At 42.4% G+C, this 115343-nt stretch carries 103 protein-coding genes and 2 pseudogenes (1 of these 105 running past the window's edge); 66 read left to right on the plus strand and 39 right to left on the minus strand.

Features of this window, described 5'->3' with window-relative positions; genetic code table 11:
- Positions 1–281: 281 nt before the first annotated feature.
- The 3 genes from F0145_RS19465 to F0145_RS19475 form a co-directional block, all read right to left on the minus strand.
- Positions 282–527 (minus strand): hypothetical protein, encoded by a 246-nt coding sequence (locus tag F0145_RS19465; RefSeq protein ID WP_150091087.1) that lies wholly within the window; start codon positions 525–527, stop codon positions 282–284.
- Positions 528–531: 4 nt separating this feature from the next.
- The gene (locus F0145_RS19470; protein ID WP_150091089.1) at positions 532–813 is read right to left on the minus strand and encodes a hypothetical protein; all 282 of its coding nucleotides are present in this window, start codon (positions 811–813) and stop codon (positions 532–534) included.
- Positions 814–1070: 257 nt separating this feature from the next.
- Positions 1071–1346: a hypothetical protein gene (locus F0145_RS19475; protein ID WP_150091091.1), complete on the minus strand. Its 276-nt coding sequence runs from the start codon at positions 1344–1346 to the stop codon at positions 1071–1073.
- 1644 nt (positions 1347–2990) lie between these two features.
- Here F0145_RS19475 and F0145_RS19480 point away from each other — a divergent pair.
- The 3 genes from F0145_RS19480 to F0145_RS19490 all read left to right on the plus strand — a co-directional run bounded on the left by F0145_RS19480 (position 2991) and on the right by F0145_RS19490 (position 5988).
- Positions 2991–3935 (plus strand): replication initiation protein, encoded by a 945-nt coding sequence (locus F0145_RS19480; RefSeq protein WP_223816159.1) that lies wholly within the window; start codon positions 2991–2993, stop codon positions 3933–3935.
- A 326-nt stretch (positions 3936–4261) separates the two neighbouring features.
- Complete coding sequence (locus F0145_RS19485; RefSeq protein ID WP_150091093.1) at positions 4262–4723, plus strand: LexA family protein; 462 nt, start codon at positions 4262–4264, stop codon at positions 4721–4723.
- Positions 4720–5988 carry a Y-family DNA polymerase gene (locus tag F0145_RS19490; protein WP_150091095.1) on the plus strand — a complete coding sequence of 423 codons (1269 nt, stop codon included), beginning with the start codon at positions 4720–4722 and terminating at the stop codon, positions 5986–5988. Before F0145_RS19485 ends, F0145_RS19490 begins: the two co-directional genes overlap by 4 nt.
- An 18-nt stretch (positions 5989–6006) precedes the next feature.
- Here F0145_RS19490 and F0145_RS19495 read toward each other — a convergent pair whose 3' ends face one another.
- The 5 genes from F0145_RS19495 to F0145_RS19510 all read right to left on the minus strand — a co-directional run bounded on the left by F0145_RS19495 (position 6007) and on the right by F0145_RS19510 (position 14250).
- Positions 6007–7713: a coiled-coil domain-containing protein gene (locus tag F0145_RS19495; protein ID WP_150091097.1), complete on the minus strand. Its 1707-nt coding sequence runs from the start codon at positions 7711–7713 to the stop codon at positions 6007–6009.
- A 51-nt stretch (positions 7714–7764) separates the two neighbouring features.
- On the minus strand, positions 7765–8835 hold the full coding sequence (locus F0145_RS19500) for a DUF4297 domain-containing protein (RefSeq protein ID WP_150091099.1): 1071 nt from the start codon (positions 8833–8835) through the stop codon (positions 7765–7767).
- 108 nt (positions 8836–8943) lie between these two features.
- Positions 8944–11907 (minus strand): type ISP restriction/modification enzyme, encoded by a 2964-nt coding sequence (locus F0145_RS26675; RefSeq protein ID WP_223816160.1) that lies wholly within the window; start codon positions 11905–11907, stop codon positions 8944–8946.
- Entirely contained in the window at positions 11894–13804 is a 1911-nt protein-coding gene (locus tag F0145_RS26680) for a restriction endonuclease (protein ID WP_223816161.1), read from the minus strand. Before F0145_RS26680 ends, F0145_RS26675 begins: the two co-directional genes overlap by 14 nt.
- A gap of 134 nt (positions 13805–13938) precedes the next feature.
- Positions 13939–14250 carry a hypothetical protein gene (locus tag F0145_RS19510; protein WP_150091101.1) on the minus strand — a complete coding sequence of 104 codons (312 nt, stop codon included), beginning with the start codon at positions 14248–14250 and terminating at the stop codon, positions 13939–13941.
- 513 nt (positions 14251–14763) lie between these two features.
- On the opposite strand from F0145_RS19510, the gene F0145_RS19515 reads away from it, so the two are divergent.
- Complete coding sequence (locus F0145_RS19515) at positions 14764–16050, plus strand: hypothetical protein (RefSeq protein WP_150091103.1); 1287 nt, start codon at positions 14764–14766, stop codon at positions 16048–16050.
- 53 nt (positions 16051–16103) lie between these two features.
- Here F0145_RS19515 and F0145_RS19520 read toward each other — a convergent pair whose 3' ends face one another.
- Positions 16104–16298, minus strand: a complete 195-nt coding sequence (locus tag F0145_RS19520) for a hypothetical protein (RefSeq protein ID WP_150091105.1) — start codon at positions 16296–16298, stop codon at positions 16104–16106.
- A 539-nt stretch (positions 16299–16837) separates the two neighbouring features.
- On the opposite strand from F0145_RS19520, the gene F0145_RS19525 reads away from it, so the two are divergent.
- Both F0145_RS19525 and F0145_RS19530 read left to right on the plus strand, forming a co-directional pair.
- A complete protein-coding gene (locus tag F0145_RS19525) occupies positions 16838–17209 on the plus strand; it encodes a hypothetical protein (RefSeq protein ID WP_150091107.1) in 372 nt (123 codons plus the stop codon).
- A 2-nt stretch (positions 17210–17211) separates the two neighbouring features.
- Positions 17212–17583 carry a hypothetical protein gene (locus F0145_RS19530; protein ID WP_150091109.1) on the plus strand — a complete coding sequence of 124 codons (372 nt, stop codon included), beginning with the start codon at positions 17212–17214 and terminating at the stop codon, positions 17581–17583.
- Between the two features lie 99 nt (positions 17584–17682).
- Here F0145_RS19530 and F0145_RS19535 read toward each other — a convergent pair.
- The 7 genes and pseudogenes from F0145_RS19535 to F0145_RS19565 form a co-directional block, all read right to left on the minus strand.
- Positions 17683–18486 (minus strand): annotated as a pseudogene (locus tag F0145_RS19535) (Fic family protein); the annotation flags it as partial.
- 30 nt (positions 18487–18516) lie between these two features.
- A complete protein-coding gene (locus F0145_RS19540) occupies positions 18517–18729 on the minus strand; it encodes a hypothetical protein (protein WP_150091112.1) in 213 nt (70 codons plus the stop codon).
- A 12-nt stretch (positions 18730–18741) separates the two neighbouring features.
- Positions 18742–18996, minus strand: coding sequence for an antitoxin VbhA family protein (locus tag F0145_RS19545; protein WP_150091114.1), 255 nt, complete (start codon positions 18994–18996; stop codon positions 18742–18744).
- 337 nt (positions 18997–19333) lie between these two features.
- Positions 19334–19915: a hypothetical protein gene (locus F0145_RS19550; RefSeq protein ID WP_150091116.1), complete on the minus strand. Its 582-nt coding sequence runs from the start codon at positions 19913–19915 to the stop codon at positions 19334–19336.
- A gap of 30 nt (positions 19916–19945) precedes the next feature.
- A complete protein-coding gene (locus F0145_RS19555; protein WP_150091118.1) occupies positions 19946–20932 on the minus strand; it encodes a hypothetical protein in 987 nt (328 codons plus the stop codon).
- A gap of 400 nt (positions 20933–21332) precedes the next feature.
- Positions 21333–22970 carry a toprim domain-containing protein gene (locus F0145_RS19560; RefSeq protein WP_150091120.1) on the minus strand — a complete coding sequence of 546 codons (1638 nt, stop codon included), beginning with the start codon at positions 22968–22970 and terminating at the stop codon, positions 21333–21335.
- 194 nt (positions 22971–23164) lie between these two features.
- Positions 23165–25231, minus strand: coding sequence for a DUF3945 domain-containing protein (locus F0145_RS19565; RefSeq protein WP_150091122.1), 2067 nt, complete (start codon positions 25229–25231; stop codon positions 23165–23167).
- Between the two features lie 128 nt (positions 25232–25359).
- On the opposite strand from F0145_RS19565, the gene F0145_RS19570 reads away from it, so the two are divergent.
- Complete coding sequence (locus F0145_RS19570) at positions 25360–26097, plus strand: M23 family metallopeptidase (protein WP_150091124.1); 738 nt, start codon at positions 25360–25362, stop codon at positions 26095–26097.
- Here the strand turns inward: F0145_RS19570 and F0145_RS19575 are convergent.
- From F0145_RS19575 to F0145_RS19590, 4 genes are all read right to left on the minus strand, one after another.
- Positions 26076–26435, minus strand: coding sequence for a hypothetical protein (locus F0145_RS19575; protein ID WP_150091126.1), 360 nt, complete (start codon positions 26433–26435; stop codon positions 26076–26078). The two genes, F0145_RS19570 and F0145_RS19575, sit on opposite strands and share 22 nt — an antisense overlap.
- On the minus strand, positions 26425–28431 hold the full coding sequence (gene mobC, locus F0145_RS19580) for a conjugal transfer protein MobC (RefSeq protein WP_150091128.1): 2007 nt from the start codon (positions 28429–28431) through the stop codon (positions 26425–26427). Before mobC ends, F0145_RS19575 begins: the two co-directional genes overlap by 11 nt.
- A gap of 198 nt (positions 28432–28629) precedes the next feature.
- The gene (locus F0145_RS19585) at positions 28630–31074 is read right to left on the minus strand and encodes a relaxase/mobilization nuclease domain-containing protein (RefSeq protein WP_150091130.1); all 2445 of its coding nucleotides are present in this window, start codon (positions 31072–31074) and stop codon (positions 28630–28632) included.
- On the minus strand, positions 31059–31499 hold the full coding sequence (locus F0145_RS19590) for a plasmid mobilization protein (RefSeq protein WP_150091132.1): 441 nt from the start codon (positions 31497–31499) through the stop codon (positions 31059–31061). Before F0145_RS19590 ends, F0145_RS19585 begins: the two co-directional genes overlap by 16 nt.
- A gap of 1119 nt (positions 31500–32618) precedes the next feature.
- On the opposite strand from F0145_RS19590, the gene F0145_RS19595 reads away from it, so the two are divergent.
- The 15 genes from F0145_RS19595 (at position 32619) to F0145_RS19665 (ending at position 46195) form a co-directional block, all read left to right on the plus strand.
- Positions 32619–33371, plus strand: coding sequence for a ParA family protein (locus F0145_RS19595; protein ID WP_150091134.1), 753 nt, complete (start codon positions 32619–32621; stop codon positions 33369–33371).
- A gap of 10 nt (positions 33372–33381) precedes the next feature.
- Positions 33382–33945, plus strand: coding sequence for a DUF3408 domain-containing protein (locus F0145_RS19600; RefSeq protein WP_150091136.1), 564 nt, complete (start codon positions 33382–33384; stop codon positions 33943–33945).
- Between the two features lie 353 nt (positions 33946–34298).
- Positions 34299–35039: a hypothetical protein gene (locus F0145_RS19605; protein WP_150091139.1), complete on the plus strand. Its 741-nt coding sequence runs from the start codon at positions 34299–34301 to the stop codon at positions 35037–35039.
- 26 nt (positions 35040–35065) lie between these two features.
- Positions 35066–35383, plus strand: coding sequence for a DUF4134 domain-containing protein (locus tag F0145_RS19610; RefSeq protein ID WP_150091141.1), 318 nt, complete (start codon positions 35066–35068; stop codon positions 35381–35383).
- 12 nt (positions 35384–35395) lie between these two features.
- Positions 35396–35719, plus strand: coding sequence for a DUF4133 domain-containing protein (locus tag F0145_RS19615; protein ID WP_150091143.1), 324 nt, complete (start codon positions 35396–35398; stop codon positions 35717–35719).
- A 3-nt stretch (positions 35720–35722) separates the two neighbouring features.
- Positions 35723–38215, plus strand: coding sequence for a TraG family conjugative transposon ATPase (locus tag F0145_RS19620; RefSeq protein ID WP_150091145.1), 2493 nt, complete (start codon positions 35723–35725; stop codon positions 38213–38215).
- An 11-nt stretch (positions 38216–38226) separates the two neighbouring features.
- On the plus strand, positions 38227–38643 hold the full coding sequence (locus F0145_RS19625; protein WP_150091147.1) for a hypothetical protein: 417 nt from the start codon (positions 38227–38229) through the stop codon (positions 38641–38643).
- 76 nt (positions 38644–38719) lie between these two features.
- Positions 38720–39334 (plus strand): hypothetical protein, encoded by a 615-nt coding sequence (locus F0145_RS19630; RefSeq protein ID WP_150091149.1) that lies wholly within the window; start codon positions 38720–38722, stop codon positions 39332–39334.
- A gap of 19 nt (positions 39335–39353) precedes the next feature.
- Entirely contained in the window at positions 39354–40403 is a 1050-nt protein-coding gene (gene traJ / locus F0145_RS19635) for a conjugative transposon protein TraJ (RefSeq protein ID WP_150091151.1), read from the plus strand.
- 14 nt (positions 40404–40417) lie between these two features.
- Positions 40418–41041, plus strand: coding sequence for a conjugative transposon protein TraK (traK, locus tag F0145_RS19640; RefSeq protein WP_150091153.1), 624 nt, complete (start codon positions 40418–40420; stop codon positions 41039–41041).
- A gap of 2 nt (positions 41042–41043) precedes the next feature.
- Complete coding sequence (locus tag F0145_RS19645) at positions 41044–41322, plus strand: hypothetical protein (protein WP_150091155.1); 279 nt, start codon at positions 41044–41046, stop codon at positions 41320–41322.
- 1 nt (position 41323) lies between these two features.
- On the plus strand, positions 41324–42586 hold the full coding sequence (traM, locus tag F0145_RS19650; protein ID WP_150091156.1) for a conjugative transposon protein TraM: 1263 nt from the start codon (positions 41324–41326) through the stop codon (positions 42584–42586).
- A 17-nt stretch (positions 42587–42603) separates the two neighbouring features.
- On the plus strand, positions 42604–43530 hold the full coding sequence (gene traN, locus F0145_RS19655; RefSeq protein WP_150091158.1) for a conjugative transposon protein TraN: 927 nt from the start codon (positions 42604–42606) through the stop codon (positions 43528–43530).
- Between the two features lie 1095 nt (positions 43531–44625).
- The gene (locus F0145_RS19660; protein WP_150091160.1) at positions 44626–44964 is read left to right on the plus strand and encodes a four-helix bundle copper-binding protein; all 339 of its coding nucleotides are present in this window, start codon (positions 44626–44628) and stop codon (positions 44962–44964) included.
- 340 nt (positions 44965–45304) lie between these two features.
- The gene (locus tag F0145_RS19665; RefSeq protein ID WP_150091162.1) at positions 45305–46195 is read left to right on the plus strand and encodes a cation diffusion facilitator family transporter; all 891 of its coding nucleotides are present in this window, start codon (positions 45305–45307) and stop codon (positions 46193–46195) included.
- 146 nt (positions 46196–46341) lie between these two features.
- Here the strand turns inward: F0145_RS19665 and lpcA are convergent, their stop codons facing one another.
- The 9 genes from lpcA to F0145_RS27045 form a co-directional block, all read right to left on the minus strand.
- Positions 46342–46941, minus strand: coding sequence for a D-sedoheptulose 7-phosphate isomerase (gene lpcA / locus F0145_RS19670; protein ID WP_150091164.1), 600 nt, complete (start codon positions 46939–46941; stop codon positions 46342–46344).
- Positions 46942–46988: 47 nt separating this feature from the next.
- Positions 46989–47186 (minus strand): hypothetical protein, encoded by a 198-nt coding sequence (locus tag F0145_RS19675; RefSeq protein ID WP_150091166.1) that lies wholly within the window; start codon positions 47184–47186, stop codon positions 46989–46991.
- A 160-nt stretch (positions 47187–47346) separates the two neighbouring features.
- Positions 47347–47799, minus strand: a complete 453-nt coding sequence (locus F0145_RS19680) for an OsmC family protein (RefSeq protein ID WP_150091168.1) — start codon at positions 47797–47799, stop codon at positions 47347–47349.
- Positions 47800–47822: 23 nt separating this feature from the next.
- On the minus strand, positions 47823–49217 hold the full coding sequence (gene lpdA / locus F0145_RS19685; RefSeq protein ID WP_150091171.1) for a dihydrolipoyl dehydrogenase: 1395 nt from the start codon (positions 49215–49217) through the stop codon (positions 47823–47825).
- A 21-nt stretch (positions 49218–49238) separates the two neighbouring features.
- A complete protein-coding gene (locus F0145_RS19690; protein ID WP_150091173.1) occupies positions 49239–51275 on the minus strand; it encodes a heavy metal translocating P-type ATPase in 2037 nt (678 codons plus the stop codon).
- Between the two features lie 22 nt (positions 51276–51297).
- Positions 51298–51918 (minus strand): hypothetical protein, encoded by a 621-nt coding sequence (locus tag F0145_RS19695; RefSeq protein WP_150091175.1) that lies wholly within the window; start codon positions 51916–51918, stop codon positions 51298–51300.
- Between the two features lie 179 nt (positions 51919–52097).
- A complete protein-coding gene (locus F0145_RS19700) occupies positions 52098–53345 on the minus strand; it encodes an efflux RND transporter periplasmic adaptor subunit (RefSeq protein ID WP_150091177.1) in 1248 nt (415 codons plus the stop codon).
- Positions 53346–53347: 2 nt separating this feature from the next.
- Positions 53348–57742, minus strand: coding sequence for a CusA/CzcA family heavy metal efflux RND transporter (locus F0145_RS19705; RefSeq protein WP_150091179.1), 4395 nt, complete (start codon positions 57740–57742; stop codon positions 53348–53350).
- Positions 57743–57866: 124 nt separating this feature from the next.
- Positions 57867–58178 (minus strand): DUF6660 family protein, encoded by a 312-nt coding sequence (locus F0145_RS27045; protein ID WP_394349597.1) that lies wholly within the window; start codon positions 58176–58178, stop codon positions 57867–57869.
- A gap of 1281 nt (positions 58179–59459) precedes the next feature.
- Here F0145_RS27045 and F0145_RS19710 point away from each other — a divergent pair.
- The gene (locus F0145_RS19710; RefSeq protein WP_150091181.1) at positions 59460–59933 is read left to right on the plus strand and encodes a hypothetical protein; all 474 of its coding nucleotides are present in this window, start codon (positions 59460–59462) and stop codon (positions 59931–59933) included.
- Positions 59934–60035: 102 nt separating this feature from the next.
- Here F0145_RS19710 and rpe read toward each other — a convergent pair whose 3' ends face one another.
- Positions 60036–60689 (minus strand): ribulose-phosphate 3-epimerase, encoded by a 654-nt coding sequence (gene rpe / locus F0145_RS19715; protein ID WP_150091183.1) that lies wholly within the window; start codon positions 60687–60689, stop codon positions 60036–60038.
- Positions 60690–60775: 86 nt separating this feature from the next.
- Here rpe and F0145_RS19720 point away from each other — a divergent pair, with 86 nt between their 5' ends.
- From F0145_RS19720 to F0145_RS19835, 23 genes and pseudogenes are all read left to right on the plus strand, one after another.
- Entirely contained in the window at positions 60776–61405 is a 630-nt protein-coding gene (locus F0145_RS19720) for a DUF305 domain-containing protein (protein ID WP_150091185.1), read from the plus strand.
- A 310-nt stretch (positions 61406–61715) separates the two neighbouring features.
- On the plus strand, positions 61716–62948 hold the full coding sequence (locus F0145_RS19725; RefSeq protein ID WP_150091187.1) for a di-heme oxidoredictase family protein: 1233 nt from the start codon (positions 61716–61718) through the stop codon (positions 62946–62948).
- 2 nt (positions 62949–62950) lie between these two features.
- Positions 62951–63388, plus strand: a complete 438-nt coding sequence (locus tag F0145_RS19730; protein ID WP_150091189.1) for a QcrA and Rieske domain-containing protein — start codon at positions 62951–62953, stop codon at positions 63386–63388.
- Positions 63385–64620, plus strand: coding sequence for a hypothetical protein (locus F0145_RS19735; protein WP_150091191.1), 1236 nt, complete (start codon positions 63385–63387; stop codon positions 64618–64620). The genes F0145_RS19730 and F0145_RS19735 overlap by 4 nt, the downstream gene beginning before the upstream one ends.
- Positions 64621–64875: 255 nt before the next feature.
- Positions 64876–65262 (plus strand): ArsR/SmtB family transcription factor, encoded by a 387-nt coding sequence (locus F0145_RS19740; protein WP_150091193.1) that lies wholly within the window; start codon positions 64876–64878, stop codon positions 65260–65262.
- Positions 65263–65265: 3 nt separating this feature from the next.
- Entirely contained in the window at positions 65266–65874 is a 609-nt protein-coding gene (gene merTP / locus F0145_RS19745; RefSeq protein WP_150091195.1) for a mercuric transport protein MerTP, read from the plus strand.
- Positions 65874–66080 carry a GDCCVxC domain-containing (seleno)protein gene (locus F0145_RS26685; RefSeq protein ID WP_150091197.1) on the plus strand — a complete coding sequence of 69 codons (207 nt, stop codon included), beginning with the start codon at positions 65874–65876 and terminating at the stop codon, positions 66078–66080. The genes merTP and F0145_RS26685 overlap by 1 nt, the downstream gene beginning before the upstream one ends.
- 206 nt (positions 66081–66286) lie before the next feature.
- Entirely contained in the window at positions 66287–66805 is a 519-nt protein-coding gene (locus tag F0145_RS19755; RefSeq protein WP_150091199.1) for a hypothetical protein, read from the plus strand.
- A gap of 63 nt (positions 66806–66868) precedes the next feature.
- Positions 66869–67201, plus strand: a complete 333-nt coding sequence (locus F0145_RS19760; RefSeq protein ID WP_150091201.1) for an ArsR/SmtB family transcription factor — start codon at positions 66869–66871, stop codon at positions 67199–67201.
- Positions 67202–67238: 37 nt separating this feature from the next.
- Positions 67239–67811, plus strand: a complete 573-nt coding sequence (locus tag F0145_RS19765; protein WP_150091203.1) for a DUF6428 family protein — start codon at positions 67239–67241, stop codon at positions 67809–67811.
- 77 nt (positions 67812–67888) lie between these two features.
- Positions 67889–68668: a metallophosphoesterase family protein gene (locus tag F0145_RS19770; RefSeq protein ID WP_150091205.1), complete on the plus strand. Its 780-nt coding sequence runs from the start codon at positions 67889–67891 to the stop codon at positions 68666–68668.
- A gap of 26 nt (positions 68669–68694) precedes the next feature.
- Entirely contained in the window at positions 68695–69696 is a 1002-nt protein-coding gene (gene arsB / locus F0145_RS19775) for an ACR3 family arsenite efflux transporter (protein WP_150091208.1), read from the plus strand.
- A gap of 713 nt (positions 69697–70409) precedes the next feature.
- Positions 70410–70805, plus strand: coding sequence for a hypothetical protein (locus tag F0145_RS19780; RefSeq protein ID WP_150091210.1), 396 nt, complete (start codon positions 70410–70412; stop codon positions 70803–70805).
- A 356-nt stretch (positions 70806–71161) separates the two neighbouring features.
- Positions 71162–71437 carry a heavy metal-binding domain-containing protein gene (locus F0145_RS19785; RefSeq protein WP_150091212.1) on the plus strand — a complete coding sequence of 92 codons (276 nt, stop codon included), beginning with the start codon at positions 71162–71164 and terminating at the stop codon, positions 71435–71437.
- Between the two features lie 55 nt (positions 71438–71492).
- Positions 71493–74702 (plus strand): annotated as a pseudogene (locus tag F0145_RS26690) (efflux RND transporter permease subunit).
- A 10-nt stretch (positions 74703–74712) separates the two neighbouring features.
- Entirely contained in the window at positions 74713–75936 is a 1224-nt protein-coding gene (locus F0145_RS19800) for a TolC family protein (RefSeq protein WP_223816162.1), read from the plus strand.
- Positions 75914–77269, plus strand: a complete 1356-nt coding sequence (locus F0145_RS19805) for an efflux RND transporter periplasmic adaptor subunit (RefSeq protein WP_146905231.1) — start codon at positions 75914–75916, stop codon at positions 77267–77269. The genes F0145_RS19800 and F0145_RS19805 overlap by 23 nt, the downstream gene beginning before the upstream one ends.
- Positions 77266–78486 carry an efflux RND transporter periplasmic adaptor subunit gene (locus tag F0145_RS19810; protein ID WP_146905228.1) on the plus strand — a complete coding sequence of 407 codons (1221 nt, stop codon included), beginning with the start codon at positions 77266–77268 and terminating at the stop codon, positions 78484–78486. Before F0145_RS19805 ends, F0145_RS19810 begins: the two co-directional genes overlap by 4 nt.
- 150 nt (positions 78487–78636) lie before the next feature.
- Positions 78637–79713, plus strand: a complete 1077-nt coding sequence (locus F0145_RS19815) for a YncE family protein (RefSeq protein WP_146905225.1) — start codon at positions 78637–78639, stop codon at positions 79711–79713.
- A gap of 36 nt (positions 79714–79749) precedes the next feature.
- On the plus strand, positions 79750–80442 hold the full coding sequence (locus F0145_RS19820; RefSeq protein ID WP_146905222.1) for a hypothetical protein: 693 nt from the start codon (positions 79750–79752) through the stop codon (positions 80440–80442).
- A 40-nt stretch (positions 80443–80482) separates the two neighbouring features.
- Positions 80483–81112, plus strand: a complete 630-nt coding sequence (locus F0145_RS19825; RefSeq protein WP_146905219.1) for a DUF2911 domain-containing protein — start codon at positions 80483–80485, stop codon at positions 81110–81112.
- 63 nt (positions 81113–81175) lie between these two features.
- Positions 81176–81778: a helix-turn-helix domain-containing protein gene (locus tag F0145_RS19830; RefSeq protein ID WP_146905216.1), complete on the plus strand. Its 603-nt coding sequence runs from the start codon at positions 81176–81178 to the stop codon at positions 81776–81778.
- A gap of 26 nt (positions 81779–81804) precedes the next feature.
- The gene (locus F0145_RS19835) at positions 81805–82944 is read left to right on the plus strand and encodes a hypothetical protein (RefSeq protein WP_146905213.1); all 1140 of its coding nucleotides are present in this window, start codon (positions 81805–81807) and stop codon (positions 82942–82944) included.
- Positions 82945–83035: 91 nt separating this feature from the next.
- Here F0145_RS19835 and F0145_RS19840 read toward each other — a convergent pair whose 3' ends face one another.
- Complete coding sequence (locus F0145_RS19840; protein ID WP_146905210.1) at positions 83036–83314, minus strand: hypothetical protein; 279 nt, start codon at positions 83312–83314, stop codon at positions 83036–83038.
- Between the two features lie 141 nt (positions 83315–83455).
- Positions 83456–84127, minus strand: coding sequence for a DUF305 domain-containing protein (locus F0145_RS19845; RefSeq protein WP_146905207.1), 672 nt, complete (start codon positions 84125–84127; stop codon positions 83456–83458).
- Positions 84128–84712: 585 nt separating this feature from the next.
- Here F0145_RS19845 and F0145_RS26875 point away from each other — a divergent pair.
- The 3 genes from F0145_RS26875 (at position 84713) to F0145_RS19860 (ending at position 88633) form a co-directional block, all read left to right on the plus strand.
- Entirely contained in the window at positions 84713–85975 is a 1263-nt protein-coding gene (locus F0145_RS26875; protein WP_146905204.1) for an efflux RND transporter permease subunit, read from the plus strand.
- 7 nt (positions 85976–85982) lie between these two features.
- Positions 85983–87875, plus strand: a complete 1893-nt coding sequence (locus F0145_RS26880) for an efflux RND transporter permease subunit (RefSeq protein WP_150091220.1) — start codon at positions 85983–85985, stop codon at positions 87873–87875.
- Positions 87876–88126: 251 nt separating this feature from the next.
- Entirely contained in the window at positions 88127–88633 is a 507-nt protein-coding gene (locus tag F0145_RS19860; protein ID WP_146905197.1) for a heavy metal-binding domain-containing protein, read from the plus strand.
- Between the two features lie 23 nt (positions 88634–88656).
- Here F0145_RS19860 and F0145_RS19865 read toward each other — a convergent pair whose 3' ends face one another.
- Positions 88657–89427, minus strand: a complete 771-nt coding sequence (locus F0145_RS19865) for a DUF6503 family protein (RefSeq protein WP_146905192.1) — start codon at positions 89425–89427, stop codon at positions 88657–88659.
- Positions 89428–89666: 239 nt separating this feature from the next.
- Between F0145_RS19865 and F0145_RS19870 the strand changes: the two genes are divergently transcribed.
- The 8 genes from F0145_RS19870 (at position 89667) to F0145_RS19905 (ending at position 95974) form a co-directional block, all read left to right on the plus strand.
- Positions 89667–90011, plus strand: coding sequence for a four-helix bundle copper-binding protein (locus F0145_RS19870; protein ID WP_146905189.1), 345 nt, complete (start codon positions 89667–89669; stop codon positions 90009–90011).
- Positions 90012–90063: 52 nt separating this feature from the next.
- On the plus strand, positions 90064–90354 hold the full coding sequence (locus F0145_RS19875; protein ID WP_146905186.1) for a DUF6122 family protein: 291 nt from the start codon (positions 90064–90066) through the stop codon (positions 90352–90354).
- A gap of 32 nt (positions 90355–90386) precedes the next feature.
- Positions 90387–91013 carry a DUF305 domain-containing protein gene (locus tag F0145_RS19880; protein ID WP_150091222.1) on the plus strand — a complete coding sequence of 209 codons (627 nt, stop codon included), beginning with the start codon at positions 90387–90389 and terminating at the stop codon, positions 91011–91013.
- A 212-nt stretch (positions 91014–91225) separates the two neighbouring features.
- A complete protein-coding gene (locus F0145_RS19885) occupies positions 91226–91438 on the plus strand; it encodes a heavy-metal-associated domain-containing protein (protein ID WP_146905180.1) in 213 nt (70 codons plus the stop codon).
- A gap of 82 nt (positions 91439–91520) precedes the next feature.
- Complete coding sequence (locus F0145_RS19890; protein WP_146905177.1) at positions 91521–93629, plus strand: copper-translocating P-type ATPase; 2109 nt, start codon at positions 91521–91523, stop codon at positions 93627–93629.
- 25 nt (positions 93630–93654) lie between these two features.
- A complete protein-coding gene (locus tag F0145_RS19895) occupies positions 93655–93963 on the plus strand; it encodes a phosphoribosylpyrophosphate synthetase (RefSeq protein WP_146905173.1) in 309 nt (102 codons plus the stop codon).
- Between the two features lie 70 nt (positions 93964–94033).
- Entirely contained in the window at positions 94034–95092 is a 1059-nt protein-coding gene (locus F0145_RS19900; RefSeq protein ID WP_150091224.1) for a class I fructose-bisphosphate aldolase, read from the plus strand.
- A gap of 222 nt (positions 95093–95314) precedes the next feature.
- Positions 95315–95974 carry a TVP38/TMEM64 family protein gene (locus F0145_RS19905; protein WP_223816163.1) on the plus strand — a complete coding sequence of 220 codons (660 nt, stop codon included), beginning with the start codon at positions 95315–95317 and terminating at the stop codon, positions 95972–95974.
- Positions 95975–96009: 35 nt separating this feature from the next.
- On the opposite strand, the gene F0145_RS19910 is transcribed toward F0145_RS19905, so the two are convergent.
- The gene (locus F0145_RS19910; RefSeq protein ID WP_223816164.1) at positions 96010–98277 is read right to left on the minus strand and encodes a heavy metal translocating P-type ATPase; all 2268 of its coding nucleotides are present in this window, start codon (positions 98275–98277) and stop codon (positions 96010–96012) included.
- Positions 98278–98453: 176 nt separating this feature from the next.
- On the opposite strand from F0145_RS19910, the gene F0145_RS19915 reads away from it, so the two are divergent.
- Both F0145_RS19915 and F0145_RS19920 read left to right on the plus strand, forming a co-directional pair.
- Complete coding sequence (locus tag F0145_RS19915) at positions 98454–99533, plus strand: sialidase family protein (RefSeq protein WP_150091226.1); 1080 nt, start codon at positions 98454–98456, stop codon at positions 99531–99533.
- A 350-nt stretch (positions 99534–99883) separates the two neighbouring features.
- A complete protein-coding gene (locus F0145_RS19920; protein WP_146905161.1) occupies positions 99884–100432 on the plus strand; it encodes a hypothetical protein in 549 nt (182 codons plus the stop codon).
- A 276-nt stretch (positions 100433–100708) separates the two neighbouring features.
- Here the strand turns inward: F0145_RS19920 and F0145_RS19925 are convergent, their stop codons facing one another.
- Together F0145_RS19925 and F0145_RS19930 are read right to left on the minus strand one after the other, a co-directional pair.
- Positions 100709–102889: a TonB-dependent receptor family protein gene (locus F0145_RS19925; RefSeq protein WP_146905158.1), complete on the minus strand. Its 2181-nt coding sequence runs from the start codon at positions 102887–102889 to the stop codon at positions 100709–100711.
- A 96-nt stretch (positions 102890–102985) separates the two neighbouring features.
- Entirely contained in the window at positions 102986–103225 is a 240-nt protein-coding gene (locus F0145_RS19930) for a hypothetical protein (protein ID WP_150091228.1), read from the minus strand.
- A gap of 136 nt (positions 103226–103361) precedes the next feature.
- Here F0145_RS19930 and F0145_RS19935 point away from each other — a divergent pair, with 136 nt between their 5' ends.
- Positions 103362–103934 carry a hypothetical protein gene (locus F0145_RS19935; protein WP_150091230.1) on the plus strand — a complete coding sequence of 191 codons (573 nt, stop codon included), beginning with the start codon at positions 103362–103364 and terminating at the stop codon, positions 103932–103934.
- Positions 103935–103983: 49 nt separating this feature from the next.
- On the opposite strand, the gene F0145_RS26885 is transcribed toward F0145_RS19935, so the two are convergent.
- The gene (locus F0145_RS26885; protein ID WP_262719856.1) at positions 103984–104112 is read right to left on the minus strand and encodes a hypothetical protein; all 129 of its coding nucleotides are present in this window, start codon (positions 104110–104112) and stop codon (positions 103984–103986) included.
- Between the two features lie 338 nt (positions 104113–104450).
- On the opposite strand from F0145_RS26885, the gene hsdR reads away from it, so the two are divergent.
- The 6 genes from hsdR (at position 104451) to F0145_RS19965 (ending at position 112731) form a co-directional block, all read left to right on the plus strand.
- On the plus strand, positions 104451–106910 hold the full coding sequence (hsdR, locus tag F0145_RS19940) for an EcoAI/FtnUII family type I restriction enzme subunit R (protein ID WP_150091232.1): 2460 nt from the start codon (positions 104451–104453) through the stop codon (positions 106908–106910).
- Complete coding sequence (locus F0145_RS19945; RefSeq protein ID WP_150091234.1) at positions 106910–107317, plus strand: hypothetical protein; 408 nt, start codon at positions 106910–106912, stop codon at positions 107315–107317. Before hsdR ends, F0145_RS19945 begins: the two co-directional genes overlap by 1 nt.
- Positions 107318–107331: 14 nt before the next feature.
- A complete protein-coding gene (locus tag F0145_RS19950) occupies positions 107332–108756 on the plus strand; it encodes a class I SAM-dependent DNA methyltransferase (protein ID WP_150091236.1) in 1425 nt (474 codons plus the stop codon).
- Positions 108756–110249 carry a restriction endonuclease subunit S gene (locus F0145_RS19955; protein ID WP_150091238.1) on the plus strand — a complete coding sequence of 498 codons (1494 nt, stop codon included), beginning with the start codon at positions 108756–108758 and terminating at the stop codon, positions 110247–110249. Before F0145_RS19950 ends, F0145_RS19955 begins: the two co-directional genes overlap by 1 nt.
- Before the next feature lie 64 nt (positions 110250–110313).
- Entirely contained in the window at positions 110314–111816 is a 1503-nt protein-coding gene (locus tag F0145_RS26700; protein WP_223816165.1) for an HNH endonuclease, read from the plus strand.
- The gene (locus F0145_RS19965; RefSeq protein ID WP_150091240.1) at positions 111817–112731 is read left to right on the plus strand and encodes a hypothetical protein; all 915 of its coding nucleotides are present in this window, start codon (positions 111817–111819) and stop codon (positions 112729–112731) included.
- A 58-nt stretch (positions 112732–112789) separates the two neighbouring features.
- Here F0145_RS19965 and F0145_RS19970 read toward each other — a convergent pair whose 3' ends face one another.
- Together F0145_RS19970 and F0145_RS19975 are read right to left on the minus strand one after the other, a co-directional pair.
- On the minus strand, positions 112790–113995 hold the full coding sequence (locus F0145_RS19970; RefSeq protein WP_150091242.1) for an IS256 family transposase: 1206 nt from the start codon (positions 113993–113995) through the stop codon (positions 112790–112792).
- A 552-nt stretch (positions 113996–114547) separates the two neighbouring features.
- A protein-coding gene (locus F0145_RS19975) for an AAA family ATPase (RefSeq protein ID WP_150091244.1) crosses the window boundary here: on the minus strand, positions 114548–115343 show its 3' portion. Its footprint extends 2327 nt past the window's final position; 796 of the gene's 3123 nt are visible here — the last part of the coding sequence; its start codon lies off the right edge, out of view; the stop codon is at positions 114548–114550.

A 115343-nucleotide genomic window follows, 5' to 3' on the forward strand; every position in this document is an offset into this window, starting at 1 on the left:
AAAACTATTGCAACGAAAACTACAACAGTTATTCGAAAGCCAGGCAGAAGAATAAAGCAGCAAAGCCAATTATAAATCTATTTAACATAACAAAAATTATAAGACAAATGGTAAACTCCTGAAGTAGCTTTACACCACCTGGATAATGCTATGTAAGTTCTTGAAAATACTTTACAGGTTAAGCGGTCAAAGAACTATTTAAAATATCTACTAACTGGTTGTAGTCAGTTTCATATATTATGTTAAATATAGTTTTCGGATTAATAATTTTAAGACCGCTTTCAGGCTGATTTCTGATGTTCCGGAAAACCAGAGTCAGTTAAAATTTTTTGCAATTGTTCCCGGCTCTGTGTTGGAACCTGACAATCCATTACTTCATCAATAAATTTAATCAGATTTTCTAGCGGGCAATTATCTACAAACTTACTATAAGGAGAAGAAAAAAACTTAGTTCTTAATTCTGCATTTTCTACCCGTATAATAAATCCTTCTTTGGTATGCAGAACAATTTCGGTTAGATGATTCATATAATTAATTCTTACCTGGTTCGACAGGAGGTGGGTAAATAAAGGCAATAAAAGTTAGAAATTCAACATTTATCAGCTTGGCAAAGGCTTGTAATTCAGAAACACGAAATGTACTTGGATCCTTTATTTTTGCCTGAAAACGAACAGTATTCAGTTTTAGTTTCCTGGCCACGTGGGTTATCGGTATAATTTTAAATAATTCTTCCAGGCTTTTAATCTTCCCCGTTTCCAGGCCAATCTTAGCCTTAACGTAACGTAAATCATCATCAAAATTTATTTCACTCATTTCCACTTTTTATGGCTGCCCCTTTACATTAAGGTGTAAAAGGTAATAAAAAAAATAAATTTTACAACCTTCTAATTCCACTAAATAAGCCAGATATGAAGGATATAAAAAATATTATTTTAAGCAAGGCACTGGCTTTAGGAGCAATGTAAATTAATTGAACAACTATAACCGAAAAAGTGCAAATTAGGTAAGTCAGAATTAAAAAAAAGGTTTTAAATATTAAATGACCTGTTTTATAACTTTCCCGATAAAAGTTAACCAGTACTATCTTTTAATAAGGAATACTGTTTAGCCAAAGCATTGACTAAAAACAGTTCTTTCTCGTAATCATCTTCGCCTACAATGAAATCGTAAAGCCTTTCTTTATCTACCTCAAAAGACACTAGCCGGATGACTGTACCGGGTGCTAAATACATTTTAACCGCCTGAGAATATAATTGGTCAGCGATTTCTTCGGTTTCAGCAAAATACAAGTGCTCCCCCTTTGATTCTTTTACTTTAACTACGGCAAAAATGGTTAGATTATTCATAACAGGAAAATTTAGTATTCTTTTAATAATGTTTACGTTTTATAAACCTAAAAGTATACTAAATGTATACAATTATTTTCAAGAATGCAACCTGAACTGACTATTTCCATTTTGTTGATGAATCGTTTTTTCCTTAATAAAGTCTTGAGGATGTATTCAAATTTATGCACTTTATGAATAAATAATATATTAAATAAGCTAAGAATTGGCTGATAAAAACTTTCCTTTAGCAGTATCAGTACATGAGGTGGCTTTTGCGGCTTATTTTCTTCTATTCTTTGATGTTTATTTCTTATATATTAATTAATCATTAGCCTAAACTTTCGACATTAAACTAGGTGCAACATTCCCAACAATATAACTAATTGTATATCAGATTTATATAGACTAAAGGAAAGGTTTTATCAGCCTTAATCTAAGGTGAAAGGAAAGGTTTTATCAGCTAAATACACTTTTTCTATCACTGATAACTCGTTCGAGGACTTAGCTTACGCGTAAAGTGGAATTTAAGCGTATAGATATTATCAATAAAAGATATATTAGTTAAATCAAATACTTACTGATAAAAACTTTCCTTTTACATTACCAGTTCCTGGGGCAAAGTTTTCGCGGATTGCTTCCCTCCATCGTTTAACCTTCATCTCATGTTACTTAGCCTGCTAATCCCTTTGACATTATATCTGTGAGCAACGTCTTTAAATCTATAACATGCTGTTTCAAAGAGACATACGACCTAAAGGAAAGATTTTATCAGTCTTGAACTCAATTAAAAGGAAAGATTTTATCAGTCAACAGGAAAGATTTATGGATTCTTTTACATTAATAATTAATTGATTTGCAATTTTCCAATAGTTTTTACTTCAAAAAAGGTATAAAGGCCCTTGAGACCAAATAAAGAATTAAACAAGGTCTTAATTAATAACGTAGCGAACGTTAAAATTTAAACAACCTATAAATTGAAGGGTATATTTTTAATAGCTGGCTCACAATATTAATTTCCTTAACTTGTTCTCGCCAATAAATATCTATTACTAGATATCCATTGGTTATTTATCTGCTTACACTGCATTTAACCTAGAAACCAATATAACTTATTAAAGTAATCATCTGTAAATAAGCCGATTATACGCTAAAGGAAAGGTTTTATCAGTCTCTTTTTTTAATGAAAAGAAAGTTTTTATCAGTTGAAGGCAAGACGATCTTAGCTAAAAAAGTAGCTTAACTGCCTATAATAAGCTGAAAGAAAGTTTTTATCAGCCAAAAAGAAAGCCTAAAAAAATACTCTTTCTTTTCCGCCCCTGGTTTGCGCAGCTACTTTTGCTGATTTTTGTTTTTTTATTTTATTGTTTTAAAGTTTATTTACCCTTTAAATGCTTAAATAACTTTATTAACAACAATTTTGTGTATTTTACCTATTTGTTGTTATTTGCAATGGCTGTAACTATCTGTTTTTAAGGTCTTTATTACTCATCTTGGGAAGCTTTTATCAGTTAAAAGAAAGTTTTTATCAGTTAGAAGGAAGAAATTATCTGTTAAAGGAAAGACTTTATCAGTCAAAAGGGAAGATTTTATAAGTTAAAAGAAAAATGTTTTTAAAATACTTTCTTTTTTCTCTTTCTTTTATATTTTCGTAAAAAAAACCGCATGGCTGCCCCAAATATAAAGGATATTGAGAAAACCAAAGCTATTGAGATAAGACAACATAATGCCATTACCACGGCCCGCTATGAAATGAGTGCCTGTGAAATGGATATTGTTTTCTATCTGCTTTCCCTCCTAAAAAAAGAAGATCAGAAAGGTAAAATGTACCAGGTACGGGTTAAAGATTTGCAGGAAGTAACGGGTCGGGAATGGAATTATAACCAATTCATAGATGCCACTTCCGCTTTAAGGAGCCGGGAATACATTATCGAAAACGATAAGCGATTGCTGCAAGTGGGTTTACTGGCTTCTGCCGAATACATTAAAGGAGAAGGGTTAATTGAATTAGAAATATCCGAAAAGGTACGCCCCTATTTAATTGATATAAAAAATAACTTTACCAGTTTCCGCTTACAAGCTGCTTTTAGCCTTTCGAGTAAATATGCCAAAAGAATATACCAGATTGCTTCGCAATGGAAAGATATTGGAGAAAGCAAAATATTTACGCTGCATGATTTTAAAGTAATGCTTATGCTTAAAGATCCCAAAGGGAAAGAGCCCGAGCAATACACGAAGGTATCTATGCTTCAAAAATTTGTATTAGACACGGCTGTTAATCAAATAAATAAACATACCGATCTTCAAATTAGCTATTCCTTAATAAAGAAAGGACGTTCTTACCAAAGTATAAGGTTCTATGTTAATACCCAGGTGCCGGAACAATTACCCATCCCTTTCGAACAACCTTTAGAAGAAGGAAGACTACAAACTGCCCGGCAGATATTGGATTCCCTGGGTATTACCGATGGTAAGCTTATTGGAGAGATTTTATCTAAAAAAGATCTGGTGGATAAATTATTTAAATTTAATTATGATCTTAAAACCGGTAGAACTAAAGCCAATAAAAACCCCGCAGGTCTTTTATTAACCATATTAGGAATTCGGTAACTAGGTATAATCATTTTCTCCCCATATACTAAACGCTAAATATGTAAAGTAAAGGGAAAGAAAAATGCATCACTTAGAACAATGTAATACAGTTCGCAACTTATTACCGAATTAATTACCATTAGCATATGCCTGGCATTAAATTGCTAGATTCTATAAATTAATTTCAAAAGAAAGCTTGCATAGCACTTTGCTAAAAAATCAATTTAAACTGTTATAAATTTTAGCAAAGCTATCTTAATTAGTATAAAATAGTTTTAAGATTCTTATTCCTTTCTATATTTGTGCGTATATACTAAATTTTTTAGTAGTTATACATAAATACAATGCGGATAGAGCGAAAAGAGCTGGTTAATGCTAATCATGTAACTATTATTCTGAGTGATCCGGCAGCAGAAAAGCAATTCCCACTTTTTGTAAACCTGGTTAGAGCGGGTTTTCCTTCCCCGGCAGAAGATTACAGCGAAGAACGAATTAGCTTAACGCAATACCTGAATGGGAACCCTACTGCTACATTTTATGTGCGGGTAGAAGGTGATTCGATGGAAGATTTTGGCTTGTTTGAAGGGGATTTGCTCGTAATAGACCGGTCCTTGGAGGTGCGTTCCGGGGATATAATTCTGGCCAATATTGATAACGAATTTACTGTTAAAAAGCTGGAAATTTCCGGTGATGGGGTGCGCCTGGTAGCGGGGAACAAAAAGTATAAATCTATCCAAATTACCACAAATTTAGAAATGTTGGTTTGGGGAGTGGTTAGAGGCCTGGCCAGGAGGTTCCGGAAATGACCAGCTTATTCTTACACGCCGATATTAATAATTGCTATGCCTCTATCTTTCGGATATTTAAACCGGAGCTGAACGGGGTACCCCTGGTGGTACTAAGTAACAACGACGGGTCCATCATTGCCCGTTCCCAGGAAGCCAAAGATTTAGGTATTAAAATGGGGCAACCTTATTTTGAAGCTAAACCCATTATCGAAAAACACCAGGTACACGTTTATTCCAGTAATTACCCGCTATTCCACGACATGAGCACCCGGTTCCACCATACCCTGGGTACCTTCTCTCCTAACCAGGAAATTTACAGCATCGACGAGGGCTTTTTAGACCTGGGAAACTTCTACAACACCAACTTACAGCAATATGGCTCTACCATTAAGCAAACCGTCTGGAAATGGCTGGGCTTGCCTATCTGTGTGGGCATTGCTCCCACGAAAACCCTGGCTAAGCTGGCGAACCGGATTGCCAAGAAATCAAAAAAAGCAAATGGCGTTTTAGTATTAAATACGCCGGCACACCTAACCGCCGCACTTAAAATAATTGATGTGGGGGATGTTTGGGGAATTGGCCGGCAGTATGCGGCTAAACTCCGTAACTTTGGGGTGCTTACCGCCTGGGATTTAACAAACGTAACCGATGCTTTTGCCAAAAAGCATTTAACCGTAGTAGGGTTACGCATTGTAAAAGAGTTGCGCGGCGAAGCTTGCGCGGATCTGGAAATTGAACCACCGGCGAAAAAAGGCATTTGTACGAGCCGTTCTTTTGGCCAGCCGGTTACCACCCTGGATTTAATGCAGGAAGCTGTGGCCACCTACATGACGCGCAGCGCCTATAAACTAAGAAAGCAGAAAAGCCGCTGTGCCCAGTTAAGTGTTTTCCTGGAAACCAACCCTTTTAGGCCGAACGATGCCCAGTATAACAATTGCAAAACCATAAAGCTGCCGGTACCTACTAACTCAACTTTAGAACTGGTAAGCTACGCGCTCTTGGCTTTAAAGGCCATTTACCGCGACGGATACAAATATAAAAAGGCTGGAGTTTTACTGGATGATATAAGCCCAGCCACGGCCATGCAAGGCAATATTTTTGATTCCATCGACCGGGGCAAACACCTGGATTTAATGCAGGCTATAGATTTACTAACCAGTAAAATGGGCAGTGGGATTGTAAAAGTAGCTACTGAAGGTACTGAAAAATCTTGGAAAATGCGGCAGGATTATGGAACACCATGTTATACTACCCGAATGGAAGATATTTTAGTGGTTAGATAAATTTACCACAAATTATTATCAAAATTTATCAAATTCTGTTTTTACCATTTCATATTGATTAGTATCCAAAAGTTTTTTGTCGGTTAATCGTATTACGTGAGCTTTTTGCTGATATGGTTTTAGATGTTCATTATCCATTGCACATAAGATAATCTGAGCATCTTTCGGAAATGTATTCAGGATTAAATTAATAATACTGTCATAGTTAGTATCTGACTGCTCATGCTGGTTAGGAGTATCAATTATAAATGCAGAACGAGTACCATTACTATACTTTTCTACCACAGAATATATTGCCAAATTATAGGCAAGAGTAACTCTAACGTTTTCAGCAGCGCCCCCTTCTTTAACAACTTTATTATAATCCAATGGCGAATTTATAGCAGATAAATTCACCTCTTCAGTATTTAAAAGCTTTGCGTAATTTATAAACGTTTCATTGAAATACGACTTGATTTCTTCTATTAACTCTTTTGATTGGATATCTTTTTGTTCTTTAATTAAAGCTTTTAGTTCTTTTTCAATAGTATCCTGCTCAACTAATTTTTCAGTTCTGTTTTCGATAACCTTTTCCTGGATAGATTTTCCAGCAATACTTTCAATTATAGTAGTAAGTCCTACTTTTTCTTGTTTTTCATCTTCTACAACATATTTATTTTTTAAATCAGCAATTTCTGTTCTAGCCTCGTCTAACTGAGAATTTATTTTAAAAAGGTTATCGTTGAGTTTGGATAGTGAAATATTTATCTGAGTTAATTGACTTTCTGCTTGTTGTTTATCTACTAAAATTGCTGCTCGTTCAATTGCCGTATTTTGATGGATTGTACCACATAATGGGCATTCCACATTATCATCCTCTAAATTTTCTACACTAAATTTATAATCTAACTCTAATTCAGTTATTACTCCTTCTGCAATTACTTTTTGGTGCTCTAAATATGCTTTTTCACTTTCAGTTTTAGCCAGTTTATCAAGAATTACTTCTTGCCTACTCGCAAGACTTACCAATTCTTGCCTAATTTCAGCTGTCATTAAGTTAAATTTATTTTCATCTGTAGTAGCTACAGTGCTTAATTTAGGAACGTAGGTATCAACAATAGAAAGGGCTATATCTATTTTCTTTATGTCTTCTACCAATACCCTTTGTAAAGTTTTCTGATGATACTTGTCTGTCTCTATTTCAAAATGTTGAGGCTTATATATACCTACATGATATTTAACAATAGTCTGCTTCCAATCAGCGTATTGTTGTAAGTTTTCAAAGCTGTCCCAAGGACTTGCCCAGCTTTTCTTTTGGTCAATATAATAAGGCAGAAAATAGTAGGCTGGAGGAGGTACTTCTAAGGTATCTTCCCGATTTGGCAATAAAGCTTTAAAATCAACAATTTCAGCAAACTTTTGAGCATAAGCACCTGTAATTTTCGGATAATTTATTGTTGCGCTATCCCCCTCTTTAAAGCTTATGAGGTCCTTGTAACGCATAATCTGGTATTTTATATCACCAATCTGAAATTTAACCAACGCTTTACAATCTAGGTTTTTCCAAGTGGTATCAAATCCTAATTCGCATCCTAATGCCCAAAACAACAATTTTACTAAGGTTGATTTACCAACATTATTCTCCGCTGCCGTTATTAAATTCAGGTTCGTTTGAAATTGAAATACATTTCCCGATTTTTCTGAATTTGATAGAAGTAGCAGTTGATTGAATTTTAAGTTTTGCATGTTTGCCTTTTCGGAGGTTTCTTATCAATAATTTGAAATTTTCTATAGCCATTACTGTTGAATTATAAATTCATAAATTATCGCTGCTCTTACTTCATTCTCATTTGTAAACTGCTTTTTATTTTTACTGGATATTTTAGCTGCAACATTATTTAAAAACTCCTCCATTTCGGTTGTCCCACTAGCAATTTCTTGATTTATAAGATTAGATATTTCTTTTGATGTATCGATAACTAAGGTGCTTCTGGTGCCTACTCTATTTTGACGGTAACGATTAAAATATTGCTCTAAGGCTTTTGCAGGAATAATTTTCAATCCTAATTCTCTAATAATGTCGCTAAACTTAGCTTGTATAGTTGCTTCGTCTTTAATGTTAGTAAACTGATTTATTACCTTTGTAACTGTATTAGAAGTTAAAGCCTTACTAGCCAAGAAATCTCCCCATTTCCTAATATCATAGGTTATCATGCCCTTCCGAGTAATATCGTCGTACAGTACCCGGTATATTTCTACAGAATCATAATAGGGATTAGAAAAAAGCGCAGTAATTAACTTCGAAATTTCTGCAATTATTAAATCTTGGAATTTTTTATCTGAAAGCTCTGGTAGGATAAAGTGAAGGTTTGTAGGTAATGGATGTACTGACAACTCCTTTTTAATTGCATCGGCAAGTTCCTTATTTGTATCATCATGTAAATCATCTACTGCAATTTTACTCAATGAGACACCAGTTTTTTTTAAGTTCAAGTCAAAACCATTAACAGCAACAAGGTTTAAACTTGATAACTTGGCACTAAAAGGTTTACCATTGCCGCTACCAACTAATTTTCCTAAAACGGAACTACCATTTTTTAATTTTACTAAGCTTTTCGCATTAAATCTTCCTCTATTCGTTTTTACCTGGTTAAACTCAAATAAAGCTTTTGTTTCATCCAAAGAATCAGCTAAAACAACATCCTCATGCAATTCCATAAAAACAGCGTACTCATTTCCAATAGCATGCTCTTGCATAATTCTAAATAACGCCCAATGGTATTGGTAAGCATATTTCGAAAATGTTACTGCTCCTGATTTTTCGCGCTGCGCGTCAAAAAGGGGATTATCACCGTCTTTGTGTTTCACTTAATAAGACTTAATTGTATTAGGTATTCCACTATAATGTATTAGCGATTCTATTAAAATATTAAAAATAGCATTTTAATTATAAAATTTTCATCGTTTGCTTGCCTCCTAAAACTCCACCTTCGGCAATCCCTCTACAATATCTACCGTTTGCACACTTACATTAATAACACTCAATATCAGGTCTAAAATATAGCGTGGGTTGCCAACTTCTTCTGCCCAATCGTTGGGGTCGTTTTTGATGCCGCTGTCTTTGTGGGTGGTTATTTGGTAGCGTTCCATTACCCATTCAATGGCACTTTTGCCGTTTATTACATATTCGTAGGCTTTGGCAGGAATATTCTCGATGCAAATTTTGCTGTTGTAGATAATGCAATCCTTCTGGCCTTTTTTAGGGAATCGCATTTTTTCTACTTTAAAGAAATCGCTTTCTGCTTCGGTTATCGTTACACCATCAAAAGCCGGTACACTTTCGTAATTGATATGTAGCTCAGCCAGTGCGCGGCCGGCTTTGCTAAACTTCCAGAAATCGCGCACATCTTCTACCAAAGGTAAGCGGGGCAGCATTTTCTTTAGGTCATTGGCAAACTGGGTGCGGTATGTGGGGCTGTGAAGGAAACCATAAACGTAATAGAAAATATCTTCTTTGCTTACGTTTTTGCCGTATTGCTTTTTGGCTCGCTCCAAGATAAAATCACTCAAACCATCGCGGCGGATATACTCATTCTCACCGGTGCTATCAAATAAACCAGGACTTTGCTTTTGCCGCTCTTCGTAATAATATAATGGGAAAACTTGACCATTAAATTGAAGTTGGACATCTGGAATAATATCGGTAATAATTATTGAAAAGCTTTTTGAATCACCTAAACCAGAAATACATATGACAAAATTTTTATTCAAAGGATTTGGGAAAAATTCATTCATTTGTCCCCTTCTATGAATCATCTTATCTCCTAAATATAAGTTCTGCTTAAAGAAGGGTCTATAAAGTCCTTTAGTTACTCTATCATTTTCAAAAATAGCCTTATTACCTTTTTCCAAATGTAATATTAGGCTACTGGTCCAACTAATATTCCTCGGGTCAACATTTATAAACTCATTAGCTTTTGGTTTTAAAGGCCTAGCCTTAATAAAATCTTCTACTTGTTGATTATAAAAGTTAACCATATTCATCATATTTGATTGAAGTAAGGTTAATGATGAATTATATACCCATGAATCTCTTGAAGATTCGTTTCCTCTGGAGTTAACTACAAAAAATACTTTTGCCTTTAAATCAAACTTTTTTTCGGATTGAATTGAAATAAATGTATTGAACACTTCATTGCGTTCATTAATCCAATCGCCATGCTCGTTGGATTTAAGTTCTTTCCAAGGCATCGCAGCATTACCAACTGATTTCAACTTTTTTACCAAAGAAAGTTTTTCCTCCCGGTTTAAATAATCTCCAATATCATGGTAATGTATTGTAGCTTTTTTACCTGTGTTGGCTGGATTTTTAACCAATAAAGTAATGGAGATTGGAGTGCGAGAGCCACCGCCAAAAACATTACCTGCCTCTTTTTGCCTTAACTCCCCACTGGTTCTAGCATTCCCCCTTAAATTGAAAACGTAAATAGCTGAAAATTCATTTTCTAAAGACTTCCGGAACCCATCGGCACTATTCCCATCTAACCAAGCTCCGTTAGAAACAAAACAAACAATACCTCCATTTTTATCTAACCGGTCGGTGCTCCACCGAAAAGCTTTTATATAAGAATCGTAAAGCGAGTTTTTATTAGTAGCATCAGTACCTTTGGCATAAGTAGCCGCAATACGGGCATCCAGTTTAGGATAAGCCAGATTCTGGGCATTATCATTGGTTGATTTTTGACCTACAGAATACGGCGGATTACCAATGATTACCTGCAAAGGCGCATCCTTTTGCGACATTATACGCTCAAAATTCCTGGAAAAGGAAGCTTCGGTACCGTATTGCGTAGTTTTTACTTCGTCCAACTGAAACGTATCAGTTAGTACAATGCCTTCAAAAGATTGATATTCCTGGTTTGCCTCTAATTGGTCGTGGTAAGCGTTTTCAATGTTTACAGCGGCTATATAATAGGCCAGCAGCACAATTTCATTCGCGTGGAGTTCAAGCTTAAACTTGCGCTCTAAGTCCATTTTATCAATTAAGCCACTCTGCAATAACCGGGTAATAAAGGTACCGGTACCGGTAAAAGGGTCGAGTACATGCACGTTTTCATCCGATATATTCCTCCCAAATTCCTTTTTCAGGACATCGTTTACCGAATGGATAATAAAATCCACTACTTCTACCGGCGTATAAACAATGCCTAGCCGTTCTACCATTTTTGGGAAAGCGGTTTTAAAGAACTTATCGTAAAGCTCGATAATAATGCGCTGCTTGCCTTCGGCGTTGTCAATATTACTGGCTCGCATTTTCACCGATTCGTAGAATTTCTGGAGTGTTTCGGTATCTTTCTCCAAGGCACCGCCCTCCAGTAAATTAAGCATGGTTTGCATACTCACCGAAATTGGGTTATTACTGACAAAAGAATAGCCCTCAAATAACGCCTCAAAAACCGGTTTGGTAATAATATGCTGGCTTAGCATTTCCACGGCTTCGTGCTGCGTAATGCTGGGGTTAATATTTTTCTTCAACCCATTTAAAAAATCTGTAAAGGCTTCCTTGTGGGTTTTATCTTCATTTATCAGTTTATTAATCCGTTCGGCCTGGCGCTCGGCAATTTCGGCTACGTTTTTCGCCCATTGTTCCCAATAGCGCCTATCCCCTACTTTCTGCACCATCCGGGCAAATACTACGTTTTGCAATTGTTCAAATTGCAGCGCTAACTGGTTCGCCAGATTCTGATTGTTCCCGTAAGGTGCCTGGTCTTCGGCCACCATGGGCGTACCATCCGAATGAAAAGCATATTCCGGACGGCCAACTATAATTTGCTCCGGCCGATGTTTATTCAGCTCAATTTTATTAACCGTAGCGTTAAACCGGTCGTCGTGGGCACGAAGCGCATTCAATACCGTCCAGACTACTTTATAACCGGTCATTATCGTCGAGGGCTTTATCGGCTTCTACATTGCTGGGCACTACCACCGGTATAATAATATACCCGTATTTCTTACCCGCTGCTTTGCGCATTACCCGCCCCACCGATTGCACGACATCTACCTGGGAATTCCGGGCCGAAAGAAACATTACCGCATCCAAAGAAGGTACATCTACCCCCTCGCTCAAACAGCGCACATTGGTCAGTACCCGACATTCATTATCTTCTGATTCGGCTTTTAACCAGCCTAATAATTCATCCCGCTGGGGTGCGGTCATGGTACCATCGATGTGCTTGGATGCCACCGATACCATTTGTTCTTTTTTCTCCTCGGGCAGCGAATCAATATAAGAATCGGTAGCGGTCATGAAATTGGCCGTTATCTTTTTCGATTCGTCTATATTCCGGCAAAAGGCCAGTGCCCGGCGCATGGGCTCCGGGTCGCTTTCTTTCATAATGCCGGCATCACCCAGCATCTTTTTAGAAAGCGCATTTACGCACCCAATTAGTTTAGAAGCATCATCGGTATTTATTTCGCTTTCTTCGCCGGCAATCATTTTTTGTACTGCCGGGGGCACATCCTGATCGCTTAATGTCAGAATGAGTACTTTATAATCAGTGAGTAAATCCTTGGAAACCGCTTCACCAAAGCCTATCCGGTATATTTCTTCGCCGTACAATTTTGCGTCGTCCATGGAGCACAAAACAGCATCGGCCTGCGCTGCTTTGCTTTTGGTATCGTCGCTGTAAAGCCGGGGAGTTGCCGTCATGTACAAACGCTTTTTGGCTTCCAGAAAAGAATTATCGTGTACCTTGGTAAAAGCTGATTCATCTTCCCCAGCCAATGCTACTCCGGTAGTCCGGTGGGCTTCGTCGCAAATAATTAAATCAAATAATTCAAAACCAATATCGCTTTGGAGCAACTGCTTTTGGGCCTGGGCAATTACTTCAATAGACTGATAGGTAGAGAAAACCACGGTCATGCCGGGTTTCTGGTTTTCTTTTATGTGCCGGAACTGCTTTAAAATATCTTTAACATTCGTAGAAGCAGGTAAGGCTAAATCCACTACGCTAAAACTATCGGTATCTTCGTTCTTGGTTTTCTTCCGGGATATTTCCGGGTCTGAGCAAATACATATCGGGTTAATGGGCTCCAGCGCATCCGCCGACCATTCCCGCAGCGTTTGCCCCAATAAGGAAATAGAAGGAACCAGGAATAATATTAGCCCCTGACCATTGGTTTCGTTTTCAGCAATGCGCAGCGCCGTAAAAGTCTTGCCTGTGCCGCAGGCCATAATAATCTTGCCCCGCTCATCCGTCTTAAAGTGCTCATTGGTTTTGGTTAAGGCTTCTTTCTGGTGCCCCCGTAAGTTCTTTTTTGGGGTTCTGGCTGTTTCTCCGTGAATGCCCTGCTCCAGCTTTTCCCAGTCTACCGGAGCTTCGCGTAATTCATACAGGTTTAACCGGGTTACCGGTGGGTGCTGGTTCCGGATAGCTTCTTCGGCATTACTCCCCCATTTTTTACCGGTCGTATCAATCCAGAGCCGCTGCGTAAACCGGGTAGTTTGTAAATTTTCATTTTTAAACTCCCGGCTGGAAGTAGAAAGAAAAGAATCTACGGCGGGTTTATCAATAATGGTATTTTCCTGGTAGCATTTACATTGAACAGCCCAATAATCGCCATCCAGCGTTAACCCCACTAAATCTATACCGGTATCACTCCCGCCTAAATCGTTCTTTCCTGGAAATTCATCCCAAAGCCAGACTTTTTTAAACAGATAAGCATATTTAGGATCTGTTTTAAGGTAAGCCTGCATTAACCGCTCAAAGCGTTCGCCTTTATCGCGTTCTGAAAAAGATATTTTACGGTATTTGTCTAGTATTTTCTGAAAACTCATTCTGGGTTTAATAATTTACTTTGCCAATAACTTGCTATTTGGCTATACCTGGGCAGTAGGAAATAAATTCTTTTGCAATTGGTAAATATAATATTTTACCACAATATGGATAAGGAATTTACTTTATGGATTATCTACTTAAATATTTTTAGAATTGTCATGATAGGTTTATAACAAGCCACTAAACCCGCTGCTGGTATTAACTTGGGAAAATGCAAGGTTATAACTACAATACCTACAACACAAATAACCCACCACAACCGCGTAAGATGTCTACCATAAATATTCCATATTTTATCCTCACGGGTATTTACCTTTTCTACCTCTTTCGTAAAGCTACATTCAATAAAAGCATCTATGCGCCGAACAAGCCAACTGTCTTTTCCAGCTGGTGTAGTGTTCAAGCTCGTTGCTTTCATTTTAATATGTTGCTTTTGTTTTGGCATTTTTAAATTCCACGGAATTTATCCGTGTAATACTTTCTCTTATTAAAATCTTCGTTAAAGGTCAATACTTCTACCCCTTCCAGAAAGGACACAAAAATCACACTTCTGAAAAGACTGTTTAAACCAATCCAAGGCACTTTTATGTATTTCTTCCCTAAAACCTAAAGGTCACGCCTATCTTGTTTATGGATTAGGACAAAAAATTTGCACCTTTAAAATCAATTTTTTATAAAGTTCCGATATGCCGCTATCCAAAAAAAGGACAGGGTAAATTGCCCTATTTTGATAGCTGAATATCTTAGTGCTAATTAAAATAAAAGAAGCTTTTTAGGGTAGGACGAAACTGGTAACCTAATTGAAAATCAATAATTTAAGCTATTTTCTTAATAATCTTTCCCAACAGCATCTATATCGGAAGGAATGTTTTGCTGGAATACCTAACACAAAATTTCATTTTGCTGAATAAGTAGTTTTATGTATTTTTCTATGCCGAACTATAATTAAAATGAATAAATGTCTAAAAGAAGAATTATCCGGATTGCTGGTAATAGCTTTTACCTGACCCCTAGTGATTTCTTTCCTTTAGAAAAAACAAATCTTCCATCTGGGAAATTATCGTTTCGCCTGCATAGTGAGATTTTCTGGGAAATAGAAATTGCAACCTTTGACCCAGTGGATAAAAATTTAAAAGTCCGAGTAGTTGATTATTACCCGAAAGAAACTTCCGGTTTTAAAAACCAACAAATCAAAAAGGAAATACATCGGCTGGAGTTTGAGCCGTTAAAATGGGGGGCCTTGGAACCCTTTCTTAGCCATTATCAGAAAATGGCTTTAAAAGATGTTGTAATCGAAAGTGAAAAAATATACCGCCCAGAAATTATTAGAGAATTTAAAATCCCTGTATTTCCATTACCCGAGCCCTTTCCCATTTATGACCCGAGCCCGGAAACGATTACAGAGGAATTTGAATTTTACTTTAAAGATATGGAGGTTGGTAATGGCCATATTACATTCCAGCGGTTAAGTCCTATTATCCAAAGAAAATTGACCTACAAGATTCTAAATGACTTCCTAAAAGCTGAATTTAATTACATTAAGAATTATTTTGCTAAGTCTTTTAACCGGAAAAAATTTGAGGTCACAGCTACGATTACCTATACAGGCCATGCCATCAATACAATCACTGCCAGTTCTCCTCAGATTTCGGCTATAAACTCAGAACTGATTGATTCCATCAGAACCGATTCCATAATGCGGTTACTTTCAACTCCTATCTCACCGGTAGAAAACACGTCATTATTTGATGCAGATACCATTTTCAGTAATTTCGAGCAGGAAGAAGATTTACGAAATCTATTTCCTCGTACTGACAAAGACATTTTAACCACTATTTTGGCTTATAAAAAGGTTCGGAACGAAACGCAATTGCAATATTTAGCTGGTGCTAAACAAGCCAAGCACTACCAAATAAAATATACCTTAAAGCCGCTTTTTGGATTTTTGTTTTTCATAGAAGGCGCCACTAAAAATCACTTTTGCTGGGAACTCCTGAATTCACATGCTACTTACTTATGGTCCTTTGCCAAAGAAAACAATTTAGTTTCTTCTCAATATGCCAGAATGGACAATATTATTAAAAATTTAAAGATTTTAGGCCGTGGAAATTACAAGGATGCTTACAAATCTGGAAAGATAGATGTGGATTTAGGATTTTGCACTATTAACCATAGCCAGGAGAAATCGGATGAAGCCAATGGATTCTATGCCTGGAAAGTAAAACTGAGTAGTTTGCTTGTTTAAAAGGGAGATAAAATTAGGAAGAATGAACCCCTCCCTCCTAATTTTTAAATTTACTATTTCCTGCGTTTCCGATTTTTGCGCTTTTTCTTCTTACTTGGTTTATTGCGTGTTACTGGTGAAGTTACCGTTTTATTCTTTGACTTAGTAAAGCCAGTTACTTTTAATATGCCTTTCATGGCGGCAAATAATGCTGTAACAGCAGTTAAAAATCCCGATATTTCGGGCAGTACTTGTAATAATTCGTTCACTTGACATTTTTATTTTTATTAAGGTTATTCTATGGAAGGAGTAATAACTTATAGTATATATCAGAAATACTTTGGCCCTTCTGTATATAAATAGTAGGAAAAGAATGAAAGCACGCTTTTAGGCTGAAATTTTCTTAAAATATTTTTTACCTGCACTTCAAAGCGCTATGAAACCGTACGATAATTTATCAGCCCGAGGAAAATTTATTCGTAAAAATGGGGCCCGGTTAGTTATTTACGGCGGTGCTATTCTGATATGTTGCCATTCCTGTTACCGGATTAAGAAAATGCAACAAAGAAACATGGTTTTACCCGTAAAGGAAGGCAAGCTTGCTTCAATAAGTTTAAAAGAAATGTTGAATCTGCAATTATGGGACAATACAAAGAAGAAGGTTCTTGACCTGAACAAAGGTTTTAAACAATTCAAGCAGATTTTATGAAGCATCAACCGAAAACAATTAAAGAGGCTATTTTGTATAACCTGCTAATATTTACAATCAATGGTTATACTTTCACCTCTTTTAGAAACTGGTAAGTGTATGGCCACTGATACTATATCTTTAAAAAAAGCTTTAAATACAATAGTTCAGGGTTTAGAAAACCCGAATAACCATTACATGATAGGGGCTACTTATTTTGAGCATATCTCGCCGGAAAATTTGGGTTTGGATAAGCATTATATGGCCGTGGTTTACCTGCATCAGGAAGCTACCTGGAACGTAGAATTATCTGAAAATAATTTAGTTTTTGAGGTATTACTAAACCGCGATAATCCAGATAGAAAATACCGAATTAGAATACCTTTATCCGAAATATGGAGCATTCAGGAAAGTAGTGGTACGACGTTTACCGATACTGACCGCTTATTTTATAATGCTGACGTTTTTAAAAAGATGCTAACCCCGAAATAGAAATGATTAAAATAAAACACCCGGACGAAAAATGTAATTTTCAGCAAGAGCAATTCTTAGCCAATTGCCCTGAAAGCGAGCGTCGGTTCCATGAGCTTTTATTTACGAATGGCAATATTTCCTATCGGTATCACATGCAGGCCAAAGAATTCTCTCCAACGGTAAAAGATTATGAGGAGTGGCTGGAAGGATTACCGGAAAATATTCGGAAGTCTATGCAGGAAAAAGGGTTTGAGAGCTGCAAGACAATTCTTTCTTTTACGCGTTACGTGAATGAAAAAAATGACATAGGTATGGATGAATATATCCGGCAACAGATGGGCGCGGAAGATTATGCGGAGTACCACAGAGTTTGTTTAAATCAGGATTCCTAGCAACTGGTTACCGGCTCGGCGGCAACGGGGAGCTGGCCAGCGAGCAGAATGCTAGCAATTACTTCGGATATCTGATCCACCTGGTTTAATTTTTCTAGCCTAATATTTTAATTTTGGCCCACTCGTTTTTTGTTTTAATTTCTCCGCTGGTTTTTGACCGTTTGCAATTGCAATTTTTTCTATTTGGGCTATGGCCTGGTCGAAACGTTTCGCATCTTTATAATCCTGGCTTCCCGGCTTCACCAGGGGATGGGTAATAACCGCATTTATGACCTTGGTGAAAGTTTCTTTGTGTTGGGATAAATCATTTTGGTTAAACCTCACCGCCGTTAAACGCATTTGAAAATCGGCCGGTGGTTCCATTCCCCGCAGGGCCGGCAACATTTCCATTAGCCGAATACCCGTAACGTCGAATTCTCGTTTTACTTCTATTTTTAATAAATCTTCTGAAAGCTCTGGGGTGGGCGCTGCCGGCAGGCTGCGGATTTGCTCGGCTTCTTTGGTTTGCAGCGGGCTGGTAATCATCCGAAACATATTTTTTAATTCTTCCAGGTTCTGGCTACTCTCCGGTGCGCCATATTGCCGGACGATTCCTAAATCCCTGGCCAGGTTATAATCTTCCTTATTATTCAAGCGAAAGAAATCAAGGCTGTACCCGGCTTCGTAGCCGAGTTGCGTAAAAGCGCCTTGTAAAGTTCTGCCATTACCCTCGCGAAAGGCATGGGTGTAGTTATATAGATCGAGGTAAAAGGCTGCCCGGTTGATAAATTTATGCAAGGGCAAACCTTTTAAATAGTTCTCTTTCTCTAACTGATTGGCCAGGGCCATTAAATTCGTATCTATATCGGTATACGGGGCAAATACCATAACTTCTTTATTGCCGGTGGCATAAGAAGCTTTATGCCCTTGGAATTGCCGGTCGGCTCTGGTTTCTCATGCCCAGGGGTAAATTTTTCCGAAAAGTGTTTTATGTATCTCCTGGAAATGTACTTTATCAAATTTTCCGCCGGGCACCCCTCCCCTATCGTTCAGCTGGGATAATTTTAACCAAGAAAAATTTGCTTCCTGAGCGGCAAGTTCTGGGGCATTGGTAATGCCCCATTTATTAAAAAATATCCCGTTGCTGTCTGAAAATAAATCTGGCATATTTTACTGAACTTAAAGAACAGTATTGGAAGGTACGGTACTATATTTTCTATTGATTTCCGCCAATAATTTTTCCTCTACTTCTTCCAGGGTAAGTTCACCATCTACGTACTGTTGCATCAGGGCAATGGTAAAGGCGTCCGGCATGGGAGCGTTGGTAAGGGTACAAGCCAGGGAATTTAAAACTAACCTTTCTCTTTTATTCCTGGCTTCCGTTTGCGCGGGCGTTAATCCTGGTTGGGCTGGTTTAAATACGTTTAAGTTCATAAGAATAGGCCTCTAAATACCGAATATACGAAAAATACCCGTAAAGGCTATTGAATTTACCTGTGCCTATATAACAAAATACCAGCAAAAATACTTCCCGGAGCGCAAATGAAAGTTTAAATAAGGAGAACTTTAACAATTGCAAGAATAAGGTTTAACAATTATTAAAGTTTTGTTAGAATAGAATTAGTAAATTTTGCAATTGCAAAACAGTATGGATAGATAAGATAAAAAAAGCAGGTATGCCCCCTCCTACCTGCTTTTTTGTCAAATACAAGATTAAACATTTAGTATAATCCAGCTTGTTAGCGGTTGAATATTTACCTCCTGGTGCTTTCTAGCGAAGCCAAAGGCAGGTATAATCTTCATTTTGATAAAACCTGCTATCATGGGCAGCATAAATTAATCCCGTGCTGTTTTCCCGGCCAATAGACCAAATCCAGGCCTCGGTTTTAGCATTGCAATAATCCACATCTTCTTTGAAGTCAGTTAATAGATAAGCCCCTTCTTCATTGGTAAGGCATTGGGAAACATCCAGGCATTCCTTTTTAGCTAATTTTTCTTGCATTCGTCTATTCTTCATTGGCTCCTGCCAGGCATGTTCTCCGGTTAATTTTTTAGGATTAAGAGAAAGTAATTTGGCTTTCGCCACGGAATACTCCTTTTCATGAATCGAAAAGAAAGATACCGTATTGGGAGCCGAAAGCGCAATGCCATCCCAAATATTCCTACTGTCCCGGTACATAATATAGAATTGGGATAAGTCCCCAATTTCTATCCGTATATCCTGCAGTACATTTTCTATATCATTGGTAACAGATTTAGCACCGCCTAAATCTTCAATAGCGAGTACTGGCCCATCTACCTGATAATCGTAAGCTGAACGGCTGTGGAATATATTTTCGGTTTCTTCTTTCATCTTTTCTAATTTTTAAATAAGACTCAATAATTATATTGCCCTGGCAGCAATGTTATTAAAGGCTTTTTGATCTGCTTTAAACCGTTCGTTAATGGTTAGGGCTGATTTGCCATTAAATAGCGCATAATTGGCCGCATTGTACAAAAGCCATAAATTAGCTTCCGTTTCCAGCATAATTTCTTCATTCCGTAAGCGTTCAACTGCCAGGCAGGCCAACTTCTTTGGTAAACCTGCTTCCACTATTACTTTTTGAACATCAGCATCGGTGGGCATACTTACTTGTACCATCTTATTATAAACGGCACCGGTAATGGAATCCTTTTGAACCACAAAGTTCCGGAGAATGTTAGTTAAATGCTCCTTAAAAAACTCCAGGTTTAAGCTTTTGTGGGGGAAAGTTTCCGCTAAAATTTTGTCCTCTCTTTTAATGCGCTCAATGTTTACATGTTCTACCTTTTCCTTTAAAGCATCTAGGTATTTTCTCGGTTGGCCGTTCGCCAGCCAATTAAAATATTCCTCGTGAGTCATAAATTCATCGGCCCAGCCCATCAAGCCATTGGAACAAATTTGCCGGTAGTACGATACCTTGACCTTCTCCTCATTCGTCGATTCAATAGAGGAGCCTTGGATGTTGAAAGGACTTTTGCCGGTATAGGAATTGTTGATGATAAGGTTTTTATAAATACGCTCATTTCCTACCTTTAAACTATCCGGCATTATAATATTAATACAAAAATCACCCCCGGAAGAAAAACGCGTGTCAATTTCATAATTTGTCGCAACTGTGTTTACTACCGACCGCAGTAAATCATTGGGAATAAGCGTATATTCGTTGCTTTGTAGGGCAAATATATGCTGGGTGCCATCCGGCATAAAGCCTACTATTGCCCGTTGCCTGTCAGACGGCAGTAGCTTGTAGGAAGCAGGTAATAAATCCTGTAATTTTACTTCTTTTACCGGAAAGCAAATAGAGTTCCAGGAAGATGCTTTTTCTAGGTTTGTGCTTTGTGTTGACATAATTTTGACAATTGTTAAATTCGTTTTCTATACTTATATATACGTTTAGTACGCAAATAAGTATACGTTATGTATACAAATATTTATCAACAATTTATCCTCTGCCGAACTTTTTTTCCCTTTACTTTAAATGTTTTTTCTGCTAGCAAATCAGTCACTTATAGGCGGATGAATGGCATTTTAGTTAAACTAGAATTTTAAATTGATTTATAAAATAGGATGATTGGGGGCTAGAAGCCTGGAAGGGAATTTGCTCCGCAAATTAGTCTGCAAGACCGAGCGATAGCGAGCCTGGAACGGGTTCGACCGATAGGGAGCCCCACCCATTTTTAAAATAAAACCAAATTTGTTTCCAAGTCTGGCTGGCTATTATTAAAATCTTTAAAAATTAATTTTGCGCTTAAAATTTTGGCTTTACCTGGGGACTATTTTGATTTAAGTCGCCTTGCTTTTCCTGCTGATTCTCTGCTTTTAATGTTTCTATATTTTCGCTTTTACTTGATTCTATTCCCCCCTTTCCTTTCAGCAGTATTTGTGGAATTTCTTTCTTTACTTTACCTAAATCTAATAATTTTTGAAACTGCTCATAGCGCCCCGGCTGTAAAATCACCCATTTTAAATCTGAATACACCAGCTTTTCTTCCGGCTTATTATGGAGATCCATTTTATTAATTTCTGCCAATAATTCTGGATTTTTATTAATCAACTTAACTAAGGTTAAATCCTCATTATAATCGTTTAAAATGGCTTTATCAATCTTGATTGTATGTCCTAAACCAGTTGCTTGCACAAAAGCTTTATTAAACTGGTGCATCGCAAAATATGTGGTTGGAATTTCTACTAAAAACTGATTTCCCTCTATTTTATACTTAATTTTATCCCGATCCAACTCATTTAGCACCAGGTTACTTAATCCTCTCTTTTTCATTTCCTCGTCGATATGCTTATTGTAGGGGCTTAACTCGTGCATTAATTTATCGGCAAACGCCATAACCTTACCCGGCGCGGCAGCGCCTGGGGTAAGGGCATTTAAGCTGGCAAATGCCAGCTTAATGCTGTTTTTCGGGTTGGCTAAACGTTGGGAGGGAAATTCTTCGGCTGCTAGGTCCCGGAGGAACATTAAATCATAATAAGCGCCTTTTTTATCGTTGTCGTTGGCCAATACGTACTGAAAATTTGTATTGGTGTTGCCTTTTAACTTTAATTCTTTAATTGTTTGGATTTGGTTCAGGGATAAATTACCACCGTACGACACAAATAATGTATTATCCGGCAGGCGGAGTTCTCGATAGCTTAGGGCATCCAGGGCACTTTCCACCAGCACGATTCTATCCAGCTTTTCCGGCATATTGGAGTACCAAATGCCATTGCTGCGGTCGGAGCCTTCGGCATGGGCTTTATAGCTGGTGTTCCGGATTTCCAAACCTACTATTCTGGTATCATTGGCTAGGTGGTAAGGAAAGGCAACGTTGGTATAAAGTAATCCTGGTTTCTGGGGGTCCTGGTATTGAACATTAAAAATACGCCCGGTGAATTCCGGTTTTTCTAAGGTATCTAAAGAAATGTTTCTTACCCGGAAGAAGTCCTTATCATGGAGAGGCTTAATTTTGTAATAGTCGTTCAAAAATTTATGCGCTTCTATATTTTGCAATCTTTCCGGATTGACGAGCTGGCGGTTCTGTTGTTTTGCCGGTTCGGGTAATTTCAGGTAACCATATAAAACCGCGTTTACGTTGGCGTTTTCACTCCTGGTATTATCCTGGGGAAATAAGGTACCTAAACGCCTCTTTACAAAATTTATTAAACTGCCTTTATCCGTATCATCCTCCGGATTCCAGTATCCCTGATTACCGGGATGGTGAGGATTGATAATAATAATCCGGTCCTTGGTTTGAGGATTATAAAAAACCGGAGTCCGGGATCCTTTTTTTGCTTCGTGGTGGTAACCGTTAGCCGTGGCCAGTTCGATAATAGAAATTTCATTTCGGAAGTCCTCAAAGCTTTTAGCATGAGGGTACTTGTTTTTAAAACCTTCCATAGGAAAAAATAAGCGGTTAATAAAACAGGGGAATTAGCCTCCCCTACTAAATGCCTAAACTGTCCTTTTGATTCGGAAAAATAACGCTAGCCAGAATAGCAACCGGTTGGCCCTGGAAAACGAGGTTGTGCTAACATTTTGTCAGCCTAATGGCCGGCCCCGTGCAGCGCCGGCGATCTGATGTTCGTACAAGATTAGAGCTTGGGGCCGCCTCTTTTTTTCCTGGGAACATTAGCATCCGCTTCTTTGGCTGGCGGGTTTTTTAGGTTAACTATGGGCTTAGCCTTATCTACCTTATTACTATCATTATCTGCTGCTACCCGAATTTTATTTTCCGGTTTAAACATTTCTTTGATAGCCGGATCGCGCATTGGCCGGAAGGAGAATCCTTTTTTAGCCGGATCAATTTGTACGGTAGCAGAAAATTCCTGATTTTTATCATCCTTCATGCCGGCTAGGGCAATTGGTTTTCCTGCTTCGAGTATTTTTTTTTGTTCCTCCGTTAAAATAACACCTTTTAAGGTACTTGGTATTTTTATGCGTTCGGCCCGAATGGCCACTAATTCATTCGTATCTTTATCTACCCCGACGTAAGCCTTAAATTCGGAATTAGTCGCTTTATCGGTAAGCGTTACTTGCTTGTTCAGATTTCCGGCCCCTCTTAAATTCTGTTTATCTTCCTCGGTAAATTGGTAGCCTAAATAATTTTTTGGTATATCCAATTCCGAGCGTACCCCGTGAAAAACGAAAGTGGGTTGTCCGCTGGGACTTTCTACTAAGCGAAATTTACCGTCAATAGAAACTTTGACGCCTCCTAAATCGCCTTTTAGTCCCTGAAACAGGGTAGTCTTTTCCCCATTCAGGAGACGCTTCATATTATCGGTTTTTTCCAGTAGTTCTTTGGTTAAACCTAACTTCTCTGCATCTTTCCAGTTAATATTGTCTGGATTAAATTTTGGTCCTTGCATTTTGTAAGAATCTTTTATCGGTCTATGAATTTGTGTGTGTGTGTGCTGATTATTTTCCGGCAATGCAGATTCTTCGTCTTTAAATAAGTCGAGGAGATCCTTTAAATCGGTCTGGAAACTGTTTTTCGGCAAATCTTCTTCTGGCATTTCCCAGCGGCCATTCTTTTTATTTATCGTATAGGCATTATTTTCTTGGGTATCGTTTGCTAAGCTTCCTAATAATTTTTGCTGTTGTTCCTCCGGAAGATGGACAAATTCTCGTTCGGTCTGGACCGTTATACCAGAAATCCCGGTCTTTTCTTTCAGAGATTCAAGGGTACTTATTAAACCAGCTTTTAAACCTGGTAAATGTTCTTTAATCTCCCCTAAGGCCTTCTCAATCGATTTAAATTGAGGAACGGCTAGAAATTCTAAATTGTTTCTGGTATAATTATTTCTAAAATTCAGGATAAAGTTACCTAAAAAACCTTTATGCGGTATTAATTCCAACAAAGGTGGCGATTCCCCTGGGGTCAGGTTTTTTAAATTCTCCGGATTTCTTAAAACCGGTTTACCTTCTTCATTTTTCCCAATAATACTGATCTCACCATTTTCTTTATTTACTGTAAATAAATGCTGGGGATCATTGGTTAGATTAGCTTTAAGTTGTGACAAAATACCATCGACTTCTTTTTTAATTTCGGCATCTGTTTTGAAGTAAGGCATTTGCCGGCCATCGCTTGCCCGGATAACTGGACCCTCCGGACCAAACCCGGCTTCCCCTTTTCCAATTTCATTTCCGGATCTATCGGTAATGCGGTACGCTCCCTTTTCTTGTGTTTGGTAGCTTCTTTCTATGTGATAGCCTTGGTAATTAAAGTGAGTACTCTGGGTTAGATCCTCATCTGATTTATTTCCCTGATTAAACTTTAACTCTTTGTAAGAGAAAGTCTTCAACGTCCCTAAAGTATCAAAATTAATTTTAGCCTTTTCCTGATGGTGGTCAAAAGAAATTTTAAAAGTGTTTAATTTTTCAATTTCCCGCTCTATTTCCCGTGGCTGTTTGAAGCCAGGCTTTAAATGAGGGTAGTTATGGTCTTCTTTCTGGGTTTTTAACTGAAAGTTATAACCACCTGATATGTCCGGCTCAATGCTTATGACGGAAAATTTGTTTTCCGGAAATAACTTTTGTGCCATGGCGAAAGCTTGTTTCTTTTGTTCGGCTGCCAGTTTTACTTCCGAAGAAATCGTTGCGGTGGGCTCCTCCGGGAGGCTATCACCTGCACTTACTGGTGGGGGTATCAAAGCTGCCATAATTTCATAATTGTAAGTTGAAAGTACCTTAACTAGCCTATAAATTATCAATATAATTTATATTATGAATTAACAAGTTGTTTTTTATATGCGTATAAATCATTATACGCATAATTTTAAAAACCGGCATGCAGCAATACTTAAAATATTTTGCTTTAATCTTCCTCTTGCCGGCGAAGTCCCCTCTGCTAGCGCAAGGAATTCCGGTTGGAAAAGATTCAGTATTAGAACTTGAGATATCGGAACGGGAAAAATGGCAGGCCTCTCCCCTTTGGCTGGAAAAACAGGTGATCCAGGAAGAAATTAAAAAATTCGCTTATAATCTTTTAAGATACGCCGTAACTTATAGAGATATTTTTAATGTGCTGCGGATTACCCATTGGGATGCGGCCCTTATACAAAATATTCCGAGCCTGGTTCCCATCCAGCAAGCCCAAATAAAAAATTTCAAAATTACTTCGGGTTTCGGGTACCGGGAACATCCTATAAACGGTGAATATAGGTTTCATGGGGGTATTGATATACCCGCTCCGCATGGTACGCCAGTTTATGCGGTAGCCAACGTAATCGTTAACCGGGTGGTTAAATTCCATTACTCCTTGGGCAACTTCATTCAGCTAAACCATTTAAATGGTTTTATTACAATTTACGGCCATTTGCTCCGATTTATTGTCTTTCCTAGGCAAGTAGTGAAGCAAGGCCAGGTTATTGGGTATGTCGGCCAGTCCGGTTTAAGTACCGGAAATCATTTGCATTACATTTTAATTAAAAATGGCCTTCCCTTGGACCCGTACCCTTTTTGTTTCTTAATGTATGATAAGTTTAAAGCCGAAAAAAAGCGTTCTTATTCTGGCAGTTCAAAATAATCGTTTATGTTTTCCACCTTATCCTGCGGCCGTAACTTCTCAGTAAACACGGAATTATCTTCCGCCAATATATAATTCAGGTTATAATCTTCCTTCAGGTAATAATTCAGCATCACGAGTAAATTATCAATGGTGCCCCCGCCTGTTTCAATGCGCTGAATAATATTTTGGTTTAAGTTGGTGTAATTGGCCAGCCTGACCTGGCTTAATTTAGGTTTAATAGCATTGCGGATTTCAGCTAGTCGTTTTCCCACGACTAACTGAAATTCTGCTTTATCTATCGTAATACCGGTATTTCTACTCGGTATATTATCTATTACTTCCTCCTTATTTTCCATTTTCTTTAATCAGATGCTTGGTTTGTTCATTACTTTTTATCCGCTTGATTTCAGCCGTAATTAAATTTTGAATATCAGCCTTTATCTGAATATAATTGTTGCGGATGATTTCGTCCATACGATTCTGGCCGGTGCTGTCGGTAAAATTAGTAATTACCGGTATATCCTGATACCGGCTTTCTTCTTCCTTTACGGCCTTTACATCTATTTTAATGGTAGCATGAAATACCTTTTGGCTAATTTCCTCTCCCCTATTATCCGCAACGGCTCCCACAAACATCCCCTGCGATAAATTGGCTATCTTACTGGCTGGAATCATGCTGTCCAGTTGGGTAGAAGTAGAAGTAGACATACTATCCCGGTTTACAGAAATACTTTGGCGTTTCTGCAAGATCCGGCCGAACCTTTCTGATAATTGTTTGGCGCTCTCACCTACTACCTGGCCGGAAAAAATATTACCAATGGTATTTTTTATAACCGTAGCTTCTGCCCGGCCATAATCCCGCTCTAGCTGGCTAAAATCCTGGAAGCCTAATAAGGTGCTTACTTTATTACTTCTGGCCGTCGCGATTAGATTATCCAATCCTTTAAAGTAGATAGTGGGTAATTCATCTATGATTACCGAAGTTTTAAGCTTATTTTTTTTATTAATTAATTTAATAATCCGGGCGTTGTACAAACCAAGGGCTGCGCCGTAAATGGCCTGACGGTCGGGGTTGTTACCGACACATAATATTTTGGGGGCTTCGGGATTATTTAAATCAAGGGTAAAATCATTTCCGCTCATAACCCAATAAAGCTGTGGTGATGCCAGCCGGGATAAGGGTATACGGGCGCTGGCTATTTGGCCTTCCAGCTGTTCCATAGCCCCCCCTTCAAACGCTGAAACGAAAGGCTTAACGTAATTTTCTATTTCCGGATAACTCCCTAAAATAGGAAATATTTCTTCGTACTTCCGGCTTAAAAATTCGATGGCGTGGGGAAAGGTACAGTAATGGCCGTTTTCGTATAACTTTAAAAACCAGATAATAGACGCCAAAAAATTAATGGGTGATTCTACAAAGAACTCACCTTGCTTTTCTATCCATTTTTTATTCAGATTGAGCATGATGGTATAGGCACTTTCGTAGGCATCTACAATATCGGTCATCATAGAAGGAAGCAAGGGGTTACACCGGTGACTCTTAGCCGGGTTATCAAAGTTAATCACATAAAAACTTGGTTTAACGGGGTACTTGTCGTAGTTTTTCAAAAGGGTATTGTAGGCAATTCTGGTAAGGTCATCAAACTTATAATCGTAGATATAGATGGCAAAACCTTTGCCAATGTGCTGCTTGATGAACTGGTTAATAACGGCATAAGATTTTCCGGAACCTGGGGTACCGGTTACGCCGGTTGCCCGGAATGGATTAACTACGTTTATCCAGCCATGGCGCTTCTTTCCTTTTAATTGGTATTCGGTAGGCAGATTAACAGAAAATTCATTTTCCATCAAAACTTCTTCCTGGGGAAATGATTCGTTTTCTACATTAAAAATATCCTGCATCAGATCATTATGAAAGACCCTGGAAAGATAGTTGCCGCATTTTAGGAGCATCAAATAGCCCCCGGCTAAGGTGGCCATGTAAAGGAAAGCATTCGGAATCAAAGGAGTTGAAAAATTTAATAGCAAATCATTGGCAAAAAATAGGATTAAGCCTAATATCAAATATATCCCGATCTTTTTCCCCGAAATGGTATCGGATTTAACGCCTTTGGTACCCAGGCAGGAAACACCTAAAAACAGAATACTAGCCAATTTAGAATAAAGCGACTGCTGAAAAAGGCCACTTCCTTTATCTAACTTTTTTAAAATAGAATCTATCATGGGGAAGGTCCATCCATTTTCCTGAAAAGCAGAATAACAAAACCAGTAAATATTTAAGAATAGTAAGAATATACTTATTAGACGGGTAAAATCCATCAGCTTGGATAAGGCTCGTTGATCTTCGTGCATTTCCTTAATGAATTAAGTTTAAATAAGATTTCTTGGCTTGAAAACTGGTTTTAAAGCCGAATCAGGCAAGAGCCTTAGCAAACGTATAAGACGGCTGGCAAAAAATCACATTATTCCCAGGGGCCTGGCATTATTTAGATTCTTTTGCTAACTTCGAAAATATTTACTTTATCAGTTATAATATTTCTTTTTCGGTTATCACCAACGGGGGCGCCGCCGTTTCTTCCGCCTGTTTTGCTCCGGCTTATGCTCTTCATTTTCTCCACTTTCTCTTCCGAAAACAGCATCCGCTAAATTATTAAACAATTGGCCGAAACCTTCTAATAATTTTGCTCCTTGCATGGCTTCCGTACTGTAGCGATTGGTGAGGGGCGTATTTTGACTTGGTTCCCGTAGCGTATCTGCCGGGTATCCCACAATCTCTTTTAAAATTACCGGAATCAAATCCTTGGCTTGAATTTTTTCCGCATGTCCGCTTTCGTTTTTAAGTTTAAGAAAATCCGTAATGCGTTTCTCAATTTGTTCGCCTAACGGTTTATTCATTTTATGAATTAAACTTAATACGTGATTCGTAGCTTTTAGATCATTTTTTTGTAGAGCTTGATGGAGCCTTACAATCAGGCCGTACTTGGGCGAAATCTTAACTTCACCGGTTTGCAACGGCCGGAATACCAGTTTACGCATACGGGCGGCCGTCTGGTAGGTAAAATTGTTAGCTTTCAGGTATTCCGTAATTTTGGTGCCGGCTTTCACAAAGGTGGTTTCGGGTAATTTATAAAAACCAATATGGAAAGAAATTATTTCGCCCTGCTGGTTGGTTTCCGGCTTTATAAGTAAGCCATTTTCCAGAATTTTAGAAATAGTTTGGTTATAATTTAAACCATTATCCAAGTTCCGGAAAAAGCCATCTACATAGTTTAAATTGGCGTGGCTGTAGAGTAAATGTTTATCCGAACTGGTGAAGTAAGGCAATAGGGGCGAACGCGGCAGAAAGTTTATTTTATCAGCCAGTTTCAAACGGGTATAATCCCGCTCCTCTTGGGGAAGGCTTAGCACTTTTATAATATTTCGGTCAATTTTATCCAATACCGGAATTTCCGAGGCACTAACCGCTAACTTCTCCCCGGTTGCCGGCGTGCTGAATAAATTAAAAAGCGTAGTTTTAGGCACGGTATACCCGACCTCCTGGCTCTTAGCCGGATGGATGAACAAATCTTCGCCTTTTTGGGAGAAAGTAATATTATTAGCATAGAGGAAGCTTAATTTTTGCTTTAAGGTTAACGCCTGGTTCCGCTGAATAAAATCAAGTAGGGCCGGTGTATTCGCCTTAAAATAGCCGGTTTCCTTTTCCTGTACTTTGGGTAACTGCTTATGGCGGTAGGTTATAAAATTATCTACTGCTAACCGGGCCTGGTTGACCTGCATGAGGGGGAGTTGATTTTGCAATTGCAAAATGAATTCTTCTGCTAACCCCGGCAATGCTTTTATCAGGCCGCTTTCATAATAAAACTTTTCATCCGTCTTCCGGTGTTCGTTATAAATGCGGATTAAATGCTTATTCGCTTTTTGCAGATCCTGGACGGATAAGGTAGTATCCGTAAACCGTTGGTTTAAGGTATGGGCAGAAAATGCTTTGCCTAAATTCCGGCCATTGAGGACTATTTTAGTTTGGGTATCAATAAAGGTAATGCCGTACAGGCGGTTTTCCTTGCTCTGGCGGCATACCGTTTGTATCCCCTGGCGATTTAAATGGTTTTTGAAATCGGTCTGGGTAATATACGGATAAGCTTGCAGTACGCCTTTAATCTTTTGGCTAAGGAGGGCTTTTACGTTGCTTTCCCTTATTTGCTTTTCGTCCTGATTAAACTTATCCCGCAAAGCGGTTAAACCCACTTTCTTATCTATGGCACTGGCTTTAATACGGGTGCTCACCTTCTCTCCTGCTGGATTAATAACGGCGTAAAATAATCCTAAGGTTTTATCCGGTTCTTGCTGGTCTTTTACTTCCTCTAGCGTGACATTATACTGATTTAACAAGGTTTTAAATTCCGTTAAAGAAGTGCATTTATAATCCCTGGTGGCGGACCGTACCACGGCGGCAATGGCGCTTTTTGTATCCGTCTTACCATATTCAATAGCCGAAATATTAATAGGTGCAAAAATATTTTCGCGGTTCTTAATTTTATCTCCAGCTTTAATCAGGCCGTACTTTACTTCCAGATCTTTCCGGATTTCTTCCGAACGGAAACGGTCATTAGAGGTACTTATAGCTTTTCCGTTCAGGCCAACACTCACCGAAACCAAATGAATATGGGTACGCTCTATATCTTCGTGTTTATAAATGATAAACGGTTGCTGGCCGTAATTCATACGCTCCAGGTACTCCCGGCCAATAGCCGTTAGTTGCTCGTCGCTTAATTTATCATCTGGATCAGGATTTAAGGATACGTGAAAAGTTGGTTTGCTAATTTTAGAATTCAGGTTAAGATACGCCTGGAAGGCCTGTATCTTATCCTTTAAAGTTAATTCGTCCGGAGATTTTACATCGTTTATTAACTGTGCATAAAGAATACTAGACTTTTCCTTTTCGTTATAATTCAACAGACCCATTATATCCTTACCCCGTATTATCCTTGCAACCATTTTTCCCTTAACTTTAAAACAATCTGAAAGAAGTGTTCCTGAGTATGCTCTAAATTTTCAGTTAATGCGATTAGCTTTTTAACTTCTGAGGGTACGGGTCTGGTATCTGTTAAAGAGTTAATTTTTTTCACCACCTGGTTATAATTCGTGCCGATAGCTTTTATCTCCCGAATTAAATTCTGGATTTCCGTTACCAATGTAATACTCAAACTATCTCTTATAGCTAACTTCTGCTGAAACATGATATCATAATACATATCCGTTTTACTCTTATAATTTGAATTTTTAAAACGGGTATCCATCAATTGGAAATCTTCTTCGGTGACCCTAAAGTGTATTTCGCAAGAAGCGCGCTCTTTAGCTGACTTCGGCTTTCTCCCTCCCCTACCCTTTTTCTTATCAACTGGTTTTTCTTCTTTATCCATACTGCTCAAATTTTTAGAAAGCGACTTTGGAGCGATTTAGATTTCTGGCATTAGCAAACCCGGTAAGGCCCGTTAGGGTTTTTGTGGAACAAAAACATATCTTGCTTTTTGCTATCGCAAAACCCCAGATTATATACTGCTTCCCTGGTGGAAAGTTTACCATTTTAAGTAAGGCTGGAGGGAAATAAAACACAAAAATAAAGGACTGGAAAAAAACAGGTTTATATAAAGCAATATCCATGTAAATATAGAAACAAAGAAACAAATATAAAACCCTAGTGTAGGTATTAAATGCAAACCGATAAACAAATATTTATGTAGATCAGGATACAAATGTTTAAGGATAACAGGATACCGATAAACACCCCTTTAAAGATACCAGGAAAAAGGTATACAGCGATAACACTATACCAATAAACAAATGTTTAAAGATACCACAAAATAAGTAGTTAGAGATAGCAGGATATCTATTATCCTACTTTTATATAAACCTGGAAACAAATAGTTAAAGATAACAATATAACTATAAACCCAGGTTCAACGATGCAGGTAATTAAGGACAAAAATAAACACATTGAAATACATTTAAAGGAATCGAGAATTATATATAAAAATAAAAATATGGATATATGTATGCAGATACAGGTAGGTATAGGTTAAAATTTTTAAATTTATAATGGCATCTAGGTATCCCTATTAAAATAAACATGTAAACCCGAGAAAATTGATTCATACATATACAAATACATGGGTTTAGTTTAACCTTTATACATATATAATTGTTTAAACAGATATTTTTTTTGATATACATACTTAAAGGTATACATAGATATGTTTACCAAGCTTTATATAAACAAAGAGGTACGTTTAAATATTTTACAAGGTATGCTGGTTTACCTTTTTATAGATTTAGGTATATCTGTATTAATGGAAACAAATGTATAGGTATTTAGAGGCATCCATTTATATAGGACAATTTATAAACTTAATTCCTGGTTAATATTTACCGGGAATTACATACTTTTGGGTTTATATAAATCCGGGTTTGGATAAATCACTTTAAATAACAACCTAGGTTTATATAAACCTATTTAACTATATTAATTTGTCTTTTATTTTATGGCTAAAGAAACCAAATTCATTTCCTTTTTTAATCAAAAGGGTGGGGTAGGAAAAACAACCTTGGAAATACTAGTGGCTAGCTATTGTCATAGTGTCCTGGATTTGAATGTCGGCATTGTGGATGCTGACTTTCCGCAACATAGTGTTCAAAAGTTAAGGGAAGATGAGATTAGCTTGGTTCGCACCCAAACGTCCTACCAAAATGCCTTTAAAGAGCAGGGGAAAAAAGTATATCCGATTATACCGAGCAATCCTGGTGAAGCGCTGACCGATTTAAGCCAATTTGAAAATACGGAGGAACCCTTTGATATTGTTTTTGTGGATTTACCCGGCACGGTTAATACCAGCGGTGTTTTGTCTACCATTAGCAAGCTGGACCATATTTTTATCCCGCTCATCGCCGATCAGCTGGTAGTTAAAAGCAGTCTTGAGTTTGGCCTGCTGGTAAACCAGAATTTCATTGGTAAACCGGGAATTAACTTAAAAAGCCTACATTTCTTATGGAACAACGTGGTTAAATCAGAAAAATCAAATTTGTACACCGCCACCGAAAAGGTAGTTACCAAGGCGGGCATGCATATTTTAAAAACCCAACTTTATCAAAGTGTCAAATTCCGGAAACCTGAATTTCGCTCCACCATTTTCCCCATGGAAGCCCACCTGCTGAAAGACACCAATATGGTTCCCTTAATTGAGGAGATTCTTACAGTTATTGGCGTTTCTGTTGCACCTGTTACACTTACTGTTTAATTTAGCTCATATGGCAAAGAATAATAAGAAAAAATTTAATGATGATACTCCTTTCGATGAAAGCCTGTTAATTGGCAGTTTAAGCGGATTTAATTCAAATTTTACCAGCAACAAAAATAATTCGCCGGATATGGCCAGGGGAGGGGAGGGGCAGGCCGAAACGGCGGCGGCGGAACCCAAATCTGGCCCGGAGGACCTAGAACTCCTGGATTCCGCTGCCGGGAAGGCAAAAGAAAGCAAAGGAGAAAATAAGGAGCAGGTGCCTGTTCCGGATTTAGACACCGCCATTTCCCCCGGTGCGGTTACCCCGGAAATAAAACCTAATTTAAAACCGGGTTCTAAACCTAAATCAGGTAAGGGGTGGGAGCATAGCCGCTTTTTAACGCCTACTTCCGGGCGCAAGGAAGAAACCGTATATATTTCAGCTGACCTTAAAAAGCGAATTCGGGCGGTTCTTCTTTATTCTGGACTCAACAGCATCGCCATGGCTGATTATCTGGAAAATATATTAGTGGAACACTTTGAAAGATACGGAACCGATATTGAAGAATTAAGAAGGAAATTTATGGAATAGGAGAGGGGCACCAAAATACCTTTTTCTGCTAATGGCTACTTCGGCATTGATTCCGTTAGTAGCCATTTTTTTTTGCTATTTATTCTCTTAACCAATTTATAATAAAATTATTAAAAATAATTCATCTTGTAAATAATTATTATCGTATAAATTTCATTATTACATAGTAGGCGGCACCACACAAAGAAGTAATTTTCATATTAATTTACCTATATATTTAAAATAAAGCTTGTTTTATAGTATTGCTTTTATTTTTTATTTGTTTTAACTTAGTAAGATCACTAATTAAAATTATTTATTAAGTGAATTATTTATATACTTAAAAGGCAGGTATAAACATAAATTTTACAAATATGTTTGCTGGTATTACTTGGGTTCAATTTGGTCTGTTTATATTAGTTGCGGTTATCCTCTACTATAGTATTATATTATTCATCTACTACCGATCCGAGATATTTGGCACGCTCCGTAAAACCAGTGCCCCTTCTGATCTGATTCCTTCTTCTGCAGCAATGACTTTTTCCGTTCATTCAGCTATTGGTGCCACGGCCGATTACGGCAATGATATTTCCTCTCCTCCTGGGTCTGACAGTTTTAAGAATAATGACACTGAAAATCCTCCTGCTTCAGATGAGCCCAATAATGATCCCGCACAGGAAGAAGATTCAGATCTAACCGGTGAATATTGGAAGGGTGAAGAAAACCTAGCAGAAATACAAGAGCAGGAAGAAGATCTGTACTTTATGGATGATATCGACCTGGAAGAACAATTTATTCCTTTTGCTGCGGGTGATGCGGTAGAATTCGTAACAGGTGGGATTGTCCTGGCGGATCTAAACCAAACGGTAGAGCTGTTAACCCAGGAAGAAATTACGGATACCGAAAAAGGGCAACTGTCAAAAAACCTGGAAATAATGGAAGATACGCTTTTACTCCAAACCCTGATGACAGACAATGTACGAGCAAAGGCCCGGGTAGAACTACTTTTAAATGAAGCTTTATGGGAGGAAGAGGCTCCTCCTAAGGAGCCGCAGGAAATCAAAGATTCCTTTTCTGATCTTGATGTAAAAAAATTGCTTAAACAAGTTCATTAATTTTTTACCACCTAATTTTTAAAAACATGAAAAATCTAAAAAACCAGAAATTTCTCAACGCGGTGGCGGTGTTTGCCTTACTATGTGTCGCCCCAGCTGCTTTTGGTCAGGGCAATGGCGCTGCGGGTATTGAAGAAGCCACGGCCCAGGTTACCAGCTATTTTGAACCTGCTACCAAATTAGTGTATGCAGTTGGGGCAGTGCTTGGGTTAATCGGCGGAGTTAAAGTTTACTCAAAATGGAACTCTGGTGATCCGGATACCCAGAAGGTAGCTGCCGGTTGGTTTGGCAGCTGTGTATTCCTGGTAGTAGTGGCTACCGTGTTAAGAGCTTTTTTCCTTTAGATTTTTAATCCCTTGGCTAATTATGGTATCAATAAAGGGATTAACAAGCCGGTCGAGTTTAAAGGCTTAAAAGCGCAATACCTGATGTATTTTTTTGTGGGGTTGTTAGGAGTTTTTATGTCCTTTACCATCTTGTACTTAATTGGGTTGCACCTCTACACCTGTTTTCTTTTGGCTTTCGTAGCGACTAGCTTGTTATTCCACTTTGTTTTTAAATGGAACCGGGTTTATGGAGAACATGGCTTAATGAAGAAGGAGGCGGCCAGAAAGCGGCCGAATTACCTGGTAAATCAGGGGAAATTTTTAAGAATGTTACAGTACAAAAGAAAGCGGTAAATTATGGGTGATGTTTACAGGGCAGATACGCTGGAAAAGAAACTACCTTTATACAAGGTTGAACACGATTGTATTATTAACAAGTTTGCGGAAATAACGGTTTGTTTTCGGGTGGATCTGAAAGAGATATTTACCTTATCGCAACCGGATTATGAAAGCCTTCACCAAACCTGGATTAAAGCGTTAAAAATCCTCCCGAAATATACTATTTTTCATAAACAGGATTGGTTTGTGGAGGAAAAATACAGACCAGATTTCAGCCAAAATAATCTTAGCTTCCTGGACCGGGCATTTGAGCGGCATTTTAACGAGCGTTCATTTCTTAACCACTATTGCTATTTATATATTACTTTATCCTATCCGGAAAAAGCTAAAAAGAACAGCATGTGGAGTTCCTTGGTGCGGGGAAAGATTATTCCGAAAGAAATAGATTCTCCGGGTGTTATCACTAATTTTTTTGATACGGTAAGCCAGTTTCAACGCATTTTAACCGATAGTGGTTTTATTCGCCTGGAACGCCTGACCGAAGCAGAAATAATCGGTTCCGAAGAGAAAGCCGGTATTATAGAAAAGTACCTAGCCGTCAGCCAGGAAGATGTAATACCCTTGTCCGATATTGATTTTTCCCAAGGTTTACAGATTGGCGCTAAGTATTTTAATTTATTTACGTTATCCGATATTGACGATCTACCAGGTTCGGTTAGTACTGATAAACGCTATGACCGGTTAAGTACTGATAAAAGTAGTTGCAATATGGGGTTCGCTGCGCCGGTGGGCTTATTACTTTCGTGTAACCACATCTACAACCAATACCTATTCATTGACGATCACACTGAAAATATAAAGGATTTTGAAAGGAAGGCCCGCAACTTAAACTCACTGTCTTTGTACAGCCGGGAAAATGCAATAAATAAGGAGTGGTACGATCAGTACTTAAATGAAGCCATTAGTTATAATCAAATTTCAGTAAGAGCTCATTTTAACGTTTTCCTTTGGTCGGAAGATCCTGAACAGCTAAAAGAGTACCGCAATTTGGCTACGGCCGGCATTGCGGCGATGGATTGTAAACCACGTTTAAATACGAAAGACATACCTACCTTATTTTGGGCGGGTATTCCGGGTAATGCTTCTGATTGCCCAAGCGAAGAAACCTTTTATACCTTCCTGGAGCAAGCCGCGTGTTTTATAAACCACGAGACGAATTACCGTTCTTCCAGCAGTCCGTTTGGCATTAAAATGGTGGATCGCCTGAGTGGTAAGCCAATCCTGGTGGACATCTCCGATGAACCTATGAAAAAGGGGTATACCACGAACCGGAATAAATTTATTCTCGGTCCATCCGGAAGCGGGAAATCCTTCTTTACCAACCATATGGTTAAGCAGTACTATGAACAAGGAACTCATGTGCTCCTGGTTGATACGGGTAACTCCTATTTAGGCTTGTGCGATTTGATTAGCCGGCAAACGAATGGGCGGGATGGCGTGTATTTAACTTACACGGAAGAAAACCCCATTAGCTTCAACCCCTTCTATACCGAAGATAGACAATTTGATCTCGAAAAGAAAGAAAGTATTAAAACCCTCATTTTAACGCTTTGGAAAAGAGATACGGATATTCCTACGCGGGCCGAAGAAGTGGCTTTATCCAATGCGGTTAATTACTACCTGGTTGCCCTAAAAGATAAAACCGATATCACCCCTGGTTTTAATACTTTTTACGAGTTTGTAAATGGGCCCTACCGGAAGATTCTGGAAGAAAAAAAAGTAAGGGAAAAAGACTTCGATATTGACAATTTTATCAATGTGCTGGCACCCTATTACGAAGGGGGAGAATATGATTACCTGTTAAACTCCGCGAAAGAATTAGACCTGTTACAAAAACGGTTTATCGTCTTTGAGTTAGACAATATCAAAGATCATAAAATCCTATTTCCGGTGGTTACTTTAATTATTATGGAAACCTTTATTAATAAAATGCGACGATTAAAAGGTACCCGGAAAATGATATTGATTGAGGAAGCCTGGAAAGCCATCGCCAAAGAAGGGATGGCCGAATACATTAAGTACCTTTTTAAAACCGTCCGGAAATTCTTTGGCGAAGCGGTTGTCGTAACCCAGGAGGTAGACGATATTATTCATTCGCCCATTGTAAAGGATACCATTATTAATAATTCCGACTGTAAAATCCTGCTCGATCAGCGCAAGTACCTGAACAAATTTGAACAGATTCAAAATTTACTAGGCCTATCCGATAAGGAAAAAGAACAAATATTATCCATTAACCTGGATAATAACCCCAATCGCCGCTACAAAGAAGTTTGGATTGGCTTAGGTGGCGTTAAAAGCGCCGTTTACGCCACCGAGGTTTCCCCGGAAGAATATTTTACCTACACCACCGAAGAAACCGAAAAAGTAAAACTTTTTGACTTAGCCAATCGGAAAGGGAGTATGCAGTTAGCCATTACGGAAATGGCTAATGGAGCAAGAGCCAGTTAAATTGTAAATCTATGAAAAATTTTAGCGTCGCTGTAGCTACGGGCTACACGGTTATGACTTTCCTTATTGCTGCAGGCGGGGCTGGTTGCTCCGGTCAGACTGATACTGCTAGCAAGCCCAGCGGATCGGCTGAAACGGCCAAGGAGGAGCCAAACGATGATACAAGGGATTATGCCGAAAATTTTGTCGGAGAATGGAAATCTGTAGAAAGTGAAGAAAGAAACCATATGGTTTTTACCCGTAATGGCGAAAATTTCATTATGAAGGAAGGAGATAAAACCGTTCCTGCGGTATATGATAAAGAAAGTAAAGTAATCAAAATTAATGCTGGAGTTCCATTCGATGTTATGTATCTGGAAAATGAAAATATGCTTTTAGTCACCGGAGGTGGAAAATATACAAAGGTTACTAGAGCTACAGAGAAATAGAAACAAATATAAATAGGTAAATTCGTTCATAGATAAATTGATTAATAGGTAAATATGAACATTAAATTTAATGGGTATGAAAAAGTATGTTTTAATTTTAATATTTCTAATTGGGTTTAATCTCAATTCCACTGCGCAATTTGTAGTAGCCGATCCCACGGCTTTTTCCCAGCGAGCCATTCAGCAAATCACCAATATTACGGAACAGATTCAGCAGAAGTACGAATTGGTTCGGCAATTCAAGGAAACAAATAAAATTTATACCCAGGGCAAGGAGTGGTACGATGGTCTGAAACGGGTAAATCAAACCGTAGCCGAGTATCAGAAAATCTACGAAACCTTACAGCTTACCGGGGAAATCGTTGATTTGTACGCTACTAATATTCAAAGATTCCGGATTGATCAAAACTTTTCTCCCCGAGAGGTTGACTATATAACCGAAGGCTACGGCAAGCTTTTAAAAGAGAGCTCGCGGCTCGTTGATGATTTAAACTTAGGGGCTAAATCTACCGGGTTGAGTTTGACCGATAAGGAACGCCTGGATATGATAAATACCACCTACGAAAAAGTAAGGGAGCATAAGGCCCTGGTACAATATTTTACCAATAAAAATATTTCCGTTTCCTACCTACGGGCAAAAAAGAAGAATAATACCCAGGGCGTCATGCGCTTATACGGGTTAGCCCAATAACATTTTAAATTTTACCGGCATGAATGATGAATGGTTGAGTCTGCATCAGATTCTGAGACAGCTTTATGATGACATGTTGCCTTTATGCGATTCCTTAATTGGGGTTGCCCGTGGTATAGCCGGATTAGGAGCTATTTTCTATATCGCCAACCGGGTCTGGCGGCATATGGCCAATAACGAACCAATTGATTTTTACCCGCTGTTCCGGCCTTTTGTAATTGGCTGGTGCATTATGTTCTTCCCGTTGGTGATTCAGCTGCTTAATGGCCTTTTGAACCCGGTGGTAACGGCTACTTCCTCCCTGGTTGACACCCAAAACGTGGAGGTGCGGGAATTCCAGGAACAATTAACAAAACTGGAAGAGGCCAACATGAAAAAGGAGGGCAAAGGCTGGATGGTTGATGATGCAGAGTTTGAAAAGAAATTGAAAGCATTAGACATGCTGGATTTAGGCGATAAAGCGGGTATGTATACTGAGCGTGCCATGTATCAAATGAAGACGAGCGTAAGGGAGTGGTTTAAAGAATTACTAATTGTGCTTTATGAAGCTGCCAGCCTGGTACTCGATACCATCCGAACCTTCTTTTTAATTGTAATGGCCATTGTAGGGCCGATTTCTTTTGGCTTGGCGGTCTTTGACGGCTTCCACGGAACCCTTACCAACTGGATTGCCCGGTACATCAACGTCTTTTTATGGCTGCCGGTGGCCAATATTTTTGGAGCCATTATTTCAAAAATAAATGTACTGATGCTGCAAAAAGATATTGCGGATTTACAAAGTGGTGGTGATTTTGATGCCACCAACACGGCTTACCTGGTTTTTCTGCTGATTGGTATTTTTGGCTACACCTGTGTTCCTACCGTAGCCGGATGGATTGTACAAAGCTGTGGCGCGGGGCGTTTTATGCAGCATATTACCCATACCACGGTTAGCACCCTTGGCCGGGCAGGTTCGGTGGCCGGTGCCGGCGCCGGTGCTGCGGGGGGAGCGGTGGCCGGTGGAGTAAAGAGCATGGGAACAGCGGCTAAAAATTTAGTTACCAATACCGGATATTCTAAACTTAATTAAGGAAAGGGGAAAAAATGCAGTTTAAAAGTTTAACCAATATTGAATCCAGCTTTAAACAAATGAGGCTGTTTCTAATAATTTTTATAAGCTTAACATTTTGCTTATCGGTTTATATCGTTTACACGGCCTTCAGTTTTGCTAAAAAATCACGGGAAAAAATATATGTATTAGATCATGGCAAATCGCTGATGCTGGCACTCTCCCAAGACATTAAGCAGAATAGACCGGTAGAAGCCAGGGACCACGTGAAGCGGTTTCACGAGTTGTTTTTCACCTTATCGCCGGACCAGAAAGCCATCGATTACAACATTAACCAGGCGCTAAACCTCTGCGACGAATCGGCAAGGAATGAATACGCTAACTTGAAAGAAGCCGGGTACTTTATGAACCTGATAGCGGGCAATGTGAGCCAAGAGATCAGGATTGATAGTGTACAAACTAATTTTAACGACTATCCATATACCGCTAAATGTTATGCGACGCAAACCATTATCCGGTCTACCTCGGAAACCCAGCGTTCCCTTATTTCCCAATGCCAGTTGCGTGATGTAATTAGGAGCGATAATAACCCCCATGGCTTTTTAATGGAAAAGTGGCGGGTATTGGAAAACAGGGATTTAAAAGTTATTTCCCGGTAATCATGAAAAGCAATATTACTCCTTTAAACTGGTTTAAAGTCCAATTACACTTAATCCAAAAATCCATTGTTCAATATTTAGAAAAGAAGGAAAGAGGTTTAACGCTGGCCCAAAAGAAAATCTATTTTTTTCTGTTTGTTCTTTTTTTCGGCGGCTTTTTCGGGTATTGCCTGGTTTCCGGACTAGCCGGGCAGGGCAGTTCTACCATTGGTATTACTGCCATTAAACGCCCTATCGTGCAGCATCAGGTCTTTAAAACGGATTCAGTAAAAATAAAATAACATGGATACCACGCAAGTTCAACATTCCCCAGAATTTCTTCATCAACGGAAAATGGCAGTGGCGCTGCCGCTGTTTATTGTGCCGTTCCTGACTATTATATTTTATATTTTCGGGGGTGGTACGCCACCGGCCAGCGCCACCATGCAAATTACCGGTCTGAACACCGAAGTTCCCAAACCGGCTGAAAAGGGCAATCTTATCAGTGATAAATTAAGTGCCTATAAATTAAAAGATGAACAGGAAGCAAAAGCGGAACGGATGCGAACACTTGCTGATGATAGGGATAGCAATATTTCTTCTTCCGGGGTATTAGATACTAATTCTGTTGCATCTGGTTCTAGTGGGTTGGCTTATACGCCGGCTCCCCGGCCTACGGTCAGACGGGAGGACCGGCGGGAATATGACAATTTAAATACCAGGGTAAATTCTTTTTATCGAACCTCGGCTAATAGTTCTTCCGTTTCGGATGCTAAAATTGACCGGCTTATCGAATTAATGGAAAGAGAGCAGGGTGGGGGTGCGGCCAGCATGGATGTAAATAGAGAACTCAAGAACCATCCTTACTTACAATATCTTCAGCGCACGTTAACCAGCGGGCAATTTGCCGGGGAAAAGCCTGCACCACAAGTTCAAGACACGGTGGGTAAAAAGCAACCAAAAAGAAGAATTGTAGAAGTGGCCGGGTATAATCAGAAAGTGGTTAATAAACTGCCCCAGTTAAAAGAAGATGAGCAACGGCCAGCTATGCAACAAGGCAATACCTTTTATTCGCTTGGAGGCAAGGGCGGACACATGATTGGCAACACCATTAGTGCCATGATCCACAACGATCAAACGCTGGTCAACGGCTCTACGGTTAAAATGCGGCTGGTGAATGACATTAATCTACAAGGTACGGTTATCCCTAAGAATTCCTTTATTTACGGGGTAGCTTCCATTGGGAATGAGCGCCTGAAAATTGCTGTTGAAAATATCCGGTACGGCAAAGATATTGTACCGGTGGATCTGAAAGTATATGATAACGATGGCATGCTGGGCGTGTATATTCCTGGTTCCGTAGAACGTGACGCCGGAAAAGAAGCGTTGGGCAGTATGGCTTCGGGCGGCAGCTATAATGTTACGATGGCAACCGGGGTAAAAGAACAACTCGCCATGCAAGCAGCGCAAAGCGGAATTAATGGTATTAAAACCTTAGCAGGTAAAAAAGCAAGACAGGTAAAAGTGCATGTAAAAGCTAATTACCAGGTTTATCTGAAATCTTAAATTTAACTAAGAATATTATGAAAAAGTATATATTTACTGTCTGCTTTATTTTAGTATCAGGCTTTTCGGCGCTGGCACAAAACCGCCAACCTTTTAAAGATACCCAGTTACTAAAATCATTTTCTTTTGGCGTTTCTTATTCCAAAACGGTTAGTCTAATTTTCCCATCGGGGGTGCATAGTGTGGATCTGGGCTCCGGTGCGGTGATAGCGGATAAGTTTACCGGGGTAGAAAATGTACTGCGGGTTAAAGCCAATATGAAAGGTTTCCCGGAAACAAACCTTTCGGTCATAACCAAAGATGGCAAATACTATTCCTTTTACGTTAGCTATCAGGAAGAACCGGTTTCCCTTACTTATAACATTGAGGGAGCGGATAATACCGGAACTACTCATCCAACTACCCAGGCCCAAAGTAAAGCCATCCCTGGTACTTATTTAACTGCCAGTATGAATGATGTACCTATCGTCTTTGAAACAGTCCAAATGAACGAAGCCGATTTAAATTTTTATAGTCAGGAAATAGCAAAGCGGGGAGATAAGATTTCCGGAATCGGCATGCAAAAAAACAAAGTTAGATTTGATATAGAAGGTATATATATTAAAGATAATGTTATTTTTTACAGCGTTAATGCTAAGAATACCAGCAATATTAATTACGATATTGATTTTATCAAATTCTATATCCGCGATAAAAAACAGCGTCAGCGTACGGCCATTCAGGAAACGGAAGTAATGCCGATTTTTGTTTATCCGGAAAACCAGAATACAATTTTCGGTAAATCAGAATTAAACCGGGTTTACTGCCTCGAAAAATTCACCATTCCGGATAAAAAGAGTCTGGTTATAGAAATGTATGAGCAAAATGGTGGCCGGGTAATGACGATGGAAGTTAAAAATAAAGATATTGTAAAAGCTTCTCCTATTAATTTTGCTAGAAAGTAGAGATAGTTCGATTGAACTAGAAACAGTATTTCTTTTGTCCGGTGTTGGTTAAGTTTCAGAAAAACAGCCTGGTGAAGCTGTTTTTTTATGCTTTTTTTATTAAGCAAGGGATTTTTAGTTACTAGTCTACAGGAGCTGTTTATCATAAATGGTCCGGCAAACAGCGCCCATTTTCTTCAAAATCAGGTTAGCATTATTTAGGAATTCACAAAAATGGCGTTACATCAGGAGGGGATTCCCAGGCCTTTTACGTCCAACGCAACTATAAGGGTTAAGGTCTATAAAGATAAGCGGTGAGCACCCAGGCCGGCCATTTTTATGGTGGGCTTGGGTGCGGGTGAAAATTAAGAGCTTGCCGGCACGGTTAGCGAAGGCGCAGCCGGAGCTAATGGTGCCGGCTTGCGGCAGTATCTCACTCCGATCCAGCTAGACCAGAAAAGGGTAGGCCCTTTTTTGCCTACTGTTTTCTGGTCGGGTAGAAAGAAGGCCGGTTAATCGGTTCTGGCCGGAAAGGGAGCGCAGCGGACTTACCGGCCAGAACTGATTCATCCGGCTTTTGCGGGAGGGATAGCAGGGGAAAGCCCGGAGCAATAGCGAGGACTTGTACCGGATAGCCCAGTTCTCCGAAATCAGCCATACTTAACTCTTTAATCAATTAAATTGAGTTGCCTGGAGTTGCTACCTTAAATTAGATAGGGAAGTTAAGCGAAAATAATTCGTTTCAAAGTAGAAAGAAATTTTTGAACGTTTTACACATAGGTCGCTTTTTGTGTGTCTAGCGACACCCAAACTAAATGATAAAAGAGAAGGTTTATGGACAAACCAAAGCTTCATAATTTCATGAGCCTGTATAAACACTTAAATACAAACAGCAGCTTATTTGCCTTCTGATCATACAGGCACTCCGGGTCATATAAGCTGCAATTACTTTTCCCAACAAAGCCAAAGTGGTAGCTGAACAAGTTGGCAAATCCAGATCTGCGCATCTTTATAATAATTCATCAGCTTAAAGCTGTTAACAATAAAAATAACCTAATATAGTTAAGTTCGTATTTTTTTATTTAAAGTTAATCTATAAATATCGATGAGAAAACTATGGAAAACCACAATCATCAGCAGCTTATTGAAAAATTATTAAATTGTGCAAACACGTGTGAAATTTGTTTTTCCCATTGTCTTTCAGAAGGGGGAATGATGGCTAATTGCGCAAAACTGGACCGGGACTGCGCCGATTCCTGCCGCCATGCTATTGCGCTTTTACAAAGTCAATCGGTTATTGGTCACCAATATCTGGTTCTTTGCGAAGAGATTTGCCGCAAATGTGCGGAAGAATGCGCTCAGCACCAGCATGAGCATTGTCAACGTTGTGCCCAGGCCTGTCAGGAATGCGCCGAAGCCTGTCACAGCCACCATGAACAAATTACTCAACGTTAATTTATGGCGGCTAGCTCATTTGGTTTGCAACGCAATGGGTTAGCTGCCTATGTTTTTTTCAACATGTAGATAGAGGCGTTTCAAAGATAAAGTATGCCTGATAACTGGTGGCAGTTCCGGCATAGGGCGCGCTACTGCTGGCCATACAGTCTATTCTGGAGGTGCAACCCCAGGCTACTTTCATTCAAAGTGAGTCAACAGAATACTTCCATGCTGTATCGTCCTTTGGGCACCGCTTACCGCAATCTTATTAGGGAATGGAAGGTTATTCTGGCTGATGAAAGCTATGGCATCCATATTACTTATTGAATAATAAGTTAAACCATAAAGATATTCGGATATGTCACAAGGACACGCTATTTCGCCCAGCAGTCAGAATAAAAAGCGCCTGATGTTTGTACTGGGATTTACTTTACTATACTTATTAGCCGAAGTAATAGGCGGAATCTGGACCAAGAGTCTGGCTTTACTGGCCGATGCCGGGCACATGCTGACGGATGTAGGGGGATTGGTGTTTGCTTTAATTGCCATAAACCTGGCTGAGAAAAAAGCAACGCCGGAAAAAACGTACGGCTACTACCGGGCTGAAATCCTAGCGGCACTGGCGAATGCCGTTGTTCTGATTGGAATATCCTTATACATTTTATACGAGGCTTACTTGCGTTTCCTTAACCCGCCGGAAGTAGAAAGTAAATTTATGCTGGTTATTGCCGGAGTGGGCCTGGTCGTAAACTTAATCGGCATGTATATTCTGCGGAAAGGTTCCAAAGATAGCCTGAACATGAAAGGGGCTTACTTTGAAGTTTTATCCGATATGCTGACCTCAATCGGGGTAATTGCAGCAGGTATTATTATGTGGACCACGGGGTGGTATTATGCCGACCCTATTTTATCAGCGGGTATTGGCTTATTTATTTTACCCCGCACCTGGATATTATTGAAAGAAGCCGTTGATATTTTGCTGGAAGGAACGCCCGCTGATGTTAATCTGGCAGTGGTGCGTGAAACACTACAAAAAATACCCGGCGTAACACAGGTTCACGATTTACACGTGTGGACTTTAACCTCCGGCATTAATGCGATGAGTGCCCATGTAGTTATTGAAGAGCAGACAACCCCTAATCAGGTTTTAAAAGCTATCAATGACCAGGTGAAAGAACCCTTTAAAATAAAACATACCACTATCCAGGTAGAAAATGAAGGTTATGAGGAACAGGAGATTCACTTGTAACTAAACTTCTGCTGGCTCATTATTAAAACTAATTTCTTTCGAGCTTTTGCGCAAAGAAAGGGAGTTGATAGAAAATAAATCGTTAGCGATAATACCTTTTTAATAATGTTTGCATGGGGCCAGTAATATTTCGCCGGGCATATGCCTCATATAAATGGTGGAATCAGCACCTGCTGCTCAATGAGCAATACCAGGATATGAATAATTTTGATATGAACTTCCTGGATACGGTCGGCGTGACCGACGTGCGGTACCCGAATTTCCACATCGGCTAAAGCCGCTAACTGGCCACCACCATTCCCCGTCAGCGCTACTACTTTCATTTCCCGTTCCCGTGCCGCGCGGGCTGCCTGTAGGATATTTTCTGAATTGCCACTGGTGCTAATGGCTAGAAGTATATCTCCCGGCCGGCCTAACCCTTCCACAAAGCGGGAGAAGATAAAAGAAAAGCCATAATCATTCCCGGTGCAGGTAATATGGCTGGTATCCGAAATAGCAATAGCAGCCAATGCCGGCCGGTCCTTCCGAAAGCGGCCCGTGAGTTCTTCGGCAAAATGCATGGCATCACAGTGGGAGCCGCCATTGCCGCAGGATATAACTTTATCCCCCTGCCGCAGGGCCTTACTCATTAACAAGGCTGCCTGCGCGATGGCTTCTGTATTTTTCTCTTCGGTCAGAAACGTTGTTAGTACGGTCTGGGCTTCTTGGAACTGCTGTTTTATTAAGGAACTGAAAGAATGGTCCATATTTAAGTTTTAAAAAAATAATAGCCGCCTTTATTTGCTTCTCCCAACTATTGGAGCGTGAAATAAAGTTTTACCTCAAAATTTATACCGGACGCGTGTGTTATTAAACTAACCTGTAAATGATCCCAAATACTAAACTCCTGGTGGAGGTAAGCGACTGTTTCGTGGCCTTCTTTTTTGGCTAAAGGAGCTACCAGTTCGTTGAAAAGGGGCAACTCATTTTCATCTACTACTTGCAGACTCAAGGAGGGGGGAATAGTTCCCCTCGGCGGTAGGATAAAAAACAGCTTGCTAAGAATCAGGGCGGTATGGTTATGGTTGTTTTCCACCCGAAAACTGTTATTAAAATTATTTAAGTGAACAGAACACATCCTATTTATTTTTGAAAGCGGAAAAAAATCCTCATTACAGAATAGGCGCTACCACCACTTCTGTAAAAACCGAATTAGAGATAAAACAATCGTTATGAGCTTTATGGTGAAGTTGCTCCAGCTGTTCAGCGGTAGGCTGTCTGTCACCGCTAAAAGTTACCTTGGGGTTTAAAGTAACCTGTAAAACGGCCATTTTCCCATGGGCATTTTTACCCACCGAAGCAACCGCCTCGTCTTCATAGCGCTCCACGATAAATTTCTGAAAGGCAGCCAGGGCCAGAAAAGTGAGCAGGTGGCAGCTGGCCAGGGAGGCGGCAAAGGCTTCTTCCGGATTGACTAATTCGGCCTGGCCCAGGTACTCCGGCGCAGCGGAAGCTTCCACGGCACTGCCCCCGCCAAAGGTCCAGGTATGGGTGCGGCTGTAGGTTTTATAAGTAAAGTCGGTCGTATCACCCGACCATAACAAGTTTACTTTGTATTCGCTCATCTTGGTTGCTTTTAAGGAAACAATTAAATATGAATGGCCTGGTTGGCTACCGCCAGACAGGCTTCTTTCAAAGATTCGTAAAAGGTGGGGTGCCCGTGGGACATCCGGGCTATATCCTCGGCCGAAGCCCGGTAGCTCATAGCCGCAACGGCCTCCCCGATGATATCACTGACCCGGGGGCCAATCATGTGAATGCCGAGAACTTCGTCGGTTTTAGCATCGGCTAATACTTTTATCAGCCCGTCTAAATCATCATTCATCCGGGCGCGGGCATTGGCCCGGAACGGGAAGGAGCCGCTTTTATACGCTTTACCGTCTGCTTTTAGCTGCTCTTCGGTATAGCCCACACTGGCGACTTCCGGCCAGGTATATACAATGCCCGGAATGAGCAGGTAATCCAGGTGCGGCTTTTGGCCGGCCAGGCGTTCGGCCACCAATACACCTTCTTCGGAAGCCTTATGGGCCAGCATCACCCCTTTCACCACATCACCAATGGCATAAATACCCGGCACATTCGTTTCCAGATTTTCATTTACCGCGATGCGCCCCCCTTTGTCGGTTTTGATGCCAACGTTTTCCAACCCTACGCCGTCGGTAAAAGGTTTGCGGCCCACCGCCATTAAGCAATAATCACCTTCCAGGGTCAGGGTATTACCCGCGGTATCTTCCGCCGTGACGGTTACCCCGGTTTCGGTGCTTTGCGCGCCCGTTACCTTGTGGCTGAGGTAAAATTCCATGCCGAGCTTTCGCAAAGACTTTTGCAGTTCCTTGCCCATGGTCCGGTCCATGCTGGGAATAAGGATATCAGTATATTCCAGTACACTGACCTTGGCACCAATACGGGCATACACCGACCCAATTTCCAGGCCGATGACCCCGCCGCCGATGACCAACAGGTGCCGGGGGATTTCCGGTAAGGTTAGTGCTTCCGTGGAGGAAATAATTCTTTTTTTATCGATGGTAATACCAGGCAAAGAGCTGGGCTTGGAACCGGTAGCCAGAATGATGTATTTGGTTTCAACGGTAGTGGGCGTCTCTGCCGCTCCCTGAATGCTCACCGTCTGGGGTGTCAGCAAGGTTGCGGTGCCGTGCAATACTTCTACCTTGTTCTTTTTCATTAAATAATCTACCCCAGCTACGGTTTTTTGAACCACATCCGCTTTATGGGCGAGCATTTGGGGAAAATCCAGTTGCAGGTTTTCCAGCCGGATGCCATGAATTTTAAATTTATGCTGCGCATTGTAGAAGTGCTCGGAACTGTCTAAGACGGCTTTGGAAGGAATACATCCCACATTGAGGCAGGTGCCGCCCAAGGTATTATACTTTTCAATCAGAGCCGTTTTTAATCCTAACTGGGCGCAGCGAATGGCTGCCACATAGCCGCCGGGACCGGACCCAATAATGGTTACATCGTACATAAGGTTTCCTTTTAAAATGGGTTAATCTTTCTTGCCGAAATCCATGCGCTGAATGCGTATGGCATTTAAAATTGCCAGGAATGCTACCCCCACATCGGCAAACACGGCTTCCCACATCGTGGCAACCCCAAAAGCGCCGAAGGCCATCACCAGGAGCTTGACGCCAAAAGCCAGCCCAATATTCTGCCAGACAATCTGCTTGGTCGCTTTCCCGATATGAATGGCCGTTGCTATTTTGGAGGGTTGGTCGTTCTGAATCACGACATCAGCGGTTTCAATAGCGGCATCGGAGCCCATGGCACCCATGGCCAGCCCTACATCCGCCAGGGTAATTACCGGCGCATCGTTGATGCCATCGCCCACAAAGGCTACCGTCCGGCCCTGCTGTTTTAATTCCTCTACTTTGCTCACTTTATCCTGGGGCAATAAGCCGCCGTAGGCCTTGTCGATTTTTAAGCTAGCGGCTACTTGCTGCACGATGGAATCTTTATCACCGGAGAGCATCGTAATGTTAGTAATTCCTAAAGCATGTAATTGCCGGACGGTTTCGGGCGCATCGGTTTTGATTTTATCGGCAATGGTGATGTAGCCGGCAAACTGATTTTCAATGGCTACCATCACAATAGTATCCACAATCGCATCAATTTCCGGGTCGTAGCTGATGTGAAATTTGCGCATCATCTTGCCGTTGCCAGCCAGGACTGATTTACCGTCCACCATGCCTTTCAGGCCATGGCCAGATATTTCTTCTACGTCCGAAACGGTCAAATGCTTATAGCTGTCTCCCGCGTGTTGTACCACCGCCTGGGCGACCGGGTGAGAAGATTTACTTTCCAGCGCGGCGGTCAGCGCCACCAGTTCCGTTTCCTGCAGGCCATAGGTCTTAATTCCTTGTACTTTGAAAACGCCTTCCGTCAGGGTACCGGTCTTATCCATCACGATGGTATCAACGGTAGTAATCAAATCCAGGAAATTGGAACCTTTAAATAAAATACCATTTCGGGAGGCAGCGCCAATGCCACCGAAGTAACCGAGCGGAACCGAAATGACCAGGGCGCAGGGACAGGAAATTACGAGGAATATAAGCGCCCGGTAAAGCCAATCATTAAAAACATAATCTGCTACAAAGAAATAAGGCAATAAGGCCAAGCCGAGGGCAGCAAAAACAACAATGGGCGTGTATATTTTGGCAAAACGGGTAATAAATTGCTGGGTTTTGGCTTTGCGGCTACCGGCGTCCTCCACCAATTTTAGTATTTTGGATAAGGCACTATCTTCGTAAGCCGATGTTACTTTAATATCGATAACCTTATCCAGGTTAATCATTCCGGCAAGCACTGTTTCCCCTTTGCTTTTGGTATCCGGTTTGGATTCTCCGGTGAGGGCAGCCGTGTTAAAAGAGGATTGTTCGCTCAAAAGCTCCCCGTCTAAGGCCACTTTTTCCCCGGCTTTTACCTGGATGGTATCCCCGATGCTCACCTGCTGGGGTTTCACCTCCGTGGCCTGCCCGTTTCGAAGCACGGTAACAATTTCGGGACGGTTGTCAATTAAATCCTTGATGGATTTGCGGGAGCGGGCGACTGCCGCCTCCTGGAAGTGTTCGCCAATGACGTAAAACAACATTACGGCTACCCCTTCGGCATATTCCCCGATGTAAAAGGCCCCAATGGTAGCCATACTCATGAGAAAGAACTCGTTGAACACGTTGCCTTTGGTAATATTGCGCAAGGCGTGCCACACGACTTTACCGCCGACCAACAGGTAAGCAATGCCATATACGGCCAGGCGCACATACGTTGTAAACCAAGGCACATCAAGGTAATCCAGGAGAATCCCGCCTAATAAAAGTACCAGGCTAATGATAGTAGGGACATAGGAAGCAGTCTCATCGTGGTCGTGGTCATCATCGCCATGATCATGACCATCATTGGGACCATGCCCGGCTTCGTACTGCGTGCCGGTTTTGGGAATTTGCGGGCCTGGTTGTTCGGCCGTGCGGGGCGAAGTAATCTCCATCGCCTTCGGCACTTGCTCATTTTTATCGGTTTCTTGGTTCATAGTATTTGGTTTAAAAACGAATCTAATGTTGGTAAAAAGTAAAAAGGCCCAGAAGGATGAGGACCAAGCCAGTAATTTTCTTATGATGCTGCTCCAAAAAGTTAAAATTGAATTGCGCCATCCCTTTATAGGCCAACGCAACTAACAGCACCAGGCTGGAAATGGTAACGGTGAAATAAACCAGGGCCACGGCAGCGATGCCCTGCCATCCGTGCGCGCCAGCCGTTATGAAATAAGTGTCAATTTCCAAACAGGGAGAGAACAACATCGCCAGGCATAAGGTGAAAATGATAGCCGGTTTAGATTTTTGTTTTAACTGCTTCAGCCCCGGAAAGGTCTGCTGTTCTACCTGCTTCAGGTCCAATACCACATACACGCAGCCCATCAAAATAAGAATGACCGGCGCCAGTGTTGTCGTAAAGAATTGGTGACTTTCAGATAACTTATAGCCTATTACCCCAAGGCTAACCCCGATGATAATCGTACTGAGCACATGGAAGAAACCAGTGAGCGCTGTGATGCCTAATAACTCCCGGCGGCTCCAGTTTTCGGCCCGGGAAATCACTAAAATGGGCAACCAATGGTTGGGGATAACCGCGTGAATCAGACTTAATAGCAAACTTCCGATGATTAAATGGCCCATTTTGCTCTTTTTGGATGATTTACTTTAACCTTACTTTCTCTTAAAATTATTTAATATCTTACATTTCCAGACCTTGGTTTACCGGCCAAGGCATCCTTGGCCGGTAAATTGATTGCCATGATTCCACCTACAGGAAAGCTCTGATGAGGCAATGGCTTAACCCAGTAGCCAACTACTTACTATTCATGATGTCCGCCTTCACCCTTATTGGCTTGGGCAGCTACATAATAGGCACCTTTCGTCACCAGTTGCGTGTCAGCCGGCAGCGGCTCCAATAATTTTACCTCGGTATATCCCGCATCGGAAACCCCGGTTTGTACCCCGATTTTTTGGAAGGTCCAATCCGGGGTTAGTTCTTCTTTGTGTTCCTCTTCGCCGGCCTCCGGCTTATCATGGGGTTTGGCCGAAGCAGCGGCCCGTTTGGCGGCAAAGACAAACTTTAAATCACCTTCTGTTATAATGGCTTCGTCGGGCAGGGCCGCCACCGCCGCCTCCGAAGTCAAGATGCGGCCGGTAACAAACATGCCGGGAAGCAGCGTGGCAACCTCATTGTCCTTGATTTCGGCATGAACTTCCACCGATTTGGTGTCATTTCTGAAAGCTTTGCCCACCGCAAAAATGGTGGCTTCGTATTCCTGGGCCGGGTTAGAAGTCAACGCAAATAAGACTTTCTGACCTATCTTCACCTGGGCAATATCTTTTTCAAACACCTGCAGGTCAATATGAATATGGTGGTTATCAACCACCTGAAATAGTTCCCGCGCTGGTTCCACCAAGGCACCGGTATTTACTTCAATCTGATGCACGTACCCGTGCATGGGCGATGCCACCGAAACAGCCCGCACCAGCGAACCTACTTTTACTTGGTTGGGCGAGATACCAAGCTGGCTTAACCGGCTGCCTAAGGAAGCGAGTTCTGCCTGCCGGGCCCGGTATTCGGCCTCCGCTAACTGATACTTTTTGGCCGCAATGACATTTTCCTGCAACAGTTCCTTCTGCCGCTGATAATCTAGCTGCGCGTAGTTGAGGGCGCTGCGGGCTTTTAAGTACTCTTCCTGCAATTGAATAATACTGGGATGCTCCAGGCTTACCAGTTTTTGACCTTTCTTCACAAACTGTCCCTGCGTCACAAAAATCTGCCGGACGATGCCTTCCGTTAAGCTGGAAATAGTGGCTTTATTCTGCGGCGGCAGATCGAGCATGCCATTGGCTTGGATCCCGCTTTTCAACGGCCGGTTTTCGATTGCGCCCAATTGAATGCCAACGGCATCCATTTGGGCTTGGGTAAGACCGATTGCTGCTTCGCTTTCGGTATGCGCTTCTTCGGTTTCCGCTGGGGCGGGCTTGGAGCCATTCTGGCAGGCGCTGATGCCCATCGTAAATACCAGCAGGAGGGCAGCGGTTATTATTTTTATATGCTTTAACATCGCTAATTATTTATTAAATGATACTCTAATTGAATGACCGCCTGGTTAAACTGGGACACCACCTCCAGGTATTGCAGCCGGATACGTTGGGCTTGCGCAATATTCTGAATGTATTCGGTATAAGGGGTTTCTCCCAACCGAAAGCCCTTGGTGGCATACTCAATAATTAAGCTAGCCTGGGGTAAAGCTTTTTCTTCGTAGTACCGGAGCGTTTGCTGGTGCCGGGCGTATTCCTGGCTGAGCCCTTGCAACTCGGTTTGCAGCAGTAGCCGCTGATTTTGGTATTGCGCGGCCGCCACCTGGGTTTGCAGCCGGGCCGCTTGCACCCGGGCCCGCTGCGCCCGGGAAACAATCGGAATGCCTACCCCCACTTCTACCGAGTGGAAGCGTTGCCCCGTTCCGTAATACTGTTCCGTACCCGTGATATTCTGAAAGCCCCGAATCGTTTGGCTCCTAACGCCAAGGGAAAAATCGGGCCATAGCTGGCTTCTTTCCACTTGGGTTTGGGCTTGGCTGACGGCCACCTGGTTTTTGTAAAAGGCCACTTCCGGATGGTTGCTGAGCCAGGTGGTATCGGTGGGCAGCGTTGAGGTTGCAGGCCTTAATTCCGGTTGAAAATTAACGGTGTCCGTGACAAAAAGCGACCGCAATAACCGCTGCCGGACAATGGCCACCTCGGCGCGAGCGGCAGTTAATTCCGTGCGGGCTTCCATGGCCTGCGCTTCGGCGGCAATTTTCTCTAAATAATTAGCTTCTCCGGTTTTAAAGCGCAGACCCGCTGCCCGTTCAAACTGCTGGGCTAAACTATCCTGGGCCACCAAGGTTTTTTCCCGTTGGGTTAAAACCGCCCATTCATTGAAAGCTAGTTTTACGTCCCGCACCACCGTCCGCCTGGTTTGCTGGAGCTGGAGTTCCGCCCCACTGACCTGCTGGGCCGCTAACCGGGACTGGCTCCGGTACACGCCCGGTAAGGAAAAGCTCTGGGATAAAGAAAGCGCATTGTCATTGGCCGCACTATTCATCTGGCCATAGGCCCCCGTTACCATGGTTTTTGGTAAGTCGAAACTGGTTCGACGTAAAGCCTGTTGCTGCTTTACCATTAAGGTGCCGGCGCGGACCGCGGGGCTGTTTTGCAGCGCCAAATCTACTGCCTGGTTCACGGTTATTGGGCTTCCAGCAGGAGACTGGCTTATTTGTGCCTGGGCCGGCAAGGCCAGACTACCAGCCAGGAGGGAAAACAGTACCAGAGCGACCTGCCCACCGGTGCCGGATAAGTTTTGGGGCTTTTTCATTTTCTCCACGTAACTATATAAAATAGGTAATAAAAATAGCGTCAGCAGGGTAGAAGTAATCAATCCCCCAATCACGACGGTGGCCAACGGCTTTTGCACTTCGGCCCCGGCCGAGTTAGAGAGGGCCATGGGCAGAAATCCTAAAGAGGCAACCGCCGCGGTCATGATGACGGGCCGCAGCCGTACTTTCGTGCCTTCCATAATGCGGGCGAAAGGGTCCGTTAAGCCTTCCTGCTTTAACTGGTTGAAGTACCCGATTAAAACAATTCCGTTTAAAACAGCCACCCCGAACAGGGCAATAAAGCCGATGCCGGCTGATATACTAAACGGCATTCCGCGCAACAGCAAGGCAAAGACGCCGCCTATGGCGGCCAGGGGTATAGCCGTGAAAATAAGCAGGCTTTGTTTAAACGAGTTGAAGGTCAAAAACAACAGAATTAAAATGATAGCCAGCGACAGGGGTACCGCCACCGAAAGCCGGGCTTTGGCCGCCTGTAAGTTTTCGAATTGCCCGCCGTAGGTAACGTAATACCCCACGGGTAATTTAAATTTAGTATCCAAAGTTGCTTGAATATCCTTTACCAGGTTCTCTACATCTCGCTCGCGGGCATTAATCCCAATGGTAATACGCCGCTTGGTATCATCCCGGGAGATTTGCATGGGGCCTTCTTCCAGCGTTACCTGCGCGACCTGGCGCAACGGTATTTGGGAACCGTTCGGAAGCGCAATAAGTAAGTCCTCTACATTGGCGATGTTCTGGCGACTGGCTTCATTTAACCGCACAACTAAATCAAATCGTCTCTCCTTTTCAAAAATGACCCCGGCTACGCCGCCCGCGAAGCCGGTACGTAAGGCCTGATTCACATCCTCTACGCTAACCCCCATCTGAGCCATCTGGGCCCGGTTATACTGCACCAGGATTTGCGGCAGGCCGGTAGTTTGTTCTACTTTTAAATCCCCCACTCCCGCAATAGGTCGAATCAGATTGGCGGCTTCCTCTGCCTTTTGCGCGAGAACCGCGAGGTCTTCGCCGTATATTTTCACGGCAATATCCTGTTTAACGCCCGTCATGAGCTCATTGCTTCTTAATTGAATGGGTTGGGAGAACTCGGCATTTAAGCCGGGTATCACGGATAAGGCTTCTTCCATTTTTTCCATCAGTCCTTCGCGGCTGTCTGCAGAGACCCATTCATCCCGGTCTTTTAAAATAACAGTCATATCAGCGGCCTCTATGGGCATGGGGTCGGTTGGTATTTCGGAGGACCCGATTTTACTGATGACCTCTTTTACTTCCGGGAATTGCTTCAGCAGGATTTTCTCCGCTTGCGAGAAGGTCTTAACACTTTGGGTTAAAGAGGAACCGGAGCTGATAGAGGATTCAATGGCAAAATCGCCTTCATCCAGGGTCGGAATAAACTCGCCGCCCATGCGGCTGAATAAAAAGAGCGTAATTAAAAATAAACCTAAGGTTAAAGCCAAAAGCAGCACTCTTAATTTCAAAGCCCGCTGTAACAATCTGGCGTAGATAGTTTCCAGCCGTCCCATCATTTTATCGGCGAAGCTGGGCTTGTGTTTCGTCTTTTTGCTTAGAAACAAAGCCGAGGCCATAGGGACATAGGTGAGTGATAAAATTAAGGCTCCCAGAATGGCAAATCCGACCGTTTGGGCCATGGGGCGGAACATTTTTCCTTCAATGCCCACCAGCGCCAGGATGGGCAGATACACAATAAGGATGATAATTTCTCCGAAAGCAGCGGATTGCCGGATTTTAACCGTGGCGTCCAAAACCACGTCATCCATTTGCCGCTGGTTTAAGCGATCTATACCCACAAACTGTTTATTCACGGCTATCCGATGCACGATACTCTCCACGATGATAACCGCGCCATCGACTATCAAGCCAAAGTCAATGGCCCCTAAACTCATTAAATTCCCGGATACGCCAAACAAGTGCATCATGGCAATAGCAAAAAGCATGGCTAAAGGAATGACGGAAGCTACTACCAGCCCGGCCCGTAAATTCCCTAATAGTATTACCAATACAAAAATAACGATGAGCCCGCCTTCTATCAGGTTTTTGCTTACCGTGCCAATGGCCCGGTCTACCAAGCGGGTACGGTCCAGGAACGGCTCCAATACCACGCCGGGCGGTAAGGTTTTCTGAATCGCCGCCACTTTCGCTTTTACGTTTTGGATAACCTGGGCGGAGTTCTCCCCTTTCAGCATGAGAACAATGCCACCCACCACTTCACCCTCGCCGTTGCGGGTGAGGGCACCGTACCGGACGGCACTGCCTTCTTCCACGGTGGCGACATCCCGGATTAATAAAGGCAACCCTTCGGTATTTTTGATGATGATTTGTTCTATATCGTCGAAATTTTTAAGTAACCCCAAACCCCGGATAAAGTAAGCATTCGGACCTTTTTCAATAAAAGCGCCGCCGGTATTTTGGTTATTTTGCTCCAGGGCCCGGAAAATATCCGCGAGGGTCAAATCAAAAGCCCGCAGTTTATTCGGATCCACGGATACCTGGTATTGTTTCAGGATACCGCCAAAGCTGCTGACTTCTGCTACGCCGGGCGTTCCGGCTAACTGGCGTTTAACAATCCAGTCCTGAATCGTGCGGAGTTCGGTAGGGGTATATTTTTTGGGTGAATCAGGAGTGGTATGCAGTACATACTGGTAAATTTCCCCTAATCCGGTGGACACCGGGCCCATTTCGGGAGAGCCCAAGCCATCAGGGATTTGTTCCTGGGCACTTTGTAGTTTTTCCCCTACAATTTGCCGGGCCAGGTAAATGTCCACGTTGTCTTCGAAGACCACCGTTACCACCGACAAACCAAAGCGGGAAATAGACCGGATTTCTACCAGGTTGGGCACGTTGGCCATTTCCATCTCAATGGGGAAAGTGATAAACTGTTCTACTTCCTGCGCCGCCAGTGTGGGAGAAGTGGTAATAACTTGAACCTGGTTATTGGTAATATCCGGAACGGCATCAATGGGAAGCCGGCTGAGAGAGAAAAGCCCCCAGATTACCAGCGCGAGCGTGAATATCCCGATGATAAGCTTATTCCGGATGGAAAAAGCTATTATATTGTCAATCATGAAATTTTTAAATTTAAACCTGTAAAATGGTGCTTGGGCACAGAATAAAATCCAGGCACGTTGGCTTGGGATTGCCAGCTCATAGGTGGTAATCCAAGACTAAATAGAAAAAAGACAGGAAGGTTTAAACTCTAGGCGGTTGCCAGATACTATCAGAATATTGGGAAAAACCGGGCTGGTAAGAAAAATTGGTTTTCGTAAGCTCCGGAATATGAATAGCTATTTCTGAAGCCGGTTGATGAGGAACTACTGAAATAACGGAACAGCAGTTACAGACGCAAAGGGGAGAGCAAATATCACTCTGTACGGGTTCATGGTCAGACTCTGCATGGAAAGCCGTGATTATTTTACCAGAAACGCCAACGTTCTCATCGCTACACGGCGAACACGCCATGTATACCATCAAACACGTTAATATCCAGGTTAACCACTTCATGAACGCAAAAATAATAAACTTTAAGCTAAAAACTTAAAAAATAAATGTAATCAGGAATAGGAACTTAAACTGGCAACTTCCGAATAAAGTTACAACCCGAATTATTTTTCCCTTTTCAATTTAAACGGGCCGCGTGGAATAAAGTAAAATCCTAAACCTCCTAAACAAGCTAACAACTAAAATAATTTCTTTAAACTTCTATTTAACATGGTTGTGAAGAAAATGCGCAAACTTGGCATATACACCTAAACCCAGGATAAAGGCAAAAAGCACCAAAAGCACTATTTTCAGAATCTTTTTAAAGGTGCTTCTCTTTTTTATACTTCTCTTAAAGTTACCTCCTTTTTGTAGGCGATATCTAAGTGGATTATTAAAATAAGGCTTTTTCATGTGGTTGTATGGTCAGTATCAAAGGCACCTAAAAAGAATTTTTTGCAAAGTATTTAGAAATCCGATTCGGAGCATTACCAAGATTTTAATGATGGGAAATTGCCAATTCGCAAAATCTGGCTGCTGTCAAGGACGATAAACGCAGCCTAGAGCGGGAGCCAGGGGGTTGTTTTTTTAGCTGTCCATAAACTAAAAGCCTCTCCGCTGCCACTTTGTTCGGCTTGCCTCTTCCTTAATTTATAATAAGAGGGGCTATTATATAAGGGGAGCTTTCTATTTTCATTTCAAAGATTTTAAAATTGACCGGATATCAAAATCACCGTATATTAAAAACTGATATACGCGCATCTCTTAAGTAATGAAAGGATACTTATTTAAATTGCTTATTCTTTCGATTGGTATTTGCTACTTACTAGCTTTTTTAGAGGTAAGGATAAGCGATTACAGCAAAACTTATGGAGATGAATATGATACCTATTTCATTGAAGACGTTGGTGAAAAAATTGCGATAACGATAAGCAAAGGCCCAACTTTTACGCCTTACCTGCCAGTATTCCTAGCTTTAGCATTCCTTTATTTTTCCTGGACTAATAAGCATCTGATTTGCCGCATACTTTTTTCCCCTCCACCCAAGAAACTTCATCTTCAATATTCAGTTTTTATAATTTAGATTACAACCCAGCCATTCTGGTAGCATTCACCTACCAATATGCCCCACCTTTGCCCTAAAGGGTGTCTACCGCTATTTTAATATCTGTAATCTAAATTTTTCTGACCTATATGTTCTCCTGCTTTTTTAAATTTTCCTTGGTTCTTCGTTATTTGCTGGTATTCTTTTTTGAGATGTCATCGGGCATTTCCTATGGCCAAATTCAGCTATTGGCACCATTCATGGACAGTGATTCTAATAGAGCAGTTTGCCCGGTTACGCAAAAACCTGGCTGCCCGGCCGCCGGATTTTTTATTTCTCAATCGGACTGGCTGGCGGGAAAAGCTTCGTTTGTTGCCTGCTTAAAACAACCGGGAAACAGAATGGGCCATCCTTCCCCCTTTGCCATGCGTACCATCAGGCTAATTACCCCAGATGGTGAATTCATTTTTCACCCGGGTGACATTTACGGTTACTTCTGCAATGGAAAGCTTTACCAATTCTTTGGGGGAGAGTATTACACCGTCCGGAAAATAATATCAAATCAAATTCTCTATTCGGCTCAACTACAGGACGAACCCGGCAAGGCACCTGGGGTTTACTACTATAGCCGTAACTGGACCAGTCCATTGCATAAATTATCCCGCCGGAATATCCGGAAAGAGTTTTCGAACTTAAACCTAGAACAAAATCACTTTAAAACCCGGCATAATTAAAAGTGTTTTTTCCTAAATTAGGTTAACAAAGTTGCCTTAAAATGGCACTTTGAAATAATAGATGCAGCGAAAGGCCTTAAATATGTTTCAGCAATAAGCGAATCATAGCTCCTTTAAATGCCTGATGGCCTCCTGGGGATTACCAGAGTCAAAAATGCTACTACCTACTACAACGGCATCTGCTCCGGCTCTTACAACTTCTCCACCATTGGTTTTATTAATTCCGCCGTCAACCTCAATCAGCGCGGCACACTTTTTTGTTTTTATCAGCGCTTTTACCTGGCGTATTTTATCAAGTGTTTGAAGAATGAATCTTTGTCCACCAAACCCAGGGTTCACTGACATTAGACAAACCATGTCCAACTCTTGGATGATGTATTCGAGACAGTCAATAGGGGTATGCGGATTCAAGGCCACACCGGCTTTACAACCCAGTTCCTTAATCTGCTGGACTTCGCGGTGCAGATGCAGACATGCTTCGGCATGAACAGTGATTTGTTGAATCTGAAAGCGCGCGAACGTTTCCAGATAGCGTTCCGGTTGCACTATCATTAAGTGTAGTTCAACCGGCTTGCTGGTATACTGCTGAATCGCCTTCAGGATAGGCATCCCAAAGGAAAGATTGGGGACAAATAAACCATCCATTATATCCACGTGCAACCAATCGGCCGCACTCTTATTAATAATAGTTAAAGTATTACCCAGGAATGCAAAGTCAGTGGACAGAATGGAGGGAGCAACTAAGGTCTTTTTCATAATCGCGTTACAGGTTTTAAATGGAGAAGGCGGGAATATGCGTAATACGATTTTTATGCCGTTATAAGATTTATTTGGAGTAAGTCATGAAACCTTATCGCTATAAATTACTACCGGTATCCTTCGTTCTTTTAGGTATTGCTGGCTGCCGGGAGGAAACCCACCAACAGCGAGACCAGCGTTCGCGAACAGAGCCTCATTACCATGCAGCGGAACAAGCACCACTGCTACCAGCCGATACCTTGAACACCTTTCCTCCGGAGCAGAAGCTGGAACCAAGCCATTCGGACCATGATTTTCTTCATGCCATGGTATACCAGCACCAGGTAGCCATGAATTTGGCGCAGGAAGAAATAAATAATGGCCAAAGCAAAAAGTTAACCCACCTGGCAAAACAGATTTACGCGGAACATCAAAAAGAAAAGGATTTTTTAGAAGGGGTGGCCAAACAACTGGATAAAAAAGACAGAAAAGAACAGGGGCATCCCATGTTGCACCGGGAGTTAAACCGGGCCCTTCAAGAAATGAACCAGAAAATGAGCCTAGAAAAAAATAATAATCCGGATAACAAATTTAAGTCTATGATTATTATCCATCACCAAGCTTCCATTGCCATTGCCCAGGCTTATATTACTGTTGGGGGAAACAAGGATTTACTGGAATACGCCCAACGGCTGATTGTTGAACATCAGGAAGAAATAACAGCCCTGGAATAATATTATCTCTATGGTTGAGAAACTTCAATCATACAGCCAGAGATAGGCTACCATTTTAGCTGCAAATTAGCAGCTACTTCTTAATAGCCAGCATAATGCTGTTTGATTCCATTCTCAATAAAATTAATCTCTTGTAGACAATTAAATCTTTCATACAAAACCCGGATTGATGTCTGGGTTTTGTATTTATTGCTTAAGCTCAGAATAAAGGCAATAATCCATATGTTTTTACTGTTTTTAGGTTTGTCTAAATATTTTATTTGGTTAATTAATAAATTTAATTAGATTTACTTAATAATTGCCTGTGCTTATGGATAAAACACGTTTACTCGCTATGGCTTTAAGCCTGGGTTTGTTTTTAGCGGTAGTGGCTTGTGAATCTTTGTTTCCGGATAACATAGAACCGGAAAAATTGCTTGGTGAGCCTATCCTGGAGCTGACACCGGAGCAACAGCAAAGCCATGCCAAAGGCGATACGGAGTTTGGGCGGGTATTCGGGGTGGTGGATGGTTTAGGCCCTATTTTCGTCTCCACTTCTTGTGAAAGTTGTCATATAGGGGACGGCAAAGGCCATCCCAGCACTTCCCTAACCCGGTTTAACCGGCAGGACGGCTTGGATTTTGACCCTATGATTTCCGTCGGGGCCTCCCAGCTTCAGCATCGGGCTATTACGGGGTATACTCCGGAAACCCTGCCCACCGATATCAAGGGTTCCACCCGGTTAACGCCGCCAGCCGTCGGGGGATTAGGGTACCTGGCCGCCGTGTCTGATGCGGATATCCTGGCCATGGCGGACCCGCATGATTTAAATGGCGATGGGATCTCGGGCGTACCCAATTATTTCCCAGCTCCAGATTTCTTTGAACCGGAGAAATTCCACCTCCCGGATGCTGCGGGCCGTTATATCGGTCGATTCGGCAAGAAGGCTGGCGCCATTGATTTACTGCAACAGGTAGCCAATGCTTACCTATTGGATATGGGCATTACTTCGGAATTCCTGAGAACAGACTTGTATAATGAACAATTAGGCAATCACACCGGCGATAATATCCCCGATCCGGAAGTGCCGGGCAGTGTGGTGCGGAACGTGGTTTTATATATGCGAACCTTGAAAGTGCCGCCCCGCCGGAATGCCCGGCAACCGGAAGTGCTGGCCGGTGAGCAGCTGTTTATCCAGCTTGGATGTGCCAAATGCCATGTGCCTACCTTAAAAACCGGGTTGTCTGATATTGCGGCCCTGAGCATTCAGACCTTTCATCCTTACACGGATTTACTCCTCCACGACATGGGGCCGGCGCTGGATGATAACTATACCGAAGGTTCCGCCCGCACCAGTGAATGGCGAACGGCACCCCTCTGGGGCCTGGGCTTAGCAGCAGAGGCACAAGGAAGACAAGTTTTCTATCTCCATGATGGCCGGGCCAGAACGCTGCCAGAGGCCATTCAGTATCACGGCGGGGAAGCTGCTAATAGTAGGATTAAGTTCACCGCCCTACCGACTCCTAACCAAAAAGAATTGCTGTCCTTTTTACAATCCCTTTGAATATGGAACGTGATGAATTTCTAAGAAAATGCAGCCTGGTATGCCTTTCCGGGCTTAGCATTAGCTTTTTGCTGCCAGGTTGTTCCCCGGCTTATTATATCCCTTTTGTCGTGGAAGGTAACCGGGTAAAAGTCAGAAAAGCGGATTTTGTAGAAGTGAAAAAAGAGGAGCTCCTGGAACATAATTGGGTATTGGTGAAAACGGAACGGTACGAAGAGCCCATTTATCTGCGCAAACTGGAAAATAATGCCTATTCCGCTGTTTTGCTGCATTGTCAGCATAAAGGATGTGAAGTAAATCCGGCCGCTGATATCCTGCATTGTCCCTGCCATGGAAGTGAATATACGATTACCGGTAAAGTGATTCAGGGGCCATCGGAAAGGGATTTACAACAGTTTATGGTTCAGGCGGACGGTGACTACTTATATATCCAGCTATGAAGGAAATACTACTGGCCGGTTATAAATGGCTGCTTCTTGGCTTGCTTTTGATGGGCGGATTTCCCGGCCTGGCCCAGATTGATTCTGCCTGGTCCCGGATAGCAACCGACACCTCGCAAAACAAGGTAGTACAGGATGCCATTTATAACCGGCCCTTTATCCAGCTGGGTAAAACAACAACGGCGGTAGGCGGATATTTAGAAGGTAACACCAATTACTTTGTCACCGATGGCATCAGTGAAGGTTATTCGATGGAGCTGCGGCGCTTTAATATTTTCCTGTATTCCACCATTGCCCGGCGCATTAAATTTTTATCGGAATTGGAGTTTGAGCATGGCACAAAAGAAATCGGCTTGGAAACGGCGCAGCTTGATTTTGAAATCAATCCAGCCTTCAACCTGCGAATGGGAATTCTGGTGGTACCCATCGGAGCCTTCAACCAGAATCATGATAGCCCGAAATGGGAATTTATAGAACGGCCGCTGGTGACCACCAACCTGATACCCAGCACCCTTTCGGAAGTTGGATTTGGTATCCATGGGAAGGTATATGCGCCGCAAAAAGTCTTTACCTATGATGTCTACCTGGTAAATGGCTTGCAGGACGGTTTAATTTTAAATGCGGAAGGCCGGACCTCGCTGCCGGCCGGCAAAGACCCCAGTATGTTTGGCCAGGACAACAATGGCCGCCCCATGCTATCCGCTAAATTGGCTTTCCGGCACCGGAAACTGGGGGAAGTAGGTATATCCTACTACGGCGGCGCTTACAACGCCTATAAAATAGACGGCATGCCGGTAACCTCGAAAAAGAACCTGGCCCTCTATGCCCTGGATTTTAATACGACCCTGGGCCGGGCCGTGGTGAACGGGGAGTTTGCGCATGCACGCTTGCAATTACCACCGGCTTTAGGTCCGGCTTTTGGCAACCGGCAGACAGGGGGATACCTGGAGGTGGTATATACGGTTTTGCAAAAGACGCTATTGGATTACCCAAAGACCGCCCTGAATGCTAATTTAAGAATAGAGATGGTGGATTATAACGTGGGCCGGCTGAGTGAAACCGGGACCAGAAGACATGATGATATCCGGGCCATTGTGCCGGGTCTCAGTATCCGGCCTTCGGCTAATACGGTTATCCGGGCCAATTACCGCTATCATTGGACGCGTGACCTGCTGGGTAACCCACCTGCCAGGACGGGCGGATTTCAAGTAGGATTTGCATCTTATTTTTAAGTTTCAATGGGATTATTTATTTAGGATAATTTAGGTTACATCCAACGATGCCAATTAAGGTAATGTAACCTTTCGTCCTTTGGCCAAGATAAAAATCAAGTAAAAATAAGCCTAGAACCGCATGACTTGGGTTGACTGAAAGGTTTTGCCCTGAATAATCTTAAAGTCGTTTTCGTTTCAAGCCTCCTGAACTTATATATTTAAGAATTTGCTTAAATACTTAATTGCTATTACTTTTGCAGGAAAGAAGTACTGATGGAAGAAGAAAATGCCTGTTTAAGGGTCTTTGCCGATAAAGAACATCTTAACCATTGTTCCAATAAGTTAGAAGCAGCAAAGGAAACGATTCAGGACCTAAGCGAAGTGCTTAGTTTGGCCGGCAGTGAAACCAGGCTCAAGTTGCTTTATCTGCTGGAGCAGGAAGGGGAATTGTGCGTGTGTGACCTAAGTGATGTGCTTGGCATGACTATGCCAGCCGTATCCCAACAACTGCGCAAACTAAAGGATGGTAACATCATCCAGAGCAAAAAAGTGGGCCAAACCATCTTTTACGCGCTTAAGCCAGAACATCTGGCGGCAATCAGGCCTCTTTTTCAATATATCAGCGATAAAACAGCTAAACGTTTAGAAAAGGTAATTTAGCGTATGGCATCCAAAAGATTGATTGGTGGCGGAATAGTGGCCTCGGTGTTGGCTTCTCTTTGCTGCATTACACCCCTGATGGCTTTGTTAGCCGGCACCAGTGGCTTGGCCTCCTCTTTTGGGTGGCTCGATGCCTACCGGCCATACTTGATTGGCTTAACCGTAGCGTTGCTGGGTTATGCCTGGTACCAAAAATTAAGACAGGAAAAACAAAAGGCCTGTAATTGTGAAACAGAAACCAACCCTTCTTTTATGCAAACTAAATCCTTTCTAACCTTAGTAACTGCGGTAGCATTTTTAATGCTCGCTTTCCCGAACTACGCAAAAGTATTCTATCCGGCCGCCAAAACCCAAGTGAGCCAAGGGGTAGTTCAGGATAAAGCCAAAACCCAAACCGTAGAATATAAAATAAGTGGCATGACCTGTGATGCCTGCACGTTGCACGTCGCCAATGAAGTAAACAAGGTAGCCGGTATTTTGAATTTAAAGGTTTCCTATGCTAATGGCAATGCCCTGGTAGCCTTTGATAAATCAAAGACTAATATCCAAGCCGTACAGAAAGCCATTCAGGCGACGGGCTATAAAGTCACGGCAACTAATATCCAAAAATAATGGAAATACTGACTTCTTCCATTATTACCTGTCCGAAATGCGGCTACCAGAAAGAAGAAGAAATGCCGACGGATGCTTGTCAGTACTTTTATGAGTGCGAGCATTGTAAGACTGTGTTAAAGCCGCAGCCAGGCGATTGTTGTGTGTTTTGCAGTTATGGCACCCGAAAGTGTCCCCCCATCCAGCAAAATCTAAAATGTTGTTAGGACAAAAAAAGCCAGACTTCTAAAAACTGGCTTTTTTATTCCTGTTTTTATTAGGTGATTTAGTAATGCATCGTTTCTGACTTTATTTCCCCTTTTGTGCCGGATTCAGTAGAGAAGTAATTGTTCGTTCTACCAGCAATGCCCCCGAATCATATACCTGCTCATGTTATTTAAGAATAACCAGGATAAGAAAAAAAGCTGTAGTAATGGATAACGAGGTAACTTTTATTTTCGGAGTTCCGGTGCCGTCTGACAACAAACTCTTTTTAGCAATTATTGTCATTCATATAGTTTTGGGGCTTATCTGCATCATCAGCGGCATGGTTGCCATGCTTAGCCAAAAGACTACCAAAATCCATGCGACCGCCGGAAAAACCTACTACTGGGGCATGACGGTTTTATTTATTACGGTCGTAATTACCTCTCTCATGCGTTGGCCTTTTAACACGCATTTACTGATTGTTGGAACCGTTGCCTATGCTTTAACTTTTGTTGGGCAAAGAGTAGCCAAAAGCCATAGACCTAATTGGACCCGCTTACACACGGTAAGTATGGGGCTTTCTTTTGTATTGCTGTTAACAGGTTTTTATGTTGACAATGGTAAGAATTTACCCTTTTGGAATCAATTTCCCCAACTATTTTTTTGGCTTTTTCCTGCTGCTATAGGGATACCCATCATTGTTTATGTCTTTTATAGACATCCGCTTAATAAAAGAAAAATCTAGATAAAATTAGTCTAAGTAAAACATTAATCGTAGCATTGCGATATAATAATAAAAGATTAAAAGATGGGCGTTACCAAAACACAGAATTTTACCCAGGAGCAGAACCAGGTAGCAACTTATGCCAAAGCGCTGGCCCATCCGGCCCGGGTGGCCATTCTGCAGTACCTGCTTAAAAAGCAAACCTGTATCTGCGGCGACCTGGTTGAAGAGCTACCCCTGGCCCAGGCTACAGTATCACAACATTTAAAAGAATTAAAGGCCATTGGGTTGATTAAAGGCACCGTAGAAGGCACCAGCGTGTGTTATTGTATTGACCAGCACAAGTGGGAAGAAGTACGGGATGTCCTTCTTAATTTGTTCTCCAGCCCGATAGCCTGTCAGGATAGTTGTTGTTAAAATTTTTTGAATTTATTAATCGTAAAAATGCAATATTATGAATAAGACAGATTTTATAAACTGGCAATCTTTCAAAGAGGAGTTGCTGAAAAATCCGGAATTGCACCTACAATTCCAATATGCCGAAGGTAAGCTGGTAGATGCTTCTTACCACATCACCGAAATAAAACAGGCCCCAATTGTATCGGTAGACTGCGGTGGCGTTATGAATACCTGGACCGAAATCATTGTACAGCTGTGGGAGCCGCAGCAGCGGGATAGTGGCCGGGAAATGAAGGTAAGCAAAGCCTTATCCATTATTGCGGTGGTAGAAAAGATGTTACCTCTGAATCCACTGGGAAGGGTAAAGATTGAATTTGGCAATTCCCAGTTCGATACCCGCCAGCTGTACCCCGGTGAATTTACCGTTTCCGGCGATACCCTGGTGGTTAACCTGAGTCCGGACTTTGTGCAATGCAAAGCCATTGAACGCGGTGGCAGCTGCGGCACCAACGACAAAGGCGAAGAATGCTGCACGCCGGCGGCAGAAATTAAGCCGGAAAAAATGAAAATAGAATTGGTAAGCCTGGGAGCGGCTAACAGTTGTGCGCCCGGCTCCGGCTGCTGCTAAAATCAGAAGGGGTAAGCTGCCATAAACTGGGTTATTCCTTCTTTCCAATTTAACTCTTACTATGAAAAAATAATTTTATGAGAATTGCCCTTTTTAGTGACATCCACGCCAATCTACCCGCTTTGGAAGCTGTGCTGGCCGATATGGATAAAAAAAACCTGGATGCCGTGTATTGTTTAGGTGACCTAGTGGGTTATGCCACCTGGCCCAACGAAGTAGTAGCCGAAATCCGGAAAAGAAGAATACCGACTATTGCCGGTAATTACGACGAAGGCGTCGGGCTGGCCAGCCCCAACTGTGGCTGTGCTTATAAAACCGATACGGAGAAATCTTTAGGGCAACAGTCCATTGATTACACCAACCGTATTGTCACAGAAGAAACCCGCGGGTATCTGCGCATGCTGCCCCGTCATATCCGGTTAACCTTTATGGATAATTCCGAAGAAGCGAATAAAATGGAGTTGCTGTTAGTGCATGGCAGCCCGCGCAAAATAAATGAGTACTTGTTTGAGGACCGGCCGGAGAAAAGCTTTCTGCGGATGATGGAAGAGGTCCAGGCCGACCTGCTGTTTTTTGGTCACACGCATAAGCCTTACCACCGGGCCATGCCTTACGAGCACGAAGGGCAAACCCGTTACCGCCACGCCATCAACATTGGCTCAGTGGGTAAACCCAAAGACGGCGACCCTCGCAGCTGCTATGTGATTGTAGCGTTAACGTCCGATAGTAAACTAACTAACCCGGATAGCATTAAAGTGGACTTTGTGCGGGTACCTTACGATGTAGAGAAAGCCGCCCAGGCGGTAGAAGCCAGCCCGCTGCCCAGCGAATTTGCCCAAATGCTGCGCACGGCTTAAACAACCCATTATTTAATCATCAGAAAATGAGTCAGTGTACCGTAGATAAAAGAAAGAAGCTTTCCCGTTTAGACCAGTTTTTAACCCTCTGGATATTCCTGGCCATGGCCATCGGTGTATTCATCGGCTATGTTTATCCGGAAGTAGAAGTGGTCATTAATACTTTTCAGGCCGGCACCGTAAATGTGCCGATTGCCATTGGGTTAATCCTGATGATGTACCCGCCATTGGCCAAGGTTAGATACGCGCAGTTAGGCCGGGTCTTCCAGAATGTCAAGGTTATTACCTTATCCCTGGTGCTAAACTGGCTAATTGGCCCGCTGCTGATGTTCTTTCTGGCCATTATTTTCCTGCGGGATTATCCGGAGTACATGGTAGGCATTATTTTAATTGGCCTGGCCCGCTGCATTGCCATGGTGCTGGTCTGGAATGAGTTGGCCGAAGGGGACCGGGAGTATGCCGCTGGTCTGGTAGCTTTTAACAGTATCTTTCAGGTGTTGTTTTATAGCCTGTTTGCTTACATTTTTATTACCGTGCTGCCGACCTGGTTTGGCCTGGAAGGCAAAATAGTGGATATCAGCATGGGGGCTATTGCCGAAAGTGTCGGTATTTACTTAGGTATCCCGTTCCTGATGGGTTTCCTGTCCAGTCTTATTTTGCGCCGGCTGAAAGGTGACGAGTGGTACCAGAAAGTTTTCATTCCGGCTATTAGCCCTATTACCTTGATAGCCTTGCTGTTTACCATTGTGGTCATGTTCAGCTTAAAAGGCAATTTAATCGTGCGTATTCCCCTGGATGTAATCCGGATTGCTGTGCCGTTGGTCATTTACTTTGCCATCATGTTTGTGGTGAGCATTTATATGGGTAAAGCCCTGGGTGCTAATTATGCGCAGAATGCATCGGTTGCTTTTACGGCTACGGGTAACAACTTTGAGTTAGCGATTGCAGTGGCCATTGGTGTTTTCGGCTTAAACTCCGGGCAGGCATTTGCCGGCGTGGTGGGCCCCCTGATTGAGGTGCCGGCCTAAATTGGCCTGGTTAACCTGGCGTATTGGTTCCGTAAGAAATATTATGGCTCGGATGCCTATGCTGAACCAATCCCCCAAAGCAGTTAAATAATTATAGGTACTAAAAATAGCACCTCAGATAGGTGAGGATCTGAGGTGCACGTATACCGGTAAGCAGCTTAGTCTCCTGCTTTCGGTAGGAGCCTGTTCTTTCGAGCAGGTCTAATTAAGTAAGGCTCCGGTCAAGTACTCCAGCAGAGATAAGATAAAAAAAGGAAATAGTTAGTTACAAAAGGGAAGAAAATATAACAAAAGTTAGAAATTAGCGCTTGTTTAAAATCTTATGTTTGTACGGAGTCTGCCAAGGTTTTTTTCTCCCTTTTGTAAAGTTGCTTTAGAATCTAGCTAAAACAGAAATAACTAATTACTATAAGTTAGAAGACCAGAAAACTGGGTGAGGAATAAGATTCCTTGTTTGACAGGGGTATGATAAACCCGCGCTGCACGACAATCCCCTCGGTTTCTTTACCTTAGACCGTTCATCCCTTGGTAATATCTATAAAGCCTATTTAGTAAGAGTATTATTTTTTTGACCAATTTATATAACATTTAACCAAAATTGTATAACACCTAACTGTAAAAACATCCTTAGTTTTGTAAGTTGAATTAAAGTTCGACAACTTCTGTTATAGCTAATATTATTTTAACAGCTAATAAATTTTAAATCTCGCCAGATGAAGGCAATGCAAAAATTTATTCACCTGAGCTTAGTAGCAGCCATCCTATTGGCTTCTATGGGCTTTCGTGTGACTATAGCGCATTGCTCTGGAGAAGAGGGCGGTTCCATTAGCCTGTTTGCCGACCCAAGCTGTTGCTGCGGCAAAGCGGCTAAAAGCCCCCGGAAATCCTGCCAGGATATGACTTGTGTCATGCAGCGGGGCGTAGCTTCACCAATCAACTTTAATTCCGCTACCCAGCAGGCAGCCAAGTTCGCCAAAGAACCGGTGACTTATCCCAGCTTTACCGCAAGCATCCGGCCGGCCATCCTGGAAACACTTCCGCATTTTACTTTGCCACCGCCCATGTCCGGCAGGTCTATCGGCATTTTACATCAAACCTTTATCATTTAGTTTACCCTTCTTTTTTTAGAAGAGACTGCCAACCTGTTCCCCTGGGGTAGCCTTCTAAAACGTAAATCCAGTTCAAATAAAATTGCCTGTAAAGGTTAGCTTCCTTAGCCCTTGTAGCTTATAGCTTAACTTGTAGCTTAAGCGGCAAGTGTAACCTTTCCTGTACTTTGTTTCCTTAGCCTACGGCTAAGCAGGCCTCGTTGAATCCGGATTTTACGAAATCTTCCCCTTCATTTTAAATCGTTTAATATTAGTTCAGACGCATCAGGCGGCCTGTATTATAGTCTTTTCAATGGCCTTGCTGGACCTAGCAGGAGAGCATAGCTATTTAACCATTTTTAAAATTATTCATCAATATGAAAGCGCTTATCTTAAATATTGGCTTGTCCCTTTTTGGTTTAACTTTTTTTACGGCCTGTAACAGCAGCGGAACAGATCAAAATGCCACGGAGCAAACCGAAACCAAACAAGAGGTGGCCGGCATTACCTACACCTGCCCCATGCACCCGGAAGTTACCAGCACTGAACCGGGGAAGTGCCCTAAATGCGGCATGAACCTGGAAGAAGTTACCGCCGGTATCCAGACGGATTCCGCTGCCGCCCACCAGCACGAAGCAGGCGAACAATATTAATTTTTTATTTACTCCTCCCGGTCTCCAAGGCCGGGAGGGCAATCTCCTATAGACCATGATAGGTAAACTAATTTCATTTTCTCTGCGCAACCGCATGATTGTGCTGCTCATCGCAGCCGGTCTGTTTGGTTGGGGGGTCTACTCCGTGAGTACCAATAAAGTAGATGCCATTCCGGATTTATCGGAAAACCAGGTAATCGTTTTTACCGAGTGGATGGGTCGCAGCCCGCAAATTATCGAAGACCAGGTGACCTACCCGCTGGTGACGAACCTGCAGGGAATGCCCCAGGTGAAGTATGTGCGGGGCGTGTCCATGTTCGGTATGAGTTTTATTTATGTCATTTTTGAAGACCAAACTGATATTTACTGGGCGCGGGAACGGGTGCTGGAACGCCTAAATTATGCGAACCGCTTACTGCCCGAAGGAGCGGTGCCCACTTTAGGCCCGGATGGAACTGGTGTGGGGCATATCTTGTGGTACACCCTCGATGCACCCGGCATGGATTTGGGTGAGCAGCGGGCTATCCAGGATTGGTACGTAAAATTCTCGCTCCAGAACGTAGCCGGCGTGAGTGAAATTGCTTCTTTCGGCGGCTTTCAGAAACAGTACCAGGTTACCCTGGACCCTAATAAATTATCTTATTTTAACTTATCGGTACCCCAGGTAATGACCGCCGTGCGGGCCAACAATAACGAGAGTGGGGGCCGCAAATTTGAGATGAGTGATATCGGGTACATTATTAAAACAACCGGCTACCTCCAATCCACCGAAGAAATAGAGAATATTCCCATCACCACCCAGAATACCATTCCGGTCCGGATAGGGGATATTGCCACCGTGCAAATGACCGGGGAAAGCCGATTAGGCATTTTTGATTTAAACGGGGAAGGCGAAGCCGTGGGCGGCATTGTGGTGATGCGCTACGGTGAAAATGCGGCCGAAGTAATCGAAAAGGTGAAAGCCAAAATGCAGGAAGTTTCGGCTGGTTTACCCAAAGGGGTAAAATTTAATATTGTTTACGACCGCAGTGGTCTGATAAATGATTCGGTTAACTCGGTCAAGACTACGCTCATTGAAGAGATGGTAGTAGCCTCCTTAATCGTATTCATCTTTCTTTTTCACTGGCGGAGCGCTTTAATCATCATTATTCAGCTCCCGCTTTCCGTGGCTATTGGCTTCATCTTGTTAAATACCTTCGGCATTTCCTCCAACATTATGTCGCTGACCGGAATAGCGCTGTCTATTGGGGTGATTGTGGATGATGCCATTGTGATGGTGGAGAATGCTTACCGGCACTTAGCCGATGCGCAGCATGACGAGAAATCATTTTTATAAGAAATGGCGTGGCTCATTCAACCTTAAACCATGAAATTATCTAAATCCAAAAGAATTAAAATAATTGAAAAAGCTACGAAGCAGGTTGGTCCCAGCGTGTTTTGGAGTACCATTATTATTATTACCTCTTTCCTGCCGGTTTTTCTACTCACCGGCCAGGAAGGAAGATTATTCAGCCCGTTGGCCTGGACCAAAACCTTTATTCTGATCGTCGATGCTTTCGTGGCCATTACGGTTACCCCGGTGCTGCTGTCCTTATTGTTAAAAGGTAATTTTAAGCCCGAGAGCAGCAATCCCATTAACCGGGGGTTGGAGCGGATCTATGGTCCTATTTTACGCTGGTGCCTTAAATGGCGGAAGACTACTATTGGCATCAATATCCTGGCTTTACTCATCGCCATCCCCATGCTGTTCCGCTTAGGGTCGGAATTTATGCCGCCGTTGGATGAAAGCTCTATTTTGTTTATGCCCGTCACGCTGCCGGACATTTCCAATGCCGAGGCTAAGCGCATTTTGCAGGTGCAGGACAAGATTATTAAATCCATGCCCGAAGTAGACCAGGTGTTGGGCAAGGCCGGCCGGGCCAGTACGGCTACCGATAACTCACCCATCAGCATGATTGAAACCATTATTTTGCTGAAACCGGAAGCCCAGTGGCGCGAGGGCATGACCAAAGCCAAAATTATCGCGGAACTGGACCAAAAACTCCAGATTCCGGGGGTAATTAACGGCTGGACCCAGCCCATTATTAACCGCATCAACATGCTGGCCACCGGTATCCGCACGGACGTGGGGGTAAAGGTTTATGGCCAAAACCTGGATTCTATTGCCCTGGTTTCGGAGCAGGTGCGCAATAACTTACAGAATATTCCGGGCATCAAAGATTTATACATTGAACCGGTTACGGGGGGCAAATACCTGGAAATCCAACCCCGGCGTGATGAGCTCGGCCGCTACGGGCTTTCGGTAAATGATGTGAATGCCGTTGTGGAATCGGCCTTGGGCGGGCTCCCGATAGGGAATACGGTGGAAGGGCGGCAACGCTTTTCCATTAACCTGCGCCTGGCCCAGGAGTACCGCAACAGCCTGGACCGCATCCGGCGCATTCCCCTGCAGACCGGTTCGGCGGGCACTGTTCCGCTTTCGGCGGTAGCCGATGTGCGGTTTGTGGATGGCCCGCCCATGATTGCTTCGGAGAATGCCCAGCTGCGGGGTGCTGTTTTGTTTAATGTGCGTGACCGGGATTTAGGCAGCACCGTCCAGGAAGCCATTCAAAAGTTAAACGGCGAGTTAACCAATTTGCCCAATGGTTACCGGCTGGAATGGAGCGGGCAGTGGGAGAACCAGATACGAGCCAATCAAACGCTCAAATTTATTATCCCTTTGGTCCTGATCATCATTTTCCTGATTCTGTACTTCTCCTTTAATTCTTTTAAGGAGGCCCTGCTGAATATAATAACCATTCCTTTTGCCTTAATCGGCGGGGTGTTTATTGTGTATTTCTACGGCATTAACCTGTCGGTAGCGGTGGCGGTGGGCTTTATTGCCTTGTTTGGACTGGCGGTAGAAACGGCTATGGTGATGGTGGTATACCTGAACGAAGCCATGAACCAGCTGGTAGCGGAAAAGGGTAATTCGAGCGAGACCATTACCAAGCAGGACATCCGGGATTATGTTTTCATGGGGGCCGTTAAGCGCCTGCGCCCCAAAATCATGACGGTTTCGGTTTCGCTGTTTGGTTTAATTCCGGTGCTGTGGGCCACCGGAGTGGGCACGGATGTGATGCTGCCCATTGTGCTGCCCCTGATAGGCGGGGTGTTTACCTCCTCCATTCATATTCTGCTGGTGACTCCGGTGGTGTTTGAAATGACAAAAGAATACGAATTAAAGAAACACGGTAAAATGGAGATTTACGATGTTAACCACTAGATTATATATAATGGCTTGGCTGCTGTTGCTGGGAACAACCGTCCAGGCGCAGGTACCGGTGCTCCCGCTGGACTCGGTACTTAGCAAAATTTCCCAGAATAACCCCATGCTCCAGGAATTCAGGTTAAGGGGCCAGGCCCAGAACGCCATGGCCGAGGGAGCCATCAGCCAGATGGCGCCCATGGTCGGAGCGGGGGTATTCATGGTTCCCTATCCGGGCCAAATGATTATGGAGGGACAGGACAGAGGCATGGTGATGACGTCCGTAGAGCAGGAAATTACCAACCCGGCGAAACTCAAGGCCCGGCAAAATTACCAGCGTTCTAAAGCGGCCATTGAAGAAGCCGGGCGGGATGTTACTTACAACCAATTGCGGGCCCAGGCCAAAACCGCCTATTTGCAATGGGTGGTGCTGGAAAAGAAAAAATCGGTGCTGCTGGAAAGTCAGCGCATCATGCAGTTTATGCTGAAGCTGTCCCGGGTCCGCTACCCTTATAACCAAAGCTCGTTGGGGAGCATCTACAAAGCGGAAGGCCGATTGGCCGAAGTCGAAAATATGCTGCTCATGAATGACAGTGAAATTGGCATGAAAAACATTCAGCTTAATATGCTGATGAACCTGCCCCAGGAGAACCGTTTTGCTGTGGACACCCTGGTTCGGGTACCGGAACCGATTGCCTTAGCCGACACGGCGGAACTGCGTACCACTCGCAGCGATGTGCGGCAAATAGACCAGACCATTGAATCGATGCGGCTCAACCTGCGCCTGGAAAGTCTGCAACGGCTACCGGATTTTAGCATCCGCCTGGAAAACATGATGCCTCGCGATAAGATGATGGCCCAGACGTTTACCGCCATGGGCATGGTTTCTATTCCTATTGCCCCTTGGTCTTCGAAAATGTACAAGTCTAACATCAAAGCCATGAAGCTGGAAATTGCGGGTATGCAAAAAGGCCGGGAAAATATCCTGAACGAAGCCCAAAGCATGGTAAAAAGCATGGCGCTGGAATTGCAAACCAAGCGGACCCAGGTACAGAATTACGAAGCCAAAATCATTCCGGCCCTGCGGCGCAACTACGAAACCACTCTGCTCAGCTACGAACAAAATACCGGCCAATTACCCCTGGTGATTGATGCCTGGGAAGCGCTGAACATGGCCCAAATGGAATACCTCAACAACTTAGAGCAACTGTACCTGATAGGGGTAAATTATGAGAAAGAACTGGAAAAATAAGTTAATCGGGCTATTGATTTTACTGCTGCCGTTCACTTTTACGGCCTGTAATGATAAGCCCGGCCAGGGAGGGGAGCAGGGAGCGACGGCTCCCGAGGTAGCATACACCTGCCCCATGCACCCGCAAATTGTCCGGGACGAGCCGGGTTCCTGCCCCATCTGCGGCATGGACCTGGTAGCCAAGCGAACCGCTAATGCGCCCGCTGCCCCCGTGAGTTCGGATTTAAACTACTTGCTGCAGCCCGCGAACCAAACGGTGGTCTCTCGTATCAAGACCACCCAACCGGTGCAAAAGCAGGTACAGAACGAAATTATTATGAGCGGCGTGGTGACCTATGATACCCGCCAGCAATACCTTATTCCGGCCCGCTTCGGGGGGCGGATTGAAAAATTATATGTGCAATTCAACTATCAGCCGGTACGCAAAGGGCAAAAGCTGTACGACATCTACAGCCCGGAACTGGTAACCGCCCAGAAAGAATTGCTTTACCTGCTGCAAAATGACCCCACTAATACTTCCCTGATTCAGGGCGCAAAGCAAAAACTACAATTATTAGGAGCTACGGAAGGCCAAATAAAACAACTGGCCCGGAGCGGCCAGGAGACCTATACCTTTTCCGTGTACAGCCCTTACACCGGCTATGTGCTGGACCCGGCGGTAAGCGCCGCGCCTACTCCCACGGCACCCGCTTCCGCTGCTCCAGCAGCCGGGGGAGATGGTATGGGTGGTATGGGTGGCGCGGGGAGTGCTGGCGGTGGCGGCGGAACCAGCCCGGCGGCACCAACCCCAAATAGTGGTTTTGCCATCCGGGAAGGAATGTACGTGACTACCGGGCAAGCTTTGCTAAAAGTAGTGGATGCTTCGCAGGTTTGGGCCCAGTTCAACGTGCCCGGCAGCCAGGCTGGGCAACTCACCATAGGAACGCCTATCACCATTACTTTTAACCAATTGCCAGGGGAGCCGGTGCCCGCTAAGGTATTATTGGTGGAACCAATTTACGAGGCCGGAGAGAATTTTGCCCAGGTGCGGGCCTCCTTACCAGCGGAGAATAAATCCACGCTCATTGGCCAGCTCCTCACCGGTAAAGCTACTTACAGTACTGGTACCGCCCTCTGGGTGCCCAAAGAAGCGGTGCTGGACATTGGCACGCAGTCCGTAGCTTTTCTGAAAGTGAACGGGGTCTTCAAGCCCATCAGCGTGCAGGCTGGCCAACGGGCCGATGGGATGGTAGAAGTACTATCGGGACTGAAGGCCCAGGATGTGATAGCCACCAATGCTCAGTTCCTGGTAGATAGCGAAAGTTTTATTCGGGTAGCAGAAAATAACAGATGAAAAAGATTCTAAAAACAGCAGGCGTATGGCTCGTGGCTCTTCTGATAGTCGCCTGTACCAATAAAGATAAACACGAGCACCATGAGGTTGATACGGCCGGAACAGGTACCACTTACACTTGCCCCATGCATCCGCAAATCGTGGAAAGTGCACCCGGCTCGTGCCCGATTTGTGGCATGGACCTGGTACCGGTCAAAAAACAACCGGCTACGGAAAAGAACGCCGGCAGCATCATGCTCAGCGAAACGCAGATGCAACTGGGCAATATTTCTACCCGGCCGGTTCAGATGGGGCAAGTAGGCAGTAATACCATCCTGACCGGGCGCTTAGCGGTGGACCAGACCCAGGCGGATTTAATCAGCAGCCGCGCAGCCGGTCGTATTGAAAGGTTGTATGTCAAAGAAACCGGGCGGCGTATCCAAAAAGGACAGCCGCTTTATGACTTGTACAGCGAATCGTTGCTGACCCTGGAACAGGAATATTTATTAGCCCTGGACCAGGTGAAAGCCTTTCCGGGAGAGAAACAGTTTGCTTCTGTGCTGGCGGCAGCCAAAAAGAAACTCCTGCTCATGGGCTTATCGCCGGCCCAGGTTAACCGGGTGGCCCACACCCGGCAGTTAGATGCCCGCATTACCTTCCTGGCACCAACGTCCGGCATCGTGACGGAGATAGCCGCGGCCGAAGGCGTTTATGTGGCCGAAGGCAGTTTGCTTTACCGCCTGAGCCGCTTTAATACCATTTGGGTAGAAGCGGAATTATACGCGCAGGAAGCCGGGCAAATACAGGTGGGCACCCCCATTGAAGTGACCGTGCCGGGCCAGCCGGCTCCTATTAAAACCAAAGTAAGTTTTATCAATCCGGAGTTCCGCCAGAACAGCCAGGTAGTGGTCGCCCGGGCTAAACTGCCTAATCCCAAAGGAGCATTAATTCCCGGCACGCAGGCGACCATTAACCTGCCGGCTCCCACGAATCAGGCGCTTACCCTGCCGCTCGATGCCGTTATCCGGGATTCCCGGGGGGCGCACGTTTGGGTAAAAACGGGCGAGAATACCTTCAACTCCAAAATGGTTACCCTGGGGCCCGAAAGTGCGAACCAGGTAGCTATTGCCAGCGGACTAAGCCCCAACGATACGGTAGTGGTAACGGGCGCTTATTTACTCTACAGCGAATATGTTTTAAAGAAAGGCACTGACCAGATGGCCGGCCATAACCATTAATAAACGAATGAAATCATGTTGTCAAACCGAACCGCCCAAAAAGAACAAGCCATACCTGCGACTTGCCTGGTATGCCTTAATAGCCAGTCTGATTGGTTTTGTAGTCCTACAACAGTTAAGTCAATAACCCAGCGATTAACCGCAGGAATCATGCTTTTCAAAATAAAAAAAGCACTGGCAGGAGCTCTTTTAATTTTCGGCTTTACGGCCTGTAACTTCCATACCGAAGCCGACATGGACGACATGGATGATATGGGCGGTGGGGAAGAAAAGAATATTGATTACCCGGCAGCCTATGTGGTGAATGGCGAATCAAACAACATCGAGGTGCTTAATTTAAACGACCTCTCCAAAAAGGAGCAACTATCATTGAACGGAGCTACATTCCCGCACCATATTAATATCAGTCCGGATAAAACAAAGCTGGCCGTTGCCATTACCAGTACCGATTTAAGCGGTGGCCACGACTCCGGCGGCATGGGGGGCATGAGCGGTTTCAAGGTCATGGTGCTCAATAGCTACACCGGGAAAATTGAAAAAGAACTCATGCTGCCCAAAATGCCCCATAACGGTGTTTTTAACCGGGATGGCTCTGAATTATGGATTGCGCAGGAGGATGAACAGCAAAGCCATGTGCTGGTTTACAATACCGGTAACTGGAGCCTGAAAAATACCATCCTGGTCGGCAAAGGCTTGTCAGAAGTTACTTTCTCCGCCGATGGCACCAAAGTATTTGCCGCCAATACCATGGATGCGACGGTCTCTATCATCAACCCGGATACCAAAACGGTACTGGGCACCGTGCCGGTAGGCAAAGACCCGGTAGGAGCCTGGCCAGCCGCCAATGGCTTCATGTACGTGGACAATGAAACAGAGGGCACCGTGACGGAAATTGCCGTAGCTTCCGGCACTGCTACCGAAACTATTCCGCTGGGCTTTAAACCCGGCTATGTCGCGTATCATCCCGCCCAACAGGAATTATGGGTAAGCGATGCCACCAATGGAAAAATTGTTTATTACCAGGAAAATAACGGTCAGTGGAACCTGAAAGGCAGCATTACCACCGGAGCCGATGCGCACGCCATTGCCTTTTCCCCGGATGGCACAACGGCTTACGTCACCAACCAGGGGGCCAATACCGTGTCCGTCATTAAGGTTGTCGATCATCTGGTGACCGCTACGGTTCCGGTCGGTAAAAAACCGAATGGTTTAGTTATCCGGCCCTAAAATCATTTTCCCCAATCTTTAAACTTCAACAACTTAATGAAACCAACCAACCTTTTTCTTTTCCTGCTTTCCTTTTTGTGCCTGACCCTAATTTTAAATCCGCCGGGGGTTATGGCGCACGGGGGTGAAAAACACGAGAAAAAAGCCAAACCTACCCCGGCTGATACCATCAAACAAGAACCCAAGGCTTTCCGTGATACGATAGTTTTAAATGATGTAACCCCGGCGGAGCACGCCGGCCACGAAGCCAATCCCCGGACCGTACATGCCTCTTTCGCGGACTTTCCGCACATCCACCCGCTGATTGTCCATTTCCCAATAATGCTGCTAATGATTGCGGCAGCCATGCAATTTCTCAATATTCTGTTTCAGAAGAAAGAACTCAATTGGGCCGTGACCATCATGGTGTTGGTTGGTTTTGTGACGGCATACGCCTCCTCTCATTGGTCGCACCCGCATACCTCCGGGCTTTCTGCCCACGCGGAGCTCGTCTTAGAACAGCACGATAAATATGCTGATTACACGGTTTACCTGGCCGGCCTTGGATTATTAGCCCAGCTGCTAAGCGTGTTGGTTTTCCGGGGCCAGCGCTGGAGCATAGCCGTTGCCGCCGTGATTTTGATTGGTGCCGGTTATGCCGTCAGCATGGCGGGCCATTACGGTGCCCAGTTGGTCCATATAGAAGGAGTAGGACCACAAGGAAAATTCCTGGAACAGCATCAGCATTAATACTTCATCTGTCTTATTCAACTCATCAAATAACTAACCGATGTCACTAAAATTCACTCATTACTTTGCCCTCGTAGCCATTAGCTTTTCCTTCACGTTCTGCAACCAAAAGCCGGAAACAACCCAAAAGCAAGAGATAGAAAAACCTACTGCGGCACCTACGACAGCCAATCCGGAAGATGCGGTCACGATTGCCGAGCAACCGGAGCCGGACACGTTAAAAGGCAGTCTGAAAGCCGTAGCTACCGGCCAGATTGGTTCGGTCAACGTGGTTATAAACTATCATTCACCAGCCGTTCGCAAACGGGTAGTTTGGGGTGGCCTGGTTCCTTATGACCAAGTTTGGGTAACTGGCGCGCACTCCGCGACGACTATTGAAACCGATGGCCCTATCCAGATAGGCGGCCAGGCAATACCGGCCGGCAAGTATGCCTTTTTTACCATACCAGGCGAGAAGGAATGGACCGTAATCCTGAATAAGAATTGGGAACAGCACCTGGCCGATGAATATTCTGCGAAAGAGGATATTCTGCGCCTTCCGGTTCAGGTTGAAAAAACAGATAAACCCCAAGAACGCCTCCGCTACGTGGTAAAGGCAGCAGGCGAGAATAAAGGAACGATAGAGATGCATTGGGAGCGTTTACGCATTCCCGTTCCGGTAGCGTTGTAAAACCCTGCTATATTTCAATATCAGCTTTATTTCATTAAACGCTCCACTCTATATCCTGATAACATGGAACCACAAGGCACCGAAAGCCGGGCTACCTTAAATATTAAAAATATGGTATGCCCGCGGTGTATCCGGATAATACAAGAACAATTTGCCCGCCTGGAACTGCCGGTTCTGGAGGTGCAACTGGGCTGGGTAGAACTAGCCCGGCCTCTAGAAGCAGCAGAAAAAGAAAAGGTAAAAGAAGTGTTGGAGGATTATGGCTTTGAGCTGTTAGAGGATAAAAAATTGAAGTTGGTAGAACAGATTAAAACGGTGCTCATCGATTTAATCCATTATAAAAGCGAGAAGATAACCACCAATTATTCAACTTATTTAAGCCAGGCTATTGGAAAAGATTACAGCACCCTGAGCCATGCCTTTTCTTCGGTTGAACACATGACCATTGAAAGGTTTATTATTCTGCAAAAGATTGAATACATTAAAGCGCAGCTGGATTATGAAGAATTATCGTTGGGAGAAATAGCGACCCGTTTACATTACAGCAGTTTAAGCCATCTTTCGAAGCAGTTTAAAGCCATTACCGGTTATACCCCTTCTGATTATAAGAAACTAGCAATTCGGGACCGTTTACCCCTGGATAGTTTAAAAAAGCCGCTCCCATAATGACTTTATACCACTTTTAAAAGCACATGGATATAAATGAGTTATTTGAGCAGCTTTTAACAGAAAGTATTGATAAAGTAATTACTTCATTTCATGAAAACCCGGATGAGGTTTTAACCGAGAACCTTAGAAAGAGTTTATTTTTTGAACATGTTAGCAACAGCTTAAAACTATATCGGAGTAATCACGATTGCATTTACCTGGATTGCAAAAGAAAGTCTATTAAGAGTTCTCATACCATTTCTAAAAAGCTATTTTTAGGCGCTATTGAAGAAGATGGGCATGTATTAAGACCAAAATTTGATCACGCTTCCGGCTCCTTTATCTTGGATAAAATTGGTGTTAATCTAGCTTCAACTTTTCCTGGATTTTGTACCGTACACGAAACACTTTTTCAGGATTTTGAAGAAAAGAACCAATTTAACACCCCGCAGCACTTTAACCTTCAGCTTTATAGAACTATTTGCAGAGAATATTTCATTAAGAAATACCAAAAGCAAATTTATAGTCAATTACTGGCGACATACAAAGAATTTCGAGAGGAGGCTCTTCTGAAAAAGTACAGAGAAGATTATTTCTTCCAATTCTTAGCATCGAAAGGAGTTAAGATTCAGGAATTAAAATATTCTTTCCCAGACACTTTTGAAAAATCAATTGCGAAGGAATTAACGCACTTGGATAAGGAAATTAGCAAAATACACACCTATTATAGAAAAGGAACCGATCTGCTGGCAGGTAAAGACGATTTTTGGGGCACTGCCTACCAAGTGGACATACAAATACCTGTCTGCTTAGCGGGACGAGCTAATTTTAAAATTAATCATGATGGAACCGAGAAAAACATAATCGTTATGATAAATGTCTTACCCCAAAAAGATAAAACCACTATCACCATCTCCGGGTTAAAAAAAGACGAAGACTACATTAAAGTATATCTCAACGCTGTGCTAAAGGACGGAATATCTATCCTGACTATGGTAGAAACATGGATGATACGTGGTACGGACCATTGGTTTTTAAAGCCTTCTATCTGGGAAAAGGTTAGTCCCGGTGCAAAAATGACCATTTTAGAAGACATTAAAGACTTAGGTTTTAATATTGGAACCCCTTATCCGGTAAGCATTTTCAAGAATTTAAAAGAAAAGCTGAAGGTGAATAATAGATAATGTTACTAACCAATATCAGCTTAGCTGATGCTGTGCTGTTAAGACATCCTTTAGCAATATCTTAATGAGTGATGGGCTCACCTTAACGCTTCTAAACGAGCAAATAAATAACAAGAGCTACCAGAGCTACCAAGCAAATCCACGCCGAAATCCAAAGAGCTCTAGCTACTCCATATGATTTATAGGATTTATTTTTCATTTGCATTACATACATGCCTGAAACATGAAGAATGCCCCCTATAACTATTATCAGGAGCGCATAATTGGCGATATCCAAACCCCACTTAGCACCCAGGCCAAATCCAAGAATGCCTGCACCCAGAGCGGAAGCTGATTGCGCCAATTTTAATGTGTCTAAATTAGTTTCCATATGAATATAAGAATCATTTTTATTTCCTGGAATTGAAAATTATTGCCGCTAAGCTGATAACCAAATATAAACTTCTATTCAAGCCAAATTAAAAAGGGATTCTTTGACGAGAATCCCTTTTCAGGTATAAAAACAATAAAATTATTGCTGAGGATGCGCTTGCAACCAGGTATCCAATTGCTGAATTTCTTTTTCCTGGTCCTTTATGATTTTCTGGGCCATGGCTTTAATTTCCGGCACCTTGGCATTAGGTAAATAGGCGTTGGCCATATCAATAGCACTTTGGTGGTGCATGCTCATTAAACTGGCAAAATGATGGTCGGTTGTTCCTTTCATGTTATGGTCCATACTGGTCATCATGGTTTTCATGGGCTGCATCAACTTCATGGAAGCGGCTGTATCAGCCGCAGCAGGCTGGTGGCTGCTAACAAACTTTTGCAGCTTTTCTTGTTCTTCTTTTTGGGCGGATAAGGTTTGTTTGGCCATATTAACTAACATAGAATCCTGACCATTATCAACCTCTTCCTGGGCCATGGTCAGCGCACCTTCGTGGTGGATAGCCATCATCTGGGCAAAATCATGGTCAACGTCGCCGGTCATTTTCATCTCCTGCATGGCGGTCATATTCTCATGCATCAGGTCCATCATTTTATTGTTGGAGCTGCCTGCTGCCATATCATGACCTGCATGATCCCCTGTTTGTTCCGTGGTTGCCGTTTCGGTCTTACCGGAATTCTGGTTACAAGCGCTAAAAAACAAGGTTGCACTACACAGCCAGATAGCCAGGTTCCAATTACTCTTCTTAGTTTTCATAGTTTAAGTTTAGTCAAGTAGTATTAAGTATTAGCTATATTATCATACGTTCCTCTTTAGGTGAAGTTATTTGGGATAAAAGTCGAATAAAAGAGGTCTTAGTACAAAAGGGAAAGAAAAAGTAGCCGATTGACTAAACAAGCGGACTTTTGAAAAATAATGGTGCCGGATTTAAATGTTAGGATTCTAAAATAGACAGAATTATATCACTGTTATCACAAATTATACAAATTCATTTATTTGCCGGGTCAATCAAAAGTAATCGCTGATTTAATACAGGCCCTTAGATGACTTTAATCATGTTAGTAAATCCTTAAGGGGCCTATATTTATAATAACGAAAAACCAGCTGTTGCTTGCCGTATTTTAATCTTTTCTGAAGCTTTCATCAATGCTGGAACTCCGGGATAAATCAGGATTGATTAAAAACAAGGCTTATATCAAGCATTCCTGCACGCTTCTTAATGAAGCTAAAGTTGTTATACCTGCATATTCCTTCTCATCAAAAGCAAGGGGTATTTTAATGAAATGTATCAATGGAAATCAGCCGAATATAATGAAAGCCCTTCTGCCTAGGTAAAGAATTATGATTGGACAATTTATCAAATGGGCCTTAAAGAACCGCTTAATTGTGCTGCTGATAGCAGCCGTAATAGGTGCCTATGGATTCTATTCCGTAAGTAAAACGAAAGTAGATGCCATTCCGGATTTATCGGAAAACCAGGTTATCATATTGACCGAATGGATGGGTCGCAGCCCCCAAATTATGGAAGACCAAGTGACTTACCCGTTAGTAAGCAACCTCCAGGGCATTCCTAAAATTAAAAACATCCGAGCTAATTCTATGTTCGGGATGAGCTTTGTTTTCGTAGTTTTTGAAGATAACGTAGACGTCTACTGGGCCCGCACCAGAGTATTGGAACGGCTTAATTATGCCCAACGACTGTTACCCGAAGCAGTAACGCCTACTTTAGGACCAGATGGCACCGGCCTGGGACACATTTTCTGGTATACCTTGGATGCACCCGGTTATGATTTGGGAGAACTGCGCGCCTTGCAGGACTGGTACATCAAATTTGCTTTGCAGACAGTCCCTGGGGTTAGTGAAGTAGCCTCCTTTGGGGGTTTTCAAAAACAATATCAGATTGTCATCAATCCGGTCCAGCTGAACTATTTCGGCATTCCTTTAAATGAAGTTGTCCAAAAAGTAAGGGCCAACAATAATAACGTTGGTGGGAGAAAATTTGAGATGGCCGATATGGGATACATCATCAGAGGGGTTGGTTACCTCACCCAAATAAAAGACATTGAAGAAATTCCTTTAAGAACCCAAGGCTCTATTCCCATCCGGGTGAAAGACATTGCCACGGTACAAATGGGCGGCGAACTGCGCTTAGGAATTGTAGAAGAAAATGGAGAAGGCGAAAAGGTGGGGGGAATAGTGGTAATGCGTTATGGAGAAAACGCTAAAGAGGTAATTGACCAGGTAAAAGAAAAATTAATAAACGTGGAAACCGGTTTGCCTCCGGGGGTAAAACTAAAGGTGGCTTACGACCGGTCAGATTTGATAGAGGCGACGATTGCTACTTTAAAAGAAGCCGTATTGGAAGAGATTCTGGTGGTTTCGGTTGTACTGTTCATCTTCCTGTTACATGTGCGGAGTGCATTAATAGTGGTCATCACCATTATCATGAGCGTGTTAATCTCCTTTATTATGATGAATTGGTTTCAGGTGAGCTCCAACATTATGTCGCTGGCCGGCGTGGCCCTGGCCGTAGGAGACCTGGTAGATGCTGGCATTGTAATGGTTGAAAATGCTTTAAAATCAATTACAGAAGAAACGGAATAACAGCATAATGATTGCAGAAGCGGAAAGGCTAAGACGCATTGAAAAATCCTCTGTATTAGTGGGGAAGGCAGTTTTCAATTCTATATTGATTACCTTGGTTTCATTTGCCCCCATCCTCTTTTTGGAAGGTCAGGAAAAAAAGTTATTTACCCCCCTGGTCCTTACCAAATCCTTTGCTATGATGGGGTCGGCTTTGGTGGCAATTTTTCTGGTACCGGTGCTGTTGGCCCTGTTGCTAAAAGGAAAGATACGCTCCGAGAAAACCCATCCGGTATCCCGGTTTTTCCTCTGGCTTTATAATCCCGTTATCCGGTGGTGTCTCCGCTGGAAGAAGATAACCATTGCCATTGCTTTTGTATTGGTGGCCGCCAGCATTCCCTTTGTCCTGCGCTTAGGTTCGGAGTTTATGCCGCCGTTGGACGAAGGCTCCCTGTTATTTATGCCGATTACGCTGCCGGATGTTTCCAATACCGAAATAAAACGGATTATGCAGGTGCAGGATAGACTGATTAAATCGGTGCCGGAGGTGGTCAATGTATTAGGCAAAGCCGGAAGAGCCAGCACCGCCACCGACAATTCCCCGCTCAGCATGATAGAAACCATTGTTTTGTTAAAACCCCAATCTCAATGGCGCGACGGCATGACCAAGAACAAAATTATTGAAGAATTAAATAAGAAGCTCCAGATTCCGGGGGTAATTAATGCCTGGACCCAGCCCATCATTAACCGCATCAACATGCTTTCCACCGGCATCCGGACGGATGTAGGGGTGAAAATCTATGGTCAAAGCCTGGACTCCATTAATATTTTAGCCCAACAGTTTAAAGCGGCTTTAACGGGTATAGACGGAATTAAAGATTTAAATGTGGAACCCTTAGTGGGCGGAAAGTATGTGGAAATAAACATTAAAAGGGATGAAATTGGCCGTTATGGTTTAAGTGTGGATGATGTAAATCTAGTGGTTGAATCATCCATTGGGGGCATGAATTTAACTACTACCGTAGAAGGCCGGCGACGCTTTGCGGTGAATGCACGTTTTGCTGAGGATTTCCGCAATAGTCTACCCCGTTTAAGGTCACTACTGGTGACCAGTCCGGTTGGTCCGCTTCCCTTGTCTGCCGTGGCGGATGTGTATTTAGCAGAAGGCCCGCCCATGATTAACTCGGAAAATGCCATGCTGCGGGGCACGTTACTCTTTAACGTGCGGGAAAGAGATATCGGCAGTACGGTGGCAGAGGCTAAAAAAGAACTGGCAAGCCTCGTTCAAAAGTTGCCCAAAGGTTACTATATTCAGTGGAGCGGACAGTACGAAAACCAAGTACGGGCTGAACAGCGGTTAAAGATTCTCATTCCCATTGTTCTGGTCCTTATTACCGTCATTTTATATTTTACCTTTCACACTTACCGGGAGGTATTAATCGTCCTCTCCAGTATTCCCGTAGCCCTGGTAGGAGGTGCTTATTCCCTTTTCTTTTTTGACGTAAATTTTTCGGTAGCGGTGGCCGTGGGCTTTATTGCCTTGTTTGGGATAGCCGTTGAAACGGGGGTACTGATGCTCGTGTATCTGAATAATGCTTTATACAACAAGGTTTCCGAACGCAAAAAAACTAGTGGTCGCCTGAATAAAATTGACATTGAGGAAGCGGTTTATGAAGGTGCGGCCCTGCGGTTACGCCCCAAATTGATGACGGTTTTGGTGGATATATTGGGTTTAATACCACTCTTGCTAGCTACCGGAACCGGGAGCGATGTCATGAAGCCCATTGCTATTCCTTTTGTATTTGGCCTAGTCACCTCAACTTTTTTTGTTTTAATTGTTCTGCCCGCCATGTATGCTTTGGTTCGCGAAAACGAACTGCAAAAAAGAGGCAAAGTAATCATTGCCGAATTAAAAGATTAAACGAAACGCGTTTAATTCAAAATTCAAACCAGGAATAAACCTGGATAGCGGATTTCAGAAGGTGAGAATTTTAAACTGCCAGAATTATAACAACATTCTCCTTAATTATACAAATTTTGTTTATTACCAGTCTAAATCAACGGCGGTTATTGATTTAAAGCACTCATTGCCTTGATGTTAATCATGTTTTTAAACCCCTTTGACACCTACCTTTATCCAAAACAAAACCTGCCATTTATACTTAAGGAATTATGAAAACGCTCCTATTAACAATAGCACTAGCCCTGATAACCATTAGCCAAATTCAAGGCCAGGGCAACCAAAAAAACAATGCCATTAAACAGCAAGTGGCGGCTATAAGCTACAGCTGTCCGGACCATCCGAATGAAATTAGTAATACCCCTGGTAAATGCTCTAAATGCGGCAAGACTTTAGTAAAAGAAACGGCGAAAAACTACAAAGGTCAGGTAGTGGTACTCACCAAAACCGTCTATAGGTGCCCAAAACACCCAACTGAAGTAAAAGAAGAAGCTGGTTCCTGCTCCCAATGTGGAATGGCCTTGGTTCAAGTGCCGGTAAAAAACTACAAAGGCCAGGTAACTGGAACCGAAAACGTTTATGTCTGCCCCGACCACGTAAATGTGGCTAGTGCTGTTCCGGGAACTTGTCCGGTTTGTAAAAAGCCACTAACCGAAAAACGAATGCCCTTATCCGAAGAGAAAAACCCGAAAAACTATAAAGGGCATACCAAAAATTAATTCTTGATTTTTTCAGGTTGGAACTAGTGCAGGATATTTATCCGGATATTCTTTAACTCAATATTGGAAAGTTCTTTTAACTGGTCGGCAGTGAAGGCTTGCTCAATCTTCCAGAAATTAATAGTATCCAGCGGTTCAAAATTGATATAGTCCTGAAATAAGATGCCCTCAACTTTACGGGGATTAATTGCTTGACGGAAGCGGATACCACCGCCATCCGTAACGTAGGTATAAGCAAAATAATCCATCGTAAACGATTTCTGATTGATAAAGTAGAGGAATTCATCTTGAAAATCAGTTCCACCACCTTCCTGTTTGAAGGTAACCTTTATTTTGTGATAAGGGATTTGCTTGATGGTAGCGCTGCCCAGGTACTGCTTTTGTACGGCTGGGTCATTCAACCCAAAGGGAAGTAGGGCAAAATAAATAACGGAGTTAACCGAGGCACTAAATGCTTTCACCCGCTCTGCCGGTAGGTCCTTTACCTGGCCATTGATGGTCCGGGTAAAGGACTTATTGGTTAATACATCTTTTACCTGGCCGGTTGAATCGGTAAAAGAACGGGTATAGGAATAAAGTCCATCCTGGCGGGAAGCTTCATAGTGCTTATCCCGGAAGTCAAAAGCTACTTGCAATTGCAAAAATTTATCGCCACCGTGGGCAGCTATAGCTTTGTCTATAATTGCCTGTGGGTCGTTTGTACTTTTCTCGAAAACAGCCTCTTTGCCGGAATTATGGGAATTACAGCCTGTTAAAACAGCTATTAATAAAAGCAAACCAAGAAGATAGCGCATTCTATTTCAATTAGGTTTAAAGGCCTTTTAGGCTTTATAGAATAAAATTTTTATCTATTAAAGGTAAGGGGAAAGGGAAAATCTGGCAAAAGCACCTTATTACAAACCCAAAAGATATAACTCTTTTCAGAGATTGTATAAAACGGATTACCTCAAATTGGGGTAAAACAATAAGATATGCCGGCGATGAAATATTTCTGGCTAATGAATATTTATGTTTTACCACAAATAACCTAATTATGCATAATTCCCAGTATAAACCAATTATTGATGCTTTAGTGGCTTGTGCGGCCGAATGTGAGCATTGTGCTACCGCCTGTTTGCAAGAAGAAGATGTTAAAATGATGATCCGGTGCATTCAATTAGATCGCGATTGTTCCGCCATTTGCCGTACTACAGCCGATGCCTTAGCCCGCAATTCAGAAAATGTCCAGGTGTTTTTGGATGCCTGTGCCGCCATTTGCGCCGCCTGTGGCGAAGAATGCGAAAAGCACGCCCAACACATGGACCACTGCCGGGCATGTGCCGAAGCTTGCCGCCGGTGCGAAGAGGCCTGCCGCTCCCTTGCTGGTAAAATTTACTAGCAAATTGAGTATGCCCGCTGGTCTGGTTCATCATAGAATAGTTTAAAAATCTATGATACACCTAATACTGCATGTCCTGGTGCCAGCCGGTGCGGCATACCTCTTTTACCGGGATAATTGGTTAAAGGCTTGGGCTATGTTAGCAACCGGGATAATACTGGACGTAGACCATTTATTTGCCGTACCCCTGTATGACCCGGACCGGTGCAGCATAGGTTTTCACTTTTTGCATACTTACCCGGCTATTGCTGTTTATGTAATCTTATTAAGTATTCCCAAGGTACGCACGTTTGCCTGGGGCTTTCTGATACATATGGTTTTGGATTATATCGCTTGTTTATAGCAGGCATTTGCAATTAAAATATATTAAATACTATGAAAAACTTTTTTATTATTCGCTCATGGGCAATGCTCTTAACCGCCAGTTTATTTTTAGCTTCCTGTGAACAGGAAGAGGGGTTGGAAACCCAGCCGCATGACCAAAACAAAATGATGACTATCATGCACCAGATGATGACGCAAATGGAGGCCATGCCCATGAATAGTGAACCTGACATTGATTTTGCCAAGATGATGGTGATGCACCATCAGGGTGCCATTAACATGGCCCAGGAAGAAATTGCCAATGGCAAAGACGCCGAAATGATAGCTATTGCCCAGAAGATAAAAAGTGAACAGGAAAAAGAAATTCAGGAATTCAATACTTTTTTGGCCTCCTATCAAGCAGACCAGCCCATGAACATGGAGTTCCATATGGAAGTAATGGAATCCATGGAGAAAATGGGGCGGGAAAGTGATTTACGGGTAATTACCGGTGATACGGATCAGGATTTTGCTCAGTTGATGATTCCGCACCACCAAGCAGCCATGGAAAATGCCAAATCGGTCATAGAACACGGCAATAGCCCGGTTATAAAAACAATGGCCCAAAAAATTATCGATAGCCAAATGATGGATATAAAAGAATTACAAGAGTGGCTACTGGAACATAAAGAATATTAAAGTTGGTGTTTGTTTGGTTAAAGCGTCTCTGTCTTACTGGCAGAGGCGTTTTTATATCGCGCAGGCTATAAGCAAAATCATATAACACTTTATCCGAATTATATCACATATTCCCTTCGCCTACCCGGTATCTTTGTTAAAGAAAAGAAAACGCATAGGTTAAAATCTAGTTCAGCGGATTCTAATGGACAACTAAATGAATATTATTAATTATGGAAACTTTAAAATTCAAAACCAACATTAAATGTGGCGGTTGTGTAGCTACGGTAACGCCCTTTCTGAACCAGGAGAAGAGCATTGAAAAATGGCAGGTAGATACGAATAATCCAGATAAAATATTAACCGTGGAAGGCAGTGCCGTCAACGAGGAAGAAGTAATAGAAGCCATTGAGAAGGCTGGCTTTAAAATCGAGCCGCTCTCCTAAAAGACCACTTCTAAAAAGGATAATCTAAAAAGGTTATCCTTTTCTGTTTTAATCCGCTTTTAATAAACTTAATAATTATACCATGGACCATTCCCATCATCACCATTCCTCTAATTCGCAGGCCAAGGCCAAAGACCTACAGGAAAGTACGCAAGGGCATCTGGCCCAGAAAACTGTTCACGCTCATAATCACGCCATGCCCCAGGAGGGCAATACTGCTCCAGGGCACGGGGAACACGGCCACGACCATCATGCCATGATGATTGATGATTTCCGGAAAAGATTCTGGATTTCGCTGCTACTATCCCTGCCGGTTATTATTATTAGTCCGATGGTGCAGCAAATTCTGGGCTACCAGCTGAATATACCTTATAACATGTATATCTCCTTGGTGCTTTCTACTATAATATTTTTCTACGGCGGCTGGCCCTTTTTAACCGGCCTAAAAGATGAGCTGAAGAAAGGCTCGCCGGGGATGATGACCTTGATTGCGATTGCCATTACCGTGGCTTATGTGTACAGTACGGCTATTGTTTTTGGCTTAGAAGGCATGGACTTCTTCTGGGAGCTGGCCACTTTGATTGTCATTATGTTATTAGGCCATTGGATTGAAATGAAGTCGGTGATGGGGGCTTCGCGCGCTTTGGAGCTGCTAGTAAGCATGATGCCTTCCGAAGCCCACTTGATACGGGGGCCGGAAACGGTGAATGTCCGCATTGATGCCCTACAAAAGGGTGACCTTATTTTAGTTAAGCCGGGGGAAAAAGTACCGGCTGACGGGCTGATTGTGGAAGGGGAAAGTTACCTGAACGAAAGCATGCTGACGGGGGAAAGCAAACCGGTTCAAAAATCCAAAGATGACAAGGTTATTGGTGGCTCCATCAATGGCAATGGTTCTTTAAAAGTTACGGTACAGAACACAGGCGCGGAGAGTTATTTAAATAAAGTGATTAACCTGGTGCAGGAAGCGCAGAAAACCAAATCCGAAACGCAAAACCTGGCCGATAAAGCGGCCCGCTGGCTGACCTACATTGCCCTTTTTGCCGGCTTTGGTACCTTCGCCGTGTGGCTGGCCGTGGGAGCTGAACTTTCTTTTGCGCTGGAACGCATGGTAACAGTAATGGTGATTTCTTGTCCTCATGCCCTGGGTTTGGCCGTGCCGCTGGTGGTGGCTATTTCCACGGCTATTTCGGCCAACAATGGCTTATTAATCCGGAACCGTACCGCTTTCGAAAATTCCCGTAAAATTACCACCATTATTTTCGACAAAACCGGCACTTTAACGCAAGGCTCCCACGAAGTAGCCCGAGTGGTTTCCTTTGCTACGGAATACGCTGAGCAAGAACTGCTGCGCTTAGCGGCCGGCGTGGAACAGAATTCCGAGCACTATATTTCGCAGGGAGTTTTGAAAAAGGCAAAGGAGCAAAAGATTGTGGTTCCTGCTTCGGATCAGTTTAATTATTTGCCCGGAAAAGGGTTGGAAGGCATCGTAGAAGGAAAATCGGTCAAGGTCGTAGGCCCTAATTATATGCAAGAATTTGGTATTCAGGTGCCGGCCAGCAACGCCGAAGATGGCGTAGAAACGGTGGTTTACATCCTAGTGCAGGATAAAGTGGTTGGCTTCATCAGTCTAAAAGACCAAATCCGGCCTGAATCGGCGGAGGCTATCCGGATATTAAAGGAGAACGGCATTAAAAACCTATTGCTCACTGGCGATAATGACCGGGTGGCCAAAAGTGTGAGCGAGGCTTTAAAAATGGATGGTTTTCTGGCGAATGTATTGCCCCACGAAAAGCAAGAAAAAATTAAAGAGCTGCAAGCCAAAGGAGAATTTGTGGCCATGACCGGAGATGGGGTAAACGATGCACCGGCCCTGGCCCAGGCCGATGTAGGCATTGCCGTAGGCTCCGGCACCGATGTAGCAGCAGAAACAGCGGACATCATCCTGGTTAATAGCAATCCACAGGACATTGCCTCTTTGGTGCTGTTTGGGAAAGCTACCTACCGGAAGATGATTCAAAATATTATTTGGGCAACGGGTTATAACGTCATTGCGCTACCCTTGGCAGCGGGTGTTTTGTATCAGCAAGGTATCATGGTGTCGCCGGCCATTGGGGCCGTTTTGATGAGTTTAAGTACTGTAATCGTGGCGATTAATGCCCAATTACTAAAGACCCAGATGAAGCATTAAACCAGACCTAAAAATGATAAATACTATGGAAAGACACAGCTATGACAGCCTTTCGGAGGCCATTGACGATTTAAAGCATCGGGGGTATACCGAAGATTTCAACTTAAAGCCGTTTTGCCTGGCTTGTCCGCGTCTAAACCTGGAATTAAGGCCCGAACAGTTCACCGTAGACGAAACCTACCGGTTTGAAGGCCAGAGTAACCCCGATGACAGTTCGGTTATTTATGCGGTATCCTCTCCCCCGGATTTGAAAGGCATATTAGTAGATGCGTATGGGGTATATGCCGAATCACTCACCCCGGAAATGGCCCAGAAGCTAAAAGCTGCTGTCTAGCTAAAAGGGCGTTAAAGAACCGGGCATTGCGGTTCATTCTTTTAAATTAGAATCACTAAACCATTGAGTTATGCCACAACAGAAAATAATGGATATATTAGGTACGGATGCCGAAGACTTACTTCAATATACTTCGTCTACCGTGACCAAAGACTTGCTGCAGGTACCCGGACCGGATTTTATAGACCGGGTCTTTTTACAAACCAACCGCAGCATACCCGTCCTTCGCAGTCTGGCCACCTTGTTCAACCACGGCCGCTTAGCTGGAACCGGCTATTTGTCCATTTTGCCCATCGACCAGGATATTGAACATACGGCTGGTTTTTCCTTCGCCCCCAACCCCATTTATTTTGACCCGGAAAATATTATTAAACTGGCTATAGAAGGAGGGTGCAATGCCGTAGCTACGACCTTCGGAAATTTAGGAATGATAGCCCGCAAGTACGCCCACAAGATTCCCTTTGTGGTAAAAATAAACCATAACGAACTCCTTACTTACCCCACCAAGCACAACCAGATTATGTTTGGTTCGGTAGAAGAAGCCTGGAACATGGGGGCAGTGGCCGTGGGGGCCACCATTTATTTTGGCTCCGAAGAATCAAACCGCCAGTTGATAGAAGTTGCGGCAGCTTTTGAAAGGGCGCACCAGTTGGGCATGGCTACTATTTTATGGTGCTACACCCGGAATGCCGCTTTTAAGACAAATGATAAAGACTATCACGTAGCTGCCGACCTAACCGGTCAGGCGAATCACTTGGGCGTTACCATTCAGGCCGATATCATCAAGCAGAAAATGCCGGAGAATAACGGTGGCTTTCAGGCCATCAACTTTTCTAAATGGCACCCGGACATGTATAATAAATTAGCTACGGATCACCCGATTGACTTATGCCGCTACCAGGTATTAAATTGTTATATGGGCCGGGCCGGATTGATAAATTCTGGTGGGGAATCGCAAGGAGATACCGATTTACAGCAATCCGTAAGGACGGCCGTGATAAATAAACGCGCTGGTGGCATGGGTTTAATATTAGGCCGAAGAGCATTTCAAAGACCCCTAAAAGAAGGCATCAACCTGCTTAACCTGGTTCAGGATGTTTATGCTGACCAAACGATTACCCTGGCCTAAATCAGTTTTCCTGCTTTAGCCTATCCTTTCCGCGTTTCAGCGGCTACCTACTAACTTAAATGATGCTTGAAAAGGATGCCACCTGGAATAACTTGGCGAGATTTATATGAACGAAAGTAGTTCGTAATAAAAGCCGATTAAACAATTAATTCAACCCTCGATTTTAATAGCAAAAATATGCTTAAACAGCTTTTTCAAAAAAATTTAGGGAGCTTTATTTCCATGGCGCTTCTGGTAATTGTGCCGGTTTCGGTTAGTTCAACCTTAGCTGTTCTACTATATAAATACCAGGACTTGCTTCTAAATTTAACCGTAAGTCAAATTATACTTTATTTTCTGGTTGTTTCTTTAACCATGGCTTTTGCCTTGACCCCTACCACCTTTATTGCTTTACTTACCGGTTTTTACTTGGGCTGGGCCGGTTTTCCGGGCGTAGTGATATCGTATGCCCTGGCTTCCTTAATCGGGTATCAATTAGCCCAAATAATTGACCAGGGCAAACTACTTAAGTTTGTTAACCACTTCGAAAAAGCGGCTGCGGTAATGGAAGAACTAAAACACCAAAGCTGGAGCTTAATTATATTAACCCGTATATCTCCGGTCCTGCCTTTTGCTTTGATGACTTTTATACTGGCCATGATGAAAGTAAACAAGCGTAAATTTTTATTGGCCAGTATTGTGGGGATGTTACCCCGCACTTTATTTTTCTTTTGGCTTGGCACCCAAGCCCAGGATATTATCCTCTTACTGCAAGATTCTGATACGGGTACCAGCGGAAAACTACTAGTCATCGCCCTCATCGCCATATCCGTTTTCGGTTTATATTACCTCTTTAACCGCGCTTTGAAGAAGGCTCTTTCGCGGCAGTCTGTTCAACGATAGTACCAGGTAAATACAATCTTTCTTCCCTTTTGTCATTAAAGCTTTTTGGCTTTTAAGCGCAAGCTATTAGCTACCACCGATACCGAACTCAGCGCCATCGCCGCTCCGGCAATCATTGGGTCCAATAAAAATCCATAGAAAGGGTAGAGCACGCCGGCCGCAATCGGAATGCCAATGAGGTTATAAATAAAAGCCCAGAATAAGTTTTGCCGAATGGCATTTACCGTTAAACGGGATAGTTTCAGCGCCTTTGGCAGCAATTGCAAATCGGAGGTAATCAAAGTCATTTTTGCTACATCAATCGCAATATCCGAACCTTTACCCATGGCAATACTAACATTTGCTTGGGCCAGTGCCTGGGAATCATTAATACCGTCGCCCACCATCCCGACCACTTTGCCTTGGCCCTGGAGCTTTTTCACAAAATCTGCTTTGTCACCCGGCATTACCTCTGCCTGAAAATGCTTTATGCCAACTTGCTGTGCCACCGAAGCTGCGGTCCGGGCATTATCACCCGTGAGCATGTAAACCTCAATACCCTGTTGCTGCAGGGCTTGCACTGCTTTGGCGGATGTGTCTTTAACTTTATCGGCAATGGCCAGAACGGCAATAGCCTTTCCTTCTTCAGCAAAATAAATAACGGTATTAGCGGCCGCTGCCCAGGTATCTGCTAAACTGGAAAGCTCATCAGATAGAGAAATCCCTTGGGCCTTGATATATTTAGGGCTGCCAATTTGGTAAAGATGGCCTTGCCAGCTTGCTTTTACGCCATTACCCGTTACGCTCTCAAAGCTGTCTAACACAACCGATGAACCTACCTGGTCCCGTAAATACCGTACAACTGCCTCCGCCAATGGGTGTTCGGATTGCTGCTCAATGGAAAGCAATACCGAACTTAGCTCCATTTGCCGCAGGCGATCCTCCTCTGACCAGACTAATTCGGTTACCACCGGTTTTCCTTCGGTAATGGTACCAGTCTTATCTAAAATCAGGGCGTTTAGGCGATATGCCTGCTCTAAACTTTCCGCGTCTTTAATTAAAATGCCTTGTTCTGCGCCTTTACCTACGCCTACCATAATCGCGGTGGGAGTAGCCAAACCTAACGCACAGGGGCAAGCGATTACCAGCACGGTAACAAAAGCTAATAACCCTTGGGTCAGACCATTGTCGCCCCCTAAAATTATCCAGGCCGTTAAGCTTATAAGCGCCAGTACAAATACAATTGGCACAAAAATACCGGCAATCTTATCGACTAGTTTCTGCACGGGAGCTTTAGAACCCTGGGCATCCTGCACCAACTTAATAATTTGTGCCAGTAACGTTTCACTGCCCACTTTTTCCGCAACAAACCGAAAGCTGCCTTTTTGATTGATGGTACCAGCGAACACTTTATCGCCCGCTTGTTTTGCAACGGGAACTGGCTCGCCGCTAATCATGCTTTCATCCACAAAAGAGGATCCAAAAGACACCTCTCCGTCTACCGGCACTTTTTCGCCGGCCCGCACTAGTAAAGTATTACCCTTTTGAATAGTGGAAACCGGCACCTCGCGCTCGGTGTCGCCCTCGACGAGCCAAACGGTTTTCGGCTGCAAACCAATGAGCTTTTTAATGGCCGAGGAAGTATTGGATTTCGCCCGTTCCTCCAGCAACTTGCCTAGTAATATAAAAACAATCACCACGGCCGAAGCTTCAAAATAAACGTGGGGATGCAAGCCGCGCGCGTGCCAAAAGGCCGGATAAAGGGTATTAAAAACACTGAAGGCAAAAGCGGTACCGGTGCTTAGGGCCACCAAGGTATCCATGTTGGCTTTGCCATGCCGGGCTTGCCGGAAAGCATTGACAAAAAAGTTACGACCGAAATAGAACAGCACCGGTGCACTTAAGGCCATCATTATCCAGTTACCGTAGGGCAAATCCATCAAGAACATGCCGATGATAACCACGGGTAAGGTAAGCAGCCCGGCTAACAAAGTTTTCTTCTTTAAGGCCTGGTAATGGGATTGCTGGGTTTGTTCCTGGATTTCCTGAGCATTTTCGGTATCAATAATCAAATCATAGCCCACGGACTGCAACGCCTTTTGCATATCCGTTACTTTGACCTGCTTTGGATTATAAGTAACCTGTAAAGTCTGGGTCGCAAAATTCACGTTCGCCTGGGAAACACCAGGGGTATTGGCTACCATCGATTCAACGCTTACCGCACAGGCGGCACAGGTCATACCAGTAACTGGCATCGAAACCTGGGCAGTTGTGGTATCCGCTGTTTTTGAAGGCGCGGTTGGAATAGCTATATCACTTTTCATAAATACAATTTTGTATTAAATAATACGACAAAGGTAATCCGCCGGAAAGCCGGTCTTGTTACAGAATTTGAAGAAAGAGTAATAAGATTTTGCACTTTACTTAAATCCTTATTTTACAACTGTTAAATTATTCCGGGTAATTACTTACCTTAAAGGGTTAAATCATAAATACTACTATGCGCTATTCTATTATATTATTGGGTACCCTTCTCTTGATTACGGCATTGTATTCCGGGTTTAAGCTGAAAAGTGATAAGTTAATGGCTATTACGACCATTAGCACTTTTGGCAAGCAACCCACGATGGCGGTTGATAAAGCCAATAACATCAAAGTGGTTTTTGGCCAGGATAAAGAAATATTCTATACCTATTCCAAAGATGAAGGCAAATACTTTGTAAAGCCGCAACGCATCGCCACCCAAGATAAACTGGCCTTAGGCATGACGAGGGGGCCCCAGATTACTACGACCAAAGATTATACGGTAATTGCAGCGGCAGCGCATACCGGTAAAATAATGGCATACCGCCTGAAAAACGGGGAAACGAAATGGGGAGAACCGGTTAATATTCTAAAAGGTGATACCACGGCTAAAGAAGGGTTTGTGGCCTTAGCGCCGGGTAAAGACAATACCGTGTATGCCACTTGGCTAGATATGCGCCTGGATAAGAAAAACAATATATTCAGTGCTACTTCTCCGGATGGTGGTAAAACCTGGTCGAAGAGCACGTTAGTTTACAAATCCCCGGAAGGACGGGTGTGCCCTTGCTGCCGTCCTTCTATTACGGCCGACCAGAAAGGCAATGTTTATGTGATGTTCCGCAATGAGTTAGGCGGTAACCGCGATATGTATTTAGCGCATTCCAAAGATAGCGGCAAAAGTTTCAGCCCGGCGCAAAAGTTAGGAAAGGGCACCTGGAACCTGAAAGGCTGCCCCATGGACGGTGGCGCCATTGCCTTGGATGCCAAGGGTAAAGTGGGCACTACCTGGCGGCGCGAGAACACTATTTACTACGCGGAGCCGGGGGGCATGGAACAAAAAATGGGAGAAGGACGGGCGAGCAGTTTAACCAAAACAAGCAAAGGAAATTACCTGGTTTGGCAACAAGGCGATAATATTATGGCCCTTACCCCCAATCAATTAAGTACCCAAATAATTGGTGCCGGTATCTATCCACGGTTAACAACCTTAGCCAATCAAAAAGTATTAAGTGTTTGGGAATCAGAAGGGAAGATTGTCGCTACAGTTTTACCTTAAAATCGTAAAATCAAATATAGGTTTCGTGCCCTGCCACGCAATTGTGTTGGCTTGCTCCTGCTCTGAAATCGCCTTCGTACCCGCCCGGAAAAACCTGGCTTGCACGAAGTCTCCGTTTTTTAGGGAAATAAATAATAGCTTTGTCCATGGTGGTTACATAAGTTATGGAGTAACTTTTTAATTTAGGAGCTAAAATTAAAAGGAACCAACGCGAAGGCTAAAGTGCATCATAGCCCTGTTCCTTAATTGTAAGTTTAGCTGATACAAGAACAGGAGCGTATTAGAATTAAAGGTTATTTTTAATTTAAATAAATTACTATGGTGCTGACAAGACATTGAGTAGAACACGGATGACAAAGAACAGCACACTTGCGTTTGCTACTGCTTGGGCCTTTCTGGTCGTGTTCGCCATCCATTTCCTTGATTTTCCTGGAAGTGTACCGCGCTTCCTGGAATTGAGCAACGGTGGAATTTTGCTCGATCAAGTTCCTTCTTTTACAGTAGAGGCAACTTACCAGCGCCTTTCGGATTATGAAGAAGAGGGACGCAAGAGTTATGCCTTTAGAAACCTTACTGTTGACATTCTCTTACCCCTGAGCGTGCTGCCTTTTCTTTTTGTGCTAATGCTCCGTGCGGTAACATCACTTCAACTCAACCGTTCCCTCCGGGTCTTACTAATTTCTTTACCGTTTACTTATGTGATATTTGACTTTGCCGAGAATGTTGCGGTTTTGGTTCTCTTGAACAACTATCCACAACGCATGCATCTCTTGGCAGGGATTCTCCCCTATGTAACATCCGTCAAAAGAGCGGCTTCGCTGTTAGCCCTCTTTGTCCCGCTTGTCATTATGGGGGTTCGATTTCTGCTTTCGAGAATAAACAGACGGGGCGGACGCTAGTTAGCGTTAATATTGTAAGCGCCCTGCTATTAGAATTGGATTATATGAGACCCTGTCTACAGAATTATTTTTCCCCTTTGCTTTATGCTGCTTGCAGGGCTTTCTCATTTATAAATCCTTTAGTGAAGGTCCTAAAGGCCAGTTCTACACGCTCTTCTGGTTGCTTCAGGTATTCCCTACCGACTTGATTCTTGATTTCCTTACTTGTTGAACATAAAGGCACTTATAGACCTATTTGCGTTATTGGCAGCTAATCAATTAACCGATTTTTGGTTCTTAAATTTTGATACCAATCGAGGCATTAAAGCTTCTGCCATCCGAAGGCCAAATACCAGGGCCCGGATAAAAGCTGGGGCGCTTGGTGAAGTAAGAAGTGTTAAAGACATTATTCAGGTTAACCTTGAGCTGAATCTGCCGGGAAATCCGAACAGCCGCATTCACATCCAGAATGCCATAAGCCGGCACCAGCCCAACTGCCCCGTTAGCCGAGGGAGTTACCGTATTCAGCGGGTCGGCATAACTCTTGGCGGTATAGCTGTAAAGCAAAGAAAGGCTGAACGGCTGGTGCCGAATAGTCATGCCATTGCGGCTGATTACCCGCGGCACCGCTTCCACCTGGTTGCCCTTAATCGACCTATTCTCGTTGCCTTGCCGTACCTGTGCCTGGAGATACCGCGCCTCCATCAGGGAAGTAGAAGTAAAGGCGGAAAAATGCCAGTCCGGGGCAAGCGCCTGCTGGTACTCGGTGAAGAACTCCAGCCCTCGGGTTAAGGAGTTACCCGTATTGGTACGGAGCAGATAAAATTCACCGGCTTCATCTGTTTGCATTAAACTTCCCAGCCGGTTATTGTAACGTAATTGGAACAAACTGATGTCCCAAGTAAAGGAAGCCAGGTGCCCCCGATAACCCGCCTCCAGGTTATAACCGGTAGCATCTTTCAAGTTTTTATCCGCCCGCTCGAAAGTGGAAGCCGGAATAATATCTTTGAAGATAACGGGCCGGTAAGCCTGGGAAAAGCCGGCGTAGAAATTATGCCCGGTCCGCCACTCATAATCGGCATTGATACCCAGTAGTGGGAAACGGTGCTTGATGGTATTGGGCAGCTGCTGCGCTTGATAATACGTAATTTGGCCACTCATATCAGATTGCCCACTTTCCAGCCGGAGACCGGGACTTAGGGAAAACTTAGGACTTAACAGCAGCCTGTTCTCAGCAAAGAAGGCAATATTTTTTGTGTTGAAATTAAGGTCTCTTCCCCAACCTGGTTGACTTAAAGTTAAATCAAAGTCGGTACCCGTAGTACCTTTGCCTAATTGAGAGCGATGTAAGTTGTTACGCATCAGCTGTAGGCCTGTAACTAAAGTCGCCGGCAGGGTTCCTAGCTGGTAGCGGTGCCGTAATCGAAGTTCGGCAGTATAACTATGAAACTGGTCAATATCTACCTGCCGGGGAGCATAAGTCAGGGTTTGCGGGTCAATTGTATCGACTACGTTAGCCGGTTTATCAAACTGCACGCTGTTGCGGTTTCCCAGCACGGCGGAGGTGGTCCACTGCAACTGGGTGCGGTCTGAAAATTGATAGTCTACTGTAAGGGAAGGAACATAGATATCGGGATTGAAATAATTCCGGCTCCGGGTGGCCATCCGGGGATTAGCCCGGAACATGCTATCGGTTAAAGGCCCCGGAATCTGGTAGATATAGTTAGAGCGGGCTAACTCCGCTGAAACCCGCAGGGCCTTGGTGGGTTGGTACCGCAGAATAACGCCCTGGGCATCATAATCCGTCTGGCTGTTATCCCGGTAACCGTCCGAGATGCGCTTACTGTAATAAGCATAATAACTTAGCTTACCAACGGTGCCGCTGATGGCATTATAAGTACTTAACAGGCCAAAGGAACCGGCGGCCGCAATGCTTTCCAGGCCAATAGCCTTGGTAGAATCTGGTTGCTTGGAAACGTAATTGAGCATGCCACCAAACTGCGCGCCGTACTGCAACGAGCCCGTGCCGCGGACGATTTCTATCCTTTGCACCGCTTCCATCGGCATGCTGTAATGGGAGGCGGGGTAGCCGTACATATCGGAGTTGGTGATGATGCCGTTTTTGCGGATATTAAACTCCCAGCCCCGGTGCGGGTCCAGGCCGCGGGTAGCAATATTGACCTGGTTACCCGAGCCATCCATGTCGTAGACGAAAACACCCGGTACTTTGGCAAACAGCTGACGGGGTGTTTTCTCCGTAATGTTGGCGTTGAGGTTCTCCAGCTGAATAACTTCGGTTTTCTTGCCGGCAAAAATAAACGTATCTTTTTCCTTAGCTAAGCGCTGGATGGTGGGCTTTTGCCCTGTAACCTCAATTTCCCTTAGTTGTTGTGCTTTGAGGCTGTCAGGGGTAATTTGAGCCAGCCCCAAAGAAGGTATGCTTAAACACAACAATATAAAAACAGCTATTTTCTTCACTTCATCTTAGGTGTAAATGCTGAACTTTATTTAAATAAGCATTTAATCTTTTAAGGTTCTCCTAGAGAATATAAATACAAATCTAATAGTAATGGCTTAATATTGAACAGAAGCTTTACAGATATCATCTGTCTCAAAAACGGCAAAGAGAACATCCGAGTATTTTGGCAACTCTAATAGTAGTAAAGTTACAAAAGGGAAGAAAATATAACAAAAGCCAGAATTTAACCCTTGTTTTACATAATACCAGTTATCGGAGAAAAGGCGTTTGCAGCGTTCTGGGCAGGCCTTTTTTAAGGATTTTTCTGGTACTTTTTCTGGAAAATTAAAATTCACCTTTTTCTACCTGGTTCTTGTATATCAATATAAATATATAGTATATTCGTCAGCTCGGTGGCGGATATCGCTAAGGAAACAGTTAGCTAAACGTCATTATGGTATTTATATATTGGTTAGGCACAATTAGAAAACTATGAAAGAGGCATTTGCCAAAGCGGGATTTGATGTTAGTACAGAGACATGGGCTTTGTTACACGTTGCTAAAGAGTCTGAAAGAAGTATTCGAAATTTTTTCCTTGAAAATCATAAAATTAATCCAAAGTTTATCCTGTCGAATCTGCATATAACGGTTTACTACTCAAAGCACGCTTATGATCAAGTTTCCGAAATCAATCAATCTTGCCACTATGTTTTGGAGACTAAATACGTAAGATTCATGGTAATGCGTCCAGGCGGAGAAAATCCAGACCCTAATCTTTTGCCAGCAGATAATAAAGTAGGAATTAGAATTCAAAAAACTTCTGAATTGCGTGCTCAAATTGAAAGCTATCGCGAGCAACTATGTCAATTTGAAAATACTGAGATTTTGGGAATGCGGAAGCCGAGTACAAAATCCAGAAACGCATTTGGAGCTAAAAAATTTCAGCCTCACATATCCCTTTTAAAAGGGGGAAATGGCATTGTAAATTTAACTGAAGTGGCCGATAATTTTCGTAGTGAAATACAACATATTTATTTCGACCGGTTTGAAATTAAAAAATCATAAATAAACGGTGCTTAACCAAGTATTGAACAATTGCTGGTTTTCTGTTAGCTTAGTTGCCAACTTCCTGAAACCTTACCTCCATCAGCTTCATGAAACTGGGCTTACCGTTATCCCAATCATCGAACACCCCTAATGTTATGGGTAAAATCCCATCATCAAACATTAGTTCTCTAATCATTCAGCATGTACCCGAAAGTCAAGAAGATCACTTGTGGTTTCGTTGTCTGACCACATTATATAATTATATATTGAAAACTGTTTATATTTGCTTTAATATATAATTTTCAAGTTTATTAACTATTCAGAATTAAAAGATTGCTTCTTAATGAGAAATTTAAGGGTTTTTGAAAATTAATTTCAATCATACAATCCTTATATAAAATCTTAAAACAAATTTCGATTAAATAATATTGGATTAAATAATGGATTAGTTCTATATTAAAATCTCTTACTGCTATTTGGCTTAAGCATGCAAACTAAGTCGTATTTTGCAAAGTGTATTTCCCCATTAAATTAATGTATAAAAAGAATTTATCAGAAAGAGATATTTGCACCAAGTTTATAACGCCAGCCTTAGAAAAAGCCGGTTGGGATATGCAAATGCAAGTTTTAGAAGAGGTGTCTTTTACTGACGGCAAAATATATGTTCGGGGAAAATTTACAGCAAGAGGTAAAAGAAAACGGGCTGATTATATTCTGTATTACAAACCTAACATTCCGGTTGCTATTATTGAAGCGAAAGACAATAACCATTCTGTAAGATCCGGAATCCAACAAGCGCTTGATTATTCTAAAATTCTAGATATTCCCTGTGTTTTTAGTAGCAATGGTGATGGATTTTTATTTCATGACAGGACTGCTACCGATAACGACATTGAAACGGAACTTAGTTTAGATGATTTTCCGACGCCAGAAGAACTTTGGGAGCGGTATAAAAAATTTAAAGGCATTGAAACACCTGCTGCTGAAAAAATTGCTTCCCAGGAATATTTCTTTGATGGAACCAATCGAAAACCTAGGTATTATCAACAGATTGCTATAAACCGGACGGTGGAAGCTATAGGCAGAGGCCAGAACCGGATTTTATTGGTAATGGCAACCGGAACTGGAAAAACCTATACGGCTTTCCAGATAGCATATAGATTATGGAAAGCCGGTGCCAAGAAACGCATATTATTTCTCGCTGACCGCACAGCTTTGATAAACCAAACCCGCAAAGGTGATTTTAAACACTTTAAAGGAATAATGACCATCATTAAAAAGAAGGTAGTTATAGGGAAAGATGGCAGCGATGAGTTAGTATCTACTAAGAAAAAAGGCATTGATTCCTCTGATAAAGCATTCGAAATATTTTTAGGTTTATACCAAGGGTTAAGTAATAACGAACCAGCCGTTGAAGATGCTTATAAAGACTTCTCGCCCGACTTTTTCGATTTGGTAATTATTGATGAGTGCCACCGAGGAAGTGCCAAAGATGATAGTAACTGGCGGGAGATTTTAACTTATTTCCGAAATGCCACTCATATTGGTTTAACAGCCACGCCAAAGGAGACTGATGAAGCTAGCAACTCCGAATATTTTGGCGAACCGGTTTATTCTTATTCTTTAAGGCAAGGAATTGATGATGGCTTCCTGGCCCCTTACCGGGTGATTCGGATTGGTTTAAATGTGGATGCGGAAGGTTGGCGGCCGGAACAAGGAAAAACCGACAAATACGGCAATGCCATTGAAGATAGAATTTATAACCGTAGCGATTTTGACCGCAAATTAGTTATTGATGAACGAACCGATACTGTAGCTCAAAAATTAACCGAGTTTTTAAAAGGGTACGACCGCTTTGCCAAAACAATTGTTTTTTGTGTAGACATTGACCACGCCGAACGGATGCGCAGTGCCTTAGCCCGGTACAATCCGGACTTGGTTGCCCAAAATCACAAATATGTAATGCAAATTACTGGCGATAATGATGAAGGGAAAAGGGAATTAGACAATTTTATTAATCCTGAAGAAAAGTATCCGGTAATCGCTACAACTTCTGAATTAATGACCACGGGTGTTGATGCCCAAACCTGCAAAGTAATTGTACTGGATGCCAATATTAATTCTACTACCAAGTTCAAGCAAATAATTGGGCGGGGCACCCGGATAAACGAAGAATACGGTAAATCCTATTTTACCATTCTGGATTTCAGGAATGCCACTGACCAATTTGCCCGGCCCGATTTTGACGGTGACCCAATTAGAATTAAACCAGTAACAGAAGAAACAACGCTGGATGGTATTGTGGACGAAGAAGAAACTAACAACGAACCCATTATCGATACAGAAACTGGCGAAGAAATAGAAATGGGGCGGCCACAAATCCGTCACCCTGAACCTGGTAAGTCCGGCAGTATAATTAATGAGCCCAGACCAAAAATTTATGTTAACGGGGTGGATGTAGCAGCATTAATAACCCGTGAACTGCATTTCGACCAACATGGTAAACCCATTACCACCAGTCTAAAAGACCATACCAAAGAAATAATCAAAGGGCAATATGCTTCTTTAGACGATTTCTTAAGTAAATGGCATGCCACTGACCGGAAAGAAGCCATAATTGCGGAACTACAGGAACAAGGTGTAATGGTAGAGGCATTGTATGAAGCTGTTGACAAGCAGGTTGATTTATTTGATTTGATTTGCCATGTGGCTTTCGACCAGCCGCCTTTGACCCGCAAAGACAGGGCTAACAATGTGAAGAAACGTAACTACTTTACTAAATACGGCGAGCAGACCCGAAGGGTATTAGAAACCTTGCTCGATAAGTACGCCGACGAAGGCATTGAAAACATAGAAAGTATGGAAGTCTTACAGGTTAAACCTCTAAGCGACTTTGGTTCGACCATTGAAATTGTAAACGGCATTTTTGGTAGCCGGGCCAAATACATGGCAGCAGTAAAAGATTTGGAAACAGAATTATACAAAGTAGCCTAATGTGTGTTGTTTCCGACAAAATAAAATTCTGCACCTGTAAAAGCCCTTCAATTGATAAGCTGAATAATTACTGGCTTTTACACCGTTGGGAGAAGGACAAAGATGAATTTGTATTGGGAGAGCCCATGATGCCCTCAGAGTTAACCGACCCAGACTTTATAATCAATAATACCACTTTAGAAAACCGATTAAACGAACCCGGAGCCTTTGATTTCCCCATTGTTTTTAAACCAAAGGACCAATTAGAAATAGTATTTAATAATTTTGCTAAGGACGACTCCAACAGGCTAACCTATTGTTTTCGCTTTAAGAAAGGGAAATGGGTTAAGGAGGAATATGATGTTTTCGAACTGATGAGCCACTACGAGGAATATGCCTTTGGCAAAATGAAGAATTTTAAAGCATAATTATTTAATACCAAATGAGTAACATAAGCGGCGTAATAAAATCTATTAGAGATATATTCCGGAAAGACCCGGGCCTGAGTGGTGATGCCCAGCGCATTGAGCAATTAGGCTGGATGATATTTCTTAAGCTGTTCGACGACAAAGACCAGGAAAGAGAATTAGTTGACCCCAAATATAAATCTCCAATTCCCTCTACTTTTCAATGGCGAAACTGGGCCGCTGATGATGAAGGTATGACCGGGGAAGAGTTGATTAATTTTATTAACAACCAATTATTTCCGGAACTTAAAAACCTGAAAGTAGCTGGTGATAATAAATTAGGAATAATCATCCGTAAAATATTTGATGGAACAAATAATTACATGAAAAGCGGAACCACGTTCCGGCAGGCCATTAATAAACTAAACGAGATAGATTTTAATAGTAGCAAAGAGCATCATATTTTCAATGCCATTTACGAAGATATATTACAAGGACTGGCTACAAAAAAAGATACCGGTGAATTTTATACGCCCCGGGCTGTAACACAGTTTATAATTGATATGGTAAACCCCCAGCTCGGGGAAAAAATTGCGGATCCCGCTTGTGGTACAGCTGGCTTTTTGGTTTGTGCCATAGAACATTTGCGTCAGCAAGTAAAAAATGTAAACGACCGTAAAACTTTACAGGAAACCATTACTGGTACCGAGTTGAAGCCTTTGCCTTTTATGCTAAGCGTAGTTAACTTAATTACGCACGACATAGAAGTACCACAGATAGAAAACGATGACGCCCTAAGCCGCGAATTAACTTCTATCCGGCAGGGGGATAAAGTAGATATTATTGTGGCAAACCCGCCTTTTGGTGGCGTGGTGGGTGATGGTATGGAAACTAATTTTCCGCTAAACTACCGCACCAAAGAAAGCGCCGACCTATTCCTAATTTTATTTATACAGATGCTGAAAGACGGCGGCCGAGGAGGCATTGTTTTGCCGGACGGCAGCTTAACTGGGGAAGGCGTAAAAGCCCGGGTCAGAAAGAAATTACTAGACGATTGTAATCTACATACTATTGTGCGCTTACCACAATCGGTTTTTGCCCCTTACGCCACGGTAAATACTAACTTGTTGTTTTTTGAAAAAGGAAAACAAACAAAAGAAATCTGGTATTATGAGCACACTTTGCCTGAAGGAGCAAAAGCTTACAATAAAACTAAACCTATCCGGATTGAAGAATTTGAACCACTTAAAAAATGGTGGGTTAATCGAAAGGAGAGTGAAATAAGCTGGAAAGTTTCAATAGATGCAGTTATTGAACGCAATTATGATTTGGATATTAAGAATCCGAATAAAGTTGAAGAAAGGGTAGAGCTAAATATTGGGGAAATTCTTAGAATATTAAAATCTGAAAATAATAAAGTAAGTTCCATCATTCAGGAACTTGAAAACGATTTGGTATAATGACAATATTAGATTTCTTTAAAACTGCTCATCCTTCTGTATTGGCGGCCAAAATGATTTTTAAGTATTTGCAGGAACATTATCCTGTTTATAAAATTTCAGATATAGCAGATACCTCAAGTGGGGGAACTCCAAATCGAGGTATGATTGAATATTATAATGGAGAAATTCCTTGGGTAAAATCTGGGGAATTAAAAGATGCCTTAATTACAAGCTGTGGTGAATATATAACAGAGTCTGGATTAAAAAACTCATCAGCTAAATTATTTCCAAAAGGCACTTTATTGGTAGCAATGTATGGAGCTAATATTGGCAAAACGGGAGTTTTAAATTTTGATGCAACTACTAATCAAGCAGTATGTGCAATATTTCCTAAAGTTGAAATTTCAAAAGAATTTTTGTTTTGGTATTTCAAGCAACAACGCATTGACTTTATTGCAATAGGAAAAGGAGGTGCCCAGCCGAATATTAGCCAAACAGTAATAAATAATGCTTCCATTGTTGTTCCTGATAAAAAAAGCCAACAGGCAATTGTGAATTTTTTAGACAATATTGAGAAGGGAAATGGAATTGACGAAAAGTTCTTTTTACATGAGGTTTTAAATGATGTTGAGCGAATTTACAAGTATAAAAATAACTATGTTGACTTGGTAGATAGTTTTAGAAACCAACTTGCCCAAATAAAAAACTTGAACCAAGCCATTTTACAAGAAGCGGTACAAGGCAACTTAGTAGAGCAAAACACTAAAGACGAACCTGCCAGCGAATTACTAAAGCGCATAAAAGCCGAGAAAGCTAAATCAGGCAAAAAAGAAAAAAAATTACCACTAATTAAACCCGAAGAAATTCCTTTTAAAATTCCTAAAAACTGGTTATGGTGTAAAGGAGAAGCAATTGCCAACTACATTGACCCACAACCAAGCCATAGAACACCTCCTGTTTCATTAGATGGAGTACCATATATTGCTATGAGCGATATTAATAAAAATGGTGTTATTAATTTCGTATCAGCCAGAAAAGTATCCTATGCAGTTTTAGAAGAGCATAGAAATAGATATCAGTTACAGAAGGGTGATTTTATTTTCGGAAAAATAGGAACGATTGGTAAACCAGTAAAATTACCAGAGCCATATAATTATACTTTATCAGCTAACGTAATTTTGATTCAGCCAGATAGAAATATAATTGATGATAATTACCTATTCTATTTTTTATGCAGCCCAATAGCTGAAAAGAATCTACGAGACAAAAAAAGCACCACTTCTTACCCTGTTTTTGGTATGGGAAAAGCAAGAGACATGTTAATTCCTCTTCCTCCAATTTCCGAACAAAAACGCATTGTAGCCGAAATTGAAAAGCAATTAGCTAAAACACAACAACTAAAAAATCACATCCTCGCAAACCAACAAGCTACGGAACAATTGCTTAAAGCCTTGTTGCATCAGGCTTTTGCAGTGGAAGAAGTATTGGTGGAAGATTTGGAAGTAGTATAGTTAATATCTAAAGAAAAGAAAACTTATTCTATATATAATTGAGCACAAGCCATTTCATTTCCACATGAATGTAGCTACAGAAATTTTAGAATTACTTTTTACGGAATTTATTCTGTTTATAAAGGCTGCTTCCAGAGAAAAATTTCAGGCTTTCTCTACCTCAACTTACCTGGAAAATCAGGAAAACTACAAAAAAGAAGTTTCTAAAGAAGCAAGAGGTAATTTAGGCAATCAACATTGGAAGCCTGAAGACATTGGCACCGGGAGAATTCAGCAGTTTGTAAGCGGTGCTATTAAAACCAAGGTAAATTATAACGGCCAAATAGTTAACAATAACCTGGTTGATTGGCGAAAGAAAGATGAATTTTCAAAACGCACTAAAAGCAAATCTTTAGAATCAACTCTCTTTAATTTCTACAAAAGTAAAATAAAAGACGCTGATGCCTTTGCCCAATTTATTAACGAAGGATTAAGCTATCAATTTATAGCCTACCTGTTTTTTATTAAGAACAGCGATAAATATTTACCCATATCCCAAGAACGCTTCGATAGAATATTTGAGAAAATTGGCCTTCCTGACTTTAAGACCAAGAATAATGCCTCTTGGGAAAATTACCAGCAATTTTGTGGTATTATAAAACAAGTTCAGAATTTTTTAATATTAAAAGACAAAAATGCTACACTCTTAGATGCCCATTCTTTCCTTTGGATTTTGGGCAGCCAAATGGAAGAAGCAAAAGCTAGGGTTCCTAGTTCTTTAGAATTAACTAAGCGGAATACAGAATCAGCAGTAATACAACCAATAGAGCCAGTTCGGAAAACTGTTTCGGAATTAACCAGTTTGGAATGGACGGAAATATTGCAGAAAGATAAAATAACGACTGAATTTAATTTGTCTATTTTCCAAACGCTTTATTCATTTGAAGACCATAAAACTTATGCCAGCCAAATAGCTATAATTTTAGGAACTAACCATCAGCACTTAAACCTGGAAGTCGGGAGATATGCAAAACGCATTGCAGAATTTTATGAAATAGATTTTACAGCCAGAAGTGCCCGCGAGTTTAAATTCTGGGATTTATTCTTTAATGGCTGGGACGAAGGAACAAAATTTGTTTGGCAACTACGACCAGAAATAGTTGAAGCTTTAGAAGCAACTGGTTTAACTGGCGAAGAACATTTCCTAGATGAATTCTCCCTAAATAATCATGAAGAACTATTTGAAGGATTAAAACGAACAATAACCGTAAATTCTTATGAAAGAAACCCAAAGGCCAGACAACTTTGCGTTAAACACTGGAAAGCAATTTGCGCCGTCTGCTCTTTTGACTTTGAAAAAACTTACGGTGAAATAGGCAGGGGATTTATCCACGTACATCATGTAACCCCCGTTTCAACCATTGGTAAATCTTATCAAATTGACCCTATCAAAGACCTTATCCCAGTTTGTCCTAATTGCCATGCGATGATACATTCACAGGGGCCTCCATTAAGTATTAATGATTTAAAATCAAAATTAAACCAGGAACCAATTGGTAAAATAACCAAAGCGCCATGTAAGAGCTAAATGTATAGAACAAAGGAAATCTTATCAGAATTAAAAGAACTTAATTTACGCACATATCCCTTCGAAAGAGTTAATGAACTAATAAAAGAACTGTTCCAATTTAACGTAATGTCTTACACCTTGGATAAGGGGAAAATATTACTTAGGGCTCGACTAAATAAAAAAGGTGAAGTCTTCCGGAAAGTAAGTGACCTTTCTTATAAACCCCAAGAGTATAATGAAACTTTCCAAAGGGCAAGTACTCCAAATACTACTATGTTTTATGCTGGGATGATTTCAGATAAAGCAGACTCTGGAAAGCTAATAAACTCACAAATAGTAAGCTCATTAGAGGTGAGCCGGTTATATAGAGAAGATGTGCTTGAAGGAGAAGAGAAAATAACTTATGGAAAATGGGAAGTAAAGAGAGAGATTCCATTAATAGCATTATGCTATAATGATGACTATAAAGAAAGAAATTTATTTACGAAAAAGTTAAACGAATCATTTCACAAATTACTTTCAAAAGAGCCTCCGAAACAACAAGAAAATACTAAATTAATTACCGAGTTCTTTGCAAACGAATTTGCTAAGTCTAAAATAAGAAATGATTATGAATATATGCTATCTGCAATATTTACTGAAAATGTTGTTAAAGCTGGATATGCAGGTGTATTCTACCCTAGTGTAAGAAGTGAAGGGCATGGATTTAATGTAGCAATCACTTCCCAATCTGTTAATTCGAATTTAAGACTTACTGGTGTAGGAACCGCTACATTATATAAAAAGGGAAATAGGTCTTTTTTGAATAATGATGGGTATACAATCATAAAACCAGGCCAAAAAGGATTTACCGTGAACTCAATTAGAAATCCTAAAATTTATACACAAAAAGAAATAATATTGAAGTTCCTAAATCATGAAATTGATTTATAAGAAAACTATTGAGGAGGTAGTGTCTAAGGAAGTGTGTAAATGGGTTCGGCCTTGATTCTTATAATTTACATCGGTCCGGGAATAAAGTTACAAACTGATTGAGGATAATACCCCAATTCTGTATCGGCTGGGTCCACTTCTTTGTTATTTCTCTCAGAGCCAGGAACACGGCCTTTTTTACGGCGTTATCGTCCGGAAAAGCTCCTTTTCCTTTGGTATACTTACGGATCTTTCCGTTCAGATTTTCAATCAGATTGGTGGTGTAAATGATCCTGCGGATTTCCAGCGGGAAGTCAAAAAAGACGGTCAGCTCCTCCCAGTTCGTGCGCCAGGATTTGATGGCATAAGCATATTTACTGCCCCAGTTTTGCTCCAACTGCTCCAGGGCCACCGCAGCTAACTCCCGGTTAGGAGCCTGGTAGATAGCCTTCAAATCAGTCGTAAAGGCTTTCTTATCTTTCCACACCACATAGCGGCAGGAATTTCTTATCTGGTGCACGACACATACCTGGGTGGCCGCCTGGGGAAAAACACTGCGGATGGCCTGGGCAAAGCCGGTGAGATTATCACTGCAACTGATGAGCAGATCCTCTACGCCCCGGGCTTTTATATCGGTGAGTACGCTCATCCAGAAAGCCGCGCTTTCCGTTTCGGCCAGCCACAGCCCCAGCAACTCTTTTTTCCCTTTTGTAGTTAATCCTACCGCCAGGTACACGGTCTTGTTGATGACCTTGCCGTTATGACGCACTTTAAAGACAATCCCATCGAGCCAAACAATGCAATAGACCTGCTCCAGTGGCCTTTGCTGCCACTCCAGAATGTCTTCCTGAATCTTGGAGGTTATGTTGGAAATGGCTGATTCGGAGAGGTTAAACTGGTAGATTTCCCGCAACTGCTCTTCTATATCACGGGTGCTCATGCCCTTGGCATACAAGGAAATCACCAATTCTTCGATGCCCTCGGCCAGGTTGCGGCGCTTCGGCACTACCACCGGCTCAAAAGTAGAGGCCCGGTCTCGGGGTACTTTTATCCCTACCGCCCCATATTTACTTTTGAGCGTCTTGCTGGTCTTGCCATTGCGGGAATTACCCGTATTACGGCCTTCCGGCGCATGTTTTTCATAGCCCAGGTGCTGGTCCAGCTCGGCTTCCAGCATTTTTTCCGTGCCCCGTACGTAGAGTTCCTCCATAAAGGAGGCGAAATCCTTCGAGTTCTTGAACTGCTTCAAAAACTCGGCATTCAGAAAGTCTTCTTGGCTGATCATGGCAGTGTTTTTAAATAGTATAAAAGTTAATGAAAAAGGTCCGAACTTCTGCCCGAACCTTCATTTACACATTTCTGTGGACACTGTCATTGAGGATATACCTTCACATCTCTGTTAAGCCTTAAATAACAAGCCAATTGGGCAAGACTAATGATTCAAAACCGCCTAAGCGGCCGCGGCTGTTCTTTAGCTCAAACTCTCCGAACAAACTTTTGACTTTTTTGCTGGTCTTTCAATTCTTAGGATATGCTAAACCAACTTCTTTTTCTTTCTATAGATGAACTTCTGGCTCACCAGCCATTGCGGCATCTAAAAAATGATTAAGTAAAGAAGCAAAAATGCATTTTTCCCCGTTCAGAAGTTTGCTCGCATACCTCCCATTTACCGCTTCCTGATTGAAGCTTTCAAAATAAAATTACTATTCCTGTACTTAAAGTTATATGTAATTCCCTTCGTCACTATTGATACAATATGTTTTGCAATATCTTAATAAGAAATTAAACTTTATTCAGTAAGGCAATAACTAAAATAATGAAATAAATTGAAGATTACTTAAGGCTGCTTAACTTTACCATAGGTTTCTAATTCTATAAACTTAGAGCAAAAAATATCACTTGGTAATTTTTTTTGAAGAAGCCGATGAAAGTTTTCATCATGCGTTGACAAAATTATTTGCTTGTCATAATTTATTATTAAGCTTCGAAGAAGGTCGATTATAGATAATATATTTATACTATCCATAGACTGAATAGGGTCATCTATAAAAATACAATCAATAGGTTTACCATTTGCATCTTTAGCATTCAATGCCTTGGCCAGAAATATACTTAAGCTTAAAATATTTAATTGTGCAGTACTAAAATATAAATTCGGAGATATTTCCTCTAACTCAATATTATTTTTGCTAACAAAGACATTTAAGGAAGGCTTTCCACTTTCAAAATCAACTTCGAATTTTACATTTTTATAATCTGGATGAGGGTCTATTTGATTGAGGAGTTCATTAATAAGCTTGTCGTAGAAAAAGTTTGCTATCATTTCTTTTATTGTGTTAGAAATGATGTTTCTGTTACTAATTAATTCTTTTTCTAAGTTTTTCCTCTCAGATAACTTTTGCTGTAATATTTCCTTCTTATTAGCATTTTCTGAATATGATATGAAATCTTTTATAGAATTGGAAAAGAAATCGATTTGCCTAATCAAATCCAAAATTTCATTATAGACAACCAATTCCTTTTCAATTTTATTTAACTCCGACTTCAATTCAGATTCAATATTTGAAAGATTTAATGTCTCATTAATTTCCTTTAAACTAGAATGGAATAAATTGACCTCATGTACTTTTATC

Source organism: Adhaeribacter rhizoryzae (assembly GCF_008629685.1).
Classification (GTDB): Bacteria; Bacteroidota; Bacteroidia; order Cytophagales; family Hymenobacteraceae; genus Adhaeribacter; species Adhaeribacter rhizoryzae.

Excerpts from the sequence above, each read along its gene's own strand:
- arsB (WP_150091208.1), top strand. The coding sequence starts at position 68,695 with ATGAGTCAGTGTACCGTAGATAAAAGAAAGAAGCTTTCCCGTTTAGAC.
- F0145_RS19860 (WP_146905197.1), top strand. The coding sequence starts at position 88,127 with ATGAAAACGCTCCTATTAACAATAGCACTAGCCCTGATAACCATTAGC.
- F0145_RS19595 (WP_150091134.1), top strand. The coding sequence starts at position 32,619 with ATGGCTAAAGAAACCAAATTCATTTCCTTTTTTAATCAAAAGGGTGGG.
- F0145_RS19845 (WP_146905207.1), bottom strand. The coding sequence starts at position 84,127 with ATGAAAACTAAGAAGAGTAATTGGAACCTGGCTATCTGGCTGTGTAGT.
- F0145_RS19600 (WP_150091136.1), top strand. The coding sequence starts at position 33,382 with ATGGCAAAGAATAATAAGAAAAAATTTAATGATGATACTCCTTTCGAT.
- F0145_RS19895 (WP_146905173.1), top strand. The coding sequence starts at position 93,655 with ATGGAAAGACACAGCTATGACAGCCTTTCGGAGGCCATTGACGATTTA.
- F0145_RS19885 (WP_146905180.1), top strand. The coding sequence starts at position 91,226 with ATGGAAACTTTAAAATTCAAAACCAACATTAAATGTGGCGGTTGTGTA.
- F0145_RS19575 (WP_150091126.1), bottom strand. The coding sequence starts at position 26,435 with ATGGAAAATAAGGAGGAAGTAATAGATAATATACCGAGTAGAAATACC.
- F0145_RS19605 (WP_150091139.1), top strand. The coding sequence starts at position 34,299 with ATGTTTGCTGGTATTACTTGGGTTCAATTTGGTCTGTTTATATTAGTT.
- F0145_RS19720 (WP_150091185.1), top strand. The coding sequence starts at position 60,776 with ATGAAACCTTATCGCTATAAATTACTACCGGTATCCTTCGTTCTTTTA.
- F0145_RS19480 (WP_223816159.1), top strand. The coding sequence starts at position 2,991 with ATGGCTGCCCCAAATATAAAGGATATTGAGAAAACCAAAGCTATTGAG.
- F0145_RS19700 (WP_150091177.1), bottom strand. The coding sequence starts at position 53,345 with ATGTTAAAGCATATAAAAATAATAACCGCTGCCCTCCTGCTGGTATTT.
- F0145_RS19665 (WP_150091162.1), top strand. The coding sequence starts at position 45,305 with ATGTCACAAGGACACGCTATTTCGCCCAGCAGTCAGAATAAAAAGCGC.
- F0145_RS19935 (WP_150091230.1), top strand. The coding sequence starts at position 103,362 with ATGAAAGAGGCATTTGCCAAAGCGGGATTTGATGTTAGTACAGAGACA.
- lpcA (WP_150091164.1), bottom strand. The coding sequence starts at position 46,941 with ATGGACCATTCTTTCAGTTCCTTAATAAAACAGCAGTTCCAAGAAGCC.
- F0145_RS19835 (WP_146905213.1), top strand. The coding sequence starts at position 81,805 with ATGGATATAAATGAGTTATTTGAGCAGCTTTTAACAGAAAGTATTGAT.
- F0145_RS26880 (WP_150091220.1), top strand. The coding sequence starts at position 85,983 with ATGATTGCAGAAGCGGAAAGGCTAAGACGCATTGAAAAATCCTCTGTA.
- traJ (WP_150091151.1), top strand. The coding sequence starts at position 39,354 with ATGAATGATGAATGGTTGAGTCTGCATCAGATTCTGAGACAGCTTTAT.
- F0145_RS19630 (WP_150091149.1), top strand. The coding sequence starts at position 38,720 with ATGAAAAAGTATGTTTTAATTTTAATATTTCTAATTGGGTTTAATCTC.
- F0145_RS19970 (WP_150091242.1), bottom strand. The coding sequence starts at position 113,995 with ATGATCAGCCAAGAAGACTTTCTGAATGCCGAGTTTTTGAAGCAGTTC.
- F0145_RS19660 (WP_150091160.1), top strand. The coding sequence starts at position 44,626 with ATGGAAAACCACAATCATCAGCAGCTTATTGAAAAATTATTAAATTGT.
- F0145_RS19785 (WP_150091212.1), top strand. The coding sequence starts at position 71,162 with ATGAAAGCGCTTATCTTAAATATTGGCTTGTCCCTTTTTGGTTTAACT.
- F0145_RS19875 (WP_146905186.1), top strand. The coding sequence starts at position 90,064 with ATGATACACCTAATACTGCATGTCCTGGTGCCAGCCGGTGCGGCATAC.
- F0145_RS19760 (WP_150091201.1), top strand. The coding sequence starts at position 66,869 with ATGGGCGTTACCAAAACACAGAATTTTACCCAGGAGCAGAACCAGGTA.
- F0145_RS19755 (WP_150091199.1), top strand. The coding sequence starts at position 66,287 with ATGGATAACGAGGTAACTTTTATTTTCGGAGTTCCGGTGCCGTCTGAC.
- F0145_RS19680 (WP_150091168.1), bottom strand. The coding sequence starts at position 47,799 with ATGAGCGAATACAAAGTAAACTTGTTATGGTCGGGTGATACGACCGAC.
- F0145_RS19920 (WP_146905161.1), top strand. The coding sequence starts at position 99,884 with ATGACAAAGAACAGCACACTTGCGTTTGCTACTGCTTGGGCCTTTCTG.
- F0145_RS19610 (WP_150091141.1), top strand. The coding sequence starts at position 35,066 with ATGAAAAATCTAAAAAACCAGAAATTTCTCAACGCGGTGGCGGTGTTT.
- F0145_RS19955 (WP_150091238.1), top strand. The coding sequence starts at position 108,756 with ATGACAATATTAGATTTCTTTAAAACTGCTCATCCTTCTGTATTGGCG.
- F0145_RS19570 (WP_150091124.1), top strand. The coding sequence starts at position 25,360 with ATGCAGCAATACTTAAAATATTTTGCTTTAATCTTCCTCTTGCCGGCG.
- F0145_RS19780 (WP_150091210.1), top strand. The coding sequence starts at position 70,410 with ATGAAGGCAATGCAAAAATTTATTCACCTGAGCTTAGTAGCAGCCATC.
- merTP (WP_150091195.1), top strand. The coding sequence starts at position 65,266 with ATGGCATCCAAAAGATTGATTGGTGGCGGAATAGTGGCCTCGGTGTTG.
- F0145_RS19740 (WP_150091193.1), top strand. The coding sequence starts at position 64,876 with ATGGAAGAAGAAAATGCCTGTTTAAGGGTCTTTGCCGATAAAGAACAT.
- F0145_RS19485 (WP_150091093.1), top strand. The coding sequence starts at position 4,262 with ATGCGGATAGAGCGAAAAGAGCTGGTTAATGCTAATCATGTAACTATT.
- F0145_RS19585 (WP_150091130.1), bottom strand. The coding sequence starts at position 31,074 with ATGGTTGCAAGGATAATACGGGGTAAGGATATAATGGGTCTGTTGAAT.
- F0145_RS19865 (WP_146905192.1), bottom strand. The coding sequence starts at position 89,427 with ATGCGCTATCTTCTTGGTTTGCTTTTATTAATAGCTGTTTTAACAGGC.
- F0145_RS19830 (WP_146905216.1), top strand. The coding sequence starts at position 81,176 with ATGGAACCACAAGGCACCGAAAGCCGGGCTACCTTAAATATTAAAAAT.
- F0145_RS26685 (WP_150091197.1), top strand. The coding sequence starts at position 65,874 with ATGGAAATACTGACTTCTTCCATTATTACCTGTCCGAAATGCGGCTAC.
- F0145_RS19805 (WP_146905231.1), top strand. The coding sequence starts at position 75,914 with ATGAGAAAGAACTGGAAAAATAAGTTAATCGGGCTATTGATTTTACTG.
- F0145_RS19530 (WP_150091109.1), top strand. The coding sequence starts at position 17,212 with ATGATTAAAATAAAACACCCGGACGAAAAATGTAATTTTCAGCAAGAG.
- lpdA (WP_150091171.1), bottom strand. The coding sequence starts at position 49,217 with ATGTACGATGTAACCATTATTGGGTCCGGTCCCGGCGGCTATGTGGCA.
- F0145_RS19905 (WP_223816163.1), top strand. The coding sequence starts at position 95,315 with ATGGCGCTTCTGGTAATTGTGCCGGTTTCGGTTAGTTCAACCTTAGCT.
- F0145_RS19625 (WP_150091147.1), top strand. The coding sequence starts at position 38,227 with ATGAAAAATTTTAGCGTCGCTGTAGCTACGGGCTACACGGTTATGACT.
- F0145_RS19510 (WP_150091101.1), bottom strand. The coding sequence starts at position 14,250 with ATGCCAAAACAAAAGCAACATATTAAAATGAAAGCAACGAGCTTGAAC.
- F0145_RS19545 (WP_150091114.1), bottom strand. The coding sequence starts at position 18,996 with ATGAACTTAAACGTATTTAAACCAGCCCAACCAGGATTAACGCCCGCG.
- F0145_RS19525 (WP_150091107.1), top strand. The coding sequence starts at position 16,838 with ATGGCCACTGATACTATATCTTTAAAAAAAGCTTTAAATACAATAGTT.
- F0145_RS19735 (WP_150091191.1), top strand. The coding sequence starts at position 63,385 with ATGAAGGAAATACTACTGGCCGGTTATAAATGGCTGCTTCTTGGCTTG.
- F0145_RS19560 (WP_150091120.1), bottom strand. The coding sequence starts at position 22,970 with ATGGAAGGTTTTAAAAACAAGTACCCTCATGCTAAAAGCTTTGAGGAC.
- F0145_RS19950 (WP_150091236.1), top strand. The coding sequence starts at position 107,332 with ATGAGTAACATAAGCGGCGTAATAAAATCTATTAGAGATATATTCCGG.
- F0145_RS19965 (WP_150091240.1), top strand. The coding sequence starts at position 111,817 with ATGTATAGAACAAAGGAAATCTTATCAGAATTAAAAGAACTTAATTTA.
- F0145_RS19620 (WP_150091145.1), top strand. The coding sequence starts at position 35,723 with ATGGGTGATGTTTACAGGGCAGATACGCTGGAAAAGAAACTACCTTTA.
- F0145_RS27045 (WP_394349597.1), bottom strand. The coding sequence starts at position 58,178 with ATGAAGTGGTTAACCTGGATATTAACGTGTTTGATGGTATACATGGCG.
- F0145_RS19725 (WP_150091187.1), top strand. The coding sequence starts at position 61,716 with ATGGATAAAACACGTTTACTCGCTATGGCTTTAAGCCTGGGTTTGTTT.
- F0145_RS19800 (WP_223816162.1), top strand. The coding sequence starts at position 74,713 with ATGGCTTGGCTGCTGTTGCTGGGAACAACCGTCCAGGCGCAGGTACCG.
- F0145_RS19555 (WP_150091118.1), bottom strand. The coding sequence starts at position 20,932 with ATGTCAACACAAAGCACAAACCTAGAAAAAGCATCTTCCTGGAACTCT.
- F0145_RS19645 (WP_150091155.1), top strand. The coding sequence starts at position 41,044 with ATGAAAAGCAATATTACTCCTTTAAACTGGTTTAAAGTCCAATTACAC.
- F0145_RS19910 (WP_223816164.1), bottom strand. The coding sequence starts at position 98,277 with ATGAAAAGTGATATAGCTATTCCAACCGCGCCTTCAAAAACAGCGGAT.
- F0145_RS19540 (WP_150091112.1), bottom strand. The coding sequence starts at position 18,729 with ATGCCAGATTTATTTTCAGACAGCAACGGGATATTTTTTAATAAATGG.
- traM (WP_150091156.1), top strand. The coding sequence starts at position 41,324 with ATGGATACCACGCAAGTTCAACATTCCCCAGAATTTCTTCATCAACGG.
- F0145_RS19815 (WP_146905225.1), top strand. The coding sequence starts at position 78,637 with ATGCTTTTCAAAATAAAAAAAGCACTGGCAGGAGCTCTTTTAATTTTC.
- F0145_RS19810 (WP_146905228.1), top strand. The coding sequence starts at position 77,266 with ATGAAAAAGATTCTAAAAACAGCAGGCGTATGGCTCGTGGCTCTTCTG.
- F0145_RS19825 (WP_146905219.1), top strand. The coding sequence starts at position 80,483 with ATGTCACTAAAATTCACTCATTACTTTGCCCTCGTAGCCATTAGCTTT.
- rpe (WP_150091183.1), bottom strand. The coding sequence starts at position 60,689 with ATGAAAAAGACCTTAGTTGCTCCCTCCATTCTGTCCACTGACTTTGCA.
- F0145_RS19550 (WP_150091116.1), bottom strand. The coding sequence starts at position 19,915 with ATGAAAGAAGAAACCGAAAATATATTCCACAGCCGTTCAGCTTACGAT.
- F0145_RS19590 (WP_150091132.1), bottom strand. The coding sequence starts at position 31,499 with ATGGATAAAGAAGAAAAACCAGTTGATAAGAAAAAGGGTAGGGGAGGG.
- F0145_RS19705 (WP_150091179.1), bottom strand. The coding sequence starts at position 57,742 with ATGATTGACAATATAATAGCTTTTTCCATCCGGAATAAGCTTATCATC.
- F0145_RS19690 (WP_150091173.1), bottom strand. The coding sequence starts at position 51,275 with ATGAACCAAGAAACCGATAAAAATGAGCAAGTGCCGAAGGCGATGGAG.
- F0145_RS19890 (WP_146905177.1), top strand. The coding sequence starts at position 91,521 with ATGGACCATTCCCATCATCACCATTCCTCTAATTCGCAGGCCAAGGCC.
- F0145_RS19495 (WP_150091097.1), bottom strand. The coding sequence starts at position 7,713 with ATGCAAAACTTAAAATTCAATCAACTGCTACTTCTATCAAATTCAGAA.
- F0145_RS19465 (WP_150091087.1), bottom strand. The coding sequence starts at position 527 with ATGAATCATCTAACCGAAATTGTTCTGCATACCAAAGAAGGATTTATT.
- F0145_RS19490 (WP_150091095.1), top strand. The coding sequence starts at position 4,720 with ATGACCAGCTTATTCTTACACGCCGATATTAATAATTGCTATGCCTCT.
- mobC (WP_150091128.1), bottom strand. The coding sequence starts at position 28,431 with ATGCACGAAGATCAACGAGCCTTATCCAAGCTGATGGATTTTACCCGT.
- F0145_RS26700 (WP_223816165.1), top strand. The coding sequence starts at position 110,314 with ATGAATGTAGCTACAGAAATTTTAGAATTACTTTTTACGGAATTTATT.
- F0145_RS19945 (WP_150091234.1), top strand. The coding sequence starts at position 106,910 with ATGTGTGTTGTTTCCGACAAAATAAAATTCTGCACCTGTAAAAGCCCT.
- F0145_RS19710 (WP_150091181.1), top strand. The coding sequence starts at position 59,460 with ATGGACAGTGATTCTAATAGAGCAGTTTGCCCGGTTACGCAAAAACCT.
- F0145_RS19730 (WP_150091189.1), top strand. The coding sequence starts at position 62,951 with ATGGAACGTGATGAATTTCTAAGAAAATGCAGCCTGGTATGCCTTTCC.
- F0145_RS26875 (WP_146905204.1), top strand. The coding sequence starts at position 84,713 with ATGATTGGACAATTTATCAAATGGGCCTTAAAGAACCGCTTAATTGTG.
- traN (WP_150091158.1), top strand. The coding sequence starts at position 42,604 with ATGAAAAAGTATATATTTACTGTCTGCTTTATTTTAGTATCAGGCTTT.
- F0145_RS19915 (WP_150091226.1), top strand. The coding sequence starts at position 98,454 with ATGCGCTATTCTATTATATTATTGGGTACCCTTCTCTTGATTACGGCA.
- traK (WP_150091153.1), top strand. The coding sequence starts at position 40,418 with ATGCAGTTTAAAAGTTTAACCAATATTGAATCCAGCTTTAAACAAATG.
- F0145_RS26680 (WP_223816161.1), bottom strand. The coding sequence starts at position 13,804 with ATGAGTTTTCAGAAAATACTAGACAAATACCGTAAAATATCTTTTTCA.
- F0145_RS26675 (WP_223816160.1), bottom strand. The coding sequence starts at position 11,907 with ATGACCGGTTATAAAGTAGTCTGGACGGTATTGAATGCGCTTCGTGCC.
- F0145_RS19515 (WP_150091103.1), top strand. The coding sequence starts at position 14,764 with ATGTCTAAAAGAAGAATTATCCGGATTGCTGGTAATAGCTTTTACCTG.
- F0145_RS19840 (WP_146905210.1), bottom strand. The coding sequence starts at position 83,314 with ATGGAAACTAATTTAGACACATTAAAATTGGCGCAATCAGCTTCCGCT.
- F0145_RS26885 (WP_262719856.1), bottom strand. The coding sequence starts at position 104,112 with ATGATTAGAGAACTAATGTTTGATGATGGGATTTTACCCATAACATTA.
- F0145_RS19770 (WP_150091205.1), top strand. The coding sequence starts at position 67,889 with ATGAGAATTGCCCTTTTTAGTGACATCCACGCCAATCTACCCGCTTTG.
- F0145_RS19870 (WP_146905189.1), top strand. The coding sequence starts at position 89,667 with ATGCATAATTCCCAGTATAAACCAATTATTGATGCTTTAGTGGCTTGT.
- F0145_RS19880 (WP_150091222.1), top strand. The coding sequence starts at position 90,387 with ATGAAAAACTTTTTTATTATTCGCTCATGGGCAATGCTCTTAACCGCC.
- F0145_RS19565 (WP_150091122.1), bottom strand. The coding sequence starts at position 25,231 with ATGGCAGCTTTGATACCCCCACCAGTAAGTGCAGGTGATAGCCTCCCG.
- F0145_RS19820 (WP_146905222.1), top strand. The coding sequence starts at position 79,750 with ATGAAACCAACCAACCTTTTTCTTTTCCTGCTTTCCTTTTTGTGCCTG.
- hsdR (WP_150091232.1), top strand. The coding sequence starts at position 104,451 with ATGTATAAAAAGAATTTATCAGAAAGAGATATTTGCACCAAGTTTATA.
- F0145_RS19470 (WP_150091089.1), bottom strand. The coding sequence starts at position 813 with ATGAGTGAAATAAATTTTGATGATGATTTACGTTACGTTAAGGCTAAG.
- F0145_RS19900 (WP_150091224.1), top strand. The coding sequence starts at position 94,034 with ATGCCACAACAGAAAATAATGGATATATTAGGTACGGATGCCGAAGAC.
- F0145_RS19475 (WP_150091091.1), bottom strand. The coding sequence starts at position 1,346 with ATGAATAATCTAACCATTTTTGCCGTAGTTAAAGTAAAAGAATCAAAG.
- F0145_RS19695 (WP_150091175.1), bottom strand. The coding sequence starts at position 51,918 with ATGGGCCATTTAATCATCGGAAGTTTGCTATTAAGTCTGATTCACGCG.
- F0145_RS19765 (WP_150091203.1), top strand. The coding sequence starts at position 67,239 with ATGAATAAGACAGATTTTATAAACTGGCAATCTTTCAAAGAGGAGTTG.